This window comes from Rhodococcus daqingensis (assembly GCF_042665615.1).
Taxonomy (GTDB): Bacteria; Actinomycetota; Actinomycetes; order Mycobacteriales; family Mycobacteriaceae; genus Rhodococcus_G; species Rhodococcus_G daqingensis.
Genome location: NZ_JBHTCS010000017.1, coordinates 113087 through 226425, shown reverse-complemented (window position 1 = coordinate 226425; position 113339 = coordinate 113087). Strand labels below are relative to the sequence as shown.

General features: G+C 68.5%; 104 protein-coding genes, 4 tRNA genes and 1 pseudogene (1 of these 109 cut by a window edge). 82 read left to right on the top strand and 27 right to left on the bottom strand.

Translation table 11 applies throughout. From position 1 onward, the window contains the following. A protein-coding gene (locus ACFQS9_RS15185; protein WP_378406040.1) for a MarR family winged helix-turn-helix transcriptional regulator crosses the window boundary here: on the bottom strand, nt 1–192 show its 5' portion. Its footprint begins 267 nt before the window's first position; 192 of the gene's 459 nt are visible here — the first part of the coding sequence; the start codon lies at nt 190–192; its stop codon lies beyond the left edge, outside the window. Between the two features lie 90 nt (nt 193–282). Between ACFQS9_RS15185 and ACFQS9_RS15180 the strand changes: the two genes are divergently transcribed. Further along, nucleotides 283–630 (top strand): DoxX family protein, encoded by a 348-nt coding sequence (locus ACFQS9_RS15180; protein WP_378406038.1) that lies wholly within the window; start codon nt 283–285, stop codon nt 628–630. 72 nt (nt 631–702) lie between these two features. Further along, nucleotides 703–2328: pseudogene (locus ACFQS9_RS15175) on the top strand (HNH endonuclease signature motif containing protein). A 90-nt stretch (nt 2329–2418) separates the two neighbouring features. Here the strand turns inward: ACFQS9_RS15175 and ACFQS9_RS15170 are convergent. The 3 genes from ACFQS9_RS15170 to ACFQS9_RS15160 are packed head-to-tail and all read right to left on the bottom strand — an operon-like array spanning nt 2419 to nt 5788. Beyond that, nucleotides 2419–3579: an epoxide hydrolase family protein gene (locus ACFQS9_RS15170; protein ID WP_378406036.1), complete on the bottom strand. Its 1161-nt coding sequence runs from the start codon at nt 3577–3579 to the stop codon at nt 2419–2421. A gap of 47 nt (nt 3580–3626) precedes the next feature. Continuing rightward, nucleotides 3627–4319, bottom strand: coding sequence for an SGNH/GDSL hydrolase family protein (locus ACFQS9_RS15165; RefSeq protein WP_378406034.1), 693 nt, complete (start codon nt 4317–4319; stop codon nt 3627–3629). A gap of 2 nt (nt 4320–4321) precedes the next feature. After that, nucleotides 4322–5788, bottom strand: a complete 1467-nt coding sequence (locus tag ACFQS9_RS15160; RefSeq protein ID WP_378406032.1) for an MFS transporter — start codon at nt 5786–5788, stop codon at nt 4322–4324. A 134-nt stretch (nt 5789–5922) separates the two neighbouring features. On the opposite strand from ACFQS9_RS15160, the gene ACFQS9_RS15155 reads away from it, so the two are divergent. Beyond that, on the top strand, nt 5923–6528 hold the full coding sequence (locus ACFQS9_RS15155; RefSeq protein WP_378406031.1) for a TetR/AcrR family transcriptional regulator: 606 nt from the start codon (nt 5923–5925) through the stop codon (nt 6526–6528). On the opposite strand, the gene ACFQS9_RS15150 is transcribed toward ACFQS9_RS15155, so the two are convergent. Genes ACFQS9_RS15150 through ACFQS9_RS15135 form a run of 4 tightly spaced genes read right to left on the bottom strand, consistent with a single transcriptional unit; the run spans nt 6525 to nt 8790 of the window. Beyond that, nucleotides 6525–6917 carry a DUF3349 domain-containing protein gene (locus ACFQS9_RS15150; protein ID WP_378406029.1) on the bottom strand — a complete coding sequence of 131 codons (393 nt, stop codon included), beginning with the start codon at nt 6915–6917 and terminating at the stop codon, nt 6525–6527. The two genes, ACFQS9_RS15155 and ACFQS9_RS15150, sit on opposite strands and share 4 nt — an antisense overlap. 11 nt (nt 6918–6928) lie before the next feature. Next, nucleotides 6929–7252 carry a DUF3349 domain-containing protein gene (locus ACFQS9_RS15145; protein WP_378406027.1) on the bottom strand — a complete coding sequence of 108 codons (324 nt, stop codon included), beginning with the start codon at nt 7250–7252 and terminating at the stop codon, nt 6929–6931. Between the two features lie 31 nt (nt 7253–7283). After that, nucleotides 7284–7556, bottom strand: coding sequence for a hypothetical protein (locus ACFQS9_RS15140; protein WP_378406025.1), 273 nt, complete (start codon nt 7554–7556; stop codon nt 7284–7286). 13 nt (nt 7557–7569) lie between these two features. Next, nucleotides 7570–8790: an inorganic phosphate transporter gene (locus ACFQS9_RS15135; RefSeq protein ID WP_378406023.1), complete on the bottom strand. Its 1221-nt coding sequence runs from the start codon at nt 8788–8790 to the stop codon at nt 7570–7572. Between the two features lie 365 nt (nt 8791–9155). Here ACFQS9_RS15135 and ACFQS9_RS15130 point away from each other — a divergent pair, with 365 nt between their 5' ends. The 5 genes from ACFQS9_RS15130 (at nt 9156) to ACFQS9_RS15110 (ending at nt 14867) form a co-directional block, all read left to right on the top strand. Then, nucleotides 9156–10577, top strand: coding sequence for an ABC transporter substrate-binding protein (locus ACFQS9_RS15130; protein ID WP_378406021.1), 1422 nt, complete (start codon nt 9156–9158; stop codon nt 10575–10577). Between the two features lie 97 nt (nt 10578–10674). Continuing rightward, nucleotides 10675–13017 carry an ABC transporter permease gene (locus ACFQS9_RS15125; RefSeq protein WP_378406019.1) on the top strand — a complete coding sequence of 781 codons (2343 nt, stop codon included), beginning with the start codon at nt 10675–10677 and terminating at the stop codon, nt 13015–13017. After that, nucleotides 13004–13753, top strand: a complete 750-nt coding sequence (locus ACFQS9_RS15120; protein WP_378406017.1) for an ABC transporter ATP-binding protein — start codon at nt 13004–13006, stop codon at nt 13751–13753. Before ACFQS9_RS15125 ends, ACFQS9_RS15120 begins: the two co-directional genes overlap by 14 nt. Continuing rightward, a complete protein-coding gene (locus tag ACFQS9_RS15115) occupies nt 13750–14508 on the top strand; it encodes an ABC transporter ATP-binding protein (protein WP_378406014.1) in 759 nt (252 codons plus the stop codon). Before ACFQS9_RS15120 ends, ACFQS9_RS15115 begins: the two co-directional genes overlap by 4 nt. A gap of 2 nt (nt 14509–14510) precedes the next feature. Continuing rightward, complete coding sequence (locus tag ACFQS9_RS15110; protein WP_378406012.1) at nt 14511–14867, top strand: hypothetical protein; 357 nt, start codon at nt 14511–14513, stop codon at nt 14865–14867. A gap of 4 nt (nt 14868–14871) precedes the next feature. Here ACFQS9_RS15110 and ACFQS9_RS15105 read toward each other — a convergent pair whose 3' ends face one another. Genes ACFQS9_RS15105 through ACFQS9_RS15095 form a run of 3 tightly spaced genes read right to left on the bottom strand, consistent with a single transcriptional unit; the run spans nt 14872 to nt 17366 of the window. Then, nucleotides 14872–16497, bottom strand: coding sequence for an MFS transporter (locus ACFQS9_RS15105; protein ID WP_378406010.1), 1626 nt, complete (start codon nt 16495–16497; stop codon nt 14872–14874). A gap of 27 nt (nt 16498–16524) precedes the next feature. Next, nucleotides 16525–16914 carry a VOC family protein gene (locus ACFQS9_RS15100; protein ID WP_378406008.1) on the bottom strand — a complete coding sequence of 130 codons (390 nt, stop codon included), beginning with the start codon at nt 16912–16914 and terminating at the stop codon, nt 16525–16527. A 2-nt stretch (nt 16915–16916) separates the two neighbouring features. Then, the gene (locus tag ACFQS9_RS15095; protein ID WP_378406006.1) at nt 16917–17366 is read right to left on the bottom strand and encodes a hypothetical protein; all 450 of its coding nucleotides are present in this window, start codon (nt 17364–17366) and stop codon (nt 16917–16919) included. 189 nt (nt 17367–17555) lie between these two features. Between ACFQS9_RS15095 and ACFQS9_RS15090 the strand changes: the two genes are divergently transcribed. Both ACFQS9_RS15090 and ACFQS9_RS15085 read left to right on the top strand, forming a co-directional pair. Next, entirely contained in the window at nt 17556–18689 is a 1134-nt protein-coding gene (locus ACFQS9_RS15090) for an alpha/beta hydrolase (protein ID WP_378406004.1), read from the top strand. Nucleotides 18690–18737: 48 nt separating this feature from the next. Continuing rightward, nucleotides 18738–18938, top strand: a complete 201-nt coding sequence (locus ACFQS9_RS15085) for a hypothetical protein (protein WP_378406002.1) — start codon at nt 18738–18740, stop codon at nt 18936–18938. A gap of 34 nt (nt 18939–18972) precedes the next feature. Here ACFQS9_RS15085 and ACFQS9_RS15080 read toward each other — a convergent pair whose 3' ends face one another. Next, nucleotides 18973–19584: a TetR/AcrR family transcriptional regulator gene (locus ACFQS9_RS15080; RefSeq protein ID WP_378406001.1), complete on the bottom strand. Its 612-nt coding sequence runs from the start codon at nt 19582–19584 to the stop codon at nt 18973–18975. Between the two features lie 105 nt (nt 19585–19689). Here ACFQS9_RS15080 and ACFQS9_RS15075 point away from each other — a divergent pair, with 105 nt between their 5' ends. The 8 genes from ACFQS9_RS15075 to ACFQS9_RS15040 are packed head-to-tail and all read left to right on the top strand — an operon-like array spanning nt 19690 to nt 27668. Beyond that, complete coding sequence (locus tag ACFQS9_RS15075) at nt 19690–20478, top strand: 3'(2'),5'-bisphosphate nucleotidase CysQ (RefSeq protein ID WP_378405999.1); 789 nt, start codon at nt 19690–19692, stop codon at nt 20476–20478. After that, a complete protein-coding gene (gene cysD / locus ACFQS9_RS15070; RefSeq protein WP_378405997.1) occupies nt 20478–21398 on the top strand; it encodes a sulfate adenylyltransferase subunit CysD in 921 nt (306 codons plus the stop codon). The genes ACFQS9_RS15075 and cysD overlap by 1 nt, the downstream gene beginning before the upstream one ends. Next, the gene (cysN, locus tag ACFQS9_RS15065; RefSeq protein WP_378405995.1) at nt 21398–23299 is read left to right on the top strand and encodes a sulfate adenylyltransferase subunit CysN; all 1902 of its coding nucleotides are present in this window, start codon (nt 21398–21400) and stop codon (nt 23297–23299) included. The genes cysD and cysN overlap by 1 nt, the downstream gene beginning before the upstream one ends. A 45-nt stretch (nt 23300–23344) precedes the next feature. Continuing rightward, nucleotides 23345–23704 (top strand): nuclear transport factor 2 family protein, encoded by a 360-nt coding sequence (locus tag ACFQS9_RS15060; protein ID WP_378405993.1) that lies wholly within the window; start codon nt 23345–23347, stop codon nt 23702–23704. A 26-nt stretch (nt 23705–23730) separates the two neighbouring features. Next, nucleotides 23731–24513, top strand: a complete 783-nt coding sequence (locus ACFQS9_RS15055; RefSeq protein WP_378406522.1) for an SDR family oxidoreductase — start codon at nt 23731–23733, stop codon at nt 24511–24513. 23 nt (nt 24514–24536) lie between these two features. Beyond that, complete coding sequence (locus tag ACFQS9_RS15050; RefSeq protein ID WP_378405991.1) at nt 24537–25682, top strand: sulfotransferase family protein; 1146 nt, start codon at nt 24537–24539, stop codon at nt 25680–25682. Nucleotides 25683–25717: 35 nt separating this feature from the next. After that, nucleotides 25718–26779, top strand: a complete 1062-nt coding sequence (locus tag ACFQS9_RS15045; protein ID WP_378405989.1) for a DUF1214 domain-containing protein — start codon at nt 25718–25720, stop codon at nt 26777–26779. Nucleotides 26780–26789: 10 nt separating this feature from the next. After that, on the top strand, nt 26790–27668 hold the full coding sequence (locus ACFQS9_RS15040) for a TIGR03619 family F420-dependent LLM class oxidoreductase (protein WP_378405987.1): 879 nt from the start codon (nt 26790–26792) through the stop codon (nt 27666–27668). A gap of 58 nt (nt 27669–27726) precedes the next feature. On the opposite strand, the gene ACFQS9_RS15035 is transcribed toward ACFQS9_RS15040, so the two are convergent. Then, the gene (locus tag ACFQS9_RS15035; RefSeq protein ID WP_378405985.1) at nt 27727–28620 is read right to left on the bottom strand and encodes a 1,4-dihydroxy-2-naphthoyl-CoA synthase; all 894 of its coding nucleotides are present in this window, start codon (nt 28618–28620) and stop codon (nt 27727–27729) included. A gap of 117 nt (nt 28621–28737) precedes the next feature. On the opposite strand from ACFQS9_RS15035, the gene ACFQS9_RS15030 reads away from it, so the two are divergent. The 5 genes from ACFQS9_RS15030 to ACFQS9_RS15010 all read left to right on the top strand — a co-directional run bounded on the left by ACFQS9_RS15030 (nt 28738) and on the right by ACFQS9_RS15010 (nt 33132). Beyond that, a complete protein-coding gene (locus tag ACFQS9_RS15030) occupies nt 28738–29394 on the top strand; it encodes a PaaI family thioesterase (RefSeq protein ID WP_378405983.1) in 657 nt (218 codons plus the stop codon). A gap of 22 nt (nt 29395–29416) precedes the next feature. Beyond that, nucleotides 29417–30208, top strand: a complete 792-nt coding sequence (locus ACFQS9_RS15025) for a 2-phosphosulfolactate phosphatase (RefSeq protein WP_378405981.1) — start codon at nt 29417–29419, stop codon at nt 30206–30208. After that, complete coding sequence (locus ACFQS9_RS15020; RefSeq protein WP_378405979.1) at nt 30205–31200, top strand: o-succinylbenzoate synthase; 996 nt, start codon at nt 30205–30207, stop codon at nt 31198–31200. Before ACFQS9_RS15025 ends, ACFQS9_RS15020 begins: the two co-directional genes overlap by 4 nt. A gap of 71 nt (nt 31201–31271) precedes the next feature. Then, nucleotides 31272–31718, top strand: a complete 447-nt coding sequence (locus ACFQS9_RS15015; protein ID WP_378405977.1) for a DUF6918 family protein — start codon at nt 31272–31274, stop codon at nt 31716–31718. A 232-nt stretch (nt 31719–31950) separates the two neighbouring features. Continuing rightward, complete coding sequence (locus ACFQS9_RS15010) at nt 31951–33132, top strand: GDSL-type esterase/lipase family protein (protein ID WP_378405975.1); 1182 nt, start codon at nt 31951–31953, stop codon at nt 33130–33132. Nucleotides 33133–33200: 68 nt separating this feature from the next. On the opposite strand, the gene ACFQS9_RS15005 is transcribed toward ACFQS9_RS15010, so the two are convergent. Together ACFQS9_RS15005 and ACFQS9_RS15000 are read right to left on the bottom strand one after the other, a co-directional pair. Continuing rightward, complete coding sequence (locus ACFQS9_RS15005; protein WP_378405973.1) at nt 33201–34076, bottom strand: siderophore-interacting protein; 876 nt, start codon at nt 34074–34076, stop codon at nt 33201–33203. A 90-nt stretch (nt 34077–34166) separates the two neighbouring features. Beyond that, complete coding sequence (locus tag ACFQS9_RS15000; protein ID WP_378405972.1) at nt 34167–34760, bottom strand: flavin reductase family protein; 594 nt, start codon at nt 34758–34760, stop codon at nt 34167–34169. A gap of 42 nt (nt 34761–34802) precedes the next feature. Between ACFQS9_RS15000 and menD the strand changes: the two genes are divergently transcribed. From menD to ACFQS9_RS14945, 11 genes are all read left to right on the top strand, one after another. Then, nucleotides 34803–36425 carry a 2-succinyl-5-enolpyruvyl-6-hydroxy-3-cyclohexene-1-carboxylic-acid synthase gene (menD, locus tag ACFQS9_RS14995; RefSeq protein ID WP_378405970.1) on the top strand — a complete coding sequence of 541 codons (1623 nt, stop codon included), beginning with the start codon at nt 34803–34805 and terminating at the stop codon, nt 36423–36425. After that, on the top strand, nt 36422–36916 hold the full coding sequence (locus ACFQS9_RS14990; RefSeq protein ID WP_378405968.1) for a DUF3592 domain-containing protein: 495 nt from the start codon (nt 36422–36424) through the stop codon (nt 36914–36916). Before menD ends, ACFQS9_RS14990 begins: the two co-directional genes overlap by 4 nt. A gap of 86 nt (nt 36917–37002) precedes the next feature. After that, entirely contained in the window at nt 37003–38145 is a 1143-nt protein-coding gene (locus tag ACFQS9_RS14985) for a glycosyltransferase family 4 protein (protein WP_378405966.1), read from the top strand. A 26-nt stretch (nt 38146–38171) separates the two neighbouring features. Next, complete coding sequence (locus ACFQS9_RS14980; protein WP_378405964.1) at nt 38172–38870, top strand: demethylmenaquinone methyltransferase; 699 nt, start codon at nt 38172–38174, stop codon at nt 38868–38870. 87 nt (nt 38871–38957) lie between these two features. Beyond that, nucleotides 38958–41279 (top strand): ATP-binding protein, encoded by a 2322-nt coding sequence (locus tag ACFQS9_RS14975; RefSeq protein ID WP_378405962.1) that lies wholly within the window; start codon nt 38958–38960, stop codon nt 41277–41279. 109 nt (nt 41280–41388) lie between these two features. After that, entirely contained in the window at nt 41389–41748 is a 360-nt protein-coding gene (locus ACFQS9_RS14970) for a Zn-ribbon domain-containing OB-fold protein (RefSeq protein ID WP_378405960.1), read from the top strand. Nucleotides 41749–41827: 79 nt separating this feature from the next. Continuing rightward, complete coding sequence (locus ACFQS9_RS14965; RefSeq protein ID WP_378405958.1) at nt 41828–44167, top strand: ATP-binding protein; 2340 nt, start codon at nt 41828–41830, stop codon at nt 44165–44167. A 112-nt stretch (nt 44168–44279) separates the two neighbouring features. After that, nucleotides 44280–45164, top strand: coding sequence for an alpha/beta fold hydrolase (locus ACFQS9_RS14960; RefSeq protein ID WP_378405956.1), 885 nt, complete (start codon nt 44280–44282; stop codon nt 45162–45164). Next, on the top strand, nt 45161–45562 hold the full coding sequence (locus ACFQS9_RS14955; protein WP_378405954.1) for a Zn-ribbon domain-containing OB-fold protein: 402 nt from the start codon (nt 45161–45163) through the stop codon (nt 45560–45562). Before ACFQS9_RS14960 ends, ACFQS9_RS14955 begins: the two co-directional genes overlap by 4 nt. 70 nt (nt 45563–45632) lie before the next feature. Then, nucleotides 45633–47966: an ATP-binding protein gene (locus ACFQS9_RS14950; RefSeq protein WP_378405952.1), complete on the top strand. Its 2334-nt coding sequence runs from the start codon at nt 45633–45635 to the stop codon at nt 47964–47966. A gap of 108 nt (nt 47967–48074) precedes the next feature. Continuing rightward, nucleotides 48075–48479, top strand: coding sequence for a Zn-ribbon domain-containing OB-fold protein (locus ACFQS9_RS14945; RefSeq protein WP_378405950.1), 405 nt, complete (start codon nt 48075–48077; stop codon nt 48477–48479). Between the two features lie 56 nt (nt 48480–48535). On the opposite strand, the gene ACFQS9_RS14940 is transcribed toward ACFQS9_RS14945, so the two are convergent. Continuing rightward, entirely contained in the window at nt 48536–49777 is a 1242-nt protein-coding gene (locus tag ACFQS9_RS14940) for a geranylgeranyl reductase family protein (protein WP_378406521.1), read from the bottom strand. A gap of 162 nt (nt 49778–49939) precedes the next feature. Between ACFQS9_RS14940 and ACFQS9_RS14935 the strand changes: the two genes are divergently transcribed. Both ACFQS9_RS14935 and htpX read left to right on the top strand, forming a co-directional pair. After that, nucleotides 49940–50971, top strand: a complete 1032-nt coding sequence (locus ACFQS9_RS14935; RefSeq protein ID WP_378405948.1) for a polyprenyl synthetase family protein — start codon at nt 49940–49942, stop codon at nt 50969–50971. A gap of 114 nt (nt 50972–51085) precedes the next feature. After that, a complete protein-coding gene (gene htpX, locus ACFQS9_RS14930) occupies nt 51086–51958 on the top strand; it encodes a zinc metalloprotease HtpX (RefSeq protein WP_378405946.1) in 873 nt (290 codons plus the stop codon). A 90-nt stretch (nt 51959–52048) separates the two neighbouring features. On the opposite strand, the gene ACFQS9_RS14925 is transcribed toward htpX, so the two are convergent. Further along, nucleotides 52049–52540, bottom strand: a complete 492-nt coding sequence (locus ACFQS9_RS14925; RefSeq protein ID WP_378405944.1) for a YajQ family cyclic di-GMP-binding protein — start codon at nt 52538–52540, stop codon at nt 52049–52051. Between the two features lie 152 nt (nt 52541–52692). Here ACFQS9_RS14925 and ACFQS9_RS14920 point away from each other — a divergent pair. From ACFQS9_RS14920 to rplA, 11 genes are all read left to right on the top strand, one after another. After that, a tRNA-Tyr gene (locus tag ACFQS9_RS14920) sits at nt 52693–52775 on the top strand. A 146-nt stretch (nt 52776–52921) separates the two neighbouring features. Continuing rightward, nucleotides 52922–52994 (top strand) — tRNA-Thr (locus ACFQS9_RS14915). A 40-nt stretch (nt 52995–53034) separates the two neighbouring features. Then, a tRNA-Met gene (locus ACFQS9_RS14910) sits at nt 53035–53107 on the top strand. Between the two features lie 66 nt (nt 53108–53173). Beyond that, nucleotides 53174–53338, top strand: coding sequence for a 50S ribosomal protein L33 (gene rpmG / locus ACFQS9_RS14905; RefSeq protein WP_027500669.1), 165 nt, complete (start codon nt 53174–53176; stop codon nt 53336–53338). An 87-nt stretch (nt 53339–53425) separates the two neighbouring features. Further along, nucleotides 53426–53881: a (3R)-hydroxyacyl-ACP dehydratase subunit HadA gene (hadA, locus tag ACFQS9_RS14900; RefSeq protein WP_378405942.1), complete on the top strand. Its 456-nt coding sequence runs from the start codon at nt 53426–53428 to the stop codon at nt 53879–53881. Then, a complete protein-coding gene (gene hadB / locus ACFQS9_RS14895; RefSeq protein WP_378405940.1) occupies nt 53881–54309 on the top strand; it encodes a (3R)-hydroxyacyl-ACP dehydratase subunit HadB in 429 nt (142 codons plus the stop codon). The genes hadA and hadB overlap by 1 nt, the downstream gene beginning before the upstream one ends. Nucleotides 54310–54489: 180 nt before the next feature. Then, a tRNA-Trp gene (locus ACFQS9_RS14890) sits at nt 54490–54562 on the top strand. A gap of 31 nt (nt 54563–54593) precedes the next feature. Continuing rightward, nucleotides 54594–54998, top strand: a complete 405-nt coding sequence (gene secE, locus ACFQS9_RS14885) for a preprotein translocase subunit SecE (protein WP_378405938.1) — start codon at nt 54594–54596, stop codon at nt 54996–54998. A 40-nt stretch (nt 54999–55038) separates the two neighbouring features. Further along, complete coding sequence (gene nusG / locus ACFQS9_RS14880; protein ID WP_378405937.1) at nt 55039–55842, top strand: transcription termination/antitermination protein NusG; 804 nt, start codon at nt 55039–55041, stop codon at nt 55840–55842. 53 nt (nt 55843–55895) lie between these two features. Continuing rightward, the gene (gene rplK, locus ACFQS9_RS14875) at nt 55896–56330 is read left to right on the top strand and encodes a 50S ribosomal protein L11 (RefSeq protein WP_027500664.1); all 435 of its coding nucleotides are present in this window, start codon (nt 55896–55898) and stop codon (nt 56328–56330) included. Nucleotides 56331–56402: 72 nt separating this feature from the next. After that, a complete protein-coding gene (rplA, locus tag ACFQS9_RS14870; RefSeq protein ID WP_378405934.1) occupies nt 56403–57119 on the top strand; it encodes a 50S ribosomal protein L1 in 717 nt (238 codons plus the stop codon). 79 nt (nt 57120–57198) lie between these two features. Here rplA and ACFQS9_RS14865 read toward each other — a convergent pair whose 3' ends face one another. Beyond that, nucleotides 57199–58812, bottom strand: a complete 1614-nt coding sequence (locus ACFQS9_RS14865) for an MFS transporter (protein WP_378405932.1) — start codon at nt 58810–58812, stop codon at nt 57199–57201. Nucleotides 58813–59226: 414 nt separating this feature from the next. Here ACFQS9_RS14865 and rplJ point away from each other — a divergent pair, with 414 nt between their 5' ends. The 15 genes from rplJ to ACFQS9_RS14790 all read left to right on the top strand — a co-directional run bounded on the left by rplJ (nt 59227) and on the right by ACFQS9_RS14790 (nt 80156). Beyond that, a complete protein-coding gene (gene rplJ / locus ACFQS9_RS14860) occupies nt 59227–59763 on the top strand; it encodes a 50S ribosomal protein L10 (protein ID WP_027500661.1) in 537 nt (178 codons plus the stop codon). Nucleotides 59764–59881: 118 nt separating this feature from the next. Further along, entirely contained in the window at nt 59882–60268 is a 387-nt protein-coding gene (rplL, locus tag ACFQS9_RS14855) for a 50S ribosomal protein L7/L12 (RefSeq protein WP_027500660.1), read from the top strand. Between the two features lie 307 nt (nt 60269–60575). Further along, nucleotides 60576–61622, top strand: a complete 1047-nt coding sequence (locus tag ACFQS9_RS14850; protein WP_378405929.1) for an ABC transporter ATP-binding protein — start codon at nt 60576–60578, stop codon at nt 61620–61622. Nucleotides 61623–61629: 7 nt separating this feature from the next. Continuing rightward, nucleotides 61630–62424 (top strand): MlaE family ABC transporter permease, encoded by a 795-nt coding sequence (locus tag ACFQS9_RS14845; RefSeq protein WP_378405927.1) that lies wholly within the window; start codon nt 61630–61632, stop codon nt 62422–62424. A 3-nt stretch (nt 62425–62427) separates the two neighbouring features. After that, nucleotides 62428–63288: an MlaE family ABC transporter permease gene (locus tag ACFQS9_RS14840; RefSeq protein ID WP_378405925.1), complete on the top strand. Its 861-nt coding sequence runs from the start codon at nt 62428–62430 to the stop codon at nt 63286–63288. Continuing rightward, nucleotides 63285–64649, top strand: coding sequence for an MCE family protein (locus tag ACFQS9_RS14835; protein WP_378405923.1), 1365 nt, complete (start codon nt 63285–63287; stop codon nt 64647–64649). Before ACFQS9_RS14840 ends, ACFQS9_RS14835 begins: the two co-directional genes overlap by 4 nt. Next, nucleotides 64646–65713 carry an MCE family protein gene (locus tag ACFQS9_RS14830; RefSeq protein WP_378405921.1) on the top strand — a complete coding sequence of 356 codons (1068 nt, stop codon included), beginning with the start codon at nt 64646–64648 and terminating at the stop codon, nt 65711–65713. Before ACFQS9_RS14835 ends, ACFQS9_RS14830 begins: the two co-directional genes overlap by 4 nt. Continuing rightward, complete coding sequence (locus ACFQS9_RS14825) at nt 65710–66705, top strand: MCE family protein (protein ID WP_378405919.1); 996 nt, start codon at nt 65710–65712, stop codon at nt 66703–66705. Before ACFQS9_RS14830 ends, ACFQS9_RS14825 begins: the two co-directional genes overlap by 4 nt. Next, entirely contained in the window at nt 66705–67991 is a 1287-nt protein-coding gene (locus tag ACFQS9_RS14820) for an MCE family protein (protein WP_378405917.1), read from the top strand. Before ACFQS9_RS14825 ends, ACFQS9_RS14820 begins: the two co-directional genes overlap by 1 nt. Before the next feature lie 14 nt (nt 67992–68005). Then, nucleotides 68006–69280: an MCE family protein gene (locus ACFQS9_RS14815; protein WP_378405915.1), complete on the top strand. Its 1275-nt coding sequence runs from the start codon at nt 68006–68008 to the stop codon at nt 69278–69280. Beyond that, a complete protein-coding gene (locus tag ACFQS9_RS14810) occupies nt 69277–70524 on the top strand; it encodes an MCE family protein (protein ID WP_378405913.1) in 1248 nt (415 codons plus the stop codon). Before ACFQS9_RS14815 ends, ACFQS9_RS14810 begins: the two co-directional genes overlap by 4 nt. Nucleotides 70525–70578: 54 nt before the next feature. Continuing rightward, nucleotides 70579–71190 (top strand): hypothetical protein, encoded by a 612-nt coding sequence (locus ACFQS9_RS14805; RefSeq protein ID WP_378406519.1) that lies wholly within the window; start codon nt 70579–70581, stop codon nt 71188–71190. 52 nt (nt 71191–71242) lie between these two features. Continuing rightward, complete coding sequence (locus ACFQS9_RS14800) at nt 71243–72151, top strand: hypothetical protein (RefSeq protein ID WP_378405912.1); 909 nt, start codon at nt 71243–71245, stop codon at nt 72149–72151. A 418-nt stretch (nt 72152–72569) separates the two neighbouring features. Then, nucleotides 72570–76076: a DNA-directed RNA polymerase subunit beta gene (gene rpoB / locus ACFQS9_RS14795; RefSeq protein WP_378406517.1), complete on the top strand. Its 3507-nt coding sequence runs from the start codon at nt 72570–72572 to the stop codon at nt 76074–76076. 120 nt (nt 76077–76196) lie between these two features. After that, on the top strand, nt 76197–80156 hold the full coding sequence (locus tag ACFQS9_RS14790; RefSeq protein WP_378405910.1) for a DNA-directed RNA polymerase subunit beta': 3960 nt from the start codon (nt 76197–76199) through the stop codon (nt 80154–80156). Nucleotides 80157–80271: 115 nt separating this feature from the next. Here the strand turns inward: ACFQS9_RS14790 and ACFQS9_RS14785 are convergent, their stop codons facing one another. After that, nucleotides 80272–84120 (bottom strand): beta-propeller fold lactonase family protein, encoded by a 3849-nt coding sequence (locus ACFQS9_RS14785; RefSeq protein ID WP_378405908.1) that lies wholly within the window; start codon nt 84118–84120, stop codon nt 80272–80274. 258 nt (nt 84121–84378) lie between these two features. On the opposite strand from ACFQS9_RS14785, the gene ACFQS9_RS14780 reads away from it, so the two are divergent. From ACFQS9_RS14780 to ACFQS9_RS14770, 3 genes are all read left to right on the top strand, one after another. Beyond that, nucleotides 84379–85485 carry a helix-turn-helix transcriptional regulator gene (locus ACFQS9_RS14780; protein WP_378405906.1) on the top strand — a complete coding sequence of 369 codons (1107 nt, stop codon included), beginning with the start codon at nt 84379–84381 and terminating at the stop codon, nt 85483–85485. A 141-nt stretch (nt 85486–85626) separates the two neighbouring features. Next, nucleotides 85627–85830, top strand: coding sequence for a hypothetical protein (locus ACFQS9_RS14775; protein ID WP_378405904.1), 204 nt, complete (start codon nt 85627–85629; stop codon nt 85828–85830). Between the two features lie 144 nt (nt 85831–85974). Next, a complete protein-coding gene (locus ACFQS9_RS14770; RefSeq protein ID WP_378405903.1) occupies nt 85975–87645 on the top strand; it encodes a 4Fe-4S binding protein in 1671 nt (556 codons plus the stop codon). A 21-nt stretch (nt 87646–87666) separates the two neighbouring features. On the opposite strand, the gene ACFQS9_RS14765 is transcribed toward ACFQS9_RS14770, so the two are convergent. Continuing rightward, a complete protein-coding gene (locus ACFQS9_RS14765; RefSeq protein WP_378405901.1) occupies nt 87667–88422 on the bottom strand; it encodes an acyl-[acyl-carrier-protein] thioesterase in 756 nt (251 codons plus the stop codon). 136 nt (nt 88423–88558) lie between these two features. On the opposite strand from ACFQS9_RS14765, the gene ACFQS9_RS14760 reads away from it, so the two are divergent. After that, nucleotides 88559–89524: an NADPH:quinone oxidoreductase family protein gene (locus ACFQS9_RS14760; RefSeq protein WP_378405899.1), complete on the top strand. Its 966-nt coding sequence runs from the start codon at nt 88559–88561 to the stop codon at nt 89522–89524. Between the two features lie 10 nt (nt 89525–89534). Here ACFQS9_RS14760 and ACFQS9_RS14755 read toward each other — a convergent pair whose 3' ends face one another. Next, a complete protein-coding gene (locus ACFQS9_RS14755; RefSeq protein WP_378405897.1) occupies nt 89535–90023 on the bottom strand; it encodes a SixA phosphatase family protein in 489 nt (162 codons plus the stop codon). Between the two features lie 208 nt (nt 90024–90231). On the opposite strand from ACFQS9_RS14755, the gene ACFQS9_RS14750 reads away from it, so the two are divergent. Both ACFQS9_RS14750 and ACFQS9_RS14745 read left to right on the top strand, forming a co-directional pair. Then, entirely contained in the window at nt 90232–90648 is a 417-nt protein-coding gene (locus ACFQS9_RS14750) for a MarR family winged helix-turn-helix transcriptional regulator (protein ID WP_378406515.1), read from the top strand. After that, on the top strand, nt 90645–92168 hold the full coding sequence (locus ACFQS9_RS14745; RefSeq protein ID WP_378405895.1) for a DHA2 family efflux MFS transporter permease subunit: 1524 nt from the start codon (nt 90645–90647) through the stop codon (nt 92166–92168). Before ACFQS9_RS14750 ends, ACFQS9_RS14745 begins: the two co-directional genes overlap by 4 nt. Before the next feature lie 105 nt (nt 92169–92273). Here the strand turns inward: ACFQS9_RS14745 and ACFQS9_RS14740 are convergent, their stop codons facing one another. Continuing rightward, nucleotides 92274–92414 (bottom strand): hypothetical protein, encoded by a 141-nt coding sequence (locus tag ACFQS9_RS14740; protein ID WP_378405893.1) that lies wholly within the window; start codon nt 92412–92414, stop codon nt 92274–92276. A gap of 270 nt (nt 92415–92684) precedes the next feature. Here ACFQS9_RS14740 and ACFQS9_RS14735 point away from each other — a divergent pair, with 270 nt between their 5' ends. Together ACFQS9_RS14735 and ACFQS9_RS14730 are read left to right on the top strand one after the other, a co-directional pair. Then, entirely contained in the window at nt 92685–93803 is a 1119-nt protein-coding gene (locus ACFQS9_RS14735) for an LLM class flavin-dependent oxidoreductase (RefSeq protein ID WP_378405891.1), read from the top strand. Then, nucleotides 93790–94263 (top strand): MarR family winged helix-turn-helix transcriptional regulator, encoded by a 474-nt coding sequence (locus ACFQS9_RS14730; protein ID WP_378405889.1) that lies wholly within the window; start codon nt 93790–93792, stop codon nt 94261–94263. The genes ACFQS9_RS14735 and ACFQS9_RS14730 overlap by 14 nt, the downstream gene beginning before the upstream one ends. Nucleotides 94264–94269: 6 nt before the next feature. Here the strand turns inward: ACFQS9_RS14730 and ACFQS9_RS14725 are convergent, their stop codons facing one another. Beyond that, nucleotides 94270–95208 (bottom strand): FAD-dependent oxidoreductase, encoded by a 939-nt coding sequence (locus tag ACFQS9_RS14725; protein ID WP_378405888.1) that lies wholly within the window; start codon nt 95206–95208, stop codon nt 94270–94272. Between the two features lie 230 nt (nt 95209–95438). Here ACFQS9_RS14725 and ACFQS9_RS14720 point away from each other — a divergent pair, with 230 nt between their 5' ends. After that, complete coding sequence (locus ACFQS9_RS14720; RefSeq protein WP_378405887.1) at nt 95439–95828, top strand: hypothetical protein; 390 nt, start codon at nt 95439–95441, stop codon at nt 95826–95828. A 22-nt stretch (nt 95829–95850) separates the two neighbouring features. Here ACFQS9_RS14720 and ACFQS9_RS14715 read toward each other — a convergent pair whose 3' ends face one another. Further along, the gene (locus ACFQS9_RS14715) at nt 95851–96450 is read right to left on the bottom strand and encodes a class I SAM-dependent methyltransferase (protein WP_378405885.1); all 600 of its coding nucleotides are present in this window, start codon (nt 96448–96450) and stop codon (nt 95851–95853) included. Between the two features lie 306 nt (nt 96451–96756). Here ACFQS9_RS14715 and rsgA point away from each other — a divergent pair, with 306 nt between their 5' ends. The 3 genes from rsgA to ACFQS9_RS14700 all read left to right on the top strand — a co-directional run bounded on the left by rsgA (nt 96757) and on the right by ACFQS9_RS14700 (nt 100015). Then, nucleotides 96757–97875 carry a ribosome small subunit-dependent GTPase A gene (rsgA, locus tag ACFQS9_RS14710; protein WP_378405884.1) on the top strand — a complete coding sequence of 373 codons (1119 nt, stop codon included), beginning with the start codon at nt 96757–96759 and terminating at the stop codon, nt 97873–97875. 157 nt (nt 97876–98032) lie between these two features. Next, a complete protein-coding gene (locus ACFQS9_RS14705; RefSeq protein WP_378405882.1) occupies nt 98033–99277 on the top strand; it encodes an acyl-CoA dehydrogenase family protein in 1245 nt (414 codons plus the stop codon). 270 nt (nt 99278–99547) lie between these two features. Continuing rightward, entirely contained in the window at nt 99548–100015 is a 468-nt protein-coding gene (locus ACFQS9_RS14700; protein ID WP_378405880.1) for a tail fiber domain-containing protein, read from the top strand. Between the two features lie 18 nt (nt 100016–100033). Here ACFQS9_RS14700 and ACFQS9_RS14695 read toward each other — a convergent pair whose 3' ends face one another. Together ACFQS9_RS14695 and ACFQS9_RS14690 are read right to left on the bottom strand one after the other, a co-directional pair. After that, the gene (locus ACFQS9_RS14695; protein WP_378405878.1) at nt 100034–101101 is read right to left on the bottom strand and encodes a class I SAM-dependent methyltransferase; all 1068 of its coding nucleotides are present in this window, start codon (nt 101099–101101) and stop codon (nt 100034–100036) included. 377 nt (nt 101102–101478) lie between these two features. Then, a complete protein-coding gene (locus ACFQS9_RS14690; protein ID WP_378405876.1) occupies nt 101479–101940 on the bottom strand; it encodes an SRPBCC family protein in 462 nt (153 codons plus the stop codon). 116 nt (nt 101941–102056) lie between these two features. Between ACFQS9_RS14690 and ACFQS9_RS14685 the strand changes: the two genes are divergently transcribed. Continuing rightward, nucleotides 102057–102539 (top strand): DUF309 domain-containing protein, encoded by a 483-nt coding sequence (locus ACFQS9_RS14685; RefSeq protein ID WP_378405874.1) that lies wholly within the window; start codon nt 102057–102059, stop codon nt 102537–102539. An 82-nt stretch (nt 102540–102621) separates the two neighbouring features. On the opposite strand, the gene ACFQS9_RS14680 is transcribed toward ACFQS9_RS14685, so the two are convergent. Continuing rightward, complete coding sequence (locus ACFQS9_RS14680; protein WP_378405872.1) at nt 102622–102753, bottom strand: hypothetical protein; 132 nt, start codon at nt 102751–102753, stop codon at nt 102622–102624. Between the two features lie 1015 nt (nt 102754–103768). Here ACFQS9_RS14680 and ACFQS9_RS14675 point away from each other — a divergent pair. From ACFQS9_RS14675 to ACFQS9_RS14645, 7 genes are read left to right on the top strand one after another with little or no spacing between them, the layout of a single operon-like run. After that, nucleotides 103769–104563, top strand: a complete 795-nt coding sequence (locus tag ACFQS9_RS14675; protein WP_378405870.1) for a TIGR03084 family metal-binding protein — start codon at nt 103769–103771, stop codon at nt 104561–104563. Then, nucleotides 104560–106299: an acyclic terpene utilization AtuA family protein gene (locus ACFQS9_RS14670; protein WP_378405868.1), complete on the top strand. Its 1740-nt coding sequence runs from the start codon at nt 104560–104562 to the stop codon at nt 106297–106299. Before ACFQS9_RS14675 ends, ACFQS9_RS14670 begins: the two co-directional genes overlap by 4 nt. Before the next feature lie 14 nt (nt 106300–106313). After that, nucleotides 106314–107462, top strand: coding sequence for an acyl-CoA dehydrogenase family protein (locus ACFQS9_RS14665; protein WP_378405866.1), 1149 nt, complete (start codon nt 106314–106316; stop codon nt 107460–107462). After that, nucleotides 107459–109057: an acyl-CoA carboxylase subunit beta gene (locus tag ACFQS9_RS14660; RefSeq protein ID WP_378405864.1), complete on the top strand. Its 1599-nt coding sequence runs from the start codon at nt 107459–107461 to the stop codon at nt 109055–109057. Before ACFQS9_RS14665 ends, ACFQS9_RS14660 begins: the two co-directional genes overlap by 4 nt. Before the next feature lie 11 nt (nt 109058–109068). Then, nucleotides 109069–111081 (top strand): acetyl/propionyl/methylcrotonyl-CoA carboxylase subunit alpha, encoded by a 2013-nt coding sequence (locus ACFQS9_RS14655; RefSeq protein WP_378405862.1) that lies wholly within the window; start codon nt 109069–109071, stop codon nt 111079–111081. Further along, nucleotides 111078–112238 (top strand): acyl-CoA dehydrogenase family protein, encoded by a 1161-nt coding sequence (locus ACFQS9_RS14650; protein WP_378405860.1) that lies wholly within the window; start codon nt 111078–111080, stop codon nt 112236–112238. Before ACFQS9_RS14655 ends, ACFQS9_RS14650 begins: the two co-directional genes overlap by 4 nt. Before the next feature lie 2 nt (nt 112239–112240). Further along, nucleotides 112241–113041, top strand: a complete 801-nt coding sequence (locus ACFQS9_RS14645; protein WP_378405858.1) for an enoyl-CoA hydratase family protein — start codon at nt 112241–112243, stop codon at nt 113039–113041. Nucleotides 113042–113339 lie beyond the last annotated feature (298 nt).

Sequence of the window (113339 nt, the reverse complement as noted above, 5' to 3'; positions counted from 1 at the left end):
CTCGAGCATGTCGGCGAGCTCTCGCTGGCTCACCGGGCCGGTACCGAGGTGCATCAAGGTCATGGCCTGGCGCGGGTGCAGCCCGGTGACGGCGAGGGCGCCGCGAATGCGGGCGCTGGTGGCTTCGCCGCGCCAGGCGAGGAGGAACCCGAGACGGTCTGTCGGGGCGCCGTTGACCTGTGCTGCTGCCATAAGCCCACGGTATCAGTCGCTCCATTTTGGAACATCGTCAATCATTGATATCGTTCAACGATCTGCACACGTTAATCATTGGAGTCAATCATGTTCATCGCCTATGCCGTCATCGCCGTGGTTCTCGCCCTTGCGCTCAGCATGTCGGCCTTCCTCACCTTCACCCGTAACGAGAAGCTGGTCGGTGGCTTCATCGAGTTGGGTGTTCCGGATGCGTGGCTGCCGTGGCTCGCCGTCGCGAAGGCCGCGGGTGCGGCGGGGCTGCTGATCGGGCTCGTGGTGCCGGTGATCGGTGTCGCCGCGGCGATCGGTGTCGCCCTGTACTTCGTCGGCGCCGTCATCGCGCACGTGCGGGCGCGTGACTACGCGATCGCGCCCGCGGTCGTCCTCGGCCTGGCCGCAGTGGCCGCCATCGTGCTCCGGATCGCGACAGCATGACCCGAGCGCGGTCTCGCGGGACCGTGCTTCGCGTGCCTGATTCGTGTCGGACCCGGGCGGTAGGCTTCGAACATGAGTTCGATCAATGGGATCGGGGCTGCGTGGCGGGTGCAGGAACACCTGTCCGCGATCGCCGACGCCGTCGAAGGACTGTGTGACAGCGACCTGACCGGGCTCTCCGCCGACAACCTGACCGACACCATGCGCCGGCTGGAGAAATCGCTGCGTCGGGCGTCGACGGTCGGACACAAGCTGATCGTCGAGACGGTCGAACGATCGCTGCCGGGCACGCTCGGTCACAGGTCCGTCAACAAGCTGCTGGTCGGGGTGTTGCGGATTTCGGCGGCCGACGCCTCCGCGCGGGTCACCGCCGCGAAGTCGTTGGGCACCTGGCATGCGCTGTCCGGTGAATCGCTGCCCGCTGATCTGCCCGAGACCGCTCAAGCCCAACGTGACGGCGACGTCGGTGCCGATCATTGCCGGGCGGTGCGCGAGGTCATCCGCAAGATTCCGCATGCGGTGCCCGCGTCCGACGTCTAGGCAGCGGAACAGATCCTGGCCGAACTGGCGCGGGCCGGGACCCCGGAGGATGTCGAGAACGCCGGACACGACCTGCTCGCGTACCTGAACCCGGACGGTGACCTCGCCGACGACAGGGATCGCAAGCGCCTGCGTGGGATCCGGTTCGGCCGCCAAGACAAGAATCTGGGGGCACCTCCCTGCACGAAGTGCTTGGGGGGAATGACGCCGATCTCGGGTCACCTCGACCCGGAGACGAGAGCGTTGCTCGAACCGATCTTGGCGAAGTGGGCGCGGCCCGGGATGAACAACCCCGACGATCCCGAATCGCCGAGCGGTGATGCCGAGCACCCGAACGTCGACCGCGACAGGCTCGCTGCCGCGGCGGGCCGGGACACCCGCACCGCCGCGCAGCGCAATCACGACGCCCTCAAGGAAGCACTCCGCACCCTCCTCGGTTCCGGCGTCGTGGGTTCGCATCGCGGGCTGCCGGCCACCGCGATCATCACCATGACCCTCGACCAACTCGAACACGCCACTGGCGTCGCCACGACCGCATCCGGTGGAATCCTTCCGATCAAGGACGCATTGAAGCTCGCCGAACAAGCGCACCCGGTGCTGGTGCTCTTCGATCACAACGGCCGACCGTTGCACCTCGGACGAAGCAAACGCCTCGCCACCGCCGACCAACGCCTGGCCCTCATCGCGGCCGACGGTGGTTGCACCCGGCCTGGGTGCGACGCGCCGACCACGATGACCGCGGTCCATCACGTCCGCGACTGGTCCAAGGGCGGCGCCACCGACATCGGCGTGCTTTCCCCCAAGCACTTCGTGCAGGGGGTGCCCCCAGCTCGGCTGCGACGGCTGTCACGCCCTCATCCACGACGGCCCGGGCGGCTGGCAAACCCAAACCGCACCCAAGGGCACCGAATACGCCGGACGCACCGAATGGATCCCGCCGCCGCACATCGACCCCGAGCAGAAGCCACGCATCAACCACCGCCACCACCCGAAAGAGCTCTCCCCCAAGCACTTCGTGTAGGGGGTGCCCCCACGACCGCGCCCGACGAAAAGCGCAGGCGCGTCGAGAGACTGACGCACGGAAGCGGCACGGCGATCACCGGCGACAACCGCACCCCCTACCGGAGGACGACGGCGATTCGCCGTAGGTGGGCGTAACGCCCCTGCCGCGCGGGGAACGTCGAGCCGAGGGCGGCCGGCGACGATCTCCCGCACAACCGGCCGCCCATCAACCTCATCCCAGGCCTGTCACCTCAGGTCGCGGAAGAACTCCCGGATGTCGTCGGTGAGCAGCGCCGGCTCCTCGAGCGCGGCGAAGTGTCCGCCACGGCCCTCCACGTCGACCCATCGGGTGATCGTGTTCTCGGTCTCGGCGTATCTGCGGATTCCGACATCGTGCGCGAACATGATCGCTCCCGTGGGCACGCCCGAGGGTTCCTTCGTTGCACCCCAAGCGGATTCCTGGGCGTATCCGACGTAGGCGGAGGAGCCGGCTGTTCCGGTCAGCCAATAGATCATCGCGTTGGTCAGCAGCCGGTCGCGATCGATGACCTCGTCGGGAAGCGCTTTGCGCGGATGGGTCCACTCCCGGAACTTGTCGAGGACCCAGGCCAATTGGCCGACGGGGGAGTCGACCAGGCCCGCCGCGAGGGTCTGCGGCCGGGTGGACTGGATCGAGATGTAGCCGAACTCCTCCTGCATGAAGGCCTCGACCCGGGCCAGCCGGTCGCGTTCGAGATCGGTCAGCGACGCCCTCTCGACGTCGTCGATCTCGTGCAGTGGGGTGCCGAGGCTGCCGTTCACGTGCACCCCCACGACGCGTTGCGGGGCGACCCTGCCCACCTCCGGCGACACGCCTGCGCCGATGTCGCCACCCTGCACTCCGTATCGCTCATAGCCGAGTCGCGCCATCAGCTCGACCCAGACCCGTGCGATGCGAGCGGTGTCCCAGCCCTCGTCGGCGACGGGCCCGGAGAACCCGAAGCCGGGCAGGCTCGGGATCACCAGGTGGAACGCATCCGAGGGGTCGCCGCCGTGCGAACGGGGATCGGTCAGCGGCCCGATCACGTCGAGGAACTCCACCACGGATCCCGGCCACCCGTGCGTGAGCACCAGCGCCAACGCGTCCGGCTCGGGGGACCGGACATGCAGGAAATGCACGTTCTGTCCGTCGATCTCGGTGATGAACTGCGGATGCGCATTGAGGTCCCTTTCCTGTTCCCGCCAGTCGAAATCGCTGCGCCAGTACTCGACGAGCTCCCGCAGGTACGACACCGGGACCCCGGTGTCCCACCCGTCCCCCGGCAACGGAGCCGGGAGACGGGTGCGGGCGAGGCGGTCGGACAGGTAGTCGAGGTCGGCCTGCGGGATGTCGACGCGGAACGGGCGAATGCTGTCTGTGAAGGTCATGACATCCACCATCACACCAATAGCGGACATCTTCGGTCCTCAATAGCTCAACAGCGAGAGGCTTGTTGCGCCAGCCGCGCGAGGCGATCGTGAAGGGCACGTACCACTTCCGTCGCCAGCACGGCGTGCCCGGTCATCGCGAAATGGATGAGGTCCGCGCTCATCAGGTCCGGCCGCAACCGGAGCGGGTGTTCCCACATGTCCACCAGCACCGCGTCGTACCGGGCGGCCAGCGTCCGGGTGACGTCGTTGAGGTGCGCGATCCGCTCCCGCATCGGCCGCATCCGTCTGCCGACGAACACGTCCGCCAGCGCGAGCGTCGAGATCTGTGCTCCACGTCGATGCACCGCGGCGAACGCGGTCTCCAGGTTGTCGGCCATCGCGTCGAAATCGGCCTCCGGCATCCACAGGTCGTTGGCGCCGAAGGTGATGTGCACCAGGTCCGGGTCGAAGTCCAGCACGGTCTGCAGCTGCTCGTCGAGCACCTGTGCGCTGGTGGCGCCCATCCGTCCCGTGTTCAGGTAGGCCAGGTCCGGTTGCGTCGACTTCAATACGGCCGCAACGCGATCCGCCCATGGTGTGGTTGCGTAGCCGGGGCTGGGATCGCCGATGCCCTCCGCTATCGAGTCGCCCATGACGGCGTACCGCGACCAGGGTGCATAGGTCAGCAGAGCGCGCGCCTCCGCGGCACTCAGGCACATCGGGTCGGTGGATTCGGTCCGAAAGTCGTTGTGATTCATCGCTACTGCTCCTTGATCTCGATGGGAAGGGTGCTACTGGGGGTGCTGCCGTCGGCGCGGGCTCCGCGTCCCTCGGTGAGGGTGGCCGCGAGGATCCCGGCGACCACCGCGGCGACCGCGCAGGCGAGGAACAGGGCGTGGAACCCGGCCAGCGCATCTCCCGCGTTCGCGGCGAACACTGCGGCCAATACCGCCACGCCGAGGGCCCCGCCGACCTGCCGCGACATCAGATTCATCCCGACTCCCGAGGCGAACTGATGCGGCGGAACAGAACTCGCGGCAACAGTGCCGAGGACGGTGACGATCAGCCCGATGCCGCCGCCGCCGAGGATGCCGGCGGGAATCCAGGCGGACCACAGTCGATGCGCGGCGCCGAACACATCGGTGCTCATCCAGAGGGCCGATCCGGCAAACATCAGCGCGCCCAGTACACCCAGTCGGCGCAGCGTGGCGGCGGAGCCGGTCCGGCCCGCCGCCGTGGCCGTCACCATCGCCGCCAGCGCACCGACGCTGAGCGCCCCGGCCGACTGCAGCACCGTGTAGCCCCAGATTGCGTCCAGGAACAGCGGACCGGCCAGCAGCCAGGCGAACATCGCGGCGCCGAACACAAACGAGGTGGCGTTGGAGAGGGCGTACCGCCGGTTGCGCCACAGGTCGACCGCGATCGCCGGACTCGGGTGCCGCCTGGACCGCACGAGGGCGAGGGCCAGGAGGGCCAGCCCGACTCCGAGGACGCTTAGCGTCGTCGGTGAGGCCCATCCCCAACGCTGCCCCTCGGTCACCCCCGCCACCAGCGCGCCGACACCGAGCGTCGCCGCGAGGGTGCCGGCGATGTCGGGGAGTGCCCCGGCGGGAGCGGGGCCGTCCGATGCCCGGGTGTCGTCGGTCCGGAGGCGGGTGCCGAGTGCCACGAGTGCCGCCGCGATCGGCACATTGATGACGAACACGGCTCGCCAGCCGAACGACTCGACCAGCGCTCCGCCGATCGCGGGGCCGACCACCGCCGCGAATCCGCCCGCGGCGGACCAGGCGCCGATCGCGGCGGCGATCCGTTCGGAGGAGGTGACCGCCAACACCAGCGCGAGGGCCGCCGGGATCATCAGCGCCGCGGCGGCGCCCTGCAGGAACCGGCCCCCGATCAGCCATGGCGCGCTGGGGGCGACCGCGCACATCAGTGAGGTCAACGCGAACCCGACCAGGGCGGTGAGAAAGACCCGGCGCCGCCCCAGGACGTCGGCGAGTCGCCCCGCGGGCGTGAGCAGCGCCGCGAACGCCACCGCGTAGCCGCTGACCACCCAGGTGAGGGTGGTCGACTCGGCCGTAGCGAAGTCCCGGGCGATCGTGGGGAAGGCGATGTTGACGACCGAGAGGTCGAGGAATGCGACAAACGTTGCGCTGCAGGCGATCAGGAGCGCAAGCGAGGACGACTGGCTTGGTGGGCGCCGCGTCTGTTCGGACACCTGGGTCATGGTCGATTCCTTTCGAAGGCGGTGGCACCGGTGAGGGTGGTGGACGGCCGAAACAGGACGTACGATCGTTCGTGCAGATAGTGAACGTACGACCGTTCGTTCAATTTGGCAAGATCTCGTGGGAGGATGGACCGGTGGTGGATACGGCAACAACCTCTGACCAGCGGCTGATAAAGGGCGCCCTGGCCCGCGCATCGATCGCACGGCATGCCGCGGATGTCGCCTCGGTCGAGGGGCTGACCGGCCTGAGCATCGGCAGGCTCGCCACCGACCTCGGGCTGAGCAAGAGCGGCGTCGCGACATTGTTCGGCACCAAGGAGAACCTCCAGGTCGCCGCGGTGCAGTCGGCCCGGGAGGTGTTCATCGAGCACGTCGTCCGGCCGGGCATGAAGGAGCAGGCCGGACTGCCCCGGTTACGGACCCTGATCGACCGGTGGTTCGACTTCGTGTCCGCGCCGGTGTTCCCCGGTGGCTGTTTCCGGGTGGCGACGGTCTCCGAGTTCGACAGCCGACCGGGGCCGGTCCGCGATGCGATCGCGGCCGATCAGCGCGACTGGCGCGACCTGCTCACCCGCGAACTCCGGCGCGCCCAGGAACAGGGCGCGGTACAGGGGCGGGACGCCGCCGCGGTGGCGTTCGAGATCGAAGCGCTGCTGAGCGCGGTCAACACCGCGCTGCGGATGGGGGAGCCGGACGCGGCCTCGATGGCCCGCGAGATCATCGACGGGCTGATCGGTTAGCCGGTCTCGGGCGGTGTGTCCTCGTCCGCGGGCGCCGCGCTGTCCCCGCTCGACTCGGCGTGACGGCCGAGCCCACGCAGGGTCGTCGTCCCGTCCGGCTCGTCGGCCAGCGGCCAGCCGCCGGCGGCGAGGTGTGCGCGGACCCGCTCCACATCGGATTCGATCGGCATCTCATCGGTGACCTTGGTGATGAGCACCTGGATGTCGATCTTGTCGATCGGCGGCGGGAACTGCTCGACCAGCGCATCGGTGACCGCGTGGACCTCCTCGTCGGACAGGCGCCTGCGGAGCAGGGCGATCAACGGGATGTAGTCCTGTTCGGGCACGCCGTTGGGATACCCGGTGCGCAGCCACCCGAGTATCGAGGCGAGGAACGGTGGAAGGGCCACGGCGGGATTCCCTACGGCTCGTCGCCGGGATCCGCGAGCGGCCAACCGGCCGCGGCCAGCACCGACCGGACGCGGGCGATGTCGTCGTCCGACGGCGCCTCATGGGTGATGTGCTCGATCAGCTCGCCGATCTCGGCGCGGGTGACGGTCGGGTCCTGGCCCTCGTCTCGCGACTCGGCGAGCGCGACGGCCACGTCCTTGATCTGTTCGGCGGTCAGCTTGCGGTGCAGCAGAGCCACCAACGGGATGCGGTCCTTCGGGGGGATGCCCTCCGGGTACCCGGCCCGCAGCCACTTCAGGACGGACAGGGGGAATGACGGTTTTTCTGAGCTCACGAGATGTTGCCTCTCGACTCGTGGGTCGACGCTAGAAGATGTCGATGTTGAAGGTGTGGCTGAGGAAGCCCTGCATGATGAACAAGATCCCGGTGATGATCGCGATGACCACCACGGCGAAACACGTCACGGCGGCGATCAGGCCGAGTGGCTTCCGGGTGGCGGTGGTCGTCGAATCGGCGGCCGGTCGGGAGTCGAGCGCCCGCAGGCCCAGTGCGAAGATCGCGGGCAGGCCGGCGCCGAGCAGCAGGCCCACCACGACGACCTGCCACAGCGAATCGACGGTTTTCGAGAGAAGATCCATGTCTGCGTAGTCCTCAGGCCGTCACGTTGTTGCGCGGGTTCGGCGCGGGAGCGGGTACCGGGTTCGGCGACGCGGGGGGACCCGGGATGTCCTCGGCCGGGATCAGTCCGCCGTCCCACTCCGCGTTGACGTTGTTCGAGTCGATCGGCTGCCTGCGCGAGCGGGCATACATCCAGCCCGCGAGTATCAGCAGGATCGCGAACACGACCAGCACGCCGGGCAGGCCGCCGATCAGCTGCGCGATGCCCCAGCACACGGCGCCGACCAGCGCGGCCGACGGGAGGGTGATCAGCCAGGCGACCGCCATCCGGCCCGCGACGCCCCAGCGCACCTCGGCGCCGCGGCGGCCGACGCCGGTACCCATGATCGAACCGGTGGCGACGTGCGTCGTGGACAGCGGCAGCCCCAGGTGGCTGGAGGTCAGGATGATGGCGGCCGAGGATGCCTCCGCGGCCATGCCCTGCGGCGCCGCGATCTCCACCAGGCCCTTGCCGAGGGTGCGGATCACGCGCCACCCGCCGAGGTAGGTGCCGAGGGCGATCGCCACCGCGCAGCTCAGCTTCACCCAGAACGGCATGTCGGAGTCGGCGTTGAGGGTGCCGTGTGCGACCAGGGCCAGGAAGATCACGCCCATCGTCTTCTGTGCATCGTTGGTGCCGTGCGCGAGCGACACCAGGGACGCGGAGCCGACCTGGCCGAACCGGAACCCGGATTCCTTGGTCTCGTCGCTGACGCCTCGGGTGATCCGGTAGATCAGCAAGGTGCCGGCCGCGGCGACGAGTCCGGCGACGACCGGCGCCAGCAGGGCCGGGATGACCACCTTGCTCAGCACGCCTGACCACTCGACGCCGTTCATCCCGAGGGAGGCGATCGCCGCGCCGATCAGGCCGCCGAACAGCGCGTGCGAGGAACTCGAGGGGATGCCGAACAGCCAGGTGGCCAGGTTCCAGATGATTCCGCCGACGAGTCCGGCGAAGACGATGAACAGCAGATCCTCACCGCCCACCGAGCTGAGGTTGACCACGCCCTTCGCGACGGTGGCCGCGACCTCGACCGAGAGGAACGCGCCCACCAAGTTCAGGATTGCGGAAAGCGCAACCGCGACTCGGGGTTTGAGCGCCCCGGTCGCAATCGACGTCGCCATCGCGTTGCCGGTGTCATGGAAGCCGTTGGTGAAGTCGAACCCGAGGGCTGTGACAACTACGACAAGAAGAACGATGAGTTCCGCGTTCACGGCCTAGATCCTCCGTTACGAACGCGTAAAAGTCGAGTCTGTACCCGCTGTTCGCGCGTGCTTTCCAGCACACCGCGCCGACCCCGTCCGGCCAGGTCGCGGCACTTCGCGCGAATCCCGGCCGACCCGCGCAACGCGGTCCACCAGCATGCGAACCGTCACAGTCCGGAACGAAATGTGGCGAAGCTCACCGGGCGGTCTCACTCACCGGGAACCAGCGAATTGCCTCCGTCGCCGCTGATTACCGTCCCGGCATCAAGTGACGCAGGCCTCACACCCCCTGCCCGGGTGGGACGGCCGCGCGCTCTGGCCCGACCCCCACGGAACCTGCCCGGTCCCGGGTAGCCGAGAAGGAGACACCGATCGTGAAACGAAAGAAGACGGCCCGGCTCGTGGCAGCGTTGGCCATGTCGGCAGCGATGCTGTCCGCGTGTGCCACCGAGCGATCGGGCGAGGCGGTCACCGGCGCCACCGGGGGCGGCGCCAATGGCGATTCGCAGACCTCCGCGTCCCGGGGTTCGTTCGGCACCCTCGAGTCGCCCTGTGGGGAGGGCGATGCGACGGGCGCGACCGACCAGGGCGTCAGCGACACCGAGATCAAGATCGGCTACGGCGACGACCGCGGCTACGCCCAGAGCCCCGGATTGAACAAGGAGATGTCCGACGCCGTCTCCGCGATGATCGACTGGTGCAACGACCAGGGCGGCATCAACGGCCGCAAGATCGTCGGCACCGACTACGACGCGGCGATGACGCAGGCCAACACCGTCATGCAGGAGGCGTGCGCGTCCCAGTTCATGATGGTCGGCCACGGCTTCGCGATGGACCAGACCGCCGAGCAGACCCGCGTCGCCTGCAACATGGCGGCAGTCCCCGGCTTCACGGTCTCGCCCGACGCGGCCAGCGGCCCGATGACCTACCAGGGTGTCCCGTTCCCCGTGGACTACGCCAACGGGGCCGCCTGGTTCCAGATGGCGAAGATGCACCCCGACCTGCTGAACGACTTCGACCTGGTCGGCTCCACAATGCCCACGATCATCACCTCGCTGGCGAAGACTCGTTCGATGGCCGAGGCCGCGGGCTTCAAGCTCAAGGACTGCGGCGTCACCCTGAACTACCAGGGCGAGCCCAGCTACGTCGCGTTCGCCGAGAAGTACAAGGAGTGCGGTGTCAAGGGTCTGTGGACCTCGCGCTCTCCGGTGCCGAACGAGTTCAACTTCTTCAAGGCGGTCAACCAGGTCGGTATCGATCCGATCATCTTCGGTGAGGCCACCTGGTACGGAAACTCCGCGCAGACCTTCAACAAGGAATCCGGGATTCTCGACAACCTGAACGCCGACATGACCTTCCAGATGCTCGAGAACGCCGACAAGGTTCCGGCCGTCCAGAAGTACGTCGACCTGGTCGCGGAGAAGGGCGGCAAGACCGCGCTGCTGGGCATGCAGTCCACCTCCTCGTTCCTGCTGTGGGCGACCGCGGCCAAGGAGTGCGGCTCGGACCTGACCCGTCAGTGCATGATCGACGAGCTCTCCCAGATCCACGAGTGGGACGGCGGCGGACTGCACGCGGTCACCGACCCGGGCAAGAACATGCCGGCCACGTGCGGCCTGATGGTCTCGCTCAAGGGCGCCGAGTACACGCAGGCGTTCCCCAGCACCTCCGGTGAGTTCGAGTGCAACGACGAGTACCTGATCAAGACGGACCCGTCGACCTGGGGCACCGAGCTCGGACCCGACCGGGTCTCGACCAAGTACCTCAACCCGAACGTGATCAAGCCCAAGGCCTAAGGCCGCTGCGCCGCGGTGGTGCGCCCACCGAGTCCCCGGACTCCACCGGCGCACCACCGCGGCACTGCCGCATCTCTCAAGACAGAGGGTTTCTCACATGGACACTTTCGTGACGTTCACGATCCTGGGCCTGGTGCTCGGTGCCGTGTACGCGATCGCAGCCTCCGGGCTGGTGCTCACCTACAGCACCTCGGGGATCTTCAACTTCGCCCACGGTGCGCAGGCCATGCTCGGCGCGTTCTTCTACTGGCAGCTCCGCTACGGCTGGAACCTGCCCGCCCCGATCGCGCTGCTGTTGGCGCTCGGCGTGTTGGGCCCGTTGATGGGCCTGGCGCTGTACTTCCTGATCATGCGGGGCCTGCGGGACACCGCGGAGGTGACCAAGATCGTGGTCACCGTCTCGATCATGCTCGGGATGCTGTTCCTGTCGCAGTGGTTCTGGCACCCGGAGGAGCCCCGCACCCTGCGGATGTTCTTCGGTGACGACGCCAAGTTCTCCCTCCTCGGCGCTACCGTGCACGTGCACGAGGTCATCTGTCTCGTCGCGGCGATCGCCATCGCCGTCGGACTGCGGCTGCTGTTCACCCGCACCCGGATGGGCGCCACAATGCGCGGCGTCGTCGACGACCCGGATCTGCTGCGCCTGAACGGGCACAACCCTGAGCGAATCGCCGGCTTCTCGTGGGCGCTGAGCTCCATGCTCGCGGTCCTCGCGGGCATCCTCGTCACCCCGATCAGCGGCGGAACTCTCGAGGCGAACCTGTTGACGCTGTTGGTGATCGACGCGTTCGCGGCCGCGATGTTCGGCCGGTTGCGTAGCATCCCGCGCACCTTCGTCGGCGCGATCGTGCTCGGTCTGGCCGGCACCTACCTGCTCGGGTACGGACCGTCGACCTGGACGTGGACGTCGAACCTGCGGGTCTCGCTGCCGATGATCGCGCTGTTCGTGGTGCTGATCGTGCTGCCGCAGGACCGCCTGCGCGGCGCCGCCGTCCGCACCCGTGAGCGCTACCACGTGCCCAGCGTCCGCAAGGCGGTCACGTGGGGAGCGGCGCTGGTCGTGATCGTCTACCTGATCCGGTTGCTGATGGTCGAGTCCGCGATCACCACCCTCACCATCGGCATGTGCTTCGCCATCGTCGCGCTGTCGCTGACCGTGCTCACCGGCTACGCAGGCGAGATGAACCTGGCCCCACTGTCGTTCGGTGCGGTCGCGACGATCGTGGTCTACCACTTCGGCATCTCCGGCTCCGGGCTCGCACAGCGACTGACGATCGTCGGAGTGTTGCTCGGCGTGCTGGTGGCCGCGCTGGTCGGTGGCCTGGTCGCTCTGCCCGCGCTGCGTCTGCGGGGTCTGTACCTGGCGCTGGCGACGATGGCGTTCGGTGTGTTCCTGAGCAACATGGTGCTGCGCGACACGACCGAGCACGAGCTGTTCGGTGTGAAGTTCTCCCTGTTCACCGGCGGTTCGCTGGTGATCCCGCCGCTGCAGATCGGCCCGCTGGACCTGGGCAACGAGACCACCTTCCTGATGACGGCGACCGTGCTGTTCGCGATCCTCGGCGTCGCCGTCGTGGCGCTGCGCAACAGCGGATACGGCCGACGGCTGGCGGCGATGAAGGACAGCCCGGCGGCCTCGGCGATGCTCGGTCAGAACCTGGTCAAACTGAAGCTGAGCGTGTTCATGATCTCGGCGGGTATCGCAGGCCTCGGCGGCATCCTGATGTCGAGCGCGATGGGCGCGGTCTCCGGCGACAGCTTCACCATCATCATCAGCCTGTCGCTGCTGATGCTGACGGTGGTCGCGGGCATCGGCTACGTCAGCGGAGCCCTCTTCGGCGGCGTGATGGCCGGCGTCGGCTTCTCGATCATCATGGTCTCGTTCACCAACCTGGCGAAGGCGCAGCCGGAGCTCGAGGGCCTGTACCTGCTGCTGGGCAACATCGCCGCGGTGAGCCCGGCGCTGATCGGTATCGGTGTCGGCCACAACCCCAGCGGCAGCGTGCATCAGGTGATCGAGGGCTACCGCAAGCTGCGCGACGCCAAGCCGGTGCTGATCGGGGGCGCGGCGTTCGTCGCGGTCCTCTACCTGCTGGCGTTGACCGGGGTCCTGGGCAACTGGTGGTTCGCCTCGCTGACCATCGTCACGGTGTTCGCGCTGCCGGTGGTCGGTGAAATGCTCATGCCGACGGCGGTACTCGGCGCCGAGGAGGTCGCCCGGCGGCGCACCACGCCGCCCGAGTTGGTCGGCATCGACGAGCCGTACACCCAGGAGGGCCGCGATTGTCTCGACCGCGAGCTCGGCCTGCCCAGCGTGCCGGTGGTACCCGCTACGAGCGCCTCGCCCTCGTCGCCGGCGCAGGCAACCACCGGGTCCGGGTCCGAATCCCGGTCAGAGACCGAATCGGTGAAGGAGTTGACCGTCAATGCAGTCTCCTGATGCAACCCCGCTGCTCGAAACGCGCGGTGTGACAGTGCGATTCGGTGGCCACGTCGCCGTCAACGACGTCAGCATCGCGGTCGAGCGAGGCGCGGTCACGGGGCTGATCGGCCCCAACGGTGCCGGCAAGACCACCCTGTTCAACACGGTCACCGGGCTGCAGAAGCCCATCGCCGGACAGGTGCTGATCGACGGCGTCGACGTCACCACGAAGGCGCCGTACAAACGCGCACATCTGGGGTTGGCCCGCACCTTCCAGCGGCTCGAACTGTTCCTGTCGCTGTCGGTGCGGGACAACCTGCGGGTGGCGGGCGACATCCACCGCGCAGGCACCCGCGGCAAGGCGGACGTGAAGGCGGAGACCGACCGACTGCTCGAACTGACCGGCCTGACGGACGTCGCAGACAAAGACGTCTCCGACATTCCGACCGGCCGGGCCCGGGTCGTGGAGGTGGCGCGCGCGCTGATGACCTCCCCACGGGTCCTGCTGCTCGACGAGCCTGCCTCCGGGCAGACCGAGCAGGAGACCGAGGACTTCGCCGCGATGCTGGTCCGGTTGGCGGGGGAGGGTCTCGGCATCTGCCTCGTCGAGCACGATCTGCCGCTGGTGATGAAGGTGTGCTCGCAGATCCACGTGCTGGACTACGGCGCGCTGATCGCGTCCGGCACCCCGGAAGAGATTCGTCACGATCCCGCGGTGATCGCGGCCTACATCGGAACGGAGGAGGTGGCATGAACGCACCTATCACCACTCCTCGGCACGCCGCGGCGCCGGATGCCGCCCGGTCGCAACAGGAACCGTTGCTCGAACTGGTCGGTGTCCGGGCCGGCTACGGCGCCATCGAGGTACTGCACGGGGTGGACCTGGCCCTGTACCCCGGGACGGTCGTCGCGCTGCTGGGGCCCAACGGCGGCGGCAAGACCTCGACGCTGAAGATCTGCTCCGGAATTCTGCCCGTCGAACACGGCGAGTTGCGGCTCGCGGGCCGGGTCGTCAACGGCGTCGACGCGGCCGACCTCGCGCGGCTGGGTGTCTGCACCGTTCCCGAGGGTCGGGGCATCTTCCCGAACCTCACCGTCCGCGAGAACCTGTGGGTGGCGACGGGCACCGGGGCCACCCTCAAGGCGCTCGAAGAGGTCGCGTACCAACGCTTCCCGATCCTCGGGAAGCGGCGCGGCCAGCTGGCCGGCTCGATGTCCGGAGGAGAGCAGCAGATGCTCGCGCTGTCCCGTGCACTCGGCACCGAGCCCACCGTGTTGCTGCTCGACGAGCTCTCGATGGGCCTCGCGCCCCGAGTGGTCACCGAGATGTACGACATCGTCGCCCAGCTCGCGGGGGAGGGGCTGTCGATCCTGGTCGCCGAGCAGTTCGCCCGGGCAGTGCTACCCATCGCGACGTCGGCGGCGCTGATGCTGCAGGGCCGCGTGGTCCGGACCGGGGACCCGAACGAAATCGACCGTGAACTATCCACAAGCTATCTAGGAGGATGACCATGACCGCACTCGCGGAAGAGCGTCGCGCACAGTTCAAGAACGACGTTGCCGAGCTCAAGCTCAAGACCGGTCAGTCGCGCGGCGACGGCGCGGCCCGGGTTCTCGGCCTGGTGCTGATGATCGGTGGGGCGGTGGCGGCGTTCGTCGCTTACCTGTCCTCGCTCACCCAGGACGATCTGCGCAACATCGCCTCGTACCAGATCCTGGCGACGGCGCTGCTGGCCGTCACGGTGATCGGGGCGGCCCTGTATCTCGCCGGCGCCGTCGCCAGGGTGCTGCGGCTGTGGCTGCTGCGCCAGCTGTACGAGGGGCAGGCCCGGGCCGACCAGATCGCCGAGGCACTGCGCAGGCCGTAGGGCCTCACGGTGCCGGGCGCCCGCCGGATCCGACCGGTTCGCGGGGGATGCGGGTGGTGAAGAACAGCGCCCCTACCGCGAGCAGCGCGGCGAGGGAACATGCCACCCGCAGCGCCTCCAACCGGGCGTCCGCGTTGATCTCGAGGACGGCGTCGGCGGCGGGCCCGGTGACCGCCGCCTCGTCCAGCGCCTCGCGTAGTTCGGTGTCGGACAGGAACGGGACCCCGGCGGCCAGCTCGGTGTCGGCCTGCTGCTGCACCGCGGCGGGCACGTCGGGGTTGCCCTGTATCCCGGCCAGGGCCGCGGTGCTCAGGGTGCTGATGAGCACCGCGCCGATGAGTGCGGTGCCCAGCGAGGCACCGAGATTGGTCGCCGTGTTCTGCAGCCCCCCGACCTCGGCGCTCTGTGTGTCCGGCACCGCGGACACGGTGACGGCGCCGAGCTGGGATGCCAAGGCGCCCAGCCCGAGACCCATCAGCAGCATCGGGACCGCCACGATCGCGGCGTTGGCGCCCGGGTCCAGCCCGGCGACGAGGATCACGATGCCGACGATCATCGATCCCAGGCCGCAGCGGACCACCCGGCGGGGATCGGCCCGCGGCAGGAGCTTGGGAATCCCGATCGCGGCGAGCAGGAGCGCGACCGACAGGGGGAGCAGTCGCAGCCCGGTCTGCAGCGCGTCGAGTTCCAGGACGACCGAGAGGAACAGCGGAACCGCGAAGAAGACCCCGGCCTGGACCATGAACTGCGCGAAGAACATCGTCAGGCCGCCGCTGAGCTGGCGGTTCTGCAGGAGCCGGGGATCGAGCAGCGGCTCGCCGCCCGTGTCGGCGAGGTGGGTCTCCCAACGGAGGAAGGCAAAGACGACCAGCAGCCCGGCCAGGACGAGCCACATCGTCGCGGACACCCCCATCACCTGCGCACCACCGGGTGTGGGCCGAACCCAGCCCCACTCGCTCGACCGGAGGACCCCGAACACGAGCATGCCCAACCCCAGTACCGACAGGGCGGACCCGACCAGGTCGAGGCGTGCCGTCATCGGCGCCGTGTCCTCGATTCTCCTGAGCACCAACAGGATCGCGGCAACGATGACGACCTCGCCCAGGAAGACGTAGCGCCAGGAGGCGAACGTGGTGACCGCGCCGCCGATGAGGGGCCCGGCCGCGACCGCCATCGCGCCCGCGGCGGCCACCAGGCCGTACGCGGCCGCGCGCCGGTCCGGCGGAAAGTTGGCCGCGACCAGGGCGACGATCGCGGGCATGATCAGTGCGGCGCCGATACCTTCCAGGAGGGACCAGCCGATCAGCAGCACGCCCAGGTTCGGTGCCAGGGACGTGGTCAGCGAGCCCAATCCGTAGATGACCAGCCCGATGCCGAAGGCTCGCCGCCTGCCCACGATGGTGCCCACCTTGCCGCCGGTGATCATCAGGGTGGCCATGACGAGGGTGTACAAGGTGATCGCCGTCTGGATCCCGGTGATCGTGGTGCCCAGGTCGGCGGCCACGCTGGCCATCGAGACGTTCATGACCGAGCTGTCCAGCGTCATCACGAACTGACCCGACGCCAGCACGGCGAGCACGAGGCCGCGTCCGGTTCGGGCGGACGACGGGTTCTGCACAGGAACACTCATCGGTGACCTCATGTCGGGTGGGGGTTCCTAGGGCGCGGGGCGGCCGTCCCTGCGGATCGGGTGGTCTTCCGGGATCTGCACCAGCACGATCGGGACGCCATCCGGGTCGGCGATCCACATCTCGTGCAGACCCCACGGTTCCTGACGTGCCTCCCGGATGATCTGCACGCCCTTGAGCACCAGTTCCGTCTGCGTCGCCGTCAGGTCGCGGACCTGAAACCAGAGGGCGCCGTCGAAGCGGGTGCTCTCGCCGGACCCGCCGTGGGCAGCGACCTCGATCAACCCCTGTCCGGCGAAGAACACGGTGCCGCCCGGGTACTCGCGCGCGACCGCCAGCTCCAGGGTCTGCGCGTAGAACGCCAGCGTGGCCGGGTAGTCGGCCGGCCGCAGGATCGTCCGGCTGCTGAGGATCTCCATACTCACTCCTGCTCCGCGGGCCGCGCCTCGTGGCCGGGTCTGCCCGCAGTCCGTCTGTGTTGCTTCATCTCGGCCTCGTAGAGGTGCCTGCGTCCGCCGAGCACCCCGTCGCGCACCGCCCGCTCGTGGTCGCGGAACTCCGACCAGTAGCCGTCATCGAACTCCTCCACCACCTGGAACGTCCAGCGCCCCTCCAGGACGTTGCGCCCGACCAGTTCCTTCTGCAACCGGTCGGCCAGCGCCTCGTGGCCGGCCGCGCGCAGCATCTCGACGGCCTCGGCGAGCTGCAGGTGGGCATGGCCGATGAGCTGGTGGAACCCGTACAGATGGCCCCTGGCCCGCTCGACCGTCTCGAGCGCCTCGGAGACCCGTCCGGCGGCGGCGACCTCGGCGTCGGTGACACCGTCGGGCCGACGGTGTTCGGGTGCAGGCACTTCGCGGTCGACGCCCATGCGTTCAGTGTGCCCGATCCCGTGGCGTTCGCGGGCGCGACAGTGGTGACCGATGAGAACGATTTCGACTGTGCGGCCCACCGGAAGGCGGTACCGTCTCCGCGATCGGTGCCGTCGCTCCATGGGAGGCCGGCGGTCCGGGCCGTGGGGTGCCCGCTTCCGATCGACGCCATCGAGATGGGGGAGTCCATGAATTTCGCGTGTCGTCGTCCCGTGTGGGGCCGTGCGGTGGGTGCCGCCCTGGTCGCGGGCGCGGTGCTGGCCGGGTCGGGCCAGGCGGTCGCGGCCCCGGGCTCGGGGAGCGCGGGCAGCTCGGACTCGGGCAGCTCGGGCTTCGGCAGCGCCGGCGATAGCTCGGACTCCGGCAGCGTCACCTCCGGATCGACGATGCCCGTGGAGTGGCAGGACGATCCGGGGCCGATACCCCCGCTGCGCGACGACATCGTCACCCCGGCGATCGTCTCGGAGAAGTTCACCTCGGAGCGGGTCGCGCGGTTCCTCATCGCCTCGCCCGCCCTCCGCCGCGAGGTCGGGGTGGACGTGCTGTTGGCCGCGGACAGCTCCCGGCCCACCCTGTACATGCTCGAGGGCGTCGGCGCGGGCGAGGACCAGAGCGCCTGGATGTACATGACCGATGCGCCGAAGTTCTTCGCCGACAAGAACATCAATGTGGTCCTGACCAACGGTGGGGTGGCCGGCCTCTACACCGACTGGGACGAGCGTGACCCGAAGGTCGGGCTGCACAAGTGGGAGACCTTCCTCACCAAGGAGCTGCCGCCGCTGATCAACGCCCGGCTGAAGACCAACGGTGTCAACGCGATCGCGGGCACCTCGATGGGCGCACAGGGAGCGATGATGCTCGCGCACCGGCGCCCGGACCTGTACCGCGGCATCGCGGTCTTCAGCGGGTGCTACTCGACCACCGACGATGTGGGCCGGCTGAGCACGCAGGTCACGGTGTCCTCCCGCGGCGGCGACCCGGCCAAGATGTGGGGTGTGCCCGGAGGTCCCGAGTGGGCCGCGCACGACACGGTCCGTAACGCGGAGGCGTTGCGCGGCAAGCCAATCTACCTGTCGGTCGGCACGGGAATCGTGGGCGAGCACGAGGGCCCCGGCACCGACGCCGAACGGATCTTCGTCGGCGGCGGCATCGAGGCGGCGGCGAATCAGTGCACAAGGCGGTTGGACAAGAAGCTGCGCGAGCTGGGCATCCCGGCCACCGTCGACTATGAGGTGACCGGCGTGCACGCCTGGGCTTACTGGAACGATCGGCTGCCCAAGGCCTGGCCCACGCTGTCGCGGGCGCTCGGGGTCACCGCGTAGCCGGGCTCAGAAGTACCAGGGGTACGGCGAGTTGACCGCGCCCATCTGATGCTGTCACCGGGTACCCACAAGATCACCGTCGAGACCACCTACACCGAGGCTCGCATGGGTGGTCCCCTGCGGGTGGTGCTCGCGGTCGACGGCGCGACGGTCGCCGAGGGTACGGTTCCGATCAGCGCGCCGCTGCTGAATCGAGAGGGTGTCTGTGGAATACACGTAGATCGGGCGGTGCGGCGCATCGGATGGTGACCCCGCGAGCCTAGCCGGGCGCACTGCAGCCGGCTCAGGCGGTGATTGCCCGCGTCAGTGCGGCGGCGGTGAACTCGGCGAACTCTGTCGCGTCGAGATCCGGCGCCCACTTGTTGACGATGGTGTCGGAAACGCCCATCAGTCCCGACAGGACGAAGCGGAGGAGCGCGGGATCGTCGAGCAGCGTCCGGCCCTCCGCCGCCGCGGCCTCGAGAAGCGCCCGGCGGAGTTCCTCGTTGTACTGCTCCGCGGTCACGCGCAGTTCGCGGACGGAATCGCGTTCCGACCGGGTGGCGCCCTCGATGTCGCGCCAGGTTGCCGTCATACGCCCGACGCGTGCCCACTGCCGCACCGAGTTCGGGATGACCGCCGCGATCAGCGACGCGACGCCGCCGTCGCGGGGCAGCGCGGCCACGAAGGCGGCGGACTCGATCTGGCTCTCGTTGAGCAGCGCGATGAAGATCTCCTGTTTGTCCGCGAAGTATTGATAGATCAGGCCCGTGCTGGTGCCGGAACGCTGCGCGACGGACCTGATCGTGAGCGCGGAGTAGCCCCCCTCGTCCAGCAGGGTGGCCGCCGCGTCCAGCGTCCGGCGCCGCCGAGCCTCCGCGTCGCCGTAAATCGATCTGCCGTTCGTTTCGCTCACCGCGTCACCGTATCCGTCAGGCGAGGGGCAGGCTCACCCGCTTCAGAATGAACAACGTTCGATCTAGTATTGAACATTGTTCATTCTGTGGCTACAGTCACATGCATGACCACTGATGCCGTCACATCGACACCCCTCCGCCCTGCCGCGCAGGGTGATGCCGACGGCCGGGCTGCGGCGGAAATTGCCACTGCGGCAGGCGAACTGCTCCTGGTGTATCGAATGGAACTGGAGCGCGAGGGCGTCGTTCCCGCCCACGTGCGCAAGGCGGGAGACCGGCTCTCCCACGAGTTCCTCGTCGCCACGCTCGGCGAGCGGTTCCCGGGCGACGCGGTGCTCTCCGAGGAGGGCGCCGACGACCTCGACCGGCTCGGCGCCGACCGGGTCTGGATCGTCGACCCGCTCGACGGCACCCGTGAGTTCGGCGAGCCGGGCCGCACCGACTGGGCCGTCCACGTCGCGCTCGTAGAGGGTGGGGAACTGGTGGCGGGTGCGGTCGCGATGCCAGCGCTGGGTGTCACCTTCTCGACCGCGGACGCCGCCGCCCCGCATCCCCCGCTGCCCGCCGCGCCGCGGGTGGTAGTGAGCCGGACGCGCCGGCCCGAGCCGGTGATGGCGATGGCGACCGCGCTCGGTGCCGAACTGATCGAGATGGGATCGGCGGGTGCCAAGGCGATGGCCGTGGTGCGCGGCGAGGCGGACGTCTACGCACACGCCGGCGGGCAGTACGAGTGGGATTCGGCGGCCCCGGTCGTGGTGGCTCGCGCTGCCGGACTTCATGTTTCGCGGATCGACGGATCCGAACTGCACTACAACCAGCGCAGCCCCTGGCTGCCCGACCTACTGATCTGCCGCCCCGAGCTGGCAGGCACCGTACTGGAGGAACTTCGGTGATGAGCAGTCCCACTACCAGCAAGACCCTGACACACCTCGAACGGCTCGAGGCCGAGAGCATCCACATCATGAGGGAGGCCGTCGCCGAGAGCGAGAACCCCGTCATGCTGTATTCGGTCGGCAAGGACAGCGCCGTGATGCTGCACCTGGCGCGCAAGGCCTTCTACCCGTCCCGCCTGCCGTTCCCGCTGCTCCATGTGGACACCACGTGGAAGTTCCGCGAGATGTACAAGCTGCGCGAGGAGACCGCTGCGGCGGGCGACCTCGATCTGCTCGTGTACCAGAACCCCGAATGCGTGGAGAAGGGGATCAACCCCTTCACACACGGCTCCGCGACTCACACCGACATGTGGAAGACCGAGGGGCTCAAGCAGGCGCTCGACCACTACAAGTTCGACGCCGCGTTCGGTGGGGCCAGGCGCGACGAGGAGAAGTCCCGCGCCAAGGAACGAGTCTTCTCGATTCGCTCGGCCGAGCACCGCTGGGACCCGAAGCAGCAGCGTCCGGAGCTGTGGCGGATGTACAACGTCCGCAAGTCGCCCGGCGAGAGCCTGCGCGTCTTCCCGCTGTCCAACTGGACCGAACTCGATGTCTGGGAGTACATCCGGCAGGAGCGGATCCCGATCGTTCCGCTCTACTATGCCGCGAAACGACCCGTCGTCGAGCGCGACGGGGCGCTCATCATGGTCGACGACGACCGGATGCCGCTGCTTCCCGGCGAGGAGCCCGAGCTCAAGAGCGTGCGGTTCCGAACCCTCGGCTGCTACCCGCTCACCGGTGCGGTCGAAAGTACCGCCGAGTCACTGACCGACATCATCCAGGAAATGTTGCTGACCACCACATCCGAGCGCCAGGGTCGCGTGATCGACCACGACAGCAGCGCCTCGATGGAGAAGAAGAAGCAGGAGGGGTACTTCTGATGTCCCACTCATCCGAACTGATCGCCGACGACATCGAGCGTTACCTCGAGCGGCACGCGAAGAAGTCCATGCTCCGCTTCATCACCTGCGGCAGCGTCGACGACGGCAAGTCCACCCTGATCGGCCGCCTGCTCTACGAGTCGAAGCTCGTCTTCGAGGACCAGTTGACCGCGCTCGAGGCCGACTCGCGCAAGGTCGGCACCCAGGGCGACGGGCTCGACTTCGCGCTGCTGGTCGACGGATTGGCCGCCGAACGCGAACAGGGCATCACCATCGACGTCGCCTACCGCTACTTCTCCACGGAGCAGCGCAAGTTCGTCGTCGCCGACACCCCGGGCCACGAGCAGTACACCCGGAACATGGTCACCGGTGCCTCCACCGCGGACCTCGCGGTGATCCTGATCGACGCCCGCAAGGGTGTGCTCACCCAGACCCGCAGGCACTCGTACCTCGTCTCGCTGCTGGGCATCCGCAACGTGGTGCTCGCGGTGAACAAGCTAGACCTGGTGGACTACTCCCAGCAGGTGTTCGACGAGATCGTCGAGGAGTACGCGGGATTCGCGGCCGAGATCGGTCTCGGCGATGTCGTCGCGATCCCGATGTCCGCGTACATGGGCGACAACCTCACCGACCGGAGCCCGAACACGCCGTGGTACCAGGGCCCGACGCTGATCGAACATCTCGAGACGGTCGAGATCTCCGGCGAGCTCGCGGGCAGCCCCTTCCGGATGCCCGTGCAGTGGGTGAACCGGCCGGACCTGGATTTCCGCGGGTTCTCCGGGCAGATCGTCGGCGGCGTCGTGCGGCCGGGCGATCGGGTGCGGGTGCTGCCGAGCGGCAAGGAATCCACCGTCGCGCGGATCGTCACGATGGACGGCGACCTGGAGGAGGTGCCCGCGGGCCGCTCGGTCACGATCACCCTCGCCGACGAGATCGACGTCAGCCGCGGCGACGTGCTCGCCGCGGCGGACGCGCTGCCCGGGGTGGCGGACCAGTTCGAGGCGCACGTGGTCTGGATGGGCGAGCACGAGATGCTGCCCGAGCGGCCGTACCTCTGCCAGATCGGCACCATGACCGTGCAGGCCCGGATCACCAAGCCCAAGTACAAGGTGAACGTCAACACCCTCGAGAAGACCGCGACGAACACCCTCGCGCTCAACGAGATCGGCGTCTGCAACATCAGCTTCGACCGTCCGGTGCCGTTCGACGCCTACGCCGCGAACCGCGACACCGGTGGGTTCATCCTGATCGACCGGCTGACCAACACCACCGTCGGAGCCGGCATGATCGCGCACTCGCTGCGGCGCTCCGACAACATCCATTGGCAGGCCGTGGACGTGAACGAGCAGGCACGCCAGACGCTGAACGGCCATCGCCGGCAGGTGCTGTGGTTCACCGGGCTCTCCGGCTCGGGCAAGTCCACGATCGCCAATGAACTCGAGCGGCAGCTGTACGCGCTGGGCTGTCACACCTACCTGCTCGACGGCGACAACGTCCGTCACGGGCTGGGCCGCGACCTGGGGTTCACCGAGGCGGACCGAGTGGAGAACATCCGCCGTGTCACCGAGGTCGCCCGGCTGATGGCCGACGCCGGTCTGATCGTTCTCGCGTCGTTCATCTCGCCGTTCCGTGCCGAGCGTGACGCGGCCCGTGAGCTGGTCGGGTCCGACCAGTTCTGCGAGGTGTTCATCGACACCCCGATCGCTGTCGCCGAGCAGCGGGATCCGAAGGGCCTCTACAAGAAGGCACGTCGCGGAGAGCTGGCCAACTTCACCGGTGTCGATTCCCCGTACGAGTCGCCGGAGCATCCCGACCTGCGGATCGACACGACCACGACGTCTCCCGAAGAGGCCGGCAGGCTGATCATCGAGCACCTGCGCAGCCGCGGCACGATCGCCTGAATGCGGTTCCCGAGTACCACCCACCCATCACGGAAGGAGCGTTCCTTGCCCACGAGGGACGAAATCTGTTCGGTAGTCGAGTCGTACGTGAAGCATCTCGGCAACCACGATGTCGACCAACTGGTCGCGCTGTTCGCGGATGACGCCGTTCAGCACGAGCCGCTCGGCGTGCGGACTTACCGCGGCATCGACGAGATCCGCGAGTTCGACACCGAGAACGCGAAGGTGGACTTCACGGTGAGCCGACACTCGCCGATCGTCGTCTCCGGCCGGTACGCCGCGATGCAGCTGCGGGTCCAGCGTGAGGGGATCCCGGACTTCCTCGCCAGCGATCTCTTCGAGTTCGACGACGACGGCCGGATCGTCTCGCTCAGCGTCGTGCTCGACCCGCAGGCCCGGGTGTGACGGCCGCCGAGCTGGCGGCGCCCACGATGCCGGCGCTGCTCGAGGGCAAGGTCGTGGTCGTCTCCGGTGTCGGTACGGGGCTGGGGCGCTCGGTGGCCGTCCGTGGCGCGCTCGCCGGTGCCCGGGTCGTCCTGGCCGCCCGGACCGAATCGCTGCTGACGGAGGTGGCCGACGAGATCCGGGACCTGGGCGGTACCGCGGTGTCCGTACCGACCGACCTCACCGACGACGCGTCGGTGACAAATCTCGCCGAGTCGGCACTCGCGGAGTTCGGCGTCGTCGACGCGGTGGTGCACAACGCGTTCGTGCAGCCACCGCACGAGCGGCTGCTCGACGCCGAGTTCGAGACGGTCCGGCAGGGCCTGGACATCAACCTGCTGGCGGCGCTCAACCTGACCCGGAAACTGGCGCCCGCGCTGGAACGGTCCCAGGGGTCGGTCGTGATGATCAACTCGATGGTGCTGCGTAACCAGCTGCCGAACTTCGGGGCCTATCGCGTGATGAAGGCCGGACTGCTCGCACTCGCCCGCAGTCTCTCGGTCGAGATGGGCCCGACGGGTGTTCGGGTGAACTCCGTTGCTCCCGGCTACATCTGGGCGGATCGGGTCAAGCGGATGGTCGAGAAGCAGGCCGCGCAGCGGGGCGTCGACCCGGCCGTGGTCTACGCCGAGATCGCGGCCGGCACCGATCTGCGCCGACTGCCCGAACCCGACGACATCGCGAATGCCGTGCTGTTCCTCGCGTCCGACCTCGCTCGCGCGATCACCGGGCAGTGCCTGGACGTCAACTGCGGCCACGCCCACCACTGATCCACTCTCACAAGGACTTATGGATGACACACGACTACGACGGCATCGGCTCCATCGAGGACCTGCAGCAGGATGCACGCGAGCGGGCAGGGTACGACGACTTCGGCGGCGACGGCTACCTCGAGGGGCTGCGGGTTCTGCTCGACTCGTTCGAGCGGGAAGCCGATCTCACACCCCAGGGGAAGGTGATCGCACGCAAGATGATCACCGGAGCGCTCGCGGGGCGCTTGACCAGCGAGGCCGGGTTCGCGAAATACCCTGAGCACGTCGACGTTCCGGTCGAGCGTCCGATCTTCGTGGTCGGGTTGACCCGGACCGGGAGCACCGCGCTGCACCGTCTGCTCGGCGCGGACCCGGCGCACCAGGGTGCCGAGATGTGGCTGGCCGAGACTCCGCAGCCCCGCCCCGACCGCGACAAGTGGTCGGAAAACGAGGACTACCTGCGCTCCGACGCCTTCTATCGAGCACGTCAGGCGAACGAGGCGGACCTGATGAAGGTGCACTTCATGGGGGCGGAGGAGGTCGAGGAGTGTTGGCGTCTGCTGCAGCAGACGATGCTCTCGACTGCGTTCGAGACCGTCGCGTACGTACCGAGCTACACCGAGTGGCTGGCGGAGCAGGACTGGACCGAGACGTACGCGCGGCACAAAAAGAACCTGCAGTTGATCGGGCTGCACGACTCGGACCGGCGGTGGGTGCTCAAGAGCCCCAGCCACGTCTTCGCGCTCGACGAGATCATGAAGGTCTACCCGGACGCGTTGTTGGTTCGCACCTTCCGGGATCCGCTGACGTCGATGGCGTCCACCTTCAGCCTTGCGGAGCAGGGCGGGCACGACATGTCGAGGGCCTTCGACCGGCCGGCCATCGGGCGCACCCAACTCGACCTGTGGGCACGCGGTAACGCGGACTTCAACAGTGCCCGTGCCCGTTACAACCCGGACCAGTTCATCGACGTCGACTACCAGGATTTCATCTCCGATGCGGTCGGCACGGTCGAGAAGATCTACGCACAGTTCGCCCTGCCCTTCACGGACGCGGCTCGTGCCGCGGTGGAGGAGTCGCACCAGGCCAGCCTCGCCGAGCACCGTCGTCCGTCGCACCGCTACTCGCTGGAGGAGTTCGGTGTGACCGCCGCCGAGGTCGAGGCGAAGTTCGCCGCTGTCGTCTGAACATTCGAAACATCTACGAGCACAGGGATACTGATATGAACGCTACTTGGGAAAAGTTCTGCACAGATCTGCTCGAGGTCGGGAAGGTGCTGGAGGACGAGATCGTCCCTCAGGATCCGCTGACCCAGGCCGAGGGCGTCCGCTACCTGAGCCGACTGCTCCGCTACGCCACGATCAACTGCGTCGAGTACACCGATCCTCGGTGGCCGCAGTTCACGTCCGCGCCCAACCCGAACATGATGACCAAGGTCGGCGCCGACAATCCGGACAACATCTACATGCGTGCCAACATCTCCGGCAAGTACAGCTACCGGATCATCGGCACTCGCGGCACGGTCCCACTGATCACATTCGGTTCGCGCGTCAATCGGTACCACATCGACGGCACCATGCTGCAGTCCGGTGACCTGCACATTCACGATCTCGAGGTCGACGAGAACGGCCGCTTCGAGTTCATCGCGAGTGTGGACAAGCCCGCTGAGGGTGTCTGGCTGCCGTTGGCGTCGGACAGCAACCTCATCTCGGTTCGTCAGACCCACCAGGACCGGCGCAACGAGGTCATCGGAGAGCTGTCGATCGAATGCCTCAACCCGGAAGGGGATTTCGAGCCGCTGAGCCCGGAGGAGCTCGGCGAGCGCCTCGACAAGTCGGTCGGGATCGTGAAGGGCATGGCGGAAACCTTCCTCGAGTGGTCCCGCGACTTCATGCCGCAGCCCAACGAGATCTTCGACCGCGGCCAGGAGCAGTTCCAGAAAGCGGGCGGCGATCCGACGATCTTCTACCTGCACGGCTACTGGAAGCTCGCCGAGGACGAGGCGTGGGTCATCGAGACCGAGGTCCCGAACTGCGAGTATTTCAACTTCGTGCTGCAGAACTTCTGGGTGGAGTCCCTCGACTACAACCGGACGAACATCTACATCAACAACCACACCGCGAAGCTGAACGACGACGGCACCCTGACAATCGTGGTGGCGGCGAAGGATCCGGGCTACGGCAACTGGATCAACACCGATTCGCACACCGAGGGGACCTGGGCGATGCGCTGGATCAAGGCGGACTCGCACCCGATTCCGACGGCGAAGGTCGTGAAGCTGTGAGTTCGCCCCGATGAAGTGGTCGCTGCCGGCGGCGATGATCGATGCGCGCGATCTCCCGGAGCTCGCCCGCGCAGCGGAGGACGCCGGCTTCGACTCGGTAGCGATGCCGGACTCGGTGTTCTACCCGGAACACGTGTCGGCGGACTATCCGTATTCGCCCGACGGCAAACGCATGTGGGCTCCCGAGACGCCGATGCCGGACCCGTTCATCGCGATGACCGCGATGGCGGCGGTGACCGAGAAAATCACCTTCTACACCAACGTGTTGAAGCTGCCGCTGCGCGATCCGCTGCTCACCGCCAAACAGGTCTCGACCATGGCGGTGATGTCGGGCAACCGGATTGCCGTCGGCGTCGGCCTGTCCTGGATCCCGGAGGAGTTCACCTTCACCGGGACCGAGATGCGCACGCGCGGGGCGCGCACCAACGAGGCGATCGAGATCCTCAAGGCGGTGTGTGCCGGGCGCGGACCGGAGTGGGTCGAATACCACGGCAAGCACTACCATTTCGACCGGCTGATGATCAGTCCGGCACCGGACCGCCCGGTGCCGGTGTACGTCGGCGGGCACAGCGAAGCCGGTCTGCGCCGGGCAGCCCGGCTCGGGGACGGGTGGATCTCGGTCAACACGAGCGTGGACGAACTGACCGCCGCGATCGCTCGACTGACCGAGCTGCGGGCCGAGTACGGCCGCGGCAACGAACCGTTCGTGATCAACGCGTCCCCGACGGGGATAGGGGGGAGCGACGCCTATGCCGCGCTGGCCGAGGCCGGGGTCACCGAATGCCGGGTCTCTCCGTGGCATCTCTACGGCGTCGACTTCACCAGTGCGCGTGACCGTCTGGCGGCGATCCGGCGTTTCTCGGACGAGGTCATCGGCGCGAATCGGTAGCGTCTGGCGGCGTGGTCGGTGAGCCCTCGAGGGTTCGCCCGACCACGCCGCTATTGCTTCAGAAATACCAGGGGTACGGCGACCAGTCCGGTTCGCGCTTCTCCAGGAACGAGTCCCGGCCCTCGACGGCCTCGTCGGTCATGTACGCCATCCGGGTCGCCTCGCCCGCGAACAGCTGCTGGCCGACGAGTCCGTCGTCGGTCAGGTTGAAGGCGTACTTGAGCATCCGCTGCGCCTGCGGTGACTTGCCGTTGATCTTCTCGGACCACTCCAGCGCGACGTCCTCGAGCTCGGCGTGGTCGACGACCTTGTTGACCGCGCCCATCTGATGCATCTGCTCCGCGGTGTACGCGTCTCCGAGGAAGAAGATCTCGCGGGCGAACTTCTGTCCCACCATCTTCGCGAGGTAGGCGCTGCCGTACCCACCGTCGAAGCTGCCGACGTCCGCGTCGGTCTGCTTGAACCGGGCATGCTCACGGCTGGCCAGGGTCAGGTCGCACACCACGTGCAGGGAGTGCCCGCCGCCCGCCGCCCAGCCGTTGACGAGGCAGATCACCACCTTCGGCATGAACCGGATCAGGCGCTGCACCTCGAGGATGTGCAGCCGGCCCGCGCGTGCCTTGTCCACGGTGTCCGCGGTCTCGCCCGCGGCGTACTGGTAGCCGCTGCGGCCGCGGATGCGCTGGTCGCCGCCCGAGCAGAACGCCCAGCCGCCGTCCTTGGGGCTGGGGCCGTTTCCGGTCAACAGCACCGCCCCCACATCGGAGGTCATCCGGGCGTGGTCGAGCGCGGAGTACAGCTCGTCGACGGTGTGCGGCCGGAACGCGTTGCGCACCTCGGGGCGATCGAAGGCGACGCGGACGGTGCCCTGCGTGATGTGCCGGTGATAGGTGATATCGGTGAGGTTCTCGAACCCGGGAACCGGACGCCACAGCTGCGGATTGAAGGTCACGATCGCCAAGGATATGCCCCGCGCCGGGCCGGCGAACATGCCCCGCACCGCGGGGTGGCCGCACGGCCGCACGACCCTCCCGGCGAATCGCCCCGCCGCCGGGCCTACCGTGCAGCTATGAGCGAGCGGGTGGAACGGGGTCGTGGCCGGGGCGACGTGGACGACTACGAGCAGCACGGTGGATTCCCCGTGTACCGGGCGACCGAGGACGACGGCGGCCCCGACTTCGGTCGGCTCGTCGAGGCCCTGCGCACCATCCAGGACCTCGGCGTGTCCACCGCGCCGCCCCCGGATGTCGTCCGGCGGGCCGCCGAGCAGGCCGAGGCCCTCGTCGCGCTGCTGGAACCACACCGGGTCCCCGAGGGGCAGCAGCCGGGTGGCCGTTCGATGGGCCTGCCCGGCCGCGGCAGCCTGCTGATGATGCCGTGGACCGTCGAGAAGTTCGACGCGACCGGGGTGCGGTCCACCGGCGTGTTCCGCCGCTTCCACATGGGCGGCAACGGCGCCGCGCACGGCGGCACGTTGCCACTGCTCTTCGACGACCTGTTCGGGATGATCACGCACGCCTACGGCCGGCCGATCAGCCGGACCGGCTACCTGCACGTCAACTACCGCAAGATCACCCCGATCGACACTCGACTGACCGTCGAGGGACAGGTGGACCGGGTCGACGGTCGCAAGACCTTCGTCAGCGCGAGGCTCGTCGATGCCGAGGGCACGCTGCTCGCCGACTGCGAGGCCCTGATGGTGGTGTTGCTGCCCGGCCAACCCTGAGGCCGGGTGCGAGGATGGCGGCATGCTTCCCGCTCATCGTCAGGGTGCGTACCGGCTCCGGTTCGACTGGGGACCGTCGGGCGCCGCTGCCCTCGTCGAGGACAGCGACGTCGCGGTCGTCGTGGACGTGCTCTCGTTCACCACGACGCTGACCGTCGCGCTGGACCGGGGGGTCACCGTGTACCCCTATCGGTGGGATCCCGAGTCCGCCGCCGGGTACGCCGCGGGCCGCGGGGCGACGGTGGCGGTGGGGCGATCGCGTGCCCTGCCCGGAGACGTGAGCCTCTCGCCTGGATCCGTTCGCGCCGCGTTCGGCCCGGGGGGACTCGCGGGCGCCGGTGCGAACAGGCTGGTGCTGCCGTCGCCGAACGGGTCCGCGCTCTGCTTCGGGCTGGCCGATGCCGGGGTCGACGTGGTGGGGGCCTCGCTGCGCAATGCCACCGCTGTGGCGCACTGGCTTTCGCGGCGACCGGTGTCCGGCGGTTCGTCCGGACGGCCCCGGGTGGCGGTGATCGCGGCGGGCGAACGTTGGCCGGACGGGTCGATCCGGCCGAGCCTGGAGGACCTGTGGGGGGCGGGCGCCGTGCTCCGCGCACTCGGGACGGCGGGGGCGTCACCCGAGGCCCGCGCGGCCGCCGATGCCTTCGCCGCGGCAGAGGGGGACCTGCGGACGAGGCTGCGAGACTGCGCGAGCGGCAGGGAACTCATCGGCAAGGGTTTCGGCGACGACGTCGAGATCGCCGCCGAACTCGACACCAGTGCCGTGGTCCCGCTGCTGCGGGGCGAGGCGTTCGTGGACGCGGCGGAATCATGATCGACGACACCCTGCCGCTGCCCCCGCTGGACGAGCTCCGCGCCGGCGCCGCCGTGGTGAGCCTACCGATGCGGGTGCGCTTCCGCGGTATCACCACCCGCGAGGTGCTGTTGTTGCGGGGGCCGGCAGGCTTCGGCGAGTTCGCGCCGTTCCCCGAGTACGCCGACGCCGAGGCCGCGGCCTGGCTGCGGTCGGCGATCGAGTCCGCCTGGCTGGGCCCGCCCGCGCCGGTACGGGACGCGGTGCCGGTCAATGCGACCGTGCCCGCCGTCGACGCGGCGCGGGTGCCCGAGATCCTCTCCCGGTTCCCGGGCGCGAGGACGGCGAAGGTGAAGGTCGCCGAGCGGGGGCAGTCGCTGGCCGAGGATCTCGCCCGGGTCGCCGCCGTCCGTGAGCACGTCGAACACGTGCGGGTCGACGCGAACGGTGCGTGGACGGTGGACCGAGCCTTGGAGGCCCTGCTGGCGTTGACATCCGATGGTCCGCTGCAATACGCCGAACAGCCATGTGCCACCGTGCCGGAACTGGTGGAGCTGCGCCGTCGCCTGCCCGGCGTGCCGATCGCGGCGGACGAGAGCATCCGGCGGGCGGAGGACCCACTGCGGGTGGTGCGCGCGGGCGGGGCGGACGTGGCGGTGGTGAAGGTCGCGCCGCTCGGCGGGATGCGCGCGGTGCTGCGGCTCGCCGGGGAGCTCGCCGAATTCGGGGTGCCCGTGGTGGTCTCCAGTGCGCTGGATTCCGCGGTCGGGGTCGGGGCGGGACTGGCCGCGGCCGCCGCGCTGCCGGAGCTCGACCATGCCTGCGGGCTCGGCACCGGTGGGTTGTTCGAGGCCGACGTCGCCGAGCCGCGGGTGATGGTCGACGGGGCGATGTCGGCGTCGGTGGTCGTGCCGGACCCCGAGCGGGTGTCCGGTCTGCTGGCTGCGCCGGAGCGGACACAGTGGTGGCTCGCGAGGTTGGCGCGGTGTCACGAGCTGCTCGACGGATGCTGAGTAATCCTGCCGGGCTCCGCGTCGTATAAGGTCTGACACCGACATCCCAGTCAACATCGGAGGCATTGAAAGTGGTTGCAGCACTGAACGAAACCCTGCTCGACCCGTCGCGGCTGCCCGCCGTCGTCGCGGACGTGCAGGAGCTCCTCGACGCCGAGGTCTCGGAGAAGAAGGGCGCCTCGGGCCTGGCCGTCAAGGGTGGCTACGGCGCGGTGAAGAAGGTCGGCCCGTCGATCGTGCCCGACGCCGTCGAGGGCCTGCTGCCGGGCTTCGTCTCCCGTCTCGAGCCGTTCTGGCAGGACTTCGGCGCGGCCGGTGGCGCCGGCTTCGGCGACTTCCTGGGCGCACGTAGCGAGGAGGTGGCTGACGCGCTGCTCGGTCTGACCGACGAGAAGATCGAGCGCACCGACAAGGGCGCGATCAAGAAGGTCTACGCGACCATGCGCCCGTCGGCGAAGAAGAACGTCATCGAGGCGCTGCCGCGGCTCGGCGCGCTGATCGAGAAGCACGCGGGCTAGACGCCACGTCGCAGTGGTAGTCGAGTGGGCCGGATCCTGGGATCCGGCCCACTCGCCGTTTGTGGGCACGGGCCGCCGGGCTGCCGCCTAAGTGTTTAACACAAAAATTTCGATTACCCGGCGGTAGCAAGTGGGCCCGTGCCAGACTCCCTGGCGTCACCGGCCGGCGACCAACCCATTCACGACTGCATGCCTGTCCTCGTACGACAGGTGTGCCCATCCCCAGGAGTCCGTGTTGGTCGAAACATGCCACAAATCCGCCGCCGGCCGCAGCGCCAGGCCACTGCTCGCCGCCCTGCTGGCGGTGCCCCTTGTCGCTGCCGGGCTGTCGGTGTTCGCCGCGCCTGCTGCGGCGGTTCCCGCCGGGCCGACGGCGAGCGTGTCGATGGGCGACAGCTACATGTCCGGGGAGGCGGGTCGTTGGAAGGGCAACAGCCTCACCACCTCCGGCAGCCGCGACGGCACCGACCGGGCCTGGACGGGAAGCGGCTACGACCCCGCCCGCGTGTACGGCAACACCGCCGCCAACGGCTGTGATCGCTCCGATTCGGCCGAGGTGAACAGCGCTACGTCCGTTGCGCAGACCAGGATCAACCTGGCCTGCTCGGGCGCCACCACCGTCAACGTCTTCCGTGCGGCCAAGGGTGGCCAGGCCTTCAAGGGCGAGGCGCCACAGGCCGACCAGCTGGCTGCGGTCGCCGCGGCCAACAAGGTCAAGCTGATCACCCTCTCGATCGGCGGGAACGACCTCGGGTTCGCCGACGTCATCTCGACCTGCGTCAAGAACTATCTGGTCTGGTACTCCTACTGCAACGATGATCAGCAGGCGGCGGTGGACGGCAAGATGAATGCGGCGATGGAGGGTGTCGCCAAGTCCATCGACGAGATCCGTGCCGTGATGTCCGGTGCCGGCTACGCGGCCACGGACTATCGGCTGGTGCTGCAGTCCGCTCCCTCGCCGACCCCCCGCGCCGCGGACATCCGATACCCGGAGAGCGGCTGGACGCGGGCGAATACCGGCGGCTGTCCGCTCTGGGACGGCGACGCCAACTGGGCCCGAGATTCCTTGGTGCCGCAGATTTCCGACCGCTTCGCTGCTGTCGCGGCCGCGAAGGGTGTGCAGTTCCTCGACCTGCGAGACACCTTCGACGGACATGAGGTCTGCGCCAAGGCGGCCAAGCAGGTCAGTGCCTCGTCCGCACCGTCAGGGGCGAACAGTGAGTGGATGCGCTGGCTGGACATGGGGTGGACCACCCAGGGCACCCTCCAGGAGTCGATGCACCCGAACTATTTCGGCCAGCTCGCGCTGGGACGCTGCCTCGACCTGATGTATGCCAAGGCGAGCGGTAACTACGCCTGCCGCAACACGGCAGGGCAGGACCACAACGGGATGTTCCTGACCGGGCGTCCGTAGGCGGCTCCGCCGCCCGTGCGCGGTTGACGAGTCCAGAGACTCGTCAACCGCGCACGGGCGCGCAGCGCCTACGGTGCGGCCTTGCCGTGCCGCCAGTAGCCCGTGAACGTGATGTCGGACTTCGGGACCTTCCGGTCGTTCACGAGGTGGCGCCGCACGCCGGTCGCCAGGTCGGACTCGCCCGCGGCGAACGTGTACGACGGTCCGTCCGGCAGTTGTGCCCGCCGCACCGTCTCCAGTGCGAGGGCCCCCGGCCGCGCGTGCGGGTCCGACCGCACCAGCCAGTGCACGTTAACCCCGTCCGGGGTGGCGACCTCCTGTGCGTCGTCCGCGTGCGGTATCTCCAGGAACACCTCGGCGCGCAGGTCCGCGGGGGCCGAGGACACGATCCCGAGGATCGCAGGCAGCGCGCTCTCGTCGCCGACCAGCAGCTGCCACCGTGCCTCGGGGGTCGGGTTGTAGATCAGGCCCTCGTCGAGCAGCGCCAGCTCGTCGCCGGGGGCCACGGACGTCGCCCAGGTGGACGCCGGTCCGGGGTCGCCGTGCCCGTCGGCGCCGTGGCAGACGAAGTCGATGTCCAGCTCGGGCACGTCCTCGCCGTACACCGCCTGCTCGGCGGGGCGGAATCCGCGCACCGTGTAGTTGCGGACGACCGGGCGGGAGGACTTGGACATCGCCAACAGCTGCGCGTACCAGAGGTTGCTGGTCGCGCTCGGCAGCCGCAGCGCGGTCTGACCGGACGCATTCCCCCTCGCCGCGCTCGCCCCGGCTGCCGGGATGAACATGCGGAACCACTGGTCGAAGCCCATCGGGGTGAACTCGCGCAGCTCGTCGCCGCCGATCGTGACGCGCACGAAGCTCGGGCTGACCTGCTTGCTGCCGAGCACCCTTGCCCGCAGGAACTGCCGATGCTCGGGTTTGACGAACTTGCTGCGCTTGGCCATGGCCCCGTCCTGGTCGAATGCGAGTCCCGCGGTCGTTCCGCGGACCCGCTCGTCATTAGCTCAGGCAATCCTAACTTAACGGCGGACCGTTCAGGGGCGCCCGGGGCGCGGCAGCTGCACGACCTCCGGCGGCAGCCCCCACTGGATCCGCCCCAGCCGGCTCATCGGCGCGATCGCCCCGAAATCGGGCAGGCCGTCCTCGGCGAGCGCCTCGGTGCGTACCGAGATCGCGCGCACCGACCCCATCACCACGAAGCTGTCGCCGACCTCGATCACCCGGTGGAGGCCGCACTCGATCGCGATCGGCGACTCCGCCACCCGCGGCACCGACACCCGCTCGCCCGGCTCGGCCGTGACCCCGACCGCGTCGAACTCGCTGACCCCGGCGTCGAACCCGGCCGAACTCGCGTTCACCTGGTCGACCAGGGCGGCCGGGGCGAGGTTCACCACGAACTCGCCGGTCGCCTCGATGTTGCGCAGACTGTCCTTGCGGGTGACCGAGGTGAACTGCACCACCGGCGGATTCGTGCTGGCGACGGTGAAGAAGCTGTACGGCGCCAGGTTGGGCGTGCCGTCCGCCGCGCGGGTGGAGACCCAGGCGATCGGCCGCGGCACCACCGACGAGGTGAGCAGCTGGTACATCCGGTCGGGGGCGGTGCCGGTGGGGTCGAAGAGCGTACGCACCCGGACATGGTCCCATCCCGGGGTCGTGACACCCTGGAGAGCGTGAACCCGTCCACCGCCCAGGCCACCGCCGTCGTCGACGAATTGATCCGCGGTGGGGTCCGCGACGTGGTGCTGTGCCCCGGGTCGCGCAACGCCCCGCTGGCCTTCGCGCTGCAGGCAGCCGACACCGCAGGCCGGATCCGGCTGCACATGCGCATCGACGAGCGCACCGCCGGATTCCTCGCGGTCGGCCTGGCCATCGGCAGCGGGCACCCGGTGCCGATCGTGATGACCTCCGGAACGGCCGTGGCGAATCTCGGCCCCGCGGTGCTGGAGGCGAACTACGCCCGGGTCCCGCTCGTGGTGCTCAGTGCGAACCGCCCCTACGAGCTGCTCGGGACCGGTGCCAACCAGACCATCGAGCAGTTGGGCCTGTTCGGCAGCCAGGTGCGGGCCACCATCAGCCTGGGCCTCGCCGAGGACGGCGTCGACCAGAACAGCCAGTGGCGTTCGGCGGTCTGCCGGGTGCTCGCCGCGGCCAGGGGCGCACGGTCGGGCAACGCGGGACCCGTGCATTTCGACGTGCCGCTGCGGGAGCCACTGGTCCCCGGCGCGCACGTCCAGGGGCCGGTGCCGGAGGGGCGCCCCGGCGGCGCCCCGTGGACGACGACCACGCACGCGACCCTCGACGTGCCGCTCGAACTGGACCTCACGCCGGACACCGTGGTGATCTCCGGCCACGGATCCGGTCATCGGCCGGAACTCGCGGGACTCCCGACCGTCGCCGAGCCGACCGCGCCGATGCACGGGCTGCCGCTGCATCCGCTGGCGCTGTCCCAGCTGGCACCCCGTCAGGCGGTGATCACCGGCAGGCCGACGCTGCACCGTCCGGTGGCCAAGCTCCTCGCCGACCCCCGGGTGTCGGTGTTCGCCCTCACCACCGGTCCGCGCTGGCCCGACGTGTCCGGCAACGTGCTCGCCACCGGCACCCGCGCCATCGTCTCCGGCGCACCGGACCGGGCCTGGCTCGAGCGTTGCCGGCATCTGACCGAGCATGCGGACAAGGCTGTGCGGCAACAGCTCTCGGTGCACCCGAAGCCGACCGGGTTGCACGTCGCCAAGGTCGTGATGGACGCCCTGTGCGAGGGCGACCAGCTGCTGCTCGGCGCCTCGAACCCCGTGCGGGACGCGGCCCTGGTGAGCTATCCCCGGCCGGGCGTGCGGGTGTTGTCGAACCGGGGCGTCGCGGGAATCGACGGCACCGTCTCGACCGCGGTGGGCGCGGCGATGGCCGCCCCGGACCCGGAGACCCGCACCATCGCGCTGATGGGCGACCTGACCTTCCTGCACGACGCCGCCGGGCTGTTGATCGGCACCGGCGAGCCGCGACCGCGGGACCTGACGATCGTGGTGGCCAACGATGACGGCGGCGGCATCTTCGAGCTCCTCGAGCAGGGAGATCCGCAATATGCGGGCGTCTTCGAGCGGGTGTTCGGCACCCCACACGGGATGGATCTGTCCGCCCTCTGCGCCGCCTATCGGGTCGAACACCACGCGGTGAACCCCGAACAGTTGGCGATCGCGCTGACCGAGCCGAACGCCGCGGGGATCAGGGTCCTCGAGGTCGCCACCGATCGATCCGGGTTGCGGGAACTGCACGCCGCGGTCCGGGCACAGCTGTGACACCGACGGTGGCCGGTCGGGTCCGGCGGGGGATCCTGGTCGTCGCGATCGGCATCTCGGTGCTGGCCGCGCTGCTGGTCGTCGCGGCCTGGCGCAACGACCTCACCATCGAATCCGACAAGGGCGTGGCCACCGCCGAGGTGCTCTCCGCGGGCGCGCTGCGCTCGGCGATCAGCTTCGTCACCCCGGACGGTGTCACCAAGAACCCGCGGCTCGGGGTGCTGTACCCGACCGAGCTGATCGTCGGCCAGCGGATCGACGTCGAGTACGCGCGGTCCGACCCGGACCTGGTCCGGGTGTCCGGTCGTGATGTGCGGGTGGCGCTGATCCCGGCCGGTTCGGTGATCGCGGTGACGTGGCTGCTCGCGGTGCCCGCGCTCTGGCTGGTCCGGCGGCGGACGGTGGCTGAGCCGCCTGATGTCACGGTGGCTGCGCCGCCTGATGTCACGGCGGCCGAGCCGCCTGATGCCACGGTGGCCCCGCCGGCCTGACCGGTCGCCGAGGTTTCGCCGGAACTTCGCCCCCTGGACACCCAGGCCGCCCCGTCCCGGACCCGCGCGGCACCGACACTGGTCCGGTGCGTGTAGCCATCGTCGCGGAGTCGTTCCTGCCGAACATGAACGGGGTCACCCACTCGGTGATCCGGGTGCTCGAGCACCTCAGCCGCCACGGCCACCAGGCGCTGCTCGTGGCCCCCGACACCGTCGCCGGCCGGCCGGCCGCACCCACCTCGCACGACGGGTTCCCGGTGCACCGGGTGCCGGCCGTGATGATCCCGAGGATCAGCTCGCTCCCGGTGGGTGTCCCGCAGCCCGGGATCACCTCGGCCCTGCGTTCCTTCGACCCGGACGTGGTGCACCTGGCGTCGCCGTTCCTCCTCGGCGCCGGTGGTCTGGCCGCGGCGAACCGGCTGGATGTGCCCGCCGTCGCGGTGTACCAGACCGACGTCGCAGGCTTCGCCCAGAGCTACGGGCTGGGCCTGACCAGCAGGGCCGCCTGGTGGTGGACCCGCCGCCTACACCGGGGTGCCGCCCGCACCCTCGCCCCGTCCACGGCGGCCGCCGCGGCCCTCGAATCGCGGGGTGTGCCGAGGGTGTTCCGATGGGCCCGCGGTGTGGACACCACGCGGTTCGCGCCGTCCCGGCGCAGCGCGGAGCTGCGGGCGAGCTGGTGCGACCCCGACCGCCTGGTGGTCGGGTTCGTCGGACGGCTGGCCCCGGAGAAGCACGTCGAGCGACTGGCGGTGCTGGCCGCCGATCCCGGTCTGCAACTGGTGATCGTCGGTGACGGACCGGAACGGGCGCGGTTGCAGCGGCTGATGCCGTCGGCGGTGTTCACCGGCCAGCTCGGGGGAGACGAGCTGGCCCGCGCGTACGCGAGCCTCGACCTGTTCGTGCACCCGGGCGAGCACGAGACCTTCTGCCAGGCGGTACAGGAGGCGTTGGCCAGCGGGGTCCCGGTGATCGGCCCCGACGCAGGCGGGCCCCGCGATCTCGTCGCGCACTGCAGCAACGGCTACCTGCTGCCGGTCGAACGCTTCGAGGAGCTGCTGCCCGGCGCCGTGATCGCGCTGCGGGACCGGGTCACCCGATCCCGGTTCGGCGCGTCGGCGCGACGGTCGGTGTTGCACCGCACCTGGCCGTCGGTGTGCGGCGAGCTGCTCGGGCACTACGCCGACGTGCTGGGCACGGGCCCCGCGCGGGTCACCCGATCGGCCTGAGGGTGGGCGCGGGTAACGTCGACGCCGTGGCAACAACACACGGGTCGCGGGCCTCGCTCGAAAAGGCCCCGCACGAGGTCGCGTCCATGTTCGACGGCGTCGCCAAGCGCTACGACCTGACCAATACGATCATCTCGTTCGGACAGGATCGGCAGTGGCGGAAGGCGACCCGTGCGGCGCTCGCGCTGAAGCCGGGGGAGCGGGTCCTCGACCTGGCGGCGGGCACCGGTGTCTCGACGGTCGAGCTGGGCAGGTCCGGTGCCTGGGTGGTGGCCACCGATTTCTCCAAGGGCATGCTGCACGCGGGCGCGGGGCGGCGGGTCCCGATGGTGGCGGGCGACGCGATGGCCCTGCCCTACGCCGACGCGGTCTTCGACGCGGCCACGATCTCGTTCGGGCTGCGCAACGTCTCCGATTTCGAGGCGGGCCTTCGGGAGATCGCCCGCGTGACCAAGCCCGGCGGGCGCCTGGTGGTCAGCGAGTTCTCCACGCCGACGTTCGGGCCCTTCCGCACTGTCTACATGGAGTACCTGATGAAGGCGCTCCCGGTGGTGGCGCGCGCGGTGAGCAGCAATCCCGACGCCTACGTCTATCTCGCGGAGTCGATCCGGGCCTGGCCCGCGCAGGAGGAGTTGGCGCTCAAGATCGAGGCGGCCGGCTGGAAGAACGTGAAGTGGCGCAACCTCACCGGCGGTGTCGTCGCGTTGCACCGCGCGGAGCGGTAGCCGCCCGCCGGCAGCCTCCCGTGGGTCGGCGCGCCCCGCGGGTACCGTGAATCACACAGGGGACCGTGTGATGAGAGTGACGTTTCGATGCCGCCCACCGTCCGGGCCAAAGTGGGGAATCTGCCCCTCGAGCTGACCAGTTTCGTCGGCCGTCGTCACGAGGTGACCGAGGCGAGGCGGCTGCTGTCCGTCTCCCGTCTCGTGACGCTGACCGGAATGGGCGGCGTCGGCAAGACCCGGCTCGCGCTGCGGGTGGCGGAGGATTCCCGTCGGGGTTTCGACGATGGGGTGTGGCTCGTCGAGTTGGGCGAGCTACCCGACCCGACGCTGGTGGCGGACACGGTGAGCGCGGCCCTCGGACTGCGGGACCAGCCCGCTCGTTCCGCGGAGGACGTGCTCGTGGAGCACCTCGCCGCGAGGCGACTGCTCCTGGTGCTCGACAACTGCGAGCACCTGATCGATGCCGTTGCGACGCTGGCGGAGACACTCCTGAAGGCCTGCCCCGAGCTGCGGGTCCTCGCCGCGAGCCGCGAGGCGCTCGGCGTCGCCGGCGAGGCGGTGCTGCGGGTCCCGCCCCTGTCGGTCCCCGACAGCGACAGGACGCCGACGCTTCAGGGCCTTCCGCGCTACGACTCGGTTGCGCTGTTCACCGAACGGGCCGCGGCGGCGGTACCCGGGTTCGCCCTCACCGAGGACAACCGAGCCACGATCGCCGCTATCTGTCATCGGCTGGACGGCCTGCCGCTGCCGATCGAGTTGGCCGCCGTGCGGCTGCGTGCGATGTCCGCCGAGCAGGTTCTGCAGCGGCTGACGGACCGCCTGCGCCTGCTGACCCTGGGCAGCCGCGTCGCGCCGAGCCGCCAGCAGACGTTGCGGTCCAGCATCGAGTGGAGCCATGACCTGTGCTCGGTCCGGGAACAGGAGCTGTGGGCCCGGCTGTCGGTGTTCGCCGGAGGGTTCGAGTTCGATGCCGCGGAGGGGATCTGTGCCGGGGACCTGTCGCCGGACGAGCTGCGGGACGTCCTGTCGTCGCTCGTCGACAAGTCGATCTTGATCCGCGAGGAGCCGGGCACCGTGGTGCGGTATCGGCTGCTGGAGACCCTCCGCGACTACGGGAAGGAGAAGCTCACCGAGTCCGGGGCTCACGATGGCGTCCGTCGCCGGCACCGCGCCTGGTATGCGCAGCTGGTTCACGCGGCCGAGCTCCAGTGGGTCGGACCCGACCAGGCGGCATGGATCGCCCGGCTGGAGCGGGAACAGCCGAATCTGCGCGATGCGCTGCAGTTCAGCCTGGCCGCGCCGGGTGACGCCGAGGCCGATGTCTGCCTGCGCATGGCCAACTCCCTGTACCTGTTCTGGAACTGCCGCGGCCTGATCGGGGAGGGACGTCGCTGGCTGGACCGGGTGCTGTCGCGTTCGAGCGGGCGACGGACGGCGGACCGGGTGTTCGCGCTGTTCGGCGACAGCGTGATGGCGGGCATGCAGGGCGAACTCGAGGCCTGCGCCGCCGCGGTGGACGAGTGCAGTGCCCTGGCCGGGGAGTTGGGCCGGCCCGTGGTGCTCGCGGCGGCCGGCTACGCTGCCGGCTTCCTGGCACTGTTCAGTGGCGACCTCGCCGGGGCCGAGCGGTCGTTCCTGGCAGCACTGGAGACGAGCCGGCCGACGGGCGAGATCCTGCGGCCGATCGGTGGCCTCCTCGGGCTCGCGGTCGCCAGCGGCCTGCTCGGCAACGAGGCCAGGGCCGTCGCCTGTCACGAGCAGGTGCTCGCCATCACCGGATCCCGCGGTGAGTCCTACTATCGGTCGTACTCGCTCTGGGGGCTCGGCCTCGCGGCGTTGCACCAGGGCGACGCGGAACGCGCGGGCGCGCTCATGGCGCAGGCCCTGCGGCTGATCCGGCGGGTCGACGACCCGATCATCGCCACCTGGTGCCTGGAGGCGAGGGCGTGGATCGCCGCGGTCGAGAACGAGCCGGAGCGTGCCGCCGTCCTGATGGGGGCGGCCGAGGCGTTGGCGAGGTCGGTGGGGAGCGCGACCATCACCCTGCCCAATCTGCTCACCCACCACACGGAGTGCGAGCACCGGGCGCGCGAGGCCCTCGGTGACCGGGACTTCGAGGAGGCGCTGCTCCGCGGCGGGAGCATGGGATTCCATGACGCGATCGGCTACGCGCTCGGTGAGCGGCGCCCCGACGAGCCGCCGCCCGCCGCGGAGACGGTGAGTCTGACCCGACGTGAGATGCAGGTCGCCGACCTGGTGGCGCAGGGCCTGACGAACAGGGAGATCGCCGAGCAGTTGGTCATCTCTCCGCGGACCGCCCAGGGCCACGTCGAGCACGTGCTGGCCAAGCTCGCCTTCACCTCGCGCACCCAGATCGCCGCCTGGTTCGCCGAGCAACGGCGGCCCTGATCCGCCGGAAACAGGTATGCACCCAGGTCGTTCCCCCGTCGTGGTGCGGGTGTCGTGGCGGGCAACGTGTCGTTCGACTCATCCGCCACCGTGTAGTCGAGGTATTCCGATGCAGAACTCCCCGTCACTGATGATCCGGCGCTGCGCCCGCTGCGAGATCCTGCTCGCCCCCGATTCGATGTGCACCTCGTGTGGGGGTGACGAACTGTCCAGGGTGCCGTCGTCCGGACTCGGTTCGGTCAAGACCTGGACGGTGCTCGATCGTGCCCCGTCGGACAGCACGGACACCGAGCCGCTTCCGTCCGTACTCGCGGTTGTCGAACTCGACGAGGGCCCGTGGATCTGCACCTGGCTCGAGGGTGAGATCGCGCTGGAGCGCGATCAGCAGATACGTGTGCAGTTCCACCACCGGGTGTCGGGCGAGCGCTATCCGGTCTTCGGTCGCTCCGCCGCACAGTCCGCCGGGTAGGGGCTGATCCGCGTTCGATCGGATCCGTCGTCGGGGTACCTTGAGATCCGTGGGACCGCGAGATGAGAGTGACGGTTAGATGGCGATCGCCGCACGGGGCAAGGTCGGGAATCTTCCCCTGGAGCTGACCAGCTTCGTCGGCCGTCGCCGCGAATTGGTCGAGGCGAGACGGCTCCTCTCGGTCTCGCGCCTGGTGACGCTGACCGGGATCGGCGGGGTCGGCAAGACCCGGCTCGCGCTGCGGGTGGCCGAGGATTCCCGAAGGGCCTTCGGCGACGGCGTCCGGCTCGTCGAACTCGCAGAGGTGCACGATCCGGAGTCGCTGAAGGATGCCGTGGCAATCGCCGTCGGATTGCGGGTCCGCGCCGCCCGCCCACCGCTGGACATGCTCGTCGAGTACCTCTCCACGCGTCGACTGCTGCTGGTCATGGACAACTGCGAGCACCTGGTCGAGGCGGTCGCGGTGCTGTGTGAGGCGTTGCTGCGTCGGTGCCCCGAGCTTCGGATACTCGCAACGAGCCGCGAGCCCCTGGGCATCGGCGGGGAGGCGGTCCTGCGCGTGCCGCCGTTGACGGTCCCGGATCCGCTGCGGGCAGCACCGTTGGAGGGACTTCCCCAGTACGAGGCGGTCACGTTGTTCGTCGAGCGGGCCACAGCCGCCCTTCCCGAGTTCCGACTCACCGAGGAGAACCAGGGCGACGTCGTCGGGATCTGCCGCCAGCTGGACGGCCTGCCGTTGCCGATCGAATTGGCGGCGGCCCGGCTGCGGGCGATGTCCGCGGCGCAGATCCTGCACCGGCTGACCGACCGCTATCGGTTGTTGAACAAGGGCAGCCGTTCGGCACCGACCCGACAGCAGTCGTTGCGTGCGTGCGTCGACTGGAGTCACGAGCTGTGCTCGGAGCAGGAACAGAAGCTGTGGCGCCGGCTGGCGGTTTTCGCGGGCAGCTTCGAGCTCGACGCCGCCGAGGGCATCTGCGGCGAGGGCTTCGTCGAGGACGAACTGTTGGATGGCGTGGCCTCCCTGGTCGACAAGTCGATCCTGATCCGTGATGAGCCGGGCGCTGTCGTGCGGTACCGGCTGCTGGAGACGATCCGCGACTACGGCCAGGAGAAGCTACGGGAGTCCGGCGAGCATCTGGCCTTCGTCCGGCGGCACCGGGACTGGTACGAGCGGCTGGCACTGCGGGCCGAGGACGAGTGGATCAGCCCCCAACAGGTGGAGTGGATCGCCCGGCTCGAACGTGAGCAGTCGAACCTGCGCGACGCGCTGACATTCAGCATCGCCGGGGACGGGGAGGACGCCGCCGCCGGACTGCGGATGGCCACCGCGTTGTATCCGTTCTGGCTCTCCCGCGGTCGGCTCAGCGAGGGCCGCCGCTGGCTCGATCGTGCCTTGGCGTGCCCCAGCGCGGCCGAGACGGCGGAGCGCGCCAAGGCGCTGTACGCCTACAGTGCGCTCGCCTCGATGCAGGGCGACGTCCAGGGCGGGATGGCCCGCCTGAAGGAGGGGCGCGAGCTGGAGCTGGAGCGCCACGATGCGGTGTCGGACGCCTTCATCACCCACGTCGAGGGACTGCTGGCACTCGCAGCCGGTGACTTCGGTCGGGCGGTCGAGTGTTTGACGGCGGGTCTCGAGGTCTTCCGCTCGGAGGGCATGCGCTTGCAGATCGTCGAGGATCTGGTGGGTCTCGGGTTGGCCACGGCATTGCTCGGTGACGTGAAACGGGCGGTCGCGTGGCACGCGGAGGTGCTCGCCATCACCGAGCCCTGCGGTGAAGCGGTCTTCCGGACCTACTCGCTGTGGGCCACGGGCATGGCGGAGTTGCAGCGGGGCGACCCCGCGCACGCGATCGCGCTGTTCGAGGAGGGGCTGCGGTTGACCCGGTCGGTGGACGACCCGCTCAGCGCCGCGTGGTTCCTGGACGTGCTGGCGTGGATCGCGGCGGCGGCGCAGGAGTTCGAGCGTGCCGCGACGCTGCGGGGAGCGGCCATGGCGATGTGGCAGATCGTGGACGGCCCCACGGTCCGGTTTCCGAGCCTGCTCGTCCATCGCGACGAGTGCCGGCTGCAGATCGTCGGCGCGATCGGTGAGCGGGGGTACGAGGCGGCGCTTCGCCGCGGCCGGGCGCTGACCTTTGAGGGCGCGGTCTCGTTCGCCCTCCGGGAGGAGCCCGAGGCGGACCAAGCCGAGCCGGCCGTCGTCGACGCGATGAGCCTGACCCGACGCGAGCGGCAGGTCGCCGACCTGGTCGCGCAGGGCCTGACCAACAAGGCGATCGCCGACCAGTTGGTCATCTCGCCACGCACCGCCCAGGGGCACGTCGAGCACGTGCTGGCCAAGCTCGGCTTCACCTCCCGAACGCAGATCGCCGCCTGGTTCGTCGAGCGGGCGCTGGATACGCAGCGCGGGGAATGACCCGGAAACAGGAAACAGGTATGCCCCCGGGTACTTCTGCCGTCGTGCATGGGGAGTTCAGCGGGCAACGTGTGCTGGGTCATATCCGCGACAGTGGAAGCCGAGGCCCCCGATGCACCAGCACCCGACCCGACACCCCCGCATCGTCGGCCAGGCGAAGAACACCAGCTGGAAGAACACCCTCGTCGACGGCAGGGCTGTGTCGTACGCAGTCGCCGGTTCGGGCGCCCCGGTCGTGTTCCTGCACGGATTCGGGCTCACTCCCCGTGCGTACGACCGGGCGCTGCTGAGGGTGGCAGGCCAGGGAGTGCGGGTGTACGCGCCCGCCCTTCCCGGATTCGGCGGAACGGACGAGCTCCCGGCGAGCGAGCGGACCCTGTCCGGGTACGCCCGCTGGCTCGGCGGCTTCCTCGACTCGATCGGGGTCGCGGGTCCGGTGACCCTCGTCGGGCACTCGTTCGGAGGCGGGGTCGCCATCCAGGCCGCGCACGACCTCGGCCCCCGCGTCGCACGACTGGTGCTGGTCAACTCCGTGGGCGGGGCGGCATGGTCCCCCGGCGGCGGAAGCGTACGCCCGATCGGTGAACGACCGTTGTGGGACTGGGGGGCCGCGGCCACCGGCGACGCCCTCACCATTCGCCCCTCGGTCACGGGCCTGCTCGCGGTCACCGTCGATGCCGTGGGCAACATGCTGCGCAATCCACGCGCCTTCTGGCAGCTCTCGCACCTCGCCCGGACGGCGGATCTGCGTGGAGAGCTCGACGAGCTGGCCGAACGTGGCCTGCCGGTGACGCTGCTCTGGGGCGGCGACGACACGTTCATCCCACGCGCCAGCTTCGAATCCCTGCGCGCCGCGCTTCGCGATCCCACTGTCGTCACCGTGGCGGGCAGCCACGGCTGGTTGATCGACGACCCGCGCGGATTCGGCACCGCGATGGCGACCGTCCTCGGCGCGGAGCAGGCACCGGCTGAGTCCGACGAGCCGGTGGCGCTGTGAGGTCCGCCGGCGGGACCCACCTGTGGGCCGATCTGACCGGGGGCGCGCTGATGATCCGGCGCTGCGAGTGCTGCGCGCTGGTGCTCACTCCCTCCGCAACGACCTGCTCGTCGTGCGGGAGCGACCAGCTGACGCGGGTGCCGTCGACCGGAGAGGGGTCGATCGTGACGTGGAAGGTCACCGACCGCCTGCGGGCCGGTGTGGACGACGAAACCCTGCCCGGCATGCTGGCCGTCGTCGCGCTCGATGACGGACCCTGGATCTGCACCTGGATCGAGGGCGAGGTCGTGGTTCACCCCGGCCGCCCGGTGCGGGTGCGGTTTCATCACCTCGGATCGGACGAGCGGTACCCGGTGTTCCACGGCTGTCAGCACGCCGCACCCGCGCGAGTCGCCTGATCCGAACCCCCGGGACCTGCGCCGGGGGTAGCGTCAGAGGCGGGGACCGCGAGTTGAGAGTGACGGTTCGATGGCGCCCGCTGTCCGGGGCAAGGTCGGGAACCTGCCCCTCGAGCTGACCAGCTTCGTCGGCCGTCGCCGCGAGGTGACCGAGGCGAGGCGGCTCCTGTCTGTTTCGCGCCTGGTGACGTTGACCGGGATCGGCGGGGTCGGCAAGACCCGGCTCGCGCTGCGGGTCGCCGAGGAGTCGAGGCGGGTGTTCGAGGACGGGGTGTGGCTCGTCGAGCTCGGCGAGCTGCAGGAGGACGCGCTGCTGCCCGAGATGGTCGCCGCCGTGCTGGGGCTGCGGGAGCAGTCGGCCAATCGCACGTTGGACTCGCTGACCGAGTATCTCGCCGATCGACACCTGCTGCTGGTGCTGGACAACTGCGAGCACGTCGTCGACGCGGCCGCCGCGTTCGCCGACACGGTGCTGAGGAGCTGCCCCGAGCTGCGCATCCTGGCGACCAGCCGTGAGCAATTGGGCATCGGCGGTGAGGCGCCGCTGCGGGTTCCGCCGCTGTCGGTCCCGGACCTGGACCGACGCTCGTCCGGGCGAGGGGTGTCCCGGGGTGATGCCGTGACGCTGTTCACCGAACGCGCCTGCGCCGCGGTACCCGGTTTCGGGCTCACCGAGGACAACCAGGTCGCGGTGGCCCGGATCTGTCAGCGCCTGGACGGGTTGCCCCTGCCGATCGAGCTGGCCGCCGGGCGACTGCGGGCGATGTCCGCGGAACAGATCCTCGACCGGTTGAACGATCGGTACCGCCTGTTGACGGGGGGCAGTCGTGGCGCGCCCTCGCGCCAGCAGACGCTGCGCCTGTGCATCGACTGGAGCCATGAGCTGTGTAGCGAGCGGGAGCGCACGTTGTGGGCGCGGATGTCGGTGTTCGCCGGCGGATTCGAGCTGGATGCGGCGGAGGGCATCTGTGCCGGGGACCTCACCCCGGACGAGCTGCTCGATGTGGTCGCAGCCCTGATCGACAGGTCGATCCTGATCCGCGAGGAAGCGGGTGCCGTGGTGCGGTATCGGCTGCTGGAGACCCTGCGCGAGTACGGGCGCGAGAAGCTGAGGGAGTCCGGCGAGTACGCCGCGATGCGACGACGGCACCGCGATTGGTACGAGCGGCTCGCGCGGGCGGCGGAGGCCGGGTGGATCGGTCCGCGACAGGCGGCGTGGATCGCTCGGTTGGGGCGGGAACAGCCGAACCTGCGCGAGGCGATGGAGTTCTGCTCGACCGAGCCTGGCGAGGCGGAGGCAGGCCTGCGGATCGCCAATTCCGTCTACCTGTTCTGGCTTTCCCGGGGCCTGCTCGGGGAGGGCAGGCACTGGCTCGACCTCGCCCTCGACCGGCAGGGCGGGGAGCCGACCACGGCGCGGGTCCGGGCGCTGTACGCCGACAGCGTGCTGGCCGGCAACCAGGGTGACATCCCGGCGGGGACCGCGCTGATCGAGCAGGCGGGCGAGATTGCCGAGGCCCTCGACGACGATGCGGTCCGCGCCCTCGTCACCCACGGGGTCGGGCAGCTCGCGGTGTGCAGCGGAGACCTGCGCCTGGCCGTCGACAGCTTCGAAAAGGTCCTCGACGCGTTCCGTGCCCAGCGCAACCCGCTGCTCCTGATCGCCACCCTGCTCGGACTCGCCTTGGCCCACGGCCTGCTCGGCGACGCGGAGCGGGCCGTCGCCTGCCAGGAGGAGGCCCTCGCGATCACCGAATCGCGCGGCGAGTCCGTGTACCGGGCGTATGCCCTGTGCACTCTCGGACTGGCGTTGTGGCAGAGCGATCCCCGGCGGGCGACCGGACTGCTCGAGCAGGGACTCCGGCTCAGTCGCGTCGTGGACGATCTGCTCGGCTCCGCGATCTGTGTCGAGGCGCTCGCCTGGATCGCTGCGGGCGACCGGCTCGCCAGGAGGGCCGCCGTGTTGCTCGGCGCCGCCCACTCGTTGTGGCGGTCCGTGGGGAGCCAGGGCGTTGTCGTGCCCGCGCTGCTGGCCTACCACGAGCAGACCGAGCTGCTGGTCCGCGCCGCGCTCGGCGAGCGTGCCTTCGACGCGGCCTTCGGGCAGGGTGCGGACCTGGGTTTCGACGAGGGCATCGCGTACGCGCTGGACGAGCATCCGCAGGCGCAGGCGCGGGTGCCGCAGAACGGCGCCGCCCCGGGCCTGACCCGGCGTGAGCAACAGGTCGCCGACCTGGTCGCGCAGGGCCTGACCAACAAGGCGATCGCCGAGCAACTGGTGATCGCTCAGCGCACCGTGGAGGGCCACGTCGAGCATGTCCTCGCCAAGCTGGGGTTCAACTCCCGCGCACAGGTCGCCGCGTGGGTCGTGGAGCAGGCCCAGGTCGAGGATCGAGCGCGCTGACGGGCAAAAACAGGTACCCACCCGGGTGGTTCCACCGTCGCCGCCGAACTCGGGCAAAAGGGACACTGTGACTCGACTCACCAGTTCTCGGAAGTTCGAGGTTCAGCGATGTTCGAGCAGCAAGCGCAGTGCGATCAGGTTGTCATCTCCGACCCGTCCTCCGCCGGACCCGGCCGCACCCGGCGGGCGCTGATGATTCTGCGCTGCGAACGGTGCTCGACGATCCTCGCTCCCGAGGCGACGGCGTGCACCTCCTGCGGGCTCGACGAGCTCGAGCGCGTGCAGGCCGCGGGCACCGGAACCATCGTGTCGTGGACGGTGGTCGGCTGTTCGTCCGCGGACCTCCCGCTCGCGCTGGTGCCGTGCACGCTCGCGATCGTCGAGCTCGACGAGGGGCCCTGGATCTACACGTGGATCGAGGGCGAGCTCCCGGACCACTCGGATCGGTCCGTGCGGGTGGAGTACCGGACGGCGGAGTCGGGGGAGCGGTTTCCCGTGTTCGCGGTGCGGTGATCCCGCACCGGCAGGTCCTGCTCGGCGGGTGGGAGTTCGCCGGGGGGAACCGGAGCTCAGCTGAACGGCGGCCGCGAGTCGAACCGCAGCGAGGACGACCCCGACGCCCGCCACGCCCGCGCGGTCAGATCGCGGTCCGCGTCGGTCACGAGATTGCCCATCACCCGTACCGCGATCGTCATCAGGGCGCGCGAGCGCATCGCCAACGGGCCCGACGCCGGGAGCACCCGCGGCACGGTGAGCAGGCCCGCGAGCCGACGGGCGATCGAGAACGCCTGCCCGTACCGCTCGCGCAGCAGCGACGGCCACAGCTCGGTGAGGTCGGCGGCGCCGAGCACCTCGGCCACCATCGATCCGGTCTCCAGGCCGTAGTCGATGCCCTCGCCGTTGAGCGGGTTCACGCAGGCCGCGGCATCGCCGATGATCGCCCAGTTGGTCCCCGCCACCCCGGACACCGCACCACCCATCGGGAGCAGCGCCGACGCCACCGCGCGCACGGGGCCGTCGAGCCGCCACTCGGCGCGGCGCTGCTCGGCGTACAGCTCGATCAGCGGTCGCAGCGCTCCGGGCGCGGGCCGCTTCGCGGTGGCCAGGGTGCCGACCCCTAGATTGACCTCGCCGGTGCCGAGCGGGAACACCCAGCCGTAGCCGGCCTGCAAGGTTCCCTCTCCGTCACGCAGTTCCAGGTGCGAGGTGATCCACGGGTCGGTGCTGCGGGCGGACGAGACGTAGGCGCGCGCCGCCACCCCGTACGCGGTGTCGCGATGCCACTCGCGGCCGAGGCGTTTACCGAGCGTGGAGCGCACACCGTCGGCGACGACGAGGTGCTCGCACCGGACCGTACGCGGCCCGTCGACGGTCTGCAGGGTCACCGATCGCACCCGGTTTCCGTCGCGGTCGGCGTCGACGGCCTTGGCGCCCTGCACCATGGTCGCGCCCGCGTCGAGGGCGACCTGCCGGATCCGGTCGTCGAGTTCGGCCCTCGGGACAGCGCTGCCGGTGCTCGGGAGGGAGCCGCCCGGCCACGGGAGCTCCAGCTCCTGCCCGAACCCGGTCAGTCGCAGCCCCCGGTTGGTGGCGCGGGTGGCGAGCCAGTCGCCGAGGCCGAGATGCTCGAGTTCCGCGACGGCGCGCGGGGTGAGTCCGTCACCGCACGTCTTGTCCCTCGGGAAGGTCGCGGAGTCGGCGAGCAGAACCTCGCGGCCGGCACGCGCCGCCCAAGCGGCCGCGGCGGAACCGGCGGGACCAGCGCCGATGACCACAACCTCGGCGTGCGCGGGGACGTCAGCGGGCGCCACGGAGCGGGCGGCGGAGGGATCGGGGTCGACAGGCGTGGGCACCACCCCAGTATCTTCTCAGGCCTGGGCCGACCGCTGTGGTCGGCCCGACGGGCCGCGAACCCGATAGGTTCACTACCGTGACAGTTATGGCATCGGTTGCTGGGCATCACGCGAGACGGGATGGGTACTGAGATCGTGAGCACGAGCGAAGCGATGGGCACGGTCGTTGCCGGCGTGGATCTGGGGGATCCGGCGCTGGCCGAGGTGGTGCGTGGGGGGCTCACCGAGGTGGAGAGCCTGCTGGTGAGTGAGCTCTCGGACGGCGAGGACTTCCTCACCGAGGCGGCGCTGCACCTGGCGAAGGCCGGCGGTAAGCGGTTCCGGCCGCTGTTCACCCTGCTGACGGCGCAGCTCGGCCCCAATCCGACGGATCCGGCGACCGTCACCGCGGCCACCGTGGTCGAGCTGGTGCACCTGGCCACGCTCTACCACGACGACGTGATGGACGAGGCGACGATGCGCCGCGGGGCCCCGAGCGCGAACTCGCGATGGGGGAACTCGATCGCGATCCTGGCGGGCGACTACCTGTTCGCCCACGCCTCCCGGTTGGTGTCCACGCTCGGGCCGGAGGCCGTGCGGATCATCGCCGAGACCTTCGCCGAGTTGGTCACCGGGCAGATGCGGGAGACCATCGGCGTCAAGGAGCAGCAGGATCCCGTCGAGCACTACCTGAAGGTCGTGTGGGAGAAGACCGGATCGCTGATCGCGGCGTGTGGCCGGTTCGGAGGCACGTTCTCCGGGGCGAGCGCCGAGGACGTGGTCCGCCTCGAGCGCCTCGGCGATGCGGTGGGCACGGCCTTCCAGATCTCCGACGACATCATCGACATCTCCTCGGTCGCCGCGCAGTCCGGCAAGACCCCCGGCACCGATCTGCGCGAGGGGGTGCACACCCTGCCGGTGCTCTACGCGCTGCGCGAGGAGGGGCCCGACGCCGATCGGCTGCGGGTGCTCCTCGACGGTCCGGTGACCGACGACGACGCCGTCGCGGAGGCACTGGTCCTGTTGGAGCGTTCCCCTGGCATGGCGGCGGCCAAGGCGAAGCTCGCGGAGTACGCGCAGTCGGCACACGCGCAGCTCGCCGGGCTGCCGCAGGGGCCGGCCAACGATGCCCTGGGCCGACTCGTCGATTACACGATCGCGCGGGTCGGCTGACGGTAGCGTCACGCGTCGGGTCCGTGTGACTCGCCGACGCGCCGCGTGTGAGGGAACGTCGCTCCGGGCTCTTTCGTTGATTAACTGAGTGTTCCGTGAGAGAAGGGGCCCGACGTGCATCGGTATTCCAACGGGTTGAAGACCTTTGCGTTGCTGGTGGGGATGTCCGCGCTCATCGTCTTCATCGGGGCGCTGTTCAACAACCGCGCCATCCTCATCTTTTCGGTCGTCCTGGCCGTCGGGATGAACGGCTACGCGTACTTCAACAGCGACAAGCTGGCGCTCAAGGCGATGCACGCGCAGCCCGTCACCGAGGTCGAGGCGCCGGTCATCTACAAGATCGTGCGCGAGCTGGCGACCACCGCGCACCAGCCGATGCCGCGGCTCTACATCAGTCCGACGGCCGCACCCAACGCCTTCGCCACCGGCCGAAACCCGCGCAACGCGGCGGTCTGCTGTACGAGCGGCATCCTGCAGATCCTCGACGAACGGGAGCTGCGGGCCGTGCTCGGCCACGAGCTCTCGCACGTGTACAACCGCGACATCCTGATCTCCTCGGTCGCGGGTGCGATGGCCGCGGTGATCTCGGGCCTGGCCAACATGGCGATGTTCGCGTCGATGTTCGGTGGCCGCGGCGAGGGCAGGCCCAATCCGCTGGCGCTGTTGCTGGTCTCGCTGCTCGGACCGATCGCGGCCTCCGTGGTGAAGATGGCCGTCTCGCGCTCGAGGGAGTATCAGGCAGACCAGTCGGGGGCCGAACTCAGCGGGGACCCGCTGGCACTGGCGTCGGCGCTGCGCAAGCTCGAACGCGGGGTCGCGGCCGCCCCGCTGCCGCCGGAGCCGAAGATCGCCGCGCAATCGCACATGATGATCGCGAACCCGTTCCGGGCCGGCGACAAGATGAGTCGGCTGTTCGCCACCCACCCGCCGATGGCGGACCGCATCGACCGCCTGGAGAAGATGGCCGGCCGCCGGCTGCCCGAGTGACGGATTCTGCTGTGGGACAAGGTTGTTCGCTGATATGTCACGGGGGACCGCTGCGGCCGCAGCGGTCCCCCGTGACGCGTGCTCAGGTGATCAGCGGTAGTTGACGAACTGCAGCGCGATGCCGAAGTCCTCGCCCTTGAGCAGCGCGATGATCGCCTGCAGATCGTCGCGCTTCTTGCTGCTGACACGAAGCTCGTCGCCCTGGATCTGCGCCTTGACGCCCTTGGGGCCCTCGTCGCGGATCTTCTTCGAGATCTTCTTCGCGTTCTCGGTGGTGATGCCCTGGACCAGGGTCCCGCTGAGCTTGTAGATCTTGCCCGATTGTGCGGGCTCACCCGCGTCGAAGGCCTTGAGCGAGATGTCCCTGCGGATCAGCTTCTCCTTGAAGACCTCGAGCGCCGCCAGCAGCCGCTCCTCGGTGTCGGCCGTCAGGGTGATCGCCTCCTCGCCGGACCAGTCGATGCTCGCGCCGGTGTTGCGGAAGTCGAAGCGCGTCGACAGCTCCTTGGCCGCCTGGTGCAGGGCGTTGTCCACTTCCTGTCGGTCAACCTTGCTCACCACATCGAAGGACGAATCCGCCACGGCAACTCCTTGTTCATCGTGCGCGTGCCTGCGTACGCGCGTGAGAACCCCACGATAACCACACGGTTTGCATTTACCCGCCCCGGTAGAGGTATTCTCTGTCCGCGCCAGTGAAGACCCGGGAGGCCCCGGATCGGACCTGGATGACACCAGGCAGGTTGCCCGAGCGGCCAATGGGAGCGGACTGTAAATCCGTCGGCTTATGCCTACGTAGGTTCGAATCCTACACCTGCCACACCCGGGTCCCGGTGAGCGCGAGCTCGCCGGGACTCGTTGATTACACGGATGGAAAGAGCTCCTGACCTGCGGGTTTGGTACTCGGCCCCGCCGCTGTGTAATCTCTTGGAGGCTTCAGCGCAAGAACGAAGTGCGCGGAAGCATGCCCCCTTAGCTCAGTCGGCAGAGCGTTTCCATGGTAAGGAAAAGGTCAACGGTTCGATTCCGTTAGGGGGCTCGCTGGATTGGGTGTCCATAGACTGGCACCGATGCACCGAGGCGGTGTAGCTCAGTTGGTAGAGCAAACGACTCATAATCGTTGTGTCGCCGGTTCAAGTCCGGCCATCGCTACACAAGTGGACCCAGAGAACACACCCTGATTGACCCCGATCAGATTTATCCGAAAGAAGGCATCCCGTGGCCTCGACTGACGTTCGACCCAAGATCACCTTGGCCTGCGAGGTATGCAAGCACCGCAACTACATCACCAAGAAGAACCGGCGCAACGATCCCGATCGCCTCGAGATCAAGAAGTTCTGCCCGAACTGCGGAACGCATCAGGCGCACCGCGAGTCGCGCTAGTACTCTTCGAGTCGACGCGGAGATAGTAGGGGGTCGGACACCGGCTTCCCGGCCTGGCTGCGTCCCAAGCAGATAGGTTGCGTTTCGGTGAAGCTGAGTTCTGATCTCGTTGGCCTGCATCACAGGTTCAGCGACTACTACGAGGTCGGTCGTGAGAAGGTGCGCGAGTACGCGCGCGCCGTCAAGAGCGACGACCCGGTCTACCGCGACGAGGCCGCAGCCAGGAAGATCGGCTACGACACCCTTGTCGCCCCGCTCACCTTCATCGCGGTCTTCGGTTTCCTCGCGCAGGAAGAGTTCTTCAAGGCCCTGGACGTGGAGCTCGACCTCAGTCGCGTTCTGCACACCGATCAGCGTCTGGTCTTCCACCGTCCCATCAAGGTCGGCGACCGCCTCTACTGTGACGTGTACGTCGACTCGATCCGCGTGATGGGCGGCAGCGACATCGTCGTGACCCGCAACGAGATCACCGATCAGGACGGTCAGTTGGTGCAGACCACGTACACCACGTTGGTCGGCCGGCACGAAGAGGAGGGCGAGTGATGTCCGTTCGCGACTTCACGGAGATCTCCGTCGGCCAGGAGCTGCCCGAAGAGATCGTGTCCCTGACCCGGTCCGATCTGATCCAGTACGCAGGCGTTTCCGGCGATCCGAACCCCATCCACTGGGATGACGCGACGGCGCAGAAGCTCGGCCTTCCCTGCGCGGTCGCGCACGGCATGCTCACCATGGGCATCGGTGCCGGCTATGTGACCTCCTGGCTCGGCGATCCCGGTGCGGTCACCGAGTACAGCGTTCGTTTCACCAGCCCTGTCGTCGTGCCCAACGACGGCAAGGGTGCCGAGATCGTCCTCACCGGCAAGGTGAAGTCCGTCGACGAGGAGACCCGCTCCGCAGTGGTCGCCATCGTCGCCAAGGTGGACGACAAGAAGATCTTCGGTCGCGCCACCGCGACCGTCCGCTTCGGCTGAGCAACCGGCCGATTGGGTTTGTTCGACTACCGTGAAGTACACTGAGATTTCTGGGATCACTCAGCGCTGCGCGCTGCCCTACGTGCCCGTTCGGGCCGCTGAGGGTGGCGCGCGTGTTGTGTGGTCACGGATCGGTTGATCGGTCCGGATCATGAGGATCCGGACGCGTCGGTCAACCAGAGGGGCGTAGCTCAACTGGCAGAGCAGCGGTCTCCAAAACCGCAGGTTGCAGGTTCAAGTCCTGTCGCCCCTGCCCCGGATGTCAGCGACTGAGAGGAACGACGGTGAGCGAGGATCGCGGAAAGGCCGACAGCGCGGCGGGGTCCCCGGACGTCGACGCCACTGCGGCCGGCGCGAGTGATTCAGCTCCCGTCGCCTCTCGGCCGACTGGAAAGCGTCCGGGTCGTCGCACCACCGCCGCCGCGACCGAGTCGCCGGCCGCGAAGGTCGCAGGCACTCCCTTGGCCACGAAGGCCAAGCCGGAGAAGCCGCGCAAGGAGAATCTCTTCAAGCGCCTGAGGAAGTTCCTGCGTGAGGTGATCGCGGAGCTCCGGAAGGTGATCTGGCCTAACCGCAAGCAGATGATCACCTACACCACCGTTGTGCTGGTGTTCGTGACCTTCATGGTGGCGTTCATCAGTGGATTGGACCTGGCGTTCATCAAGGGCGTCAGTTGGTTGTTCGGCTGACGCCGGACACCGAACATGATGAGAGGAAGCGAGTGCGCCAGTGAGCACCCCCGAGAACGACGCAATTGAGGCTGCAGCCGCAGAGCATGTTGCCGATGACGCGGTCGCCGCGGAGTCCGCTGACGCCGCAGTCCTCGGCGAGGGTACTGCTCCCGAGGCCGACGCTCCCGTCGAGGAGGCAGCCCCTTCCGCAGACGAGGCCATCGCCGCCGACTCCGAGGAGCCGGTCGATCCCGTCGCCGAGATGAAGGCCGCGCTGCGCCGAGCCCCCGGCGACTGGTACGTGATCCACTCGTACGCCGGGTACGAGAACAAGGTGAAGACCAACCTCGAGACCCGCGTGCAGAACCTGGACGTCGGCGACTACATCTTCCAGGTGGAGGTCCCGACCGAAGAGGTCACCGAGATCAAGAACGGCCAGCGCAAGCAGGTCAACCGCAAGGTGCTGCCCGGTTACATCCTGGTCCGGATGGAGCTCAACGACGAGTCGTGGGGCGCGGTCCGCAACACGCCCGGCGTCACCGGCTTCGTCGGCGCGACCTCGCGTCCGTCGCCGCTGACCATCAACGAGGTCGTCAAGTTCCTGATGCCGCAGGAGGGCGCGAAGAAGCCCGTCGCCGCTGCCGCCGCAACCGGTGAAGCCGCGGCCGCCGTCGCGAAGCCCCTCATCGAGGTGGACTTCGAGGTCGGCGAGTCGGTCACCGTCATGGACGGCCCGTTCGCGACGCTGCCCGCCAGCATCAGCGAGGTCAACGCTGAGCAGCAGAAGCTCAAGGTCCTCGTGTCGATCTTCGGTCGCGAGACGCCGGTCGAGCTGTCCTTCACGCAGGTCGCGAAGATCTAGCCACAAACTTGCACTGCAGTAGCAAGACACACCCAAGAAATTAGGAACGAAAGATGCCCCCCAAGAAGAAGAAGCTCGCCGGGCTCATCAAGCTTCAGATCCAGGCCGGTCAGGCTAACCCTGCACCGCCCGTGGGTCCCGCGCTTGGTCAGCACGGCGTGAACATCATGGAGTTCTGCAAGGCCTACAACGCGGCCACCGAGTCGCAGCGCGGCAACGTGATCCCCGTGGAGATCTCCGTCTACGAGGACCGGACCTTCGACTTCAAGTTGAAGACCCCGCCCGCCTCGCGACTGCTGCTCAAGGCCGCAGGCGTGCAGAAGGGCTCCGGCGAGCCGCACAAGACCAAGGTCGCCACGGTGACCATGGACCAGGTGCGCGAGATCGCGAAGACCAAGCAGGAAGACCTCAACGCGAACGACATCGAGCAGGCCGCGAAGATCATCGCCGGCACCGCACGCTCGATGGGTATCACCGTCGAGGGCTAAGCACCTCCAGATCGCGTGGGAGGGCCGGCCAGGCCCGAAACCACAACTGAACCGTTAGTAAGGACAGAACACATGGCAAAGCGCAGCAAGGCGTACCTCGCCGCCGCCGAGAAGGTCGACCAGACCAAGCTCTACAGCCCACTGCAGGCTGCGAAGCTGGCCAAGGAGACCTCCTCCACGAAGATGGACGCGACCGTCGAGGTCGCCGTTCGACTCGGCGTCGACCCCCGCAAGGCGGACCAGATGGTCCGCGGCACCGTCAACCTCCCGCACGGCACCGGTAAGACCGCCCGTGTGATCGTGTTCGCCGCAGGCGAGAAGGCCGCCGAGGCCGAGGCCGCCGGCGCGGACGCGGTGGGTGCCGAGGACCTGATCGAGCGCATCCAGGGCGGTTGGCTGGACTTCGACGCCGCGATCGCGACCCCCGATCAGATGGCCAAGGTCGGCCGCATCGCCCGCGTCCTCGGACCGCGTGGCCTGATGCCGAACCCGAAGACGGGCACGGTCACCACCGACGTGACCAAGGCCGTCAACGACATCAAGGGCGGCAAGATCAACTTCCGCGTCGACAAGCAGGCCAACCTGCACTTCGTGATCGGCAAGGCGTCCTTCGACGACGCCAAGCTGGTGGAGAACTACGGCGCCGCGCTGGACGAGATCCTGCGTGCGAAGCCGTCCTCCGCGAAGGGCCGTTACGTCAAGAAGGTCACGGTTTCGACCACCACCGGACCGGGCATCCCGGTGGACCCGAACCGCACCCGCAACCTCCTCGAGGATGCTGCAGAGTAAGACCGCTCGACCACACGTCGACACCGACAAGGCCGGTACGGATTCCTCCGTACCGGCCTTGTCGTCTGTCGGGGGCCCGTCAGTTCTTCGTGCGCCAACCCATCAGCACGGACTCGCCGCGGGCGGGGGCCCAGGGCAGGAAGAGCGCGACGACGACGGCGCACACGACGACCGCGCCCGTCGCGACGAGGGACGCCGCGTGCGAGCCCTCGAGGACGGCGGCCTTCATGGTCATGATGAGGGTCTCGCGCTGGGGTTCCACCATCGCCGGGATCTCGCGCTTGCGGATCTCGAGGACGCTGAGCACGGTCGCCCGCGCGAAACCCTTCTCGTCGTCGTTCATGAGCATGGTGGGAACCCGGTCGATGATCGGTGAGATCTTCGTCGAGTAGTACGACGCGACGATGGAGCCGAGCACGGCGACGCCGAGGGTGCCGCCGATCTCGCGGGTGGTGTCGTTGACCGCGGAGCCCGCGCCGGCCTCGTCGAGGGGGAGCGAGGACATGACCGATTCGGTGGCCGGCCCCTGGACGATGGCGAGGCCGAGCGCCATCGAGACCATGGAGGGCAGCACGTCGGTGAGGTAGCTGCTGTCGACGTCGACGAGTCCGCCGAGGTAGAGGCCGAGTCCGGTCAGGAGCAGGCCGAAGACGATGACGGCGGTGGTGCCGATGCGCTGGGCGAGCAGGGTGGCGATGGGGGCGCCGACCGCGACGGAGACCGCGAACGGCAACGAGGCGATGCCGAACTCGAGCGGCGTGTACTCGCGGACACCCTGGAAGTACTGCGTGATGAGGAAGAGGAAGCCGAACATCGAGAAGTACCCGACGGCGATCGCCAGCGCGGGCAGCGAGAACCGGCGGTTCCGGAACAGGCGCATGTCGAGGATGGGGGCCGTCGTGCGCAGCTCCCACCACACGAAGGCGAGCAGGAGCACGACCGCGACCGCGATACCGCCGAGGGTGGCCGGGGTGAGCCACCCGTAGCGGGGTGCCTCGATGATCGACCACACCAGCAGGGTGATGCCGGCGATCGACAGTGCGATCCCGACGGGGTCGAGGCGACCGACCCGCGACGCCCGCGACTCCGGGACGAGGAGCAGGGTGGCGATGATCGCGACGGCGGCGACCGGGACGTTGATCCAGAACACCGAGTGCCACGAGAAGTGCTCGAGCAGCCAGCCGCCGGACATCGGTCCGATCGCGATGGCGAATCCGGCCATGGCGGTCCACGCGGCGATGGCCAGCGCGCGTTCGCGGGCGTCGGTGAAGATGTTGATGATCAGGGCGAGGGTGGCGGGGAAGACCGCGGCGGCGAACACCCCCATGGCGGCGCGGGCGGCGATGACCTGACCGAGGGTCTCGGCGTTGGCGCCGGCCACGGACATCACGCCGACGCCGATCAGGCCGATGATCATGATTCGGCGGCGGCCGTACCGGTCGCCGAGGTTGCCGCAGGCCAGCAGCAGTCCGGCGAACGTGAGGGTGTAGGCGTCGACCACCCACTGGAGCCCGCTGACCCCGGTGTGGAGTTCGACGCCGATGGACGGCAGTGCGACGTTGACGATGGTGTTGTCGAGGACCACCAGCAGTTCCGCGAGGCAGATCACCGCGAGTGCCGCGAATCGCCGCGCTCGTGAGGGGATCAGCTCGACCCTGGTGTCGGGTGGGTTGGTGCGTTCCAGCGTGGTCATGGGTTGTGACGCTACCGCTATGTGTAACTGCAGATAACAGTCATGTTGGGTATTGTCGGTCACTCACGCGGACACTTTGTGTCGCTCGTCACGTTTCCCGCCTGTGGCGGCTCTCGTTTTGGATGGTCACGGCCGTTCCGGTACTCTCTCGTGAAGAGTTCGAACTATTTCGAGTTCACCCCAAGAAGTTCTACCCAAGACCGTTGGTCACCGATGCCGCGAGGCATCGGTTGAAGGTTCGGGACATTGCCCGACGGCCCACGCAGGAGGACGAGGTAGGGGAGTGGTGGGCCTGAGCGTGAGCTGGGTCCGGATCTCTTCGTGACGCCCCGTGTGCCTGCACCGGGGCGTTTTGCATTGTCACGGCCGCATCCCGAGGGTGCACCAACACGATGTCACGAGAGGAGGCGAAGTATGGCAAAGCCCGAAAAGGTCTCCGCAGTCACGGAGATCACTGAGCAGTTCAAGGGTTCGACTGCCGCCGTGATCACCGAATACCGTGGTCTGTCGGTGACCAGCCTGACGCAGCTGCGACGCGCGCTCGGAGCAGGCGCAACCTACTCCGTCGCCAAGAACACCCTGGTCAAGCGCGCCGCCGCAGAGGCGGGCGTCGAGGGCCTTGACGACCTGTTCGTCGGACCGACCGCCATTGCGTTCATCAAGGGCGAGCCGGTTGACGCTGCGAAGGCCATCAAGGCCTTCGCGAAGGACAACAAGGCGCTTGTCATCAAGGGCGGCTACATGGACGGCAATGCGCTGTCCGTGGACGAGGTCAACAAGATCGCGGACCTCGAGTCCCGCGAGATCTTGCTGGCCAAGCTCGCCGGCGCGATGAAGGGCAACTTGGCAAAGGCCGCAGGCCTGTTCAATGCCCCCGCCTCGCAGATGGCCCGCCTGGCCGCTGCGCTGCAGGACAAGAAGGCCGCGGAAGGCTCCGCAGCCGAAAGCTGATCCGCACGAGGCCGTGTCCACCGCCTGGTGGGCGCATGAGGTCTTGCGTATCGCGTAACAAACCCCTCCCACTTCGTCGCGGATCAGCGACATGGGACTTACAGGAAGGACCGCCATCATGGCGAAGCTCACCACCGAAGAGTTGCTGGACCAGTTCAAGGAGCTCACCCTCCTCGAGCTCTCGGAGTTCGTGAAGGCGTTCGAGGAGACCTTCGAGGTCACCGCCGCCGCTCCGGTCGCCGTTGCCGCCGCCGGTGCCCCGGCCGCCGCCGCTGAGGCCGAGTCCGAGCAGGACGAGTTCGACGTCGTCCTCGAGTCGGCTGGCGACAAGAAGATCCAGGTCATCAAGGTCGTCCGTGAGGTCGTCGCCGGCCTGGGCCTGAAGGAGGCCAAGGACCTCGTCGAGGGCGCGCCGAAGGCCATCCTCGAGAAGGTTGCCAAGGACGCGGCCGACGCCGCCAAGGAGAAGCTCGAGGCTGCAGGCGCCACCATCTCCGTCAAGTAAGACCGCCGCGTAACAACGCAGCGCTCACGCTCGACAGAAGGGCCGTTCCCCGCAAGGGGGACGGCCCTTTTTGGTGCTCGGGCGGCGCGCCCGGATCGGTGTCTCGACCGGCCCCGAAGATTGGACGCTCGTTCAGTGAAATTCGGTGTATCTGCGCAGGTCAGACGGCCTAAATTGGTCTTGCGCGGAATCGATTTCCCCCGTACCCTACTCACCAGTAGCATTTGGAGTCACAGGTACCACTTCGATGCGATAGAGTGACCCAACCCACATTGGGTAGACGTGTCGAAAAGCGTGGAGGTTTTCGGTGGGAGTAGAGGTAGTAGTCGAGGGACTCACAAAGTCGTTCGGCTCGCAGAAGATCTGGCAGGACGTGACCCTGACGCTCCCCCCGGGAGAGGTCACCGCCCTGCTCGGCCCGTCCGGTACGGGCAAGTCTGTGTTCCTGAAGTCGCTGATCGGTCTGCTCCGTCCGGAGCGCGGCTCGATCGTGATCGACGGGACCGACATCCTGGAGTGCTCCAGCCGTGAGCTCTACGAGATCCGGAAGATGTTCGGCGTGCTGTTCCAGGACGGTGCGCTGTTCGGATCGATGAATCTCTTCGACAACGTCGCCTTCCCGCTGCGTGAGCACACCAAGAAGTCCGAGTCCGAGATCCGCAACATCGTGATGGGCAAGATGGAGCTCGTCGGACTCATCGGTGCCGAGAACAAGCTTCCCGGTGAGATCTCCGGCGGTATGCGCAAGCGTGCCGGGCTGGCCAGGGCGCTCGTGCTCGACCCCGAGATCATCCTCGTCGACGAGCCCGACTCCGGTCTGGACCCGGTGCGCACGACGTACATCAGCCAGCTGCTGATCGACATCAATTCGCAGATCGACGCGACGATCCTCATCGTGTCGCACAACATCAACCTCGCGCGCACCGTGCCGGACAACATCGGCATGCTGTTCCGCAAGGAACTCGTCATGTTCGGACCCCGCGAGGTGCTGCTTACCAGCGACGAGCCGGTGGTCAAGCAGTTCCTCAACGGCAGCATGCTCGGTCCCATCGGCATGTCCGAGGAAAAGGACGAGGCGCAGATGGCCCAGGAGCAGGCGATGGTCGATGCGGGTCACCACCACGGCGGCGTCGACGACGTCGAGGGCATCGTCCCGCAGATGCGGGCCACCCCCGGTATGCCGTTCCGCCAGGCGGTCGCCCGCCGTCAGGAGCGCGTCCGCCGGATCATGCACACGCTGCCCCACAACGCCCAGGTCGCGATCCAGGAGAGCCTCGACACCGAAGACAACACTCAGGTGATTCCCGCATACGACGACTCCGGCCTGGAGACGTCCACCTGGGGACGCGGGTAACACGCGCGTGGGGGGTACCAAAGCCACGCTGCTCAGTCCGCTGACGGCCGCGTTGACACAGGCCGGGTTGATTTTCCAGCTCTTCGTCGACGTCGTGCGGAACACGTTTAGGAAGCCGTTCCAGTTCCGGGAGTTCATCGAGCAGGCCTGGTTCATCGCGAGTGTGACGATCCTGCCGACGGCGCTCGTCGCGATCCCGTTCGGCGCGGTCGTGTCACTGCAGACCGGATCCCTGATCAAGCAGCTCGGCGCCGAGTCCTTCACCGGTGCGGCCAGCGTGCTGGCCGTGATCCAGCAGGGCAGTCCGATCGTGACGGCCCTGCTGATCGCCGGTGCGGCCGGCTCGGCGGTGACCGCCGACCTCGGTTCGCGCACCATCCGTGAGGAGATCGACGCCATGGAGGTGCTGGGCATCAACCCGGTCCAGCGCCTCGTGGTCCCCCGCGTGCTGGCGATGATCCTGGTCGCGGTGCTGCTCAACGGGCTCGTCTCGGTGGTCGGCATCGCGGGCGGGTACTTCTTCAACGTGATCCTCCAGGGCGGTACCCCCGGCGCCTACCTGTCCTCGTTCTCCGCGCTCGCGCAGTTGCCGGATCTCTACATCGCGGAGGCGAAGGCCGCCGTGTTCGGCGTCATCGCGGGCGTGGTCGCGGCCTACAAGGGCCTGCACCCCAACCCAGGGCCGAAGGGCGTTGGCGAGGCAGTCAACCAGACGGTTGTCATCACCTTCTTGCTGCTGTTCTTCGCCAATCTGATCCTGACGATGGTGTACCTGCAAATCGTTCCTGCCAAGGGGGCATAACCGATGACGATCGCCAAGGGTCGCGGCGACCGGACACTGATGCGTGCGCGCAAGGTGACCCGCGCGCCACTGAACGTTCTCGATCGCGCCGGCGACCAGATGTCCTTCTACGCGAGGGCAATCGGCTGGATTCCGCGGACGCTCACGCACTACGGCCGGGAGGTGCTCCGGCTGCTCGCCGAAGTCACCTTCGGCAGCGGTGCGCTCGCCGTCATCGGTGGCACGATCGGCGTCATCGTGATGATGTCCGGATTCACCGGCGTCGTCGTGGGTCTGCAGGGGTATGCGGCGCTCGAGCAGCTCGGTAGTTCCGTGCTGACCGGCTTCCTGTCCGCATACGTGAACACCCGCGAGATCGCCCCGCTCGTCGCGGCCCTCGCGTTGTCGGCGACGGTCGGCTGTGGCTTCACCGCCCAGCTCGGCGCCATGCGCATCTCGGAGGAGATCGATGCCCTCGAGGTGATGGCCGTGCCGAGCGTGCCGTTCCTGGTCTCCACCCGGATGATCGCCGGGTTCGTCGCGGTCGTGCCGCTGTACATCGTCGGCCTGTTGGCGGCTTATCTGGCGTCGAGAATGATCAACACCGTCTTCAACGGTCAATCGAGTGGGTCCTACGACCACTACTTCAACCTGTTCCTGCCGCCCGCGGACGTCCTCTGGTCATTCGGCAAGGTACTGGTCTTCGCGTTCGTGCTGATCATGATCCATTGCTACTACGGCTACAACGCCTCCGGCGGACCGGCAGGCGTCGGCGTGGCCGTGGGCCGGGCCGTGCGGACCGCGATCGTGACGATCGCGGTGCTGGACTTCTTCCTCAGCCTCGCGATCTGGGGCACCACGACCACAGTGAGGGTGGCCGGATGACCAACGGTGGTTCGGCGCTGCGCCGACGCATTCTGGGCCTGGCCTTCTTCCTCGTTCTCGCGTTGTTCCTGGTGTTCACGATCGGCATGTACAACAAGTCGTTCAAGGAGGTCGTGAAGGTCAATCTCGTCACCGACACGGTCGGCAACTCGTTGCCCAACCACGCGGACGTCAAGGTGCGCGGGTTGATCGTGGGCGAGGTGCGCTCCGCCTCGACCGAGGACGGCAAGGTCACCTCGGTCCTGGCGATCGACCCCGACAAGGCTGAACTGATCCCTTCCAATGCCACGGCGCGGCTGCTGCCGAAGACACTGTTCGGTGAGCGGTACGTCTCGCTGATCATTCCTCCCGGCGACACCGCCGCCCCGATCTCCCAGGGCGACACCCTGCTCCAGGACAAGAGCGGCAACGCGATCGAGGTCGGCGAACTGCTCGACGGGCTGCTGCCGCTGCTCCAGGCGGTCCCGCCGCAGGACCTGGCCAACACCCTCGGTGCACTGTCGCAGGCGCTGGCCGGGCGGGGCAACGAGATCGGGCTGAGCATCGAGCGACTCGAGACCATCTTCGCCGGGGTGAACACCGAGCTGCCGAACCTGCAGGAGGGCCTGCGCGGTCTCGCGGACTTCTCGCAGACCTACGCGGACGCCGCTCCCGAGCTGATCAATGCGTTCGACAACCTGCGGACCACCGGCGCGACCGTGGTCCAGCAGCAGAACCAGATCCGGACTCTGATGTCCTCGCTGACCGCGACCGGCGGCAGCACCGCGGACTTCCTGGAGGCCAACAAGGATTCGCTGATCTCCATCGCGGCGGACTCGCGGGAGGCCCTCGAGGTCCTGGCGGCCGCGTCGCCGACCTTCGGGTGCACCTTCGCGCAGTTCGTCCCGATCGTGAAGAGCGCGAGCGACATCCTCGGGCTCAACGCGGACGGCAGCCTCAAGGACCACCCGGGCGCCCGCGCGGCCACGGTGTTCGTCAACCCGAAGGGGCGCTACCTGCCCAACCAGGACGAGCCCCGGCTCTTCGACACCCGCGGTGCCAAGTGCTACACGCCCGCGGAACCCGGCTACAAGTTCGGGCAGTATCCGGGCGGCTCGTACAACGACGGTTCCTACCAGGTGCCCTCGCGTAACCCCGGCCCCGCGTACGTGCCGTCGCCTGCCGCACCGCAGTACTCGATGATCCCGAGCCCCGCGGCCGGGCAGAACACGCCCGCCGGATACACCGGATCGACACTCGAGCAGGACACATTGGCAGTGATCTACGGGGAGGGCACCGGCACCCTGCCGGAGGCGGTACCCGGCTGGGCGACCCTGTTGGGCGCGCCGGCACTGAGGGGAACGGAGGTGAGTGTCCGATGAGAGGTCTCGCGGCTCCCCTGATCAAGCTCATCGTCTTCGCCGTCGTCACCGTGGTGGCGACCGCGACGCTCGCCTTGACCATCGCGAACACCAGCGGCGGCGGCGGCACCAAGTTCAACGCGATCTTCACGGACGTCGCCTCCCTCAACAAGGGCGACGAGGTCCGCATCGCGGGCGTGCGGGTCGGCCAGGTCGACAAGATCGCGATCGTGAACGAGCGGGAAGCGGAGGTCCAGTTCTCGCTGACCGACCGCGACTGGCTCCCGGCCAGTTCGACCGCGACCATCCGCTACCGGAACCTGGTCGGCCAGCGCTACATCGCGCTGGAACAGGGTGAGGGTGCACAGGGCATGAAGCTGACCGGCGGGGCGACCATCCCGTTGGAGCGCACCAATCCCGCGGTCAACCTGACGACCCTGTTCAACGGCTTCCGGCCGCTGTTCCAGACGCTCAGCGCCGACGACGTGAACAAGCTGTCGTTCCAGATCATCCAGGTGTTCCAGGGCGAGGGCGGCACGATCTCGGAGCTGGTGCGCAACACGGCCAGCCTCACGAACACCATCGCGGACAAGGACCGAGTGATCGGCGACGTGATCAACAACCTCAACGGGGTTCTCGACACCGTCAACCAGCACGACGACGAGCTGAGTTCGCTGATCGTCAACACCCAGCAGCTCGTCACGGGACTGGCCAACGACCGCGGCGTGGTCGGGAGCGCGGTGACCTCGCTCGCCGGGCTGACCGATGCGACCGCGGACGTGCTCGAGCCGACGAGGCCGTCGATCCAGGGCTCGGTGTCCGCGCTGAACACGCTGGCGGGCACGCTGAACGCGCAGAGCGACGAGGTGAACAAGATCCTGACCACCCTGCCGGTGAAGCTGGACAAGCTCAGTCGCATCGCGAGCTACGGGTCGTGGTTCCAGTTCTACCTGTGCGGCATCGACGTGGTCGCGGGTCCCGGTCAGTCGCCGTACCTCAACCTGCCGACCGGACTGCCGACGGTCAACCAGCCGATTTACACCAACTCCGCACCGCGGTGCTCGGCGAACGGGGCAGGCCAGTGAGAAAACGTCGTAGCCCGGCAACCATCGGTGCGCTCGGCATCGTGGTGGTGCTGCTCGCCACGATGTCGGCGTTCTTCCTCGACGACCTGCCGCTGATCGGGGCCGGCGCCACCTACCGGGCCCAGTTCACCGAGGCCGCCGGGCTCAAGCCCAGCAACGAGGTCCGCATCGCGGGCGTCAAGGTCGGCAAGGTGACCGCCGTCGAGCTCGACGGTGACAAGGTCGAGGTCGCCTTCAAGGTCAAGGACGCCTGGGTGGGTGATCAGACCACCGCGTCGATCCAGATCAAGACGATTCTCGGGCAGAAGTACCTGGCGCTCGACCCCCGCGGATCCGAGACCCTTGATGCCAAGGACGTCATCCCGCTGGAGCGCACCACCTCCCCGTACGACGTGCTCGACGCGTTCGGGGACGCGACCACCACGCTGGACGCGATCGACGTCCCGCAGCTCGCACAGAGCATGGAGACGCTCTCGGATGCGTTCTCGGGGACACCCGCGGACATCCGGGCCTCGCTCGACGGGGTGACCCGGCTGTCGGAGACCATCGGCAGCCGCGACGAGGAGCTGCGCAAGCTCCTCGCCGCGACCGCCGACACCTCGAAGGTGCTGGCCGACCGCAACGCCGAGTTCACCCAGCTGATCGGCAGTGCCGGTCTGCTGCTCGGCGAGCTGAACAGCCGTCAGCAGTCCATCTCCCAGTTGCTCGCCGGCACCAAGCGGCTCTCGCAGCAGCTGACCGGGCTGGTCGCGGAGAACGAGGCACAGATCGGTCCCGCGCTCGAACAGCTCCGCGGGGTGGTGCAGATCCTGCAGGACAATAACGACAACCTGGACCGGGCGATCAAGCTGTACGCACCGTTCACACGGCTGTACTCGAACATCGTCGGCAACGGTCGTTGGTTCGACCAGGTGGTCGTGAACCTGACGCCGCCCGCGCTCCCGCTCATCCCGGGTTACCGCGATCCCGTTCGAACCATTGGGGGTAACTGATGACCGGCGTGAGCTCGGGGCGGCTGCAGAAATTCAGCAGCCGCCAGATCATTGCCACCGCCCTGTTTCTGGTGGGGCTGCTGGTGGTGGGATTCGGCGGTTGGTGGCTACTCACCCGTGCAGGCACCACCAAGATCACGGCGTACTTCGACAAGTCGGTCGGCATCTACGACGGCTCGGACGTCCGGGTGCTGGGAGTGAAGGTCGGCTCCGTAAACGAGGTCGAGCCGCTGGGTGACCAGGTCAAGGTGACCATGCGCGTCGACCGCGGTGTGAACATCCCGGAGGGTGCCAAGGCCGCGCAGATCACGCCGTCGGTGGTGTCCGACCGGTACATCCAGCTCGCCCCCGCCTACTCGGGCGGCGAGGTGATGGCCTCGGGGTCCACCATTCCCCGCGAGCGGACCGCGACCCCGGTCGAGGTCGACCAGCTGTACTCGAGCATCGACGAACTGGCGAGGGCGCTCGGGCCCGAGGGCGCGAACCAGGACGGCGCGCTGTCCGAGTTCGTCGACACCACGGCGAGGAACCTCGACGGCAATGGCGAGGCGCTCGGCGCCACCATCACCGAGCTGTCCAAGGCGGCGGAGACCCTCAACCTCAGCCGCGGCGACCTGTTCGAGACGATCCGGAACCTGCAGACGTTCGTCAGCGCCCTTGCCGCCAACGACGAGCAGGTGCGCCAGTTCAATACTCAGCTCTCCGACCTCAGCGGCTTCCTGGCGGGGGAGCGGCAGAACCTCGGCGACGCGCTGAACCAGCTGTCCTTCGCGCTCGGTGACGTGGCGGTGTTCGTCCGCGACAACAAGGACGCCGTCACGAGCAACGCCGAGGGGCTGGTCCAGGTGACCCAGACTCTCGCGGACAACCGGCAGGACCTGGTCGATGCACTGACCACCCTGCCGCTGGCCATCAGCAACGTCGTGAACTCGTACGACGCGGAGTCCGGAACGCTGGCGTCGCGGGTGAACCTGCCGGAGACCCAGGACCCGTTCGGGACGCTCTGCAAGCTGATCGACCTCGGCAAGCTGATGCCGGGAGACCCGAAGTTCGACGCGCTGGGTCGTCAGATGCGCCCGCTCATCGACAACTGCAAGGGGATCATGGACCAGGTGACCGCGGGCGTGAAGACGCCGACGTTGAATCTGCCGTTCGGCATCCTCAGCGGTGACAACCTGCAGCGGCCGTCGGCGCCCGGCACGGTCCCCGGCACCATCTCGCCTCGACTCGGAAACTCGCAGGCCCCTGGCCTCAGCGACCAGAACATCCCGCGGGGTGGCCAGTGATGCAGGAGCGATCAGTGAAGCGCTCGGTCGTGGTCGGTGTAGGCGCGTGCGTTGTCGCGTTGACCGTCGTGGGCTGCGGGTCGAAGGGCATCTACGGCATCCCGCTGCCCGGCGGCGCCGACCTCGGCAGCGACCCGATGCACCTGACGGTCGAGTTCGACGACGTCCTCGACCTGGTGCCACAGTCCACCGTGAAGGTCGACGGTGTCCCGGTCGGCCGCGTGCAGAGCATCGATGTCCCCAACGACGGCTGGACGGCTGCCGTCGAGGTGGTGGTCGATTCCACCGTCGATCTGCCCGCGAACGCGCTGGCCTCCGTGCAGCAGACCAGCCTGCTCGGCGAGAAGTTCATCGAACTCAAGGCCCCGCCCGTCAACGCCGACGCCGCCCGGCTCACGGACGGGTCGACGATCCCCGTCGACCGGACCCGCCACGCCACCGACATCGAGCAGGTGCTCGGTGCGCTGTCCCTGTTGCTCAACGGCGGCGGGGTGGCCCAGTTGCAGCCGATCATCCACGAGCTCACCGTCGCGCTGGACGGGCGCGAGTCCAAGGCGCGCGGTCTGCTCGAGCAGGCCAACACGCTGATCGACGGATTGAACAAGCAGCGCGACGACATCACCCGGGCGCTCGACGGGCTGGACACCCTCACCGGCCGGGTCAACGAGCAGACCGACCAGATCGGCAAGATCCTCGAGGAGATCCCGCCCGCAGTGCAGGTTCTCAACGAGCAGCGACCGCAGTTCATCCAGATGCTCACGCAACTGGATCGGCTCGGTCAGGTCGGCACCGATGTGCTGGTGCAGTCCAAGGACAACCTGATCGCGGACCTGCGTGCCCTGCGGCCGACCCTGCAGGCGCTCGCGGACTCGAGCGAGGACCTGGTCACCGTCCTGCCGCTGATCCCGACGTTCCCGTTCCCGGACGGCGCGGAGAAGGTCATCCACGGCAACTCGATGAACCTGTTCCTGTCGCTGGACATGCAGCTCGGCCAGCAGTTCGAGGCGCTCGGCGTCGGAATGCCGGACCCGGTGTACGTCCCGCCGCCGCCGGGATACGGCGGGTACGTGCCGAAGGTGGACCCGTCGAACCCGTACTACAACGGGAACGGCCCGCGGCCCGGGTGGCCGACGGTCTCGATCCTCCCGCTGCCGCCGATCGTGCCGAGGCCGGCGCCAGCTCCTGGCGCCCCGGTGCCACCCGGTACCGAACCGGTGGATGACAAGAAGGATCAGCCCGCGACTCCGCTCGAGGGCCTGCTCGATCAGCTGGGGGTGGGTGGCCGATGAGATCTGCTCTGGTGCGCTATCAGTTGGTGGCGTTCGCGCTCGTCGCGATCCTCGGCCTGCTGTATGTCGGCGCGAAGTACGTGCGGCTCGACAACCTGCTCGGCTTCGGGCAGTACACGGTGCAGGTGGATCTCGCCGACTCCGGCGGCATCTTCACCAACGCCGAGGTCAGCTACCGCGGCGTCCCGGTCGGCTCGGTGGGGGACCTGCACCTGACCGACGACGGCGTGCTGGTCGATCTCAAGATCAACACCAGCGCCCCGAAGATCCCGTCCTCGGCGAAGGCCGTGGTGGCGAACCGGTCGGCGATCGGTGAGCAGTACGTGGATCTGCAGCCGACCAGCGACGAGGGCCCCTACCTCGAGGACGGTTCGGTGATCGCCCGCCAGAACACCGCTATCCCGGTCCCGGTCGAGGAGGTGCTGTCGAGCACGAACGCGCTGGTGCGTTCGGTGCCCCTGAAGGCGCTCAACACCACGGTCACCGAGCTGGGCAAGGCCTTCAACGGCAAGGGTGACGACCTGCAGGTGCTGGTGGACTCGCTGAACTCCCTCTCGAAGGATGGGATCGAGAACCTGCCGCAGACGCTGACGCTGATCCGGGACACCCGGACCGTGCTCGACACCCAGTCGGCGCAGTCCTCCGCGATCCGCCAGTTCAGCGCCGACCTGGACCTGGTGACGGCCCAGCTGCGGGCCAGCGATCCGGATCTGCGCCGGCTCATCGAGACCGGCACCGCCGCGAGCGACGAGGTCGGATCGCTGATCGACTCGGCCGGGCCGGCCCTGACCACCGACCTGGACAACCTGGCGCTGGTGACGGCGGCACTCGGTCCGCGGACCCTCGCACTGAACATCCTGCTGACGTTCCTGCCGGGGCTCGCGGCTGGAGCGAGCACCGCGGCCCCCGGCGACGGCACCCTGCACCAGGGACTGCTGCTCGAGACGAACAACCCGCCGCCGTGCACCCAGGGCTACGAGGGCACCCACGAGATCCTCGCGCAGATGAAGCGGGAGAACCCCGACTTCGACCCGACCCGCGACGAGTTCCCGCTGAACATGCAGGCAAATTGCACCACGCCGCTCGGCAGCGTCACCGGCGTCCGCAGCGCCAACCGGATCGTGTACGCGGACCCGGAGACACCGCAGCCGTGGGACAACAAGCCGAAGGTCGATCCGGACAAGCTCAACCTCAACCCGATCGCGACGCAGCTGGCGCCGTTGCTGGGCATCACCCCGAAGTGATGCCGTTCCGGCGGAGCCGAGCAGAAGTTACCAAGTAGTAGGGTAGAAAACGTGATGCGTAGCACGAAACTGCTGAAGCCTGTTCTCGCTGCGGTGAGTGTGCTCGCCATCGGGGCCCTCGTGGCCGCCGTCTGGTTCGGGTTCGGTTGGGGACAGGCCCTGTTCTCGGAGAAGCCGGCGGCCACCGCCCGCGACGATGCGCTGACCGGGGCACGGCAGGCGGCGATCAACCTGAACACAGTGGATTCGGCGAACCTGGACCAGACCTTCGCGAACATGGAGTCGTCGATCACCGGCGACGAGATGCTCGAGGCGCTCGCCGAGACGAAGGACCAGATGGCCGAGCAGGTCAAGCAGACCGGTGCCAAGAGCGAGGCGCAGGTGCTCGATGCCGCACTCACCGGCATCAGCCGTGACGAGGGCACCGCGGACTCGCTCGTCGTGCTCACCACGACCACCACGTGGCCGAACCAGCCGACCAACAAGGTCAAGGTGACGATGCGGATCGGGCTGACCGAGGTCGACGGGGTGTGGAAGGCCTCGAAGGTCGAGAACGTCGGCCCGCCGCTGGCCATGGACCCCGGCACCCCGGCCCCGGCCCAGGAACCCGCACCCGCCCCGGCGCCGGCAGAGAACCCGGCGCCCGCTCCCGCGCCGGGGCAGTAGGGCCCGACCGACCGGCAGCTCCGGCAGCGGAAGATCTAAGGAGTATCGAACAGTGCCCCCACGTCGTCGCACCATCAGCACGCCGCCGCCCAAGGGGCGTCGCCCTCGCGTGGCCGGCACCGGGCCCGCCTCGGCCCGCGCGGCCGTGAGCGAACCCGAGGCCGCCGCGTCCACGAGTTCACCGGAGGCCGAGGCTCGGGTCGTGGCACCTGATCCGGGCACCGTCGGCGCTTCCGACGCCGTGCCCGTGGCCGCCGAGACAGTGCCGGCCCAGAAGGGTGCGGCCGAGCCGGAGGTCTCGTCCTCCGCTGCGGAGGTCCAGGGCGAGGGCGAGGGCGTCGTGACCGCGCCGGAGCCGGAGCAGGCCCCGAAGGCGATCAACCGGACCAGCTCGCTGCGCCCCCGCGCGTCGGGCGCGGCCGACGCGGGTTCGGACGCCGTTCCCGAGGCCGAGGTCGATCAGGAGGCGGTCAGGGCCGGCTGGAAGCGGGTCGCGACGATCGGCCTGGTGGCACTGGGGCTCGGCGCCTTCGCGCTCCTCGCCGCGTTCCGGCCCGGCGCCGACGTCTCGAACCAGGCGTGGGTCGACACCGCGGAGACCTCGAAGGTCACCGCCGACGCCAAGAACGCGATCCAGACCCTCTACACCTACAAGTTCGACACGGTCGAGCAGGACTTCGACAACGCTCGGGCGGTGCTCAGCGACGCCATGCGCGAGGAGTTCGACCGGACCGCCGCCGTCACCAAGGACGCCGTCATCCAGACGAAGACCGCGACGAACGCCGAGGTGACCGACATCGGCGTGAAGCTGCTGTCGGAGGATCGCGCCGAGCTCGTGGCCAGCATGAACGTGAGCGCCACCAACGACGGCGCGGCGCAGGGCAGCGCCCAGGGGCCGCTGTCGGTGACCATGGAGAAGTCCGGCGACGACTGGCTGATCACGGACATCCGGGACCGCTGAGCGGGCGCCCGATCGGGTGTCCCGGAGGGGACTGCGGGGCAAATCGCCGGGTCGTGTCTTGACGCGGCGGGGTTGAGGCGTCACTCTAGTGGCGAGACATGCGAGATCGCTCCTTCTGCGGGAGCGAGTCCGAGCAAGTACGCGCCGGCGCAAATGGAGGCACCGGGCGCGAAGGATTGCACGGACACCAGGCGTGGGCGCCGAGTCGGCTGCCCTGTCCAGTTGTATTCTGCGTCGACTTCGGGTACCTTTGGACGTTGCGCTGGCTGCCTCCTGTCCACCTCTCCACCTCACCGCCTGTGAAGCGATCGCTTCCTGCGTCTGTTGGCGAGTTTCGTTCGGGTCGTGACCAGCGAATTCGCCCCACATGAAGAAGCAGATACAGCGGCGGTCGCGCAGCACGAGCGGCCCGCGTGAGGTGCTGGAAGGACGCATCTTGGCAGTCTCTAGCCAGACCAAGGCAAATGCCGGAATCCCCGGAGCCCCGAAGAGGGTCTCGTTCGCGAAGATTCGCGAACCTCTCGAAGTTCCAGGGCTACTTGATCTACAGACGGATTCTTTTGAATGGTTGATCGGTTCGCCTGCATGGCGTGAGCGGGCTGCCGCCCGCGGCGACGGCGGTGTCACCGGCGGTCTGGAGGACATCCTCACCGAGCTGTCCCCGATCGAGGACTTCTCGGGATCGATGTCACTGTCGTTCTCGGACCCGCGCTTCGACGAGGTCAAGGCCTCGACCGATGAGTGCAAAGACAAGGACATGACCTACGCGGCGCCCTTGTTCGTCACCGCGGAGTTCATCAACAACAACACCGGCGAGATCAAGAGCCAGACGGTCTTCATGGGTGACTTCCCGATGATGACCGACAAGGGCACCTTCATCATCAACGGCACCGAGCGCGTCGTCGTCTCGCAGCTCGTCCGCTCCCCGGGTGTGTACTTCGACCACTCCGTGGACAAGGGCACCGAGAAGGACCTGCACAGCGTCAAGGTGATCCCCGGCCGCGGCGCGTGGCTGGAGTTCGACGTCGACAAGCGCGACACCGTCGGCGTCCGCATCGACCGCAAGCGTCGTCAGCCCGTCACCGTGCTGCTCAAGGCCCTCGGCTGGACCACCGAGCAGATCACGGAGCGCTTCGGCTTCTCCGAGATCCTCATGGCCACCCTGGAGAAGGACAACACGGCAGGCACCGACGAGGCGCTGCTCGACATCTACCGCAAGCTGCGTCCGGGCGAGCCGCCCACGAAGGAGAGCGCGCAGACCCTGCTGGAGAACCTGTTCTTCAAGGAGAAGCGCTACGACCTCGCCCGCGTGGGTCGCTACAAGATCAACAAGAAGCTGGGCCTGAACCACGGCCTGCCGATCACCGCGTCGACCCTCACCGAGGAAGACATCGTCGCGACGATCGAGTACCTGGTGCGTCTGCACGCCGGCGACACCGTGATGACGGCGCCCGACGGCGTCGAGGTCCCGGTCGAGGTCGACGACATCGACCACTTCGGCAACCGTCGTCTGCGCACGGTGGGTGAGCTGATCCAGAACCAGATCCGGGTGGGCCTGTCCCGCATGGAGCGCGTGGTCCGCGAGCGGATGACCACCCAGGACGTCGAGGCGATCACGCCGCAGACCCTGATCAACATCCGTCCCGTCGTGGCCGCGATCAAGGAGTTCTTCGGAACCTCCCAGCTGTCGCAGTTCATGGACCAGAACAACCCGCTGTCGGGCCTGACCCACAAGCGTCGCCTGTCGGCGCTCGGCCCCGGTGGTCTGTCCCGTGAGCGCGCCGGCCTCGAGGTGCGAGACGTGCACCCGTCGCACTACGGCCGCATGTGCCCGATCGAGACCCCTGAGGGCCCGAACATCGGCCTGATCGGTTCGCTGTCGGTGTACGCGCGGGTCAACCCGTTCGGCTTCATCGAGACCCCGTACCGCAAGGTCGTCGACGGCCAGGTCACCGACCAGGTGGACTACCTGACCGCCGACGAGGAGGACCGCCACGTCAAGGCCCAGGCCAACGCCAAGGTCGACAAGAACGGTCGCTTCGTCGAGGATCGCGTCCTGGTCCGCACCAAGGGCGGCGAGGTCGAGCTGATCCCGGCCGCGGACGTCGACTACATGGACGTCTCGCCGCGGCAGATGGTCTCCGTCGCCACCGCGATGATCCCGTTCCTCGAGCACGACGACGCCAACCGTGCCCTGATGGGCGCGAACATGCAGCGTCAGGCCGTGCCGCTGGTCCGTTCCGAGTCGCCGCTGGTCGGCACCGGCATGGAGCTGCGCGCGGCGGTCGACGCCGGCGACGTCGTCGTCAGCGAGAAGACCGGTGTCATCGAGGAGGTCTCGGCCGACTACGTCACCGTGATGGCGGACGACGGCAGCCGTAAGACCTACCGGATGCGCAAGTTCGCCCGCTCCAACCAGGGCACCTGCGCGAACCAGCGTCCGATCGTGGACGAGGGCGAGCGGGTCGAGGCCGGCCAGGTCATCGCCGACGGTCCCTGCACCGAAGCCGGTGAGATGGCGCTGGGCAAGAACCTGCTCGTGGCGATCATGCCGTGGGAGGGCCACAACTACGAGGACGCGATCATCCTGTCGCAGCGCCTCGTGGAAGAGGACGTCCTGACCTCGATCCACATCGAGGAGCACGAGATCGATGCCCGCGACACCAAGCTCGGTGCCGAGGAGATCACGCGCGACATCCCGAACGTCTCCGACGAGGTCCTCGCCGACCTCGACGAGCGCGGCATCATCCGCATCGGTGCCGAGGTCCGCGATGGCGACGTGCTGGTCGGCAAGGTCACGCCGAAGGGCGAGACCGAGCTGACCCCGGAGGAGCGCCTGCTGCGCGCGATCTTCGGTGAGAAGGCCCGCGAGGTCCGCGACACGTCCCTCAAGGTTCCGCACGGTGAGAACGGCAAGGTCATCGGCATCCGCGTGTTCTCGCGCGATGACGACGACGACCTGCCCCCCGGTGTCAACGAGTTGGTCCGCGTCTACGTGGCCCAGAAGCGCAAGATCCAGGACGGCGACAAGCTCGCCGGCCGCCACGGCAACAAGGGCGTCATCGGCAAGATCCTCCCGCAGGAGGACATGCCGTTCCTGTCCGACGGCACCCCGGTCGACATCATCCTGAACACCCACGGCGTCCCGCGTCGTATGAACATCGGTCAGGTGTTGGAGACCCACCTCGGGTGGATCGGCAAGACCGGCTGGAACGTGCAGATCGCCGGCGACGGCAGCCGTCCGGAATGGGCGGAGAACCTGCCCGAGGAGATGCTCTCGGCCCCGGCCGACAGCAACATCGCCACCCCGGTGTTCGACGGTGCGAAGGAAGACGAGCTGACCGGTCTGCTCGGCTCGACCCTCCCGAACCGCGACGGCGACCAGATGGTGGGCTCCGACGGAAAGGCGACCCTGTTCGACGGCCGTTCCGGCGAGCCGTTCCCGTACCCGGTCTCGGTCGGCTACATGTACATCATCAAGCTGCACCACCTGGTCGACGACAAGATCCACGCGCGTTCGACCGGTCCGTACTCGATGATCACCCAGCAGCCGCTCGGCGGTAAGGCCCAGTTCGGTGGCCAGCGCTTCGGTGAGATGGAGTGCTGGGCGATGCAGGCCTACGGCGCGGCATACACGCTGCAGGAGCTGCTCACCATCAAGTCGGATGACGTGGTCGGCCGCGTGAAGGTGTACGAGGCCATCGTCAAGGGCGAGAACATCCCCGAGCCCGGCATCCCCGAGTCGTTCAAGGTGCTCCTCAAGGAGCTCCAGTCGCTCTGCCTCAACGTGGAGGTGCTGTCCTCCGACGGCGCGGCCATCGAGATGCGCGACGGCGACGACGAGGACCTCGAGCGTGCGGCGGCGAACCTGGGCATCAACCTGTCCAGGAACGAGGCGGCGACCGTGGACGATCTCGCGAACTAGGTGTTTGGTCCCCGGGCTGCATCGTTGATGCGGCCCGGGGGCGTAGCCCACATTTGAATTTGGCAGACAGGTAGGCGCTGCGAAGCGCACACCATAATCCCTCTGGGGAAAGGAAGTTACGTGCTCGACGTCAACTTCTTCGATGAACTCCGCATCGGCCTGGCCACCGCTGAGGACATCCGTCAGTGGTCCTACGGCGAGGTCAAGAAGCCGGAGACCATCAACTACCGCACGCTCAAGCCCGAGAAGGACGGCCTCTTCTGCGAGAAGATCTTCGGCCCCACCCGGGACTGGGAGTGCTACTGCGGTAAGTACAAGCGCGTCCGCTTCAAGGGCATCATCTGCGAGCGCTGTGGTGTCGAGGTGACCCGCGCGAAGGTGCGTCGTGAGCGGATGGGCCACATCGAGCTCGCCGCTCCGGTGACCCACATCTGGTACTTCAAGGGCGTGCCGAGCCGTCTCGGCTACCTGCTGGACCTGGCGCCGAAGGATCTCGAGAAGATCATCTACTTCGCGGCCTATGTGATCGTCGCGGTCGACGACGAGCTGCGCCACAACGAGCTCTCCACCCTGCAGGCCGAGATGGAGGTCGAGAAGAAGTCCGTCGCGGACCAGCGCGACGCCGATCTCGAGGCCCGCGCCCAGAAGCTCGAGGCGGACATCGCCGAGCTCGAGGCCGAGGGTGCCAAGTCCGACGTGCGACGCAAGGTCAAGGACGGCGGCGAGCGCGAGATGCGCCAGCTCCGTGACCGGGCCCAGCGCGAGCTGGACCGGCTCGAGGAGATCTGGAACACCTTCACCAAGCTCGCTCCGAAGCAGCTCATCGTCGACGAGGGCCTCTACCGCGAGATGGTGGACCGCTACGGCGAGTACTTCACCGGCGCGATGGGCGCGGAGTCCATCCAGAAGCTGATGGAGAACTTCGACATCGACGCCGAGGCCGAGAGCCTCCGGGAGACCATCCGCAGCGGCAAGGGTCAGAAGAAGCTGCGCGCGCTCAAGCGTCTCAAGGTCGTCGCGGCCTTCCAGTCCACCGGCAACTCGCCGATGGGCATGGTCCTCAACGCCGTGCCGGTGATCCCGCCGGAGCTGCGTCCGATGGTTCAGCTCGACGGTGGCCGGTTCGCCACCTCCGACCTGAACGACCTGTACCGCCGCGTGATCAACCGCAACAACCGCCTCAAGCGACTGATCGACCTCGGCGCGCCCGAGATCATCGTCAACAACGAGAAGCGGATGCTGCAGGAGTCCGTCGACGCGCTGTTCGACAACGGCCGTCGTGGACGTCCGGTCACCGGTCCGGGCAACCGCCCGCTGAAGTCCCTGAGCGACCTGCTCAAGGGCAAGCAGGGTCGTTTCCGTCAGAACCTGCTCGGCAAGCGCGTCGACTACTCGGGCCGTTCGGTCATCGTCGTCGGCCCGCAGCTCAAGCTGCACCAGTGCGGTCTGCCGAAGCTGATGGCGCTCGAGCTGTTCAAGCCGTTCGTGATGAAGCGTCTGGTGGACCTGAACCACGCGCAGAACATCAAGTCGGCCAAGCGCATGGTCGAGCGTCAGCGTGCCCAGGTGTGGGACGTCCTCGAAGAGGTCATCGCCGAGCACCCGGTGCTGCTCAACCGTGCACCCACGCTGCACCGCCTCGGTATCCAGGCCTTCGAGCCGCAGCTCGTCGAGGGCAAGGCCATCCAGCTGCACCCGCTGGTGTGTGAGGCCTTCAACGCCGACTTCGACGGTGACCAGATGGCCGTGCACCTCCCGCTGTCCGCGGAGGCGCAGGCCGAGGCCCGCATCCTGATGCTGTCCTCGAACAACATCCTCTCGCCCGCGTCGGGTCGCCCGCTCGCCATGCCGCGTCTGGACATGGTGACCGGTCTGTACCACCTGACCCGGCTCGACGAGGGTGCCGACGGCGAGCTCGTCGCCGCGGGCAAGGATCGGCCCGAGGTCGGCGCCTACTCCTCGCCCGCCGAGGCGATCATGGCCGTGGACCGTGGCGCACTGAAGGTGCAGGCGAAGATCAAGGTCCGCCTGACCACGCAGCGTCCGCCGCGCGACCTCGAGGACGAGCTGTTCCCCGACGGCGGCTGGAACTACGGCGAGGGCTGGGTCGCCGAGACCACCCTCGGCCGGGTGCTCTTCAACGAGCTGCTCCCCGCGGACTACCCGTTCGTGAACGAGCAGATGCCGAAGAAGCGTCAGGCGACGATCATCAACGATCTCGCCGAGCGTTACCCGATGATCGTGGTCGCGCAGACCGTGGACAAGCTCAAGGACGCCGGTTTCTACTGGGCGACCCGTTCGGGCGTCACGGTCTCGATCTCGGACGTTCTGGTGCCGCCGAGCAAGTCCGAGATCATGGACAAGTTCGAGGCGCAGGCCGAGCAGATCGAGAAGAAGTACCAGCGCGGTGCCCTCAACCACGCCGAGCGCAACAGCGCCCTGGTGAAGATCTGGTCCGAGGCCACCGACGAGGTCGGTAAGGCCATGGAGGCCTTCTTCCCCGACGACAACCCGATCCCGATGATCGTGAAGTCCGGCGCCGCCGGAAACATGACGCAGGTTCGGTCGCTCGCCGGCATGAAGGGCCTGGTGACGAACCCGAAGGGTGAGTTCATCCCGCGTCCGATCAAGTCTTCCTTCAAGGAAGGCCTGACCGTTCTCGAGTACTTCATCAACACGCACGGCGCCCGTAAGGGTCTGGCGGATACCGCGCTGCGTACCGCCGACTCGGGTTACCTCACCCGTCGTCTGGTGGACGTCTCGCAGGACGTCATCGTCCGTGAGACGGACTGTGGCACGGAGCGCGGCATCGTCACCACGATCGCGGAGAAGCAGGCCGACGGCTCGCTGATCCGGGATGCGCACGTGGAGACCAGCACCTACGCCCGCACGCTGGCCGCCGACGCGGTCGACGCCAACGGCACGGTCATCGTCGAGCGTGGCGCCGACCTGGGTGACCCGGCCATCGACGCGCTGCTCGAGGCCGGCATCACCGACGTGAAGGTGCGCTCCGTGCTCACCTGCACCACCGGCACCGGCGTCTGCGCCACCTGCTACGGCCGCTCGATGGCGACCGGCAAGCTGGTGGACATCGGTGAGGCTGTCGGCATCGTCGCCGCCCAGTCCATCGGTGAGCCGGGTACCCAGCTGACCATGCGTACCTTCCACCAGGGTGGTGTCGCGGGCGAGGACATCACCGGTGGTCTGCCGCGTGTCCAGGAGCTGTTCGAGGCCCGCGTCCCCAAGGGCAAGGCCCCGATCGCCGACGTCACCGGACGGGTGCAGCTCGAGGACGGCGACCGCTTCTACAAGATCACCATCGTCCCGGACGATGGCGGCGAAGAGGTCGTCTACGACAAGCTGTCCAAGCGTCAGCGTCTGCGCGTGTTCAAGCACGACGACGGTTCCGAGCGCCTGCTGGCGGACGGTGACCACGTCGAGGTCGGCCAGCAGCTCATGGAGGGTGCTGCCGATCCGCACGAGGTGCTGCGCGTGATGGGCCCGCGTCAGGTGCAGATCCACCTGGTCAACGAGGTTCAGGAGGTGTACCGGAGCCAGGGTGTGTCGATCCACGACAAGCACATCGAGACGATCGTTCGTCAGATGCTGCGTCGCGTGACGATCATCGACTCCGGCGCCACCGAGTTCCTGCCCGGTTCGCTCACCGAGCGTTCCGAGTTCGAGGCGGCCAACCGTCGCGTCGTCGCCGAGGGTGGTGAGCCCGCTGCCGGTCGTCCGGTGCTCATGGGTATCACCAAGGCCTCGCTGGCGACCGACTCGTGGCTGTCGGCGGCGTCCTTCCAGGAGACCACCCGCGTGCTGACCGATGCGGCCATCAACTGCCGCTCGGACAAGCTGATCGGTCTCAAGGAGAACGTCATCATCGGCAAGCTGATCCCGGCCGGTACCGGCATCAACCGTTACCGGAACATCCAGGTCCAGCCGACCGAGGAGGCGCGCGCCGCGGCCTACGCCGTGCCGTCGTACGAGGATCAGTACTACAGCCCGGAAGGCTTCGGCACCGGGACCGGAGCTGCTGTTCCGCTCGACGACTACGGCTTCAGCACCGACTACCGGTAGTCGCCGGATACAACGAAGCGGCCCCCGATCCCAGTTCTGGGATCGGGGGCCGTTGTCGTGTCGTGCCCCACCGAACGACACTCGGTCGTCGCACGACCCGTCGTCTGCGGGCTGGTCAGACCGACGTTGCTGCCGACTGGCCCACCGGCACGCCGGTGACCGTGTACACGACGCCGTCGTTGAAGTCGGTGACGTACACGGTGCCGGGATCGTCGGGGTCGACGACGATCTGGCGGGTTGGCGTGTAGATCGCACTGGGTGAGGATCCGACGTCGTCCGTCACGAAGGTGCCGATGACGGCGAGCGTCGACGCGTCCAGTACCGAGACCGTGCGTCCGTCGGCGCCGGTGACGTAGGCCCATCGGCCGTCAGAGCTCAGCGCGACGTCCTGGGCGGAGGAAGGCAGACGGACGGTCCCGAGCACGGTGCCGAAGGTCGCACTGGTCGGATCGGCGTCGATCACCGCAACGCCGCCGTATCGGCCGGTGACGATCCACTGGCGGCCGGTGGTATCCGCGATGAACTCGCCGTTCGCGTGGCCGCCGGTGTTCGTCGCCACCTGGGTCACTCGGTAGGTCACGTACAACCGTGTCCCGTCGGGGCCGGCCGTGACCTGGTTGGTGGTGGAGAACTCACTGGCCGTCGCGGTGGTGTCCCACACCGGCCCGACCTGCACCGATCCGACCGTGGTCATGGAATCGGTCTCGGTCAGCGTCACGGTTCCGCCGGTCGTGCCGTACAGAGTGGCTCCGTCCGGGCTGATCTCCAGATCGGACGGGGTAGCGATCCGATGGGTGGAAAGGACCGTGTTCGTGGAGGTGTCGATCACCGAGACGACGCCACTCGGGCTGGCGGCGTACAGCCGGGATCCGTCCCCGCTGACGGCCATCTCGTGCGCTACCGGCCATGCTTCGGATTCCTCGTACTGCAGCGGGATCCCCGCAAGGCCCTCGCCTGTCGTCGCGTCGAACACCCAGATGGTCGAGTTGTAGCCGTCATTCACGTACAGGCGGTTCGTGGCGGTGCTTGCGGTGAGGGTCTGCGCCCAACCTGCCGCGGGGATCGGCTCTCCCACGACCGCATTGGTCTCACGGTCGACCGTCCAGAGGTAGCCCTCCTCGCTGATGACGAACAGGCGATCGCCGACGATAGCGGCCTCGCGTGGATAGAGGCCGGTCGCAACGGCGGTCGACTCGACGTCGACGACGGTCGGCGGTTGGGTCGGTGAGATGGCAACGGTGACCGCGAGATTCGTCGAGTACTGGCCGTCTCCGGCGGAGATGGTGAAGTGGTCGGCGTCCTCTCCGGGCGTCTGCATGGCGAGGTCGCGGGCGGCGGTGGTCGGGGTGTAGACGAACGCCCCGGTTCCGTCGGCGACGACGGAACCGGACCCCGCCGGACCGGAGGTGAAGGTCACGGGGTCGCCGTCGGGGTCGGCGGGTGTGAGGGTGACGACGACGGCGCCGTCGGATGCGCGGGGTGCGCCGACCGTCCAGGTCGCGGTCGGTGCGGAGTTCACGTGGGTGAGCGCGAGGGTCCGCACGGTGCCGTCGGCCGCGTCGGTGACGAGCATCCGCGAGCCGTCCGTGCTCAGCGCGATGCGGTGAGCGCCGGACTCCGCTGTCGGGTCCAGGCCGACACTGGACACGACCGTGTTGGTCCGGGTGTCGATGACGGTGAGGGTGTCCGGATCCGAGGCGACATAGAGGGCGGTGCCGTCGGGGGTGACCGTCACCGAGGTCGGCCGCGTCCCTACGCCGCCGATCGTGCCGACGACGCTGTTGGTGGCGGTGTCGACGACCGCGATGTTGTTGCTGCCGCGGTTGGCCACGTACACCCGGGCACCGTCGGGGCTGACGGTGACGGCGTTCGGTGTGGTGCCGCTGCCGAGATTGACGGTGCCGACGACCTTGTTGGTGCTGGTGTCGATGACCGAGACGGTGTTGCTGCCACCGTTGGTGACATAGGCGCGGGTGCCGGCGGGGTTGACGGCGACCGCATTGGGCGTGGTGCCGGTGCCGACGGTGGCGACGACCGTGTTGTTGGTGGTGTTGATGACGGAGACGGTGCGGCTGCCGCCGTTGGTGACGTAGGCGCGGGTACCTACAGGGGTGGTGGCGACGGCGACGGCGTTGGGTGTGCTGCCGATGCCGGTCCGTACGGTGGCGACGACCGTGTTGGTGCTGGTGTCGATCACCGAGACGGTGCGGCTGCCGCTGCTGGAGACGTACACGCGGGTGCCGGCCGGGTTCGCCGCGATCGCGGTCGGCGAGGTGCCGACCGGCACCGTCGCGACGACGGTGTTGGTGCTGTCGAGCACGGACACGCTCTTGGATCCCTGGTTCGTCACGTATGCCTTGGTGCCGGCGATCGCGGCCCCGGAGGGCGTGGTCCCGACCTTGGTGGACTGCGCGACCTGCATCCGTGCCGCCGACACCGGCACCTGCACGGTCACCGGGTTGCTTGTCTGTCCGTCGGTCACGGTGACGGTGAAGGAGTCGTAGTCTGCGGTGGGGTCCAATGCCGCGGTTTGCCGCGCGGCGTGCGTTGGCGTGTAGGTGAAGTTGCCGGTCGCGTCGACGGTGGCCTTACCGCGGCTCGGTTCGCCCGTGACAGCGTAGCCGGGTTGACTTCCGGACGCGTTGATCGCGCCGAGCACCGTACCGGTGTTGCGGTCGGGTATCCCGACGGTCGGCCCGGTCGGGGCGGTGGACGAGGCGGACGCAGTGGTGGCCTCGGGAGCGTCGGCCGTCAGTGCCGCGAACGTCGCGGAGCTCTGGGATGTCTCGAACGTCTCGATCGGCTGGCTGGTGGTGGCCGGTGCCGCGCTGAGGTTCCGGGTCGCCTCGGCGGACGTCGCCAGCTCCTGTCGACGACACCATGCCGCGGCGAGTGCCCAGGCCATCGGCGACTCGATCGGTGCCAGCGGATCGTCGGTCGCGAACGGCCGCAGTCCCACGGCTGCGAGGACATTCGACACGACCTGGGATGCGGCTTCGGCAGCCGAAGTCGGGAGTGTCGGAGAAAGTGCCTGCATCCGAACGATGTCGTGCGTCGTTTCCGATAGTTCGTGGTCCGCCCACTGCGCCAGGGCCGCAGTGGAATCGATCGTGGTGGCGATGGTCGCCGGAGCCCACTGCTTGACCAGTGGTGCTGCCGGTGCGTTCGAGATCGGCTCGAGCGCGGCAGGTTCCGCCGCCCCGGGTTTGCCCGGTGCGGGGTCCGCCGGCCCCGGTTGGTGCGCTGCAGGGCCCGCCTCCGCGGGTGGGCTGGGCGCCGTGCTCGGTTCGGCGGGCGACGGATCCGTGATCCGGGCCGTCGTGCCGGCGCCGTCCATGTCCGCGTGATCGAGGCCCGATCCCGGTCCGGGCGAGACCGGCGGCACCGCTGCGGGCGGCGGTGCGGACGAACCCGAGCTCGCGGTGTCCGCCGTCGGTTGGCCGGCCTGCGTGGTCGAACCACCGGATTCGTCGACGGTGGCCGGCGCCGTCTCGTCGGCGGGGGTGGCCGGGTCCGGCGCGCCGACCCCGTCCACGGTGGAACCCGGCGACGGATCCGGTGCCGGCGAGCCGGTATCGCCCGTGTCGTCGCTCGATGCCGATCCGGTCGCGGCGGATTCGCCGCTCGACGTGTCGGACGACGGACCGTCGGACGAGCCGGCAGGCGACGACGAGTCCGCGTCGCCGGACGATCGCGAGCCGCCGGACGATCCGGAGCCGCTGCTCGATGTGTCGGATGGTCCGCCGTCGGACGAGCGGGACCGTGACGACGAGTCGGAATCGCTGCGAGACGTGTCGGACGATTCGTCGGAATCGCTGGAGCTCGACGAGGTGGACGAGTCGCCGCCGGAGGGCGCGGCGGCCGCCACGTCCGGTGGCGCGGCGATTGCCAGCCCGATGCCGAGCGCGACCGCCAGCTCACCGATGTGCCCGATGTGCTTGGCGTTGCCCGCGGTGGTTCCCATCCGCCGTCGGCGACGCAATCCCGTTGGCCCTGCGGTGGATGTCCATGGTGGTGTGAGCGGACGTTGATTGGTTGTCATCGTGATCACCTGCTTGCCGCTGCGGCGTTCCTCGCCAGGTGCGAACTCGCCCGACGTAGCGATTCAACGTAATCACGACCAGCACGTCACCGCCTCATCTGAACAGATGAGATCCGGCTATTCTGGAATGGCCTTGACAGCACGAAACGGTTGACAGCCCGACGCATGAAGAGGCAGACGATGGTCACGATCGAGGCTTTCTCGCGTCTCGTATCTGGTGTCTACGCCGCGGCACTCACTCCCCAGCTGTGGGGGCCGGCGGTGCGAGATATCCACCGCGAAATGGGCGGCACGGTTGGAACGCTCGGCATGGCACCCGACGGCACCTCGTCCATCATCGGGGACACGACTCTCCCGGCGGATGCATTAGCCAGCTACGCGCAGCACTACGGGCGTCTCGATCATGTGCTGACCAACGTGATGAAGGGGCCCGTCGGCGCCGTGCGCACGGGATCTGAACTGGTCGCTCCCCGCAGGCACTCGGAGTTCTACTCATGCTGGTTGCGCCCCAACGACATGGGTGATGGGCTGATGGTCCGCCTGACGGGCCCACCAGAGAACTACTTCTTCATCGTCGGGGCACCTCCCCGCACCGAGTTCTTCGATACCCCGGACCGCGTGAAGTTGATGAGCGGCCTGATTGCGCACTTACAACAGGCGCTGCGTACCCAAGACGCAGTCGCGCCGTTGCCCGCCGGTGATGGCGAACCGGCTGGCGTGCTGGACGTGATCCGGCATGGAGTGATCCTCGTCGGAGGCGATCACCTGGTGATCAACCTGAACGCTGCCGCCGAACGAATCTGTCGCGCTGGAGACGGGCTCTGCATGCGGTCAGGACGTTTCGCAGCGATGAACACAGCTGCCGAACAGGAGTTGCACGGCGCCATTCGAAACGCCCTCACCGACGGGGGCTCCCGCGTCCGCCGAGGCCGATCGCTCAGCTGTCGTCGCCCCTCCGGCGTGCGCCCTTACGTCATTCATGTCCTGCCGTATCCCCGCCGCGACACCGATGTGCACCTCGGTGGGCAAATGGCCGTCGTCCTGATCATCGATCCGGAGAACGAACCCGAGCCCGCCACGGAACTGTTGCAGCGGCTCTACCATCTCACCCGATCCGAAGCCGAAATCGCACTGCAGGTGATGCGAGGCGTGGACCTGAAACAGACCTCGGAGGAGCTGTCGCTCTCCTTGTCGACAGTACGGACCCATCTGCAGCATGTCTTCGACAAGACCGACACCCACCGGCAAGCTGAGCTCGTCCGCGTTCTCATCGCTTTGTGTCCTTGAGCCAGTGGAGGTGACCGCGTCTCGGCGGCTCGCACGTCCACTCGGGATCGTGGAGGGTGTCCGCGGTCTATGGTGGGGGAAAGGACCGGACATCTGGCACTGGTTCGTAACACCGGCCGGTACGTGAAGGAGTGACGCGACATGGCGGGCAAGGGGATCGACCGATCGAAGGCCCAGTCGGCGCTGGAGGTGGTCCGGGAGAACCCCGCCATCTCGCTGGTGGCCGCAGCCCCCGCGATCGTTGTTTTCGGCGTGGTCTGGTGGCTGGCCGGCTTCGGCACCGCCCTGATCCTCGCGATCGTGCTCGGCGTCGTCGCGGTGGCGGGCAAGAAGTTCCTCGGCTGACCCGCTGACCGGCTGACCCGCCGATTCGCCGTCCGAAGCCGGTGGGGTGCGGCGCCGTGCGGCTATCCTCTGATCCTCTGTGACATTGCTCGCACAGCCCGGGTATCGTTACAGGAACAGGTTCTAGTTTCGAGGAGGCCGACAGTGGCGTTCGTGATCACCCAGCCTTGTTGCAACGACGCGAGTTGCACCGAGGTGTGCCCGGTGGACTGCATCCACCCGACGCCGGACGAGCGCGGCTTCAAGTCGACCGAGATGCTCTACATCGACCCGGAGACCTGCATCGACTGCGGGCTCTGCGTCGACGCGTGCCCGGTCGAGGCGATCTTCCGTGACGACGACCTGCCCGAGTCGATGGCGCGGTACTCGAAGATCAACGCCGACTACTTCGAGGGCACCGAGCTCGAGGACGCGGAACCCGCTCCCTCGCTGAAGTTCCCGAAGACCGCCGACGAGCCCTTCCGCGTCGCGATCGTCGGCGCCGGGCCGTCCGGTTTCTACGCCTCCCGCGAGCTGCTGTCCTTCAAGCGCTCGGGCATCGAGGTCGACATGTTCGACCGCCTGCCGACGCCGTGGGGCCTGGTCCGCGCGGGCGTCGCCCCCGACCATCCGGAGACCAAGGCGGTCACCGACGTGTTCGCAGAGGTCTCGCGCCGCCCGGGCTTCCGCCTGCACCTGAACGTGGAGGTCGGCAAGCACCTGACACACGAGGACCTGATGGAGCACCACCACGCGGTGCTCTACACGGTCGGGGCGCCGAGCGACCGGCACCTCGGCATCCCCGGAGAGGACCTGCCCGGCAGCCTCGCCGCCACCGAGTTCGTCGCCTGGTACAACGGCCACCCGGAATACGCGGATCACACCTTCGACCTGTCCGGCCCGCGCGCGGTCATCGTCGGTAACGGCAACGTCGCGCTCGACGTGGCCCGTCTCCTGGTCACCGATCCCGACAAGCTGGCCCGGACCGACATGGCCGAGCACGCGGTGGAGGCACTGCGCGGCAGCGCAATCCGGGAGGTCGTGCTGCTGGGTAGGCGCGGACCCGCGCAGGCCGCCTTCACCAGCCCGGAGCTGCTGGCGCTCGGCCAGATGGCCGACGTCGACGTGATCGTCGACCCGGCCGAGCTCGAGCTCGACAGCGTCAGCGCTGCCGAGGTCGCACAGAGCCCGGCCAAGCGCCTGAAGATGGAGATCCTGCGGGAGTACGCGGATCGACCTCTCGCCGGTCACGAGAAGCGGATCGTGCTGCGGTTCCTGGCCTCGCCGGTCGAGGTGCAGGGCGACGACCACGTGAGCGGGGTCGTGGTGGCGCGCAACGAGATGGTCGAGGGCCCGGACGGCACGTTGCGGGCCAGCAGCACCGACGAGACCGAACTGCTGGAGACCAGGATGGTGCTGCGCTCGGTCGGGTATCGCGGCGTGCCGGTCGCGGACCTGCCGTTCGACGAGGCCCGTGGCACGATCTCGAACGTCGGTGGCCGGGTCACCTACCCGGAGTCCGGTGAACCCATGCCGGGCACGTACACGGCCGGCTGGATCAAGCGCGGGCCCTCCGGCGTGATCGGCACCAACCGTCAGTGCGCTCACGACACCATCGCGCTGATCCTCGAGGACCTCGCCGCGGACCGGCTTCCCGCCCCGAAGGGCAACCGCGAGGCGCTCGAGGCGTTGCTGGCGGATCGTCAGCCCGAGGCGCTGGACTGGGCCGGGTGGAAGGCGATCGACGCCCGCGAACGTGAGCTCGGCAAGGCGGCCGGCCGGCCGCGGGTCAAGCTGCTCGACATCGCCGAGATGGTGGCGATCGCCAAGAAGTAGGGGTCGCCGGTCGGCGGCTCATCAGCGGTCGATGCCCGAGACCCGGGCAACGGCCCTGACATCGCCGCCGACCAGGAACCACAGCCGGATCGACTCGGTGTCCTGCCTGATGCGGACATGGACGTGCTCGCCGGAGGTGATGGGCGCGTTGTACTCGATGACGGCGCGGTGCGGGGTCGCCAGCAGATCGGGTCTGGTGACGAGGTGGTCCTCGACGGCGTGCCAGTAGGCGGCGTTGTTCACATGGCCCAGCGGGTCCAGATCGGTGGATCGCAGGTGGAACCGGGCGTCGGTGCCGTCGTCCTCCGGTGCCGGGCCGCCGAGCCAGGGTCGCCATTTGAGCCGGTGCTCGTCCGTGGTCCGCGACAACAGGGCGATGCCCTCGTCGCTGATCCGGGTCGGCATGCCGGTATCGGGGCTGATGTTGATCCAGAAGCCCTCGGTCTCGATCAGCGCGCCCTTCTCGCTGGTGAGCTGCACGCGCATCGCCGACCAGCGGGTCGACAGGCCGGAACACCAGCGGCGCAGGTGGATCCGATCCGGCCACAACGCAGGGCGGACGACGTCGATGACGGTGCGCCGCACGATCCACAGCGGGTCGGCTTCGGCGAGCTCGGCGGCATCGAGATTGTCGGAACCGATGTCCTGCAGGTACCGGGTGATGCCGTCGAACCGGAGTCGGTTGTCGGGGGCGACGTCGCCCGTGCGCACCGGCCACGAGGTGGCGAACCCCAGCCCGTCGGCGGGGGGAACGGCGAGCGGTTGATCGAAGTCCAAGACTGCACTCCTCTGCGGTGGCTACCGGCGTGACGCGAACAGTATCTTTCCCGCGCAGGCGACGCGAGACAACGACTAGCGTCAGGGCTGCGGACCGCAGAACAGATGCGGTGTCGGGCGATGACGGAGGTCTGTGGTGAAAGCAGTTGTGGTCTCGGAGTTGAGCGGGCCCGCCGGGATGGCCGTGCAGGAGGTGCCCGAGCCGGACGCGGCGGGCAAGGTGCTGATCGACGTCCGTGCGACGGGGGTGTGCTTCCCGGACCTGCTCATCAGCTACGGGAAGTACCAGCTGCGGCCCGAGCCGCCCTTCATCCCGGGCGCCGAGGTGGCCGGGGTGGTGGTCTCTGCGCCGGACGGCAGCGGGTTCGCGGCAGGGGACCGGGTCCTGGCGATGTCCGATCTCGGTGGTTACGCGGAGCGCGTCGCGATCGCGGCTGCGCGCGTGATGCCGATACCCGCCGATCTGAGCTTCGAGGAGGCGGCCTCGCTCATCATCAACTATCAGACGATGGAGTTCGCGCTGTCGCGGCGGGCGGGGCTGGTGGCGGGCGAGACGGTGGTGGTGCTGGGTGCGGCGGGCGGTGTCGGTACCGCGGCGATCCAGCTGGCGAAGGCGCATGGCGCGCGGGTGATCGCGGTGGTCCGGCGGTCGGGGGCCGACGACTTCCTCCGCGAGCTCGGCGCCGACGAGGTGGTGGCGCTCGACGAGGGGTGGCCCGCCCGGGTGGGCGAGTTGACCGGGAACCGCGGCGCGAACGTGGTGGTGGATCCGGTCGGCGGCGACGCCTTCGACGATGCCGTTCGGGTGTTGGCGCCGGAGGGCCGGCTGCTGGTGATCGGGTTCGCGGGCGGCGGTATCCCGTCGGTGAAGGTGAATCGGGTGTTGTTCCGCAACATCAGCATCGTCGGCGCGGCCTGGGGCGAGTTCCTGCGCACCGATCCGGCGGCGCTGGCACGCACGCACGCGGACCTGACCGAACTGGTGGCGAAGGGCCTGCGGCCGCTGGTCAAGGCCAGGTACCCGCTCGCCGACGCGGCCCGCGCGCTGGCAGACCTCGAGGCCGGCCAGGTGCTCGGCAAGGCGGTGCTCGTCCGCGACTGACCGGGGCCGCTCAGCGCGGGATGTGGAAGTCGGTGAGCCGGGCGCGTGAGTCGAGGATGTCGGACCAGGGTCCGGCCACCGTGAGGGTCGCGAGCGCCGAGGTGGGGAACCGGTCCGCGATCCGGTCGGCAAGCGGGCCGTCCGGGTCGAGTGTGAGCGCGGTGTCCGGGATGCCGGGCTCGTGGCCCACGACGAGCAGGGTCCGCACCGCCGCGTCGGTGCGCGCGACCTCCTGCAGGATCTCGGCCGCGCTCGCCCCGTACAGGGTGTCGACGTACCGCGCGGGTGCGTCGACACCACTGGCCGCGAGGGTGAGGCGCGTCCTGGTGGCGGTGGAGCAGAGCACGGCGTCCACCGCGGGCTGCGTCAGGCGGATCCAGTCGCCCGCAAGCGCGGCCTCGCGTTGCCCCCGCCGGGCGAGCGGCCGCTCGTGGTCGGCCACGCCGTCGGGGTAGGCGGACTTGCCGTGCCGGAGCAGGATCAGGACCCGGGAGCGCATGTCCCGACAGTAGCGATCACGAGGGCGGGCGGAAATTCGATTGCCCGCCCGGTGACGGGCGTGATCGGATCGGACTGCTGCGGGGGGGATTCGGGGGGCGTGACGGTCTTCACATTCCTTACGTTTGGGCAATAGTTGCGCAAACGCTACTATTGCGCGAGTGACCGCTTCCCCCGATGACCTGTATCAGGCGCTCGAGGAGTTCATCATGCGGCTGCTGGGGGTGGGGGAGTCGGAGTCCATGGACAAGTTGATCGCCATGGACCTGTCGTTCTCGCAGGCGCGGACTCTGTTCATGCTGGCGCAACACGGAAAACCCGTTGCGATCAACGAGGTGGCCGAGAGGCTGCGGTTCTCGGTCGCGGCCGCCGGTCGCAACATCGACCAGCTGGTCAACCAGGGTCTCGTGGTTCGACGCGAGGACCCCAAGGACCGCCGCATCAAGAGGATCTCGTTGTCGGAGGCCGGTCGGAGCATCGCGTCCGGCCACATCGACAGCAAGAAGGACGAGTTGCGAGCCTTCGCCGCCCGTCTGTCGGACTCGGACCGTGACCGGCTGTACGAATCGCTGAAACCCATTCTCGCGGGAGATGTTCTGCGAGCCAATTGTCAGGAGAACCCATGACGACGCCGACACCTCCGGGCGCCCCCGCGGCCTCGGACAAGATCGACGGCGCAGTTCTGAAGATCGCGAGTGTGGTGGTGCTCGGCGCCATCATGTCGATCCTCGACGTGACGGTCGTGAGCGTGGCGCTGCCGACGTTCATGTCCGAGTTCGACGCGACCTACGCAACCGTCGCGTGGACCATGACCGCCTACACCCTGGCACTGGCGACCGTCATCCCCGTGACCGGCTGGGCCGCGGACCGGTTCGGCACCAAGCGTCTCTACATGACGGCGCTGGTGCTGTTCGTCGGCGCCTCTGTGCTGTGCTCGATGGCATGGAACATCGAGTCGCTGATCGGCTTCCGGGTGCTCCAGGGTCTCGGTGGCGGCATGCTGATGCCGCTGGGTATGACGATCATGACCCGCGCCGCGGGTCCGCACCGCGTCGGCCGCGTCATGGCCGTGCTGGGTATCCCGATGATGCTCGGTCCCATCGGCGGACCGATCCTGGGCGGCTGGCTGATCGAGAGCGCCAGCTGGCACTGGATCTTCCTGATCAACCTGCCGGTCGGCATCGTCGCCCTCACCGCCGCGTTCGTGCTGCTGCCCAAGGACGAGCCGAGCCCGTCCGAGTCCTTCGACTTCCTGGGCATGCTGCTGCTCTCGCCCGGCCTGGCGCTGTTCCTGTTCGGCGTCTCCTCGATCCCGGAGACCGGAACCGTGGCGGCGTCTCGGGTGCTGATCCCGGCCGTGATCGGTCTGGCCCTGGTGATCGGCTTCGTGCTGCACGCGCTCCGGGCCGCTCATCCGCTGATCGACCTGCGCCTGTTCACGAACCGCAGGCTCACCATCGCGGTCATCACCTCGACGATGTTCGTGATCGCGTTCATGGGTGCCGGGCTCCTGTTCCCGAGCTACTTCCTGCAGGTTCGCGGTGAGTCCACGCTTGCGGCGGGTCTGCTGTTGGCGCCGCAGGGCATCGGCGCGATGCTCACCATGCCGCTGGCGGGCACGCTCGTCGACAAGATCGGTCCCGGCAAGATCGTGTTGGCGGGCATCACGCTGATCGCGGCGGGCATGGCGGTGTTCACACAGGTGGGCGCCGACACCTCGTACGTGTTGCTGCTCGGTGCGCTGTTCGTGATGGGCCTGGGCATGGGCTGCACCATGATGCCGATCATGACGGCGGCGATGCAGACCCTGACCGACGAGACGGTGGCCCGCGGTTCGACGCTGATGAACATCGTCCAGCAGGTCGCCGGCTCCATCGGCACCGCGACCATGTCGGTGGTGCTCACCAACCAGATGATGTCGCGTCCGCTGGCCGGGCCTGCCACCGCCGCCGCGCACGACCCGTCGATCGCGGAGAAGATGCCGCCCGGTGCGGTCGAGCAGGGTCTCAGCGCAGCCGCCGACGCGTTCGGCAACACCTTCGCGGTGGCCCTCGTGCTGATCCTGGTGACGCTGATCCCGGCGTTCCTGCTGCCCAGGACCAAGCCCGCGGCGCCGGTCGACGCGACGCAGGTGATGGCTCACTGAGTCCGACGACAAGTCGACTCATACGACGATGGCCCGCACTCCCGAGGGGAAGTGCGGGCCATCGTCGTACGTGCCCTCGGCCCTAGTTCATGGCCGTGGGGCGGATCAGGACTCGAATCCGCCTGCGCCGCCGCCGTTCGCGCCGCCGTTCGCGCCGCCGCCGAAGGCAGCGCCGAGCGAGCCGCTGTCGAACTGGCCACCGAACATCGAGGAGAACAGGGACGAGAAGAGGGCAGAGAAGGACATGGGTACTCCTGTCGCGATGTGAACGACGCCGGTCGGCGCCCGAGTCCATTGGTACGCGTGCCGCCGGGTCGATCGGATCGAACCAGCGGCAGATTAGGGAGCGATTAGGGGATTCCGATCGGGGTCGGGAGGTCGTTCCCCTGTCGGTCCGGTTTCCCCTATCCGCCCCCCGGGGGGTGGAATACCGGGGGCCGCCGCGGGCGTTGAAGTTCATGCAAACGCATTGAAATGCTGTCACAGTCGTGTTCGATCCACCCCGAGGGAGTTCACATGCAGATCGGAATCTTCAGCGTCGGCGACGTCACGCCGGACCCGACCACGGGCCGCGCGCCGACCGAGCACGAGCGCATCAAGGCGATGACGACCATCGCCAAGCATGCCGAGGAGGTCGGCCTCGACGTGTTCGCGACCGGCGAGCACCACAACCCACCGTTCGTGCCGTCCTCGCCGACCACCATGCTCGGGTTCCTCGCCGCGCAGACCGAGAAGCTGATCCTGTCCACGTCGACGACCTTGATCACCACCAACGACCCGGTGAAGATCGCCGAGGACTATGCGATGCTGCAGCACCTCGCCGACGGCCGCGTCGACCTGATGATGGGACGCGGCAACACGGCCCCCGTGTACCCGTGGTTCGGCAAGGACATCCGCGAAGGGATCCCGCTCGCACTGGAGAACTACCAGTTGCTGCGCCGGTTGTGGGACGAGGACGTGGTGAACTGGCAGGGCCGGTTCCGCACCCCGTTGGAGGGGTTCACCTCCACCCCGCGTCCGCTCGACGGCATCGCCCCGTTCGTCTGGCACGGCTCGATCCGCAGCCCGGAGATCGCGGAGATCGCCGCGTACCACGGCGACGGGTTCTTCGCGAACAACATCTTCTGGCCCAAGGAGCACTACATCGCCCTGATCAACCTGTACCGCGAGCGGTTCGAGCACTACGGTCACGGCAGCGCCGACCAGGCCATCGTGGGCCTCGGCGGTCAGGTGTTCATGCGGAAGAACTCCCAGGACGCGGTCGCGGAGTTCCGCCCCTATTTCGACAACGCACCGGTCTACGGTCACGGTCCCTCGCTGGAGGAGTTCACCGAGCAGACCCCCTTGACCGTGGGCACACCCGAGCAGGTGATCGAGAAGACCCTGGCCTTCGCCGACTATTTCGGCGACTACCAACGCCAACTGTTCCTCATCGACCACGCCGGACTGCCGCTGAAGACGGTGCTCGAGCAGCTGGACCTCCTCGGTGCCGAGGTCGCCCCGGTGCTGCGCCGCGAGTTCGCCGCCCGCCGACCCGCCCACGTGCCGGAGAACCCGCCCACGCACGCGAGCCTGCTCGCCCGCAGGAACGATCGCGTCGGCGCGCTCGAGGCGACGAGCGATGCCGCCCACTGAGCGAACCGCCGAGCAGCGGCGGCGCAGCACGACCGAGCTCGCCGCCGACGCGTGGGAGGCGCTCTTCCGTGCCCAGGTGTCGCTGATGCGACGGTTCGAGTCGGGCGATGTCTGGGATCCGCTGGGCCGCCGCGAGTACGACGTGCTTTTCGCGCTCAGCCGCTGCCCGGAGGGGCGGGCCCGGCTGCACGAGCTGAACCGGGAGATCCTGTTGACCCAGCCGTCGCTCAGCCGCATGGTCGAGCGACTCGAGCTGGCCGGACTGGTGTCCCGGCGGCCCGACCAGCACGACCGGCGCGGGACCGTCGTGGCGCTCACGGAGGAGGGGCGAGCCGTGCAGCGCAGCATCGGGCGCAGGCATGCCGCGCAGATCCGGCGGCACGTCGGCACCGCGCTCGACCGCGAGGAACTCGAGGAGCTCGAGCGCCTGACGACGAAACTGCGCCTGGCCCAGGGGTAGCCGACGTCAGGTCCGGTCGGCCAGCGCGGTGACCTCGCGCGCACAGCCCCACGACAGGGTCACCCCGGCCCCGCCGTGCCCGTAGCAGCAGATGATCCGGCGCGGGCCGGGCAAGGCTTCCAGCCGGACGGCCGGCCGGGTCGGGCGTAGGCCGGCGCCGCGCGAGACGATCGGTGCGCCGCGCAGTTCCGGCACCAGCGCGCAGCACCGATCGAGGATCGCGCGTTCGGTGTCCGGATCGATCGCCGTGTCGAAGGATCCGAGTTCCGCGGTGCCCCCGCACACCACGTCGTCGAACCGGGGCACGACGTAGGCCATGCCGTCCGGGTTGTCGTCGTCGATCAGCCAGTCCGTCAGGCCCGGGTTGGCCAGGCGCACCACCTGGCCGCGCAGCGGGACCAGCGGGATGTCTCCGGTCAGGGCGGCCGACCGCAGTCCGGCGGCGACCACGATCAACTCGCCGTCGACCTCCGACAGGTCCTCGACCCGTCTGGTGATCAGCCGGACCCCGGCCCGTTCGCACTGCCGCGCCAGCCACGGCAGGTAGCGGCCCATGTCGATCACCGGGACCGCGCAGCGGATCCCGCTCGCCACGCCGGGCGGCAGGTGCTCGCCCGCTACCACCTCGTGCCCCGCCACCGCCGCGGTCCACCAGCGGTCCGGGGCCGCGGAGCGTTCGAGCACCGTGCCGCTGCGCAGCGCCACCCCCGCCGCCGGGTCCGAGGCGAGGTCGGCGAACGCCGCCGCGGAGTCGACCGACCATCGCAGCACGGCGTCGGCGGGGGCGGCCTCGTAGGGGAACCAGATCGCCGCCGCGACCGCGGACGTCGTGGCCTCGATCGGATCGGCCGCCAGCACGGTGACCTCGTGTCCGTTGCGCGCGAGTTCGAGGGCGCAGGTCAGCCCGATGACACCGCCGCCGATCACCGTGGCCGCGGTGCTCATGCGGACGTGGTGGCCAGGGTTTCGGTGGCCTCGTCGAGAGAAAGCATCACGAGCAATCACTCCCGGTGTCGGTGACGAATCACGAGTGGTGCGTGAATGCGATGGTGCCACGGTCGAGGTCTCCCGGGCTCCACCGGAAACCGAAGCGCGCACCGGCGAGGCGCACGGATGGTGTCGGTCACCCGCGTTACCGTCGTAGTACGCCACCGGAAGACGGAAGAAGGCGCAAGATGGGCACTGCATCCGGTCCCACACATCAGCCGGGCGACCCCGTGGAATCGGGCGACTCGGAGTTCCCCGGGGAATGGCACTTCTACGCGGTGGTCGGCACCACCGTGCAGGGTAGGCACACCCTTGCCAGGTTCGGACCGCGGCCGACCGCGCTCGATGCGCTCCGGCTCGCCATCCACGCCGTGAACCACACGGCCTTCTCGTTACTCGAGCAGGGCGTGAACGGCGACCCGTGTGCGGACATCCGCCTGCTGGAGCGACTGCCGATCACGGAGTTCACCATCGAACGCCATCACCGCACGACGCGGGTGGCCGATCGGCGCTGGGCGCTCACGGGGCGCAAGCACCACCGGAAGTCCGGTCGGCGAGACAGCCCCGCGGTCGCCTGACGCACGGCCGCCGCCGCGCGCATCAGGCCCGGGTGAGGTGGAACCAGCGTGGTTTCGACCCGCGCACGGGCGGCGGGAGCGCGGTGGTGTCCGCCACGTCGGAGGCCAGGTGCCACTCGGCGAATGTGCGTTCCACCTCGGCGCGGCTCGCGCCCCGGGGGAGCGGTCCGCGCCGACCGGGACCGAACGCGAACATGAGCAGGCCCGCGCCCGGCTCGGTCACACGGGTGATCTCGCGGGCGTAGTCGATCCGCTCGCCGGCGGTGAGACCGTGGAAACACCCGATGTCGAGCACGAACCGGTACCCACGTCCGACCGATTTCTCGAGTTCGGTCACGTCCCCGAGCACGAACGTCGCATCGACCCCGGCCGCCGCGGCCCGTGCTCGCGCCCGTCGCACGGCCAGCGGCACGGCATCGATCCCGGTCACCTGCCAGCCGCGACGGGCCAACTCGAGGGAATGGCCGCCGGTCCCGCACCCCGCGTCGAGTGCCTTCCCGGGCGGCCCCGCCGACGCGTCCTGGTCGTCGAGGAACGTCGTCAACTGTGCGCCGAGTGATCGACCGGCCCACTCCCACGGCGTGACCCCGAGTCGGTACGCCAGTCGGTACCCGACGTTCACCGTTGACCGCCCCGTCCGCGATTTCCCGGCGCTTCGCCGGCACCGTCGAAGTCGGGGACGCCGTGGTGGATTCGGAGCTCGGGCATCGCGGATCCTCTCGCCGATGCCAGTGTGCGCCCGGGCAAAACTCTCTGTCCAGGAGTTGGCCGGGAGTGATAGCGTCCGTTCGTCGCCACCGTTCGGGTGGCCAGAGCTTCGGGAGGTGGGGACTATGCGGGTCGTGCCGACTTCTTCGCTGTCCATCAACCTCCGGGTGCCCGCTTAGCGCTTCCGCACGGGCCCCGGCTTTCCGAAGGGTCCCCCGCGTTGACTTCTCCAGCTTTCAACCACTCACATCCGCTCTCCCCACTCGGCTGGAACGACTCGTTCGCCGCCGAACTGCCCGAGGGCTCCATGCCCGCCCGCGTGGCCCGCGTCGACCGCGGCGCAGCCGACGTGCTGGCTGCCGACGGGCAGCACCACATCACGTTCGGCTCCCGCGTCCGCAAGGCCGCGGCCGACGACCCGGTCGCGCTGCCCTGCGTCGGCGACTGGGTGGCGCTGACACTGCTGGCCGAGGGCCGCTACGAACTCGAAGCGGTCCTGCCGCGGCGAACCGCATTCGTGCGCGGCGGGGTCGGCCGCACCTCGCGCGCCGGGCTGTCCGGCGACGGTCAGGGCCAGGTGCTCGCGGCGAATGTCGACATCGTGTTCGTCGCCGAGCCGTCCATGCACGCCGGCGACCTCGCCGACCTCGGCCGCATCGAGCGGCTCGTGGCGCTCGCATGGGAGAGCGGTGGTCAGCCCGTCGTGCTCGTCACCAAGTCCGACCTGTGCGAGCACGAGCTAGACGGACTGGTCGCCGACGTCGCCGCCGCCGTGCCGGGCGTGGACGTGCACGCCGTCTCCGCGCACGACGGCGACGGGGTGGCGCTGCTACGCACCTACCTGGATGGCTCGCGCACCGCGGTCGTGCTCGGACCGTCGGGTGCGGGCAAGTCCACGCTGGTGAACACCCTCGCCGGGCACGATGTCATGGACACTGCGCTCGTCCGCGCCGGTGACGGCAGGGGACGCCACACCACGGTGCACCGGGAGCTCATCCCGCTGCCCGGTGGGGGCCTGATCATCGACACCCCGGGAATCAGGCGGGTCGGCCTCTATGAGATGACCGACGGTGTCGACCTGGTCTTCGCCGACATCGAGGAGCTGGCCGGGCAGTGCCGCTTCGTCGACTGCGGGCACCGGGGCGAGCCCGGCTGCGCCGTCCTGGCTGCCCTCGAGGGCGAGGAGCTGACCGAACGACGGCTGGCGAGCTGGCGCAAGCTCCAGCGCGAGGCGGACTGGATGGCATCGCGCACCGATGCCCGGCTCCGCAAGGCCCAGCAGGACAAGTGGAAAACCATCCACAAGGAGATGCGCCGCTCGGGCCGCAACCGGCCCTGAGGGACGTCGCCGGGGGTGCGCGGTCGCGTGGTGCGCCCCCGGAACCTGTCCGAAAACGAGAACGTGTTCTATATTCGGAGGTGAGTGCCGGAGCGAATGCGGCGCCATTCCGTGCGCCTGGAACGCACATCCGTCTCGACTCAATGGAGTTCACGATATGTACGAGTGGTCTGATACCGACCTGATGTTCCGCGACGCCCTGCGTGGCTTCATCGACAAGGAGATCAAGCCGCACGTCGACAAGCTCGAGAGCGGCGAACTGCCCCCGTTCGAGATCATCCGGAAGATGTACGCCACCTTCGGCATGGACGAGATGGCGCGCGAGGCGCTCGACAAGGCCTTCGCCAAGGAGGAGGCGCGCGAGCGGGGCGAGACCGTTCCCGAGTCCGGCGAGAAGGGTGGCGGCTTCAGCGGCGCGGGCAGCATGGGCGTGATCCTCAACAGCGAACTGGCGGGCGTGAGCCTCGGACTGGTCGCGTCGATGGGCGTGAGCCTGGGGCTGACCGTGGGCACCCTGCGCAGCCGCGGCACCCTGGCCCAGAAGAAGCGCTGGCTGCCCGAGCTCGTCACCATGGAGAAGGTCGGTGCGTGGGCGATCACCGAGCCGGACTCCGGTTCGGATGCGTTCGGCGGCATGAAGTCCTACGTCCGGCGCGACGGCGAGGACTACATCCTCAACGGCCAGAAGACGTTCATCACCAACGGCCCGTACGCCGACGTGACGATCGTGTACGCCAAGCTCGACGAGGGCGACTCCTCCGTGGACCGGCGGGACCGCAAGGTGCTCGGGTTCGTGCTCGACAAGGGCATGGAGGGTTTCACCCAGAGCCCGCCGTTCAAGAAGATGGGCATGAACTCCTCGCCCACCGGTGAGCTGTTCTTCGACAACGTGCGGATCAGCAAGGATCGGCTGCTCGGCGAGACCGAGAACCCGGCCAAGGGTGACGGCAAGGAAAGCGCCAAGGAGTCGTTCGCGGCCGAGCGGATCGGCATCGCCTCGCTCGCGCTGGGCATCATCAACGAGTGCCAGCGGCTGTGCATCGACTACGCCAAGACCCGCAAGCTGTGGGGCAAGGAGATCGCGCAGTTCCAGCTCATCCAGCTCAAGCTCGCCGAGATGGAGGTCGCCCGCCTCAACGTGCAGAACATGGTCTTCAACGCCATCGAGCGCACGGCTGCCGGCAACAAGGTGACCCTCGCGGAGGCGTCGGCGATGAAGCTGTACTCCTCGCGTGCGGCGACCGAGGTCGCGATGGAGGCCGTTCAGCTGTTCGGCGGCAATGGCTACATGGCCGAGTACAAGGTGGAACAGCTTGCGCGCGATGCGAAGTCGCTGATGATCTACGCGGGCAGCAACGAGATCCAGGTGACCCACATCGCGAAGGGACTGCTGGGTTCCTGATCGTCGGGGGTGACGGCATTCCTCCCTGGTGATGATGGTGTCCGGCGCATGCAGGCCTCAGAGTTGTAGTTGTTCAACAGAACACCGTAATCCCCGAAACCGAAGGGGGATAACGGAACAACTATCAAGGAGGCAAACATGTTTCTGATCGTTCTCAACGCGATTTGGGGCTTGGCAAAGTACCTGATTCCAAGCGACGCGACCATCAAGCACGATGTTCGACGGCTCACTGCCTGAGCGAGGCTGACTGTGACTCAGGTACCCGACACCATGGACAACATCGCCAGCGCCGAGCGCACACAGGACCAGACAGATCGGGCACCGAGCAGCACAGACCTGCCAGAGGCCCCCGGCCGGTGGATCGACACCAGCCGGGGGCGTCTGCGCGCCCGGTTGTCTGCACGAGGACGCCACCCGGTGGCCTGGCTCTTTTCCGCCCTGACCCGGCGCCGCGGGGTCGGCGGACCCGATCAGACGCCACTGGGTGCCAACGAGGTACTCGAACGCGTCTCCGCCTTGCCGCTGAGCGTCTGGACCTATGGGTTCGATCACGACTCGGTTCGCCACATGGGGCCGATGGCGCAGGACTTCGCTACGGCGTTCGGTCTCGGTTACACGAACAGGGGAATCCACCCGGTCGATGCGAACGGCGTGTGCCTGGCAAGCATTCAGGCGTTGCACCGGAGGCTCGCGGCGCTGGAAGCCGAGGTGACCGAATTGCGGAACGGAACCCGGTGATGCACACCGGCACCGTCGTCAGGCCGTCAGCTGGTAGAAGCGCCAGAATCCGAAACCGTCGATCGGGAGTATCTCGAACCCGGTGAATCCGGCCTCGTGCGCGTAGCCGCGCAGCGTGTCCGGGCGCATCACGGTGCCGGTGGCGGCGGTCGGCCGGTGATTCATCCCGTCCGGTAGGCAGATGAGCAGGCTGAAGCCGTACATGAGTCGTTCGACCTCGTCGCCAGGCGCGCCGAAGGACCCGGCGACCGCCTCGTCCATGATGACGGCGCGACCTCCGGGAACCAGCGCCCGACGGGCCGCGGTGAGCACCTCGACGGGGTTGGGCATGTCGTGCACGCACTCGAACGCGAAGACGCAGCCGAAGGTGGACTCGGGTAGCCCGGCGGCGTCGCCGCAGTGAAAGGCGATGCGGGGGGCGACGTCCGGGTTCGCGTCCCGGTTGCTCGATGCCAACCGCACCGAGGCCGCATCGATGTCGAACCCGTCCACGGTGGCCGACGGGTACGCCCGGGCGAGCGCGATCGTCGACCAGCCGCCGCCGCAGCCCAGGTCGGCGATCCGGGTGCCCGGCTCACGCAGCGATGCGTCCAGGTCGGGCACCGACCGCAGCGCCTCCGGCAGGGCCTGCTCGTACCAGGGGCGGTTCATGTCGGCCTGCGATTCACGGGCGTCGGCTCCGTATTCGGCCCAGCCCACGCCGCCGCCGGTCCGATACGCCTCGAGTAGCGCGGGCATCTGTTCGGCCGCCGCGCAGAGCATCCGGGCCAGCGGTGCGAGGTAGGCGAGGCTGGACCCGTCGGTGAGGACCTCGGCTGCCGCCGGCGCGAGCGTGAAGCGCCGGGGCGAGCCGGACTCCACCTCGATCAGGCCGGTGACGGCCTGCTGCTCCAGCCACTCGCGCGCGTAGCGGGGGTGGGTGTCGGTGCGAGCGGCGAGTTCTTCCGGCGTCGCCGGGCCGTCGTCCCGCAGGCTCCGGTACCAGCCGAGGCGGTCGCCCAGGTGGATGGACAGCACGTCGACGGTGCCGAGTGCGGCCTCGACGAGGCGTTGGGCGAGAGCGTCGACCGGTTGTGTTGTGGACATGAGCTCTCTCCCGCGTCTCGGATGCGACGGATGCGTCCCTCCCGGATCATCGTCGTCCTCACGCGGCGAGCTGTCACGGTTCGTTCGCCCAGGTGAAGGACCGCGGCGGGACGGGGCAGCCCGCCGCATCGGACCGGGCGAGATCCTCGGGTGTGAGGGCGTTCCGCCCTAGTGGTGATGGTGTCCGGGGTGACGACGCCGTCAAAGTTGTAGGTGTTCAACAGAACACGGTATCGCCAGACCGGATACCGAACACCTGTCCAGGAAGCCATCATGTTCGCAGTCGTTGCCAGCCTTGTTGCGCTCGTCGGGTCCCTCATCGCCATCGACGTGATCGTCAGGCACGATGCCCGAAAGCTCCGTGACTAAGGGGTGGATCAGCCCGCCGCGTCGGAGCGGGCGAGGTCTTCGACCTGCTTGCGCAGGGTGGACTCGGTGTACTTGATCGCGGTTCCCACGACCGGCTCGACGATCTTGGCGAGCACCTTGCCGGCGAGTCCGCCCCCCAGCGAGTACTCGAAGTCCACCGTCATCTCGGTGCTGTCGTCGCTCGCGGGGGCGAACCGCCACGTCGACGTGTTCGAGATCCCGTCGACCGAGGCCAGCGTGATCAGCCGGTCCTGTTCCCACTCGGTGATCGTCACCCTGGAGTTCAGGGATTTGGGGCCGAGCTGCATGGTGGCGTCGAAGGTCGCCCCGAGTCCCTGGGTCTGCGTGCCGACGGGCTCGAACCTGGTCACCCCGAACATCCACGCGGGCACATTCTTGTAGTCGTCCACGTAGGCGAAGCCGGCGTGCACCGGAGCCTTCGCGATCGCGGTGATGTGAATGGTGCCCATGTCTCTCCTCGTACTGACGTCGGCCCTGATGGCCGTGTGTAAACGGTACTCGCTTTCACAGTAACTTGGACAAGGGTTCAGCTCTGAATTTCGGCGTTTTCACTACAGTCGGTTGCATGGAGCAGCGCGAGCGGGACGGCCGGGGCAGGCCACTCAACGCGCGCCCCCGCGACGGGTTGGGGAGGCCGTTGGCGCGCGGCGCCGAAGGGGTCGCGCGGGTGCCGGAGGAGATCCTGCTGACGCCGGCGCAGGCGTTAGCGGAGGCCCAGCGTCTGCTGGACGCGGGCATGCCGTTCCATGCACACGAGGTGTTGGAGGGTTCGTGGAAGACGTCCCCGGATCCGGAGCGCGAACTCTGGCAGGGTCTGGCTCAGCTCGCGGTGGGGCTGACGCATCTGTTGCGTGGCAACAGGGTCGGCGCGCAGTCGTTGTTGCGTCGCGGCCGGGACCGGATACGCGGGTTCGAACTCGACCCGCCGTATGGGCTGGACGTCGCCGGCCTGGTGGCCTGGTCGGAGGGAGTGCTGGACACACTTGCGGTCGGAGGAGTCGTGAGTCCGGCGCAGACGGCGCCGCGGCTGTTGCGTGCACCCGAGTGACGGACGATCGATTCACGCCGCGGCGGCGCCCGGAAGAGTGGGCGCGGGCCCGTGCGTAGGACACACGGACCCGCGCTGTGGATCACGGAAAGGTGCTGCCGACGAACTGATCGCCGGTGCTGCTGCCGACGAACTTCTCGTCGACGCCCGCCGGAGCGAGCCCGAGAAGGCCCTTCAGGGTGGCCATCAGCGTGCTCAGATCGGACGATCCCATAACTCACTCCTCGTGTTCTCGATGTTTCCTCCACGCGCCCCCGAACGCGGCGCGGTCCAGTTCTACCGCATGCGCAGTGGGCGCGGGCTCGATTCCCGGAAGCCGATCGCTACTTCGTCAGTGCATCGAAATATGTTGCGGTGTAAACACATTGGAGCTGGCGTGGCGGGTCCGGACAGCACTGTGGGGGCTGTCGATGTCCGACAGCCCCCACTGTGTGTCTGCGTGACTACTCGCTCGAGAGGCCGCCGCCCGAGGTCTCCGAGGATCCGAGGATGCCGAAGACGGTGCTGAGGGCGTCGAACAGGGTGGACAGCTCGGACGAAGTAGGCATGGGTTCTCCTGTGTGTGGTCTTCGATCGTGATGCGCCGAGTGGGTGCGCGCGTGACTGTAAGTTCTACCCGACGAGATCTCAGTCTGGTCACAAAAAGACATCGACGTGAGCTACGTCACAATGACCTGAATCGCCGGTCGCTCATCGGTGGATCGGGTATCAGCTGCCGATGACGAGCTGGGGGCCGAAGGGCAGGCCGATCACGGTGCCGATGAAGATGTCCTGGGCCTGGCCGAAGTCGAACAGGGTGGCTAAGTCGATCAGGGGCATGTGGTCTCCTCGTGTCGGTGGAGTGGTGTGCGTCCCTGGGCGGGCGCGCACCAGTTCTACCGCACGGGCCGTGGGCACGGGGTGAAATCGCAGAACTGACTTGGTGCTGGAATCTGCTGTGGCACAAGGTAGTTCAGTGATCTAACGAATGGGTCGTGACCGCGAGGGGTGGCGCGGATCGGGCGGTCGAGCCCATCGCGTCGCGCTCGTCTCGGCGGCGATGCGTCCGGAAGCGGACTGGACGCCCGCCTTGCTTTCGAGTATCAAACCGCATCGGGGCGTGTCCGGGTGGGTGGATCTCGAAATTCTCCTGGGTATCGCGAGAGGCGTGGCCCAATAACAAGCAATCATGCTTGATTTTTATGCCGTCTGGTGTGATGCTGGTCGCAGCACTACTCGAGGGAGCATCGATGGCCGATCTGAGTACCACCATCAGGGATCTGCAGGCGGAGGGCGAGCAGCTCGACGCGCTGGTTGCGAGCCTGACCGATGAGCAATGGGCGGGCCCGACTCCCGCCGAGGGGTGGTCGATCGCCCATCAGATCGGGCACCTGGCCTGGACGGATCGCGCGTCGCTGATGGCGGTGACCGCTCCCGAGGACTTCGCCGAGTCGGTGACCGAGGCCTGGAAGAACCCCCTGGGTTTCGTCGACGAGGCCGCCGAGGTCGAGGCCGCGCGTCCGCCCGCCGAGCTGCTGGCCGACTGGCGGGCCGGCCGGGCGGCGCTGGCCGAGGCGCTGGCCGCGGTACCGAGCGGGACCAAACTCCCCTGGTACGGCCCGCCGATGAGCGCGATGTCGATGGCAACAGCGCGGCTGATGGAGACCTGGGCGCACGGACAGGACGTCGCCGAGGCGCTCGGTGTCGACGTCGCGCCGACCAATCGCGTGCGCAGCATCGCGCATCTCGGCGTCCGCACCCGTGACTTCGCGTACGCCGTGAACAACCTGACCCCGCCGGCGGAGGAGTTCCGTTACGAGCTGACGGCTCCCGAGGGTGGCGAGGTCTGGACCTGGGGCCCCGAAGATGCGGCCCAGCGCATCACCGGCCCCGCCGTGGACTTCTGCCTGCTGGTCACCCAGCGGGCGAACGCGGCCGATCTGGACGTGACCGCGGTGGGCCCCGACGCGACCGTGTGGATCGGAATCGCCCAGGTCTTCGCCGGCCCTCCCGGCGCGGGCCGTGACCCGAAGGTGGACGCATGACGAACCCGGTCCGGATCGGAAACTGTTCCGGCTTCTACGGTGACCGCATCTCGGCGATGCGCGAGATGCTCGAGGGTGGCGAACTCGACTACCTCACCGGCGACTACCTCGCCGAGCTGACCATGCTGATCCTCGGGCGGGATCGCATGAAGGATCCCGGCCTCGGGTACGCCAAGACGTTCCTCCGGCAGGCGGAGGACTGCCTCGGTCTGGCGCTGGACAAGGGCGTCAAGATCGTCGCGAACGCGGGCGGGCTGAACCCGGCCGGCCTCGCCCAGGCACTGCGCGAGGTGAACGAGCGGCTCGGTCTGGGTGCGGTGATCGCGCACGTCGAGGGCGACGACCTGATCGCCAGGGCGGCGGAGCTGGGCCTGACCGGTGCGCCGGGCGCGCCCGCTCCGCTGACCGCCAATGCCTACCTCGGTGCATGGGGCATCGTCGAATGCCTCGGCGCGGGCGCGGATGTCGTGGTCACCGGCCGGGTCACCGACGCATCGGTGATCGTCGGACCCGCCGCGGCGCATTTCGGCTGGGGACGAACGGATTTCGACCAGCTGGCCGGAGCCGTCGCGGCCGGGCACGTGATCGAGTGCGGCACCCAGGCGACGGGGGGCAACTACTCCTTCTTCACCGAGATCGCCGACATGGGACGACCCGGGTTCCCGATCGCGGAGATCCACGCGGACGGATCCTCGGTCATCACCAAGCACGCGGGCACCGGGGGCGCGGTCAGCGTCGGCACCGTCACCGCCCAGCTGCTCTACGAGATCACCGGCGGCCGCTACGCCGGACCGGACGTCACCACCCGGATGGACTCCCTCGAACTCACCTCCGACGGACCCGACCGGGTTCGCATCAGCGGGGTGCGCGGAGAGGCGCCGCCGCCGACGCTGAAGGTCTCCCTGAACGCACTGGCCGGGTTCCGCAACGAGTTCACGATGATCCTCACGGGGCTCGACATCGAGGCGAAGGCCGAGCTCGCCCGCAGTCAGTTCGAGGCGTGGATGACCACCAAACCGGCCGAGATGACGTGGACCCTCGCGCGTACCGATCACCCGGACGCGGACACCGAGGAGACGGCGAGCGCGTTGCTGCGCTGTGTCGTTCGCGATCCGGATCCGAACGTCGTCGGCCGTGCCTTCTCGTCCGTGTCGGTCGAGCTCGCGCTGGCCAGCTACCCGGGCTTCAGCCTGACCGCACCGCCGTCGAACGGGCAGCCCTACGCCGTGTTCACCCCCGGCTACGTCGACGCCGCCGAGGTGCCACACACCGCGGTCCTGCCCGACGGCAACCGGATCCCGATCGCCCAGAGTGTGCCGATTCTGGAACTGGCCGCGGTGGCCGATCCCGAACTGCCGCAACCGTTGCCGCCGACGCCGACGATCCGTGTCCCGCTCGGCACGATCGCGGCGGCCCGCAGTGGCGACAAGGGCGGCAACGCGAACGTCGGCGTCTGGGTTCGTACCGACGACCAGTGGCGGTGGCTGGCGAACACGCTCACGGTCGAGGAGCTCGGACGGCTGCTCCCGGAGGCGGCCGGACTGCCGGTGACCCGCCACCTGTTCCCGAAGCTGCGCGCGGTGAACTTCGTCATCGAGGGCATCCTCGGGGCGGGCGTCGCCTCGCAGGCCCGATTCGACCCGCAGGCCAAGGGGCTCGGGGAGTGGCTGCGTGCCAGGCACATCGACATTCCGGAAGAACTTGTACTCGGTGAAGAACCCCTCGGGGCGATATGAAGGCGAGGAACGTTGTGAGTGTGTGGACAACCGACGAGCGAAAGGCGTTGCGCGAGACGGTTCGCCGATTCGCCGAGCAGGACGTGCTGCCCTTCCTCGACGATTGGGAGCGACACGGCGAACTGCCACGTGAGCTGCACAAAAAGGCGGGAGCGCTCGGGCTGATCGGCGCCGGGTTCCCGGAGTCGGTCGGCGGATCCGGCGGCGATCTGGTCGACGCCGTGACCATCTGCGAGGAGATGCACTACGCCGGCGGGTCGGGCGGTCTGTTCGCTTCCCTGTTCACCTCGGGCATCGCGTTGCCCCACCTCGTCGCCGCGGGCGACGAACGCCAGATCGAACGCTGGGTGCGGCCGACCCTGGCGGGCGAGCTGATCGGCTCGTTGGCGATCACCGAGCCCGGCGGTGGTTCGGATGTGGGGCACCTGCGGACGACGGCGGTCCGGGACGGCGACCATTTCGTCGTCAACGGATCGAAGACGTTCATCACCTCGGGTTGCCGCGCCGACTTCGTCGTGACCGCCGTCCGAACCGGCGGTGCGGGCGCGGCAGGAGTGTCGCTGCTCGTGATCGAGAAGGGCACGCCCGGATTCGAGGTCTCTCGCAAGCTCGAGAAGATGGGCTGGCTGGCCTCCGACACCGCAGAGCTGTCCTTCGTGGACGCCCGGGTGCCGGTGGAGAACCTGGTCGGCGCCGAGAACAGTGGCTTCCAGCAGATCGCGCAGGCCTTCCTCACGGAACGGATCGCGCTTGCCGCCCAGGCGTACTCGAGCGCGCAACGCTGCCTGGACCTGACTCTGCAATGGTGCCGGGACCGGGAGACGTTCGGCAGGCCGCTGATCAGCAGGCAGTCGGTGCAGAACACCGTCACCGAGATGGCGCGCCGGGTCGATGTCGCGCGGGTGTACACCCGCTCGCTCGTCGAGCGCTCGCTGGAATCGGAACAGGACTTCATCGCCGAGGTCTGCTTCGCGAAGAACACCGCCGTCGAGGCGGGTGAGTGGGTGGCGAACCAGGCCGTCCAGTTGTTCGGCGGGCTCGGCTACATGCGGGAAAGCGAAGTCGAAAGGCAATACCGGGACATGCGAATCCTGGGGATCGGCGGCGGCACCACCGAGATCCTCACCGGATTGGCGGCAAAGCGATTGGGGTATCAGTCATGACGGTTCTCAGGTCCACCCTCGACACCGGGTCGGAGGTGTACGCGACCGCGGTGGAGACGATGAACGCCAAACTCGCCGAGCTCGATACCGAGCACGCCAAGGCGCTGGCCGGCGGCGGCGAGAAGTACGTGGAGCGGCACCACAAGCGGGGCAAGCTGCTCGCCCGTGAGCGGATCGAGCTGCTCATCGACCCGGACTCGCCGTTCCTGGAGCTGTGCCCGCTCGCGGCGTGGGGGAGCGACTTCCCGGTCGGCGCCAGCACCGTGGTGGGCATCGGCGTCGTCGAGGGGGTCGAGTGCCTGATCGTCGCGAACGATCCGACCGTGCGCGGCGGCACCAGCAACCCGTGGACGCTGCGGAAGGGGTTCCGGGCCAACGACATCGCGGTGCAGAACCGACTGCCGGTGATCTCCCTGGTCGAGTCCGGCGGCGCTGACCTGCCGACCCAGAAAGAGGTCTTCATTCCGGGCGGCCGGATGTTCCGTGATCTCACCCAGGCCTCGGCCGCCGGGATCCCCACGATCGCCCTGGTGTTCGGCAACTCCACCGCGGGGGGTGCCTACATTCCGGGCATGTCTGATCACGTGGTGATGATCAAGGAGCGCTCCAAGGTGTTCCTCGCGGGCCCGCCCCTGGTGAAGATGGCCACCGGTGAGGAATCGGACGACGAGTCGCTCGGCGGCGCCGAGATGCATGCCCGGAAGTCGGGTCTGGCCGACTATTTCGCGGTCGACGAGCAGGATGCGATCCGGATCGGCAGGAGCATCGTCAAGCGGTTGAACTGGAAGAAGCAGGGTCCCGCGCCCCGGGCCGAGGTGATCGAGCCGCTGGAGGACCCCGAGGAGCTCCTCGGCATCGTCCCCGCGGACCTGAAGATCCCGTTCGACCCGCACGAGGTGATCGCCCGGATCGTCGACGGCTCCGATTTCGACGAGTTCAAGCCGCTGTACGGCTCCTCTCTGGTGACCGGATGGGCGGAGCTGCACGGCTACCCGATCGGGATCCTCGCCAACGCCCGAGGCGTGCTCTTCAGCGAGGAATCACAGAAGGCCACCCAGTTCATCCAGTTGGCGAACCGGTCCAACACCCCATTGCTGTTCCTGCACAACACGACCGGGTACATGGTCGGCAAGGAGTACGAGGAGGGCGGGATGATCAAGCACGGCTCGATGATGATCAACGCCGTCGCGAACTCGAAGGTGCCGCACATCTCGATCCTGCTCGGCGCGTCCTACGGTGCCGGTCACTACGGAATGTGCGGGCGGGCGTTCGATCCGCGATTCCTGTTCGCGTGGCCGAGTTCGAAATCCGCCGTCATGGGCGGTGCGCAGTTGGCGGGCGTCATCTCCATCGTCAGCAGGGCATCCGCGGAGGCCCGCGGACAGGTGTTCGACGAGGAGGCCGATGCCGGCATCCGCGCCATGATCGAGAACCAGATCGAGGCCGAGTCGCTGCCGATGTTCCTGTCCGGCCGGCTGTACGACGACGGTGTCATCGACCCGCGTGATACCCGCACGGTGGTGGGAATGTGCCTGTCGGCCATTGCCTCCGCCCCGATCCGAGGCACCGAGAACTTCGGCGTCTTCCGCATGTGAGGCAGACCGTGATGACATCCCCTATCGCTTCGCTCGGACCGGCGATCCGGTCCGTTCTGGTGGCAAACCGCGGCGAGATCGCGCGGCGGGTGTTCGCGACAGCGCGCCGGGCCGGTATCGGCACCGTCGCGGTGTTCTCCGACGCCGATGCGGCCGCCCCGCACGTGGCCGAGGCCGACGTGGCGATCCGCCTCCCGGGCAACACCCCCGCCGAGACCTATCTGCGGGCGGACCTCATCATCGAGGCGGCGCGTGCCGCGGGTGCGGACGCCATCCACCCCGGGTACGGCTTCCTCTCGGAGAATGCGGGTTTCGCGCAGGCAGTCGAGGATGCGGGCCTGACCTGGGTCGGCCCGCCGGTCAAGTCCATCGAGTCGATGGGCTCCAAGGTCGAGTCCAAGAAGCTCATGGACGCCGCGGGCGTTCCCGTGCTGGCCGAGCTCGCGCCCGACCAGGTCACCGAGGCGCACCTGCCCGTGCTGATCAAGGCGTCGGCCGGTGGCGGCGGACGCGGCATGCGCGTGGTGCGCGAGCTGTCGGCGCTGGCGGGCGAGCTGGAGGCGGCCCGGCGCGAGGCGCAGTCCGCCTTCGGTGATCCGACGGTGTTCTGTGAGCGCTACCTCGAGACCGGACGGCACATCGAAGTGCAGGTGATGGCCGACAAGCACGGCACCGTCTGGGCCGTGGGCGAGCGCGAGTGCTCCATCCAGCGCAGGCATCAGAAGGTCGTGGAGGAGGCGCCGTCGCCGCTGGTCGAGCGGACTCCCGGCATGCGCGAGCGGCTGTTCGAGGCGTCGCGGCTGGCGGCGAACGCCATCGGTTACGAGGGTGCGGGCACCGTCGAGTTCCTGGCGGACGAGCGCGGCGAGTTCTTCTTCCTCGAGATGAACACCCGCCTCCAGGTCGAGCACCCGGTCACCGAGTGCACGACCGGTCTCGATCTGGTGGATCTGCAGTTGCAGGTCGCGTCCGGCGCCGCGCTGCCCGCAGAGCCGCCGGCACTGCGCGGACACTCGATCGAGGTCAGGCTCTACGCCGAGGACCCGGCGAAGAACTGGCAGCCGCAGAGCGGCATCGTCCACCGCATCGAGCTGCCCGGTGTGGTGGAGGAGTTCACGGTCCTGGACCGGCAGGGAGTGCGGCTGGACTCCGGCGTCGTGGCCGGCTCCGTCGTCGGGGTGCATTACGACCCGATGCTCGCGAAGGTCATCTCGTTCGCGCCCACCCGTGGACAGGCTGCCCAGTTGCTCGCCGGGGCGCTGGCTCGGACCGAGCTGCACGGCCTGCGGACCAACCGGGATCTGCTGGTGAACATCCTGCGGCACCCCGCCTTCCTGGCCGGGGACACCGACACCGCGTTCTTCGACACCCACGGGCTCGACACCCTGGCACGACCGCTGGCCGACCCGGATGTCGAGGCGCTGTCGGCGCTCGCGGCGGCGCTGGCGGATGCCGCGATGAACCGGGCGGCAGCGCGGGTCGACGGCCGGATCCCGAGCGGGTGGCGGAACCTGACATCGCAGCCGCAGCACAAGCAGTACACCAGCGGGGCGGGGGAGTACGACATCCGATACCTCCTCGGCCGAGGCGGCCTCCGCGCCGACGGCTTCGAGCACGTCGCCCTGGTGTCGTCGACGCCGGATGTCGTGGTGCTGGACGTGTCGGGTCTGCGGCGGACGTTCGACGTGGCCAGGTACGGCGACGAGGTGTTCGTCGACTCGGCGCTCGGTCCGGTGGCGCTCACCGCGACGCCGCGGTTCGTCGATCCGGCGACGATCGTCGCGGCGGGCTCGTTGCTCGCACCGATGCCCGGTGCGGTCATCCGGCTCGGTGCCGCACAGGGCGATTCGGTCACGCTCGGCCAGCCGATCCTCTGGCTCGAGGCGATGAAGATGGAGCACACCATCACCGCCCCGGTGTCCGGCGTTCTCGTCGAACTCCCGGTCTCGATCGGCCAGCAGGTCGACGTCGGATCTGTCCTTGCCCTTGTTGAAGCTGAAGAGACGGAAGAGGAATCGGCATGAGTTTTATCGAGAGCGACGAGCAGAAGGAACTGCGAGCGTCGGTGTCCAAGCTCGGCGAGCGTTTCAACTACGTCGACTACGTGTTGCCGCGTTCACGCAGGGGCGAGCCGCTGACCGAGCTGTGGAACGAGGCGGGCAAGCTCGGCTTCCTCGGGGTCAACCTTCCGGAGGAGTACGGCGGCGGCGGCGCGGGAATCTATGAGCTCGCGCTCGTCCAGGAGGAGCTGGCCGCGCACGGCGCGGGTCTGCTGCTCGTGGTGGTCTCGCCGGCGATCTGCGGCACCATCATCGGGAAGTACGGCACCGATGAGCAGAAGCAGCAGTGGCTGCCGGGCCTGGCCGACGGCAGCAAGATCATGGCTTTCGGCATCACCGAGGCCGACGCGGGCTCGAACTCGCACCAGATCTCGACCACCGCCCGCCGTGATGGCGCCGACTGGATCCTGACCGGGAACAAGATCTTCATCTCGGGCGTGGACCAGGCGGACGCGGTGCTGATCGTCGCGCGCACCGAGGATCACAAGAGCGGCAAGCTCAAGCCCGCACTGTTCATCGTGCCGACCGACACCGAGAACTTCGTCAAGACGCCGATGGAAATGGACGTCATCGAGCCGGACCATCAGTTCACGTTGTTCCTCGACGACGTCCGGCTGCCCGGGGAGGCGCTGGTCGGGTCGGAGGACGCGGCGCTGATGCAGCTGTTCGCCGGGCTGAACCCGGAACGGATTCTCGGTGCGGCGATGGCGATCGGCATGGGCCGGTACGCGATCGACGCCGCGGTGAAGTACGCGCGCGAGCGCACCGTCTGGAAGACGCCGATCGGCGCGCACCAGGGCATCGCGCACCCGTTGGCCCAGTGCAAGATCGAGCTCGAACTGGCCAAGCTGATGATGCAGAAGGCGGCGTCGCTCTACGACAGCGGCGACGATTTCGGTGCCGCAGAGGCGGCCAACATGGCGAAGTACGCGGCCGCGGAGGCCAGCATCAAGGCCCTTGACCAGGCCGTCCAGACGCACGGCGGCGCCGGGCTCAGCAAGGAGTACGGCCTGGCCGCGATGCTGGGCGCGGCCCGGATCGCCCGGGTCGCACCGGTGAGCCGGGAGATGATCCTCAACTTCGTCTCCCAGCACTCGCTCCGGCTGCCGAGGTCGTACTGATCATGACGGCACCCGACACGAGCGCACCGTACGTCCGCTCCGAGGTCGCGGGCGGGTTCGCCACCGTCACCCTGGACTCTCCGCACAACCGCAACGCGATCTCGTCGCGGTTGGTCGGCGAGCTCAGGCAGGCGCTGGCGGCCGCCGCGGCCGACGACGCGGTCCGCGCGGTCGTGCTGATCCACACCGGCGGCACCTTCTGTGCGGGCGCGGATCTGTCGGAGGCCGGTGGGGCACCGGACGCCGACCCGGCGGAGTTGGCTGCGGGCCGCACGGCCCAGATGACCGAGCTGCTGCGCGAGTTCCTCGAACTGCCGAAGCCGATCGTCGCCCGCATCGACGGTCACGTCCGGGCGGGTGGCATGGGGCTGGTCGGTGCGTGCGACATCGCCATCGCCGGTCCGTCGAGCACCTTCGCACTCACCGAGGCGCGGCTCGGGCTGGCGGCGTCGATCATCTCGCTGACCGTGCTGCCGAGGCTGACCTCCCGCGCCGCGGGCCGGTACTTCCTGACCGGAGAGAAGTTCGATTCGGCCGAGGCGGAACGGCTGGGACTGATCACGATCGCAGCGGAGGACACCGCGGCGACGGTCGCGGCCATCTCCGCGGAGCTCGCGTTGGCCTCCCCACAGGGCCTGGCCGAGTCGAAGCGCCTGACCACCGCGCGGATGCTCGCCGACTTCGACCGCTACGGTGAGGAGCTCGCGGCTCAGTCGGCGAGGCTGTTCGGATCGCCGGAGGCCATCGAGGGCATGACCGCCTTCTTCCAGCGTCGCCCGCCTGCCTGGGCCCCGAGCGAATAGCAAGAACGTCGAGGAGTAGTGGTGGCCGGATACGACAGGACCCGCGCTCGAGGAGTCGAGCGCGGGTCCTGTTCGGTTTCGGTGTGCGACTACTTGGGCAGCGCGTCCGAGGAGCCGGCGAAGAAGCTCAGCGCACCGGTCAGGTCGCTGACCGCGCCGGTGAAGTCGGAGGCGAAGTCGAGGAACGGAATGATCTCTGCAGAACCCATGATGTGCTCCTTGGTGGTGTCGGGTGATTCTCATAGGGGCGCATCAGTAGCACCGCTAACCTTCGTACCGGCGGGGTCGGGAAGGGTGC

What these genes read in the sequence shown, in the direction of transcription:
- ACFQS9_RS15180 (WP_378406038.1), top strand. Translation starts at nt 283, where the DNA reads ATGTTCATCGCCTATGCCGTCATCGCCGTGGTTCTCGCCCTTGCGCTC.
- ACFQS9_RS15170 (WP_378406036.1), bottom strand. Translation starts at nt 3,579, where the DNA reads ATGACCTTCACAGACAGCATTCGCCCGTTCCGCGTCGACATCCCGCAG.
- ACFQS9_RS15165 (WP_378406034.1), bottom strand. Translation starts at nt 4,319, where the DNA reads ATGAATCACAACGACTTTCGGACCGAATCCACCGACCCGATGTGCCTG.
- ACFQS9_RS15160 (WP_378406032.1), bottom strand. Translation starts at nt 5,788, where the DNA reads ATGACCCAGGTGTCCGAACAGACGCGGCGCCCACCAAGCCAGTCGTCC.
- ACFQS9_RS15140 (WP_378406025.1), bottom strand. Translation starts at nt 7,556, where the DNA reads ATGGATCTTCTCTCGAAAACCGTCGATTCGCTGTGGCAGGTCGTCGTG.
- ACFQS9_RS15125 (WP_378406019.1), top strand. Translation starts at nt 10,675, where the DNA reads ATGGACACTTTCGTGACGTTCACGATCCTGGGCCTGGTGCTCGGTGCC.
- ACFQS9_RS15120 (WP_378406017.1), top strand. Translation starts at nt 13,004, where the DNA reads ATGCAGTCTCCTGATGCAACCCCGCTGCTCGAAACGCGCGGTGTGACA.
- ACFQS9_RS15115 (WP_378406014.1), top strand. Translation starts at nt 13,750, where the DNA reads ATGAACGCACCTATCACCACTCCTCGGCACGCCGCGGCGCCGGATGCC.
- ACFQS9_RS15110 (WP_378406012.1), top strand. Translation starts at nt 14,511, where the DNA reads ATGACCGCACTCGCGGAAGAGCGTCGCGCACAGTTCAAGAACGACGTT.
- ACFQS9_RS15105 (WP_378406010.1), bottom strand. Translation starts at nt 16,497, where the DNA reads ATGAGTGTTCCTGTGCAGAACCCGTCGTCCGCCCGAACCGGACGCGGC.
- ACFQS9_RS15100 (WP_378406008.1), bottom strand. Translation starts at nt 16,914, where the DNA reads ATGGAGATCCTCAGCAGCCGGACGATCCTGCGGCCGGCCGACTACCCG.
- ACFQS9_RS15095 (WP_378406006.1), bottom strand. Translation starts at nt 17,366, where the DNA reads ATGGGCGTCGACCGCGAAGTGCCTGCACCCGAACACCGTCGGCCCGAC.
- ACFQS9_RS15090 (WP_378406004.1), top strand. Translation starts at nt 17,556, where the DNA reads ATGAATTTCGCGTGTCGTCGTCCCGTGTGGGGCCGTGCGGTGGGTGCC.
- ACFQS9_RS15085 (WP_378406002.1), top strand. Translation starts at nt 18,738, where the DNA reads ATGCTGTCACCGGGTACCCACAAGATCACCGTCGAGACCACCTACACC.
- ACFQS9_RS15075 (WP_378405999.1), top strand. Translation starts at nt 19,690, where the DNA reads ATGACCACTGATGCCGTCACATCGACACCCCTCCGCCCTGCCGCGCAG.
- cysD (WP_378405997.1), top strand. Translation starts at nt 20,478, where the DNA reads ATGAGCAGTCCCACTACCAGCAAGACCCTGACACACCTCGAACGGCTC.
- cysN (WP_378405995.1), top strand. Translation starts at nt 21,398, where the DNA reads ATGTCCCACTCATCCGAACTGATCGCCGACGACATCGAGCGTTACCTC.
- ACFQS9_RS15055 (WP_378406522.1), top strand. Translation starts at nt 23,731, where the DNA reads ATGCCGGCGCTGCTCGAGGGCAAGGTCGTGGTCGTCTCCGGTGTCGGT.
- ACFQS9_RS15050 (WP_378405991.1), top strand. Translation starts at nt 24,537, where the DNA reads ATGACACACGACTACGACGGCATCGGCTCCATCGAGGACCTGCAGCAG.
- ACFQS9_RS15045 (WP_378405989.1), top strand. Translation starts at nt 25,718, where the DNA reads ATGAACGCTACTTGGGAAAAGTTCTGCACAGATCTGCTCGAGGTCGGG.
- ACFQS9_RS15040 (WP_378405987.1), top strand. Translation starts at nt 26,790, where the DNA reads ATGAAGTGGTCGCTGCCGGCGGCGATGATCGATGCGCGCGATCTCCCG.
- ACFQS9_RS15030 (WP_378405983.1), top strand. Translation starts at nt 28,738, where the DNA reads ATGAGCGAGCGGGTGGAACGGGGTCGTGGCCGGGGCGACGTGGACGAC.
- ACFQS9_RS15025 (WP_378405981.1), top strand. Translation starts at nt 29,417, where the DNA reads ATGCTTCCCGCTCATCGTCAGGGTGCGTACCGGCTCCGGTTCGACTGG.
- ACFQS9_RS15020 (WP_378405979.1), top strand. Translation starts at nt 30,205, where the DNA reads ATGATCGACGACACCCTGCCGCTGCCCCCGCTGGACGAGCTCCGCGCC.
- ACFQS9_RS15005 (WP_378405973.1), bottom strand. Translation starts at nt 34,076, where the DNA reads ATGGCCAAGCGCAGCAAGTTCGTCAAACCCGAGCATCGGCAGTTCCTG.
- ACFQS9_RS14975 (WP_378405962.1), top strand. Translation starts at nt 38,958, where the DNA reads ATGCCGCCCACCGTCCGGGCCAAAGTGGGGAATCTGCCCCTCGAGCTG.
- ACFQS9_RS14970 (WP_378405960.1), top strand. Translation starts at nt 41,389, where the DNA reads ATGCAGAACTCCCCGTCACTGATGATCCGGCGCTGCGCCCGCTGCGAG.
- ACFQS9_RS14965 (WP_378405958.1), top strand. Translation starts at nt 41,828, where the DNA reads ATGGCGATCGCCGCACGGGGCAAGGTCGGGAATCTTCCCCTGGAGCTG.
- ACFQS9_RS14960 (WP_378405956.1), top strand. Translation starts at nt 44,280, where the DNA reads ATGCACCAGCACCCGACCCGACACCCCCGCATCGTCGGCCAGGCGAAG.
- ACFQS9_RS14950 (WP_378405952.1), top strand. Translation starts at nt 45,633, where the DNA reads ATGGCGCCCGCTGTCCGGGGCAAGGTCGGGAACCTGCCCCTCGAGCTG.
- ACFQS9_RS14945 (WP_378405950.1), top strand. Translation starts at nt 48,075, where the DNA reads ATGTTCGAGCAGCAAGCGCAGTGCGATCAGGTTGTCATCTCCGACCCG.
- ACFQS9_RS14935 (WP_378405948.1), top strand. Translation starts at nt 49,940, where the DNA reads ATGGGTACTGAGATCGTGAGCACGAGCGAAGCGATGGGCACGGTCGTT.
- hadB (WP_378405940.1), top strand. Translation starts at nt 53,881, where the DNA reads ATGTCCGTTCGCGACTTCACGGAGATCTCCGTCGGCCAGGAGCTGCCC.
- rplK (WP_027500664.1), top strand. Translation starts at nt 55,896, where the DNA reads ATGCCCCCCAAGAAGAAGAAGCTCGCCGGGCTCATCAAGCTTCAGATC.
- rplA (WP_378405934.1), top strand. Translation starts at nt 56,403, where the DNA reads ATGGCAAAGCGCAGCAAGGCGTACCTCGCCGCCGCCGAGAAGGTCGAC.
- ACFQS9_RS14865 (WP_378405932.1), bottom strand. Translation starts at nt 58,812, where the DNA reads ATGACCACGCTGGAACGCACCAACCCACCCGACACCAGGGTCGAGCTG.
- rplJ (WP_027500661.1), top strand. Translation starts at nt 59,227, where the DNA reads ATGGCAAAGCCCGAAAAGGTCTCCGCAGTCACGGAGATCACTGAGCAG.
- rplL (WP_027500660.1), top strand. Translation starts at nt 59,882, where the DNA reads ATGGCGAAGCTCACCACCGAAGAGTTGCTGGACCAGTTCAAGGAGCTC.
- ACFQS9_RS14840 (WP_378405925.1), top strand. Translation starts at nt 62,428, where the DNA reads ATGACGATCGCCAAGGGTCGCGGCGACCGGACACTGATGCGTGCGCGC.
- ACFQS9_RS14835 (WP_378405923.1), top strand. Translation starts at nt 63,285, where the DNA reads ATGACCAACGGTGGTTCGGCGCTGCGCCGACGCATTCTGGGCCTGGCC.
- ACFQS9_RS14830 (WP_378405921.1), top strand. Translation starts at nt 64,646, where the DNA reads ATGAGAGGTCTCGCGGCTCCCCTGATCAAGCTCATCGTCTTCGCCGTC.
- ACFQS9_RS14820 (WP_378405917.1), top strand. Translation starts at nt 66,705, where the DNA reads ATGACCGGCGTGAGCTCGGGGCGGCTGCAGAAATTCAGCAGCCGCCAG.
- ACFQS9_RS14810 (WP_378405913.1), top strand. Translation starts at nt 69,277, where the DNA reads ATGAGATCTGCTCTGGTGCGCTATCAGTTGGTGGCGTTCGCGCTCGTC.
- ACFQS9_RS14805 (WP_378406519.1), top strand. Translation starts at nt 70,579, where the DNA reads ATGCGTAGCACGAAACTGCTGAAGCCTGTTCTCGCTGCGGTGAGTGTG.
- ACFQS9_RS14785 (WP_378405908.1), bottom strand. Translation starts at nt 84,120, where the DNA reads ATGGGAACCACCGCGGGCAACGCCAAGCACATCGGGCACATCGGTGAG.
- ACFQS9_RS14780 (WP_378405906.1), top strand. Translation starts at nt 84,379, where the DNA reads ATGGTCACGATCGAGGCTTTCTCGCGTCTCGTATCTGGTGTCTACGCC.
- ACFQS9_RS14775 (WP_378405904.1), top strand. Translation starts at nt 85,627, where the DNA reads ATGGCGGGCAAGGGGATCGACCGATCGAAGGCCCAGTCGGCGCTGGAG.
- ACFQS9_RS14755 (WP_378405897.1), bottom strand. Translation starts at nt 90,023, where the DNA reads ATGCGCTCCCGGGTCCTGATCCTGCTCCGGCACGGCAAGTCCGCCTAC.
- ACFQS9_RS14750 (WP_378406515.1), top strand. Translation starts at nt 90,232, where the DNA reads ATGCGGCTGCTGGGGGTGGGGGAGTCGGAGTCCATGGACAAGTTGATC.
- ACFQS9_RS14745 (WP_378405895.1), top strand. Translation starts at nt 90,645, where the DNA reads ATGACGACGCCGACACCTCCGGGCGCCCCCGCGGCCTCGGACAAGATC.
- ACFQS9_RS14740 (WP_378405893.1), bottom strand. Translation starts at nt 92,414, where the DNA reads ATGTCCTTCTCTGCCCTCTTCTCGTCCCTGTTCTCCTCGATGTTCGGT.
- ACFQS9_RS14735 (WP_378405891.1), top strand. Translation starts at nt 92,685, where the DNA reads ATGCAGATCGGAATCTTCAGCGTCGGCGACGTCACGCCGGACCCGACC.
- ACFQS9_RS14730 (WP_378405889.1), top strand. Translation starts at nt 93,790, where the DNA reads ATGCCGCCCACTGAGCGAACCGCCGAGCAGCGGCGGCGCAGCACGACC.
- ACFQS9_RS14725 (WP_378405888.1), bottom strand. Translation starts at nt 95,208, where the DNA reads ATGAGCACCGCGGCCACGGTGATCGGCGGCGGTGTCATCGGGCTGACC.
- ACFQS9_RS14720 (WP_378405887.1), top strand. Translation starts at nt 95,439, where the DNA reads ATGGGCACTGCATCCGGTCCCACACATCAGCCGGGCGACCCCGTGGAA.
- ACFQS9_RS14705 (WP_378405882.1), top strand. Translation starts at nt 98,033, where the DNA reads ATGTACGAGTGGTCTGATACCGACCTGATGTTCCGCGACGCCCTGCGT.
- ACFQS9_RS14700 (WP_378405880.1), top strand. Translation starts at nt 99,548, where the DNA reads ATGGACAACATCGCCAGCGCCGAGCGCACACAGGACCAGACAGATCGG.
- ACFQS9_RS14695 (WP_378405878.1), bottom strand. Translation starts at nt 101,101, where the DNA reads ATGTCCACAACACAACCGGTCGACGCTCTCGCCCAACGCCTCGTCGAG.
- ACFQS9_RS14690 (WP_378405876.1), bottom strand. Translation starts at nt 101,940, where the DNA reads ATGGGCACCATTCACATCACCGCGATCGCGAAGGCTCCGGTGCACGCC.
- ACFQS9_RS14685 (WP_378405874.1), top strand. Translation starts at nt 102,057, where the DNA reads ATGGAGCAGCGCGAGCGGGACGGCCGGGGCAGGCCACTCAACGCGCGC.
- ACFQS9_RS14680 (WP_378405872.1), bottom strand. Translation starts at nt 102,753, where the DNA reads ATGGGATCGTCCGATCTGAGCACGCTGATGGCCACCCTGAAGGGCCTT.
- ACFQS9_RS14675 (WP_378405870.1), top strand. Translation starts at nt 103,769, where the DNA reads ATGGCCGATCTGAGTACCACCATCAGGGATCTGCAGGCGGAGGGCGAG.
- ACFQS9_RS14670 (WP_378405868.1), top strand. Translation starts at nt 104,560, where the DNA reads ATGACGAACCCGGTCCGGATCGGAAACTGTTCCGGCTTCTACGGTGAC.
- ACFQS9_RS14660 (WP_378405864.1), top strand. Translation starts at nt 107,459, where the DNA reads ATGACGGTTCTCAGGTCCACCCTCGACACCGGGTCGGAGGTGTACGCG.
- ACFQS9_RS14655 (WP_378405862.1), top strand. Translation starts at nt 109,069, where the DNA reads ATGACATCCCCTATCGCTTCGCTCGGACCGGCGATCCGGTCCGTTCTG.
- ACFQS9_RS14650 (WP_378405860.1), top strand. Translation starts at nt 111,078, where the DNA reads ATGAGTTTTATCGAGAGCGACGAGCAGAAGGAACTGCGAGCGTCGGTG.
- ACFQS9_RS14645 (WP_378405858.1), top strand. Translation starts at nt 112,241, where the DNA reads ATGACGGCACCCGACACGAGCGCACCGTACGTCCGCTCCGAGGTCGCG.